At 73.5% G+C, this 110,201-nt stretch carries 112 protein-coding genes, 1 pseudogene and 1 riboswitch (2 of these 114 only partly in view); of the genes and pseudogenes, 55 read left to right on the forward strand and 58 right to left on the reverse strand.

What is annotated here, in order from left to right; translation table 11 throughout:
- The 4 genes from AC27IY_RS14370 to AC27IY_RS14385 form a co-directional block, all read left to right on the forward strand.
- On the forward strand, window positions 1-135 hold the end of the coding sequence (locus AC27IY_RS14370) for a hypothetical protein (RefSeq protein ID WP_487178236.1). The gene continues 765 nt to the left of window position 1, outside the view; the window shows 135 of its 900 coding nt (coding positions 766-900); its start codon lies off the left edge, out of view; its stop codon occupies window positions 133-135.
- A gap of 39 nt (window positions 136-174) precedes the next feature.
- The gene (locus AC27IY_RS14375; protein ID WP_344206069.1) at window positions 175-963 is read left to right on the forward strand and encodes a DUF4184 family protein; all 789 of its coding nucleotides are present in this window, start codon (window positions 175-177) and stop codon (window positions 961-963) included.
- Between the two features lie 117 nt (window positions 964-1,080).
- Complete coding sequence (locus AC27IY_RS14380; RefSeq protein WP_487178237.1) at window positions 1,081-1,626, forward strand: RNA polymerase sigma factor; 546 nt, start codon at window positions 1,081-1,083, stop codon at window positions 1,624-1,626.
- Window positions 1,623-2,513, forward strand: a complete 891-nt coding sequence (locus AC27IY_RS14385) for a hypothetical protein (RefSeq protein ID WP_487178238.1) — start codon at window positions 1,623-1,625, stop codon at window positions 2,511-2,513. Before AC27IY_RS14380 ends, AC27IY_RS14385 begins: the two co-directional genes overlap by 4 nt.
- Here AC27IY_RS14385 and AC27IY_RS14390 read toward each other — a convergent pair.
- A complete protein-coding gene (locus AC27IY_RS14390; protein ID WP_344206073.1) occupies window positions 2,510-2,941 on the reverse strand; it encodes a type II toxin-antitoxin system PemK/MazF family toxin in 432 nt (143 codons plus the stop codon). The two genes, AC27IY_RS14385 and AC27IY_RS14390, sit on opposite strands and share 4 nt — an antisense overlap.
- 90 nt (window positions 2,942-3,031) lie before the next feature.
- Here AC27IY_RS14390 and AC27IY_RS14395 point away from each other — a divergent pair, with 90 nt between their 5' ends.
- Window positions 3,032-3,811, forward strand: coding sequence for a thioesterase family protein (locus tag AC27IY_RS14395; protein WP_487178239.1), 780 nt, complete (start codon window positions 3,032-3,034; stop codon window positions 3,809-3,811).
- Between the two features lie 6 nt (window positions 3,812-3,817).
- Here AC27IY_RS14395 and gndA read toward each other — a convergent pair whose 3' ends face one another.
- Entirely contained in the window at window positions 3,818-5,242 is a 1,425-nt protein-coding gene (gene gndA, locus AC27IY_RS14400) for an NADP-dependent phosphogluconate dehydrogenase (protein ID WP_487178240.1), read from the reverse strand.
- A 94-nt stretch (window positions 5,243-5,336) separates the two neighbouring features.
- Window positions 5,337-6,029, reverse strand: coding sequence for an HAD family hydrolase (locus AC27IY_RS14405; protein ID WP_329578683.1), 693 nt, complete (start codon window positions 6,027-6,029; stop codon window positions 5,337-5,339).
- A gap of 22 nt (window positions 6,030-6,051) precedes the next feature.
- Here AC27IY_RS14405 and AC27IY_RS14410 point away from each other — a divergent pair, with 22 nt between their 5' ends.
- Window positions 6,052-6,696 (forward strand): SDR family oxidoreductase, encoded by a 645-nt coding sequence (locus tag AC27IY_RS14410; protein WP_487178241.1) that lies wholly within the window; start codon window positions 6,052-6,054, stop codon window positions 6,694-6,696.
- An 89-nt stretch (window positions 6,697-6,785) separates the two neighbouring features.
- The gene (locus AC27IY_RS14415) at window positions 6,786-9,287 is read left to right on the forward strand and encodes an ATP-dependent Clp protease ATP-binding subunit (protein ID WP_487178242.1); all 2,502 of its coding nucleotides are present in this window, start codon (window positions 6,786-6,788) and stop codon (window positions 9,285-9,287) included.
- A 33-nt stretch (window positions 9,288-9,320) separates the two neighbouring features.
- Here AC27IY_RS14415 and AC27IY_RS14420 read toward each other — a convergent pair.
- The 9 genes and pseudogenes from AC27IY_RS14420 to AC27IY_RS14460 all read right to left on the reverse strand — a co-directional run.
- Window positions 9,321-9,437: pseudogene (locus tag AC27IY_RS14420) on the reverse strand (pentapeptide repeat-containing protein); the annotation flags it as partial.
- Window positions 9,438-9,490: 53 nt separating this feature from the next.
- Entirely contained in the window at window positions 9,491-11,212 is a 1,722-nt protein-coding gene (gene ptsP, locus AC27IY_RS14425; RefSeq protein WP_487178243.1) for a phosphoenolpyruvate--protein phosphotransferase, read from the reverse strand.
- A gap of 187 nt (window positions 11,213-11,399) precedes the next feature.
- Window positions 11,400-11,687 carry an HPr family phosphocarrier protein gene (locus tag AC27IY_RS14430; RefSeq protein WP_344206081.1) on the reverse strand — a complete coding sequence of 96 codons (288 nt, stop codon included), beginning with the start codon at window positions 11,685-11,687 and terminating at the stop codon, window positions 11,400-11,402.
- A gap of 18 nt (window positions 11,688-11,705) precedes the next feature.
- Complete coding sequence (locus AC27IY_RS14435) at window positions 11,706-12,710, reverse strand: zinc-dependent dehydrogenase (protein WP_344206083.1); 1,005 nt, start codon at window positions 12,708-12,710, stop codon at window positions 11,706-11,708.
- The gene (locus AC27IY_RS14440) at window positions 12,707-13,132 is read right to left on the reverse strand and encodes a PTS mannitol transporter subunit IIA (RefSeq protein WP_364456235.1); all 426 of its coding nucleotides are present in this window, start codon (window positions 13,130-13,132) and stop codon (window positions 12,707-12,709) included. The genes AC27IY_RS14435 and AC27IY_RS14440 overlap by 4 nt, the downstream gene beginning before the upstream one ends.
- Window positions 13,125-13,433, reverse strand: a complete 309-nt coding sequence (locus tag AC27IY_RS14445; protein WP_487178244.1) for a PTS lactose transporter subunit IIB — start codon at window positions 13,431-13,433, stop codon at window positions 13,125-13,127. The genes AC27IY_RS14440 and AC27IY_RS14445 overlap by 8 nt, the downstream gene beginning before the upstream one ends.
- A gap of 3 nt (window positions 13,434-13,436) precedes the next feature.
- Entirely contained in the window at window positions 13,437-14,561 is a 1,125-nt protein-coding gene (mtlA, locus tag AC27IY_RS14450) for a mannitol-specific PTS transporter subunit IIC (protein ID WP_364456232.1), read from the reverse strand.
- A gap of 64 nt (window positions 14,562-14,625) precedes the next feature.
- Window positions 14,626-15,663 (reverse strand): 1-phosphofructokinase, encoded by a 1,038-nt coding sequence (pfkB, locus tag AC27IY_RS14455; RefSeq protein WP_487178245.1) that lies wholly within the window; start codon window positions 15,661-15,663, stop codon window positions 14,626-14,628.
- Window positions 15,660-16,421: a DeoR/GlpR family DNA-binding transcription regulator gene (locus AC27IY_RS14460; protein WP_091084708.1), complete on the reverse strand. Its 762-nt coding sequence runs from the start codon at window positions 16,419-16,421 to the stop codon at window positions 15,660-15,662. Before AC27IY_RS14460 ends, pfkB begins: the two co-directional genes overlap by 4 nt.
- Window positions 16,422-16,523: 102 nt before the next feature.
- Between AC27IY_RS14460 and AC27IY_RS14465 the strand changes: the two genes are divergently transcribed.
- Both AC27IY_RS14465 and AC27IY_RS14470 read left to right on the forward strand, forming a co-directional pair.
- Window positions 16,524-17,393, forward strand: a complete 870-nt coding sequence (locus tag AC27IY_RS14465; RefSeq protein ID WP_487178246.1) for a hypothetical protein — start codon at window positions 16,524-16,526, stop codon at window positions 17,391-17,393.
- A 62-nt stretch (window positions 17,394-17,455) separates the two neighbouring features.
- On the forward strand, window positions 17,456-18,337 hold the full coding sequence (locus tag AC27IY_RS14470) for a hypothetical protein (protein WP_487178247.1): 882 nt from the start codon (window positions 17,456-17,458) through the stop codon (window positions 18,335-18,337).
- A gap of 76 nt (window positions 18,338-18,413) precedes the next feature.
- Here the strand turns inward: AC27IY_RS14470 and AC27IY_RS14475 are convergent, their stop codons facing one another.
- The 5 genes from AC27IY_RS14475 to def form a co-directional block, all read right to left on the reverse strand.
- On the reverse strand, window positions 18,414-18,776 hold the full coding sequence (locus AC27IY_RS14475; RefSeq protein WP_364456224.1) for an MmcQ/YjbR family DNA-binding protein: 363 nt from the start codon (window positions 18,774-18,776) through the stop codon (window positions 18,414-18,416).
- 34 nt (window positions 18,777-18,810) lie between these two features.
- On the reverse strand, window positions 18,811-19,227 hold the full coding sequence (locus AC27IY_RS14480) for a CBS domain-containing protein (protein ID WP_344206097.1): 417 nt from the start codon (window positions 19,225-19,227) through the stop codon (window positions 18,811-18,813).
- A 71-nt stretch (window positions 19,228-19,298) separates the two neighbouring features.
- The gene (locus AC27IY_RS14485; protein WP_487178248.1) at window positions 19,299-20,705 is read right to left on the reverse strand and encodes a pyridoxal phosphate-dependent decarboxylase family protein; all 1,407 of its coding nucleotides are present in this window, start codon (window positions 20,703-20,705) and stop codon (window positions 19,299-19,301) included.
- Entirely contained in the window at window positions 20,698-21,330 is a 633-nt protein-coding gene (locus AC27IY_RS14490; protein WP_423471730.1) for a helix-turn-helix domain-containing protein, read from the reverse strand. The genes AC27IY_RS14485 and AC27IY_RS14490 overlap by 8 nt, the downstream gene beginning before the upstream one ends.
- A 7-nt stretch (window positions 21,331-21,337) precedes the next feature.
- On the reverse strand, window positions 21,338-21,877 hold the full coding sequence (gene def, locus AC27IY_RS14495) for a peptide deformylase (protein WP_487178249.1): 540 nt from the start codon (window positions 21,875-21,877) through the stop codon (window positions 21,338-21,340).
- A gap of 136 nt (window positions 21,878-22,013) precedes the next feature.
- On the opposite strand from def, the gene AC27IY_RS14500 reads away from it, so the two are divergent.
- Window positions 22,014-22,820, forward strand: a complete 807-nt coding sequence (locus AC27IY_RS14500; RefSeq protein ID WP_487178250.1) for a class I SAM-dependent methyltransferase — start codon at window positions 22,014-22,016, stop codon at window positions 22,818-22,820.
- A gap of 163 nt (window positions 22,821-22,983) precedes the next feature.
- Here the strand turns inward: AC27IY_RS14500 and AC27IY_RS14505 are convergent, their stop codons facing one another.
- Window positions 22,984-23,706, reverse strand: coding sequence for an aspartate/glutamate racemase family protein (locus tag AC27IY_RS14505; protein WP_487178252.1), 723 nt, complete (start codon window positions 23,704-23,706; stop codon window positions 22,984-22,986).
- A 98-nt stretch (window positions 23,707-23,804) separates the two neighbouring features.
- On the opposite strand from AC27IY_RS14505, the gene AC27IY_RS14510 reads away from it, so the two are divergent.
- Window positions 23,805-24,710, forward strand: coding sequence for a LysR family transcriptional regulator (locus tag AC27IY_RS14510; protein WP_487178253.1), 906 nt, complete (start codon window positions 23,805-23,807; stop codon window positions 24,708-24,710).
- A 57-nt stretch (window positions 24,711-24,767) separates the two neighbouring features.
- On the opposite strand, the gene AC27IY_RS14515 is transcribed toward AC27IY_RS14510, so the two are convergent.
- Window positions 24,768-25,283: a hypothetical protein gene (locus tag AC27IY_RS14515; RefSeq protein WP_091084726.1), complete on the reverse strand. Its 516-nt coding sequence runs from the start codon at window positions 25,281-25,283 to the stop codon at window positions 24,768-24,770.
- A 65-nt stretch (window positions 25,284-25,348) separates the two neighbouring features.
- Complete coding sequence (locus AC27IY_RS14520) at window positions 25,349-26,278, reverse strand: hypothetical protein (protein WP_423447395.1); 930 nt, start codon at window positions 26,276-26,278, stop codon at window positions 25,349-25,351.
- 130 nt (window positions 26,279-26,408) lie between these two features.
- Here AC27IY_RS14520 and AC27IY_RS14525 point away from each other — a divergent pair, with 130 nt between their 5' ends.
- The 6 genes from AC27IY_RS14525 (at window position 26,409) to AC27IY_RS14550 (ending at window position 35,047) form a co-directional block, all read left to right on the forward strand.
- On the forward strand, window positions 26,409-27,338 hold the full coding sequence (locus AC27IY_RS14525) for a GNAT family N-acetyltransferase (protein ID WP_487178254.1): 930 nt from the start codon (window positions 26,409-26,411) through the stop codon (window positions 27,336-27,338).
- Between the two features lie 72 nt (window positions 27,339-27,410).
- Entirely contained in the window at window positions 27,411-29,279 is a 1,869-nt protein-coding gene (locus tag AC27IY_RS14530) for a propionyl-CoA synthetase (RefSeq protein ID WP_487178255.1), read from the forward strand.
- Window positions 29,280-29,339: 60 nt separating this feature from the next.
- Entirely contained in the window at window positions 29,340-32,177 is a 2,838-nt protein-coding gene (locus AC27IY_RS14535; protein ID WP_487178256.1) for an NACHT domain-containing protein, read from the forward strand.
- 100 nt (window positions 32,178-32,277) lie between these two features.
- Window positions 32,278-33,171, forward strand: coding sequence for a hypothetical protein (locus AC27IY_RS14540; protein ID WP_344206123.1), 894 nt, complete (start codon window positions 32,278-32,280; stop codon window positions 33,169-33,171).
- Between the two features lie 10 nt (window positions 33,172-33,181).
- Window positions 33,182-34,102, forward strand: coding sequence for a hypothetical protein (locus tag AC27IY_RS14545; protein ID WP_344206125.1), 921 nt, complete (start codon window positions 33,182-33,184; stop codon window positions 34,100-34,102).
- A gap of 30 nt (window positions 34,103-34,132) precedes the next feature.
- Window positions 34,133-35,047, forward strand: a complete 915-nt coding sequence (locus AC27IY_RS14550) for a hypothetical protein (protein ID WP_487178257.1) — start codon at window positions 34,133-34,135, stop codon at window positions 35,045-35,047.
- Here AC27IY_RS14550 and AC27IY_RS14555 read toward each other — a convergent pair.
- Both AC27IY_RS14555 and AC27IY_RS14560 read right to left on the reverse strand, forming a co-directional pair.
- On the reverse strand, window positions 34,993-36,189 hold the full coding sequence (locus AC27IY_RS14555) for a UDP-N-acetylglucosamine--N-acetylmuramyl-(pentapeptide) pyrophosphoryl-undecaprenol N-acetylglucosamine transferase (RefSeq protein WP_364456190.1): 1,197 nt from the start codon (window positions 36,187-36,189) through the stop codon (window positions 34,993-34,995). The two genes, AC27IY_RS14550 and AC27IY_RS14555, sit on opposite strands and share 55 nt — an antisense overlap.
- A 4-nt stretch (window positions 36,190-36,193) precedes the next feature.
- Entirely contained in the window at window positions 36,194-37,009 is an 816-nt protein-coding gene (locus tag AC27IY_RS14560; RefSeq protein WP_487178316.1) for a formylglycine-generating enzyme family protein, read from the reverse strand.
- Between the two features lie 221 nt (window positions 37,010-37,230).
- On the opposite strand from AC27IY_RS14560, the gene AC27IY_RS14565 reads away from it, so the two are divergent.
- Window positions 37,231-38,190: a Ppx/GppA family phosphatase gene (locus AC27IY_RS14565; RefSeq protein WP_487178258.1), complete on the forward strand. Its 960-nt coding sequence runs from the start codon at window positions 37,231-37,233 to the stop codon at window positions 38,188-38,190.
- 84 nt (window positions 38,191-38,274) lie between these two features.
- Entirely contained in the window at window positions 38,275-38,568 is a 294-nt protein-coding gene (locus AC27IY_RS14570) for a hypothetical protein (RefSeq protein ID WP_487178259.1), read from the forward strand.
- On the opposite strand, the gene AC27IY_RS14575 is transcribed toward AC27IY_RS14570, so the two are convergent.
- The 6 genes from AC27IY_RS14575 to AC27IY_RS14600 all read right to left on the reverse strand — a co-directional run bounded on the left by AC27IY_RS14575 (window position 38,540) and on the right by AC27IY_RS14600 (window position 42,299).
- Window positions 38,540-39,337, reverse strand: coding sequence for an ABC transporter permease (locus AC27IY_RS14575; protein WP_487178260.1), 798 nt, complete (start codon window positions 39,335-39,337; stop codon window positions 38,540-38,542). The genes AC27IY_RS14570 and AC27IY_RS14575 overlap by 29 nt on opposite strands.
- Window positions 39,334-40,227 carry an ATP-binding cassette domain-containing protein gene (locus tag AC27IY_RS14580; protein ID WP_487178261.1) on the reverse strand — a complete coding sequence of 298 codons (894 nt, stop codon included), beginning with the start codon at window positions 40,225-40,227 and terminating at the stop codon, window positions 39,334-39,336. Before AC27IY_RS14580 ends, AC27IY_RS14575 begins: the two co-directional genes overlap by 4 nt.
- Window positions 40,224-40,586: a hypothetical protein gene (locus tag AC27IY_RS14585; protein ID WP_487178262.1), complete on the reverse strand. Its 363-nt coding sequence runs from the start codon at window positions 40,584-40,586 to the stop codon at window positions 40,224-40,226. The genes AC27IY_RS14580 and AC27IY_RS14585 overlap by 4 nt, the downstream gene beginning before the upstream one ends.
- A gap of 1 nt (window position 40,587) precedes the next feature.
- On the reverse strand, window positions 40,588-41,133 hold the full coding sequence (locus tag AC27IY_RS14590) for a helix-turn-helix domain-containing protein (protein ID WP_344206137.1): 546 nt from the start codon (window positions 41,131-41,133) through the stop codon (window positions 40,588-40,590).
- 72 nt (window positions 41,134-41,205) lie between these two features.
- Window positions 41,206-41,664: an ATP-binding protein gene (locus tag AC27IY_RS14595; protein ID WP_487178263.1), complete on the reverse strand. Its 459-nt coding sequence runs from the start codon at window positions 41,662-41,664 to the stop codon at window positions 41,206-41,208.
- An 89-nt stretch (window positions 41,665-41,753) separates the two neighbouring features.
- A complete protein-coding gene (locus AC27IY_RS14600; protein WP_423471703.1) occupies window positions 41,754-42,299 on the reverse strand; it encodes a TetR/AcrR family transcriptional regulator in 546 nt (181 codons plus the stop codon).
- Window positions 42,300-42,400: 101 nt separating this feature from the next.
- On the opposite strand from AC27IY_RS14600, the gene AC27IY_RS14605 reads away from it, so the two are divergent.
- The gene (locus tag AC27IY_RS14605) at window positions 42,401-43,330 is read left to right on the forward strand and encodes a GNAT family N-acetyltransferase (protein WP_487178264.1); all 930 of its coding nucleotides are present in this window, start codon (window positions 42,401-42,403) and stop codon (window positions 43,328-43,330) included.
- On the opposite strand, the gene AC27IY_RS14610 is transcribed toward AC27IY_RS14605, so the two are convergent.
- The 4 genes from AC27IY_RS14610 to AC27IY_RS14625 are packed head-to-tail and all read right to left on the reverse strand — an operon-like array spanning window position 43,327 to window position 48,004.
- Complete coding sequence (locus tag AC27IY_RS14610) at window positions 43,327-44,646, reverse strand: AAA family ATPase (protein ID WP_487178265.1); 1,320 nt, start codon at window positions 44,644-44,646, stop codon at window positions 43,327-43,329. The genes AC27IY_RS14605 and AC27IY_RS14610 overlap by 4 nt on opposite strands.
- Window positions 44,643-46,070, reverse strand: coding sequence for a hypothetical protein (locus AC27IY_RS14615; protein ID WP_344206146.1), 1,428 nt, complete (start codon window positions 46,068-46,070; stop codon window positions 44,643-44,645). Before AC27IY_RS14615 ends, AC27IY_RS14610 begins: the two co-directional genes overlap by 4 nt.
- Window positions 46,071-46,073: 3 nt before the next feature.
- On the reverse strand, window positions 46,074-47,234 hold the full coding sequence (locus AC27IY_RS14620) for a hypothetical protein (protein ID WP_344206147.1): 1,161 nt from the start codon (window positions 47,232-47,234) through the stop codon (window positions 46,074-46,076).
- On the reverse strand, window positions 47,231-48,004 hold the full coding sequence (locus AC27IY_RS14625) for a hypothetical protein (protein WP_344206148.1): 774 nt from the start codon (window positions 48,002-48,004) through the stop codon (window positions 47,231-47,233). The genes AC27IY_RS14620 and AC27IY_RS14625 overlap by 4 nt, the downstream gene beginning before the upstream one ends.
- Window positions 48,005-48,142: 138 nt before the next feature.
- On the opposite strand from AC27IY_RS14625, the gene AC27IY_RS14630 reads away from it, so the two are divergent.
- Together AC27IY_RS14630 and AC27IY_RS14635 are read left to right on the forward strand one after the other, a co-directional pair.
- Window positions 48,143-48,595: a hypothetical protein gene (locus tag AC27IY_RS14630; RefSeq protein ID WP_423471697.1), complete on the forward strand. Its 453-nt coding sequence runs from the start codon at window positions 48,143-48,145 to the stop codon at window positions 48,593-48,595.
- Window positions 48,592-49,185, forward strand: coding sequence for a TetR/AcrR family transcriptional regulator (locus AC27IY_RS14635; protein WP_344206151.1), 594 nt, complete (start codon window positions 48,592-48,594; stop codon window positions 49,183-49,185). Before AC27IY_RS14630 ends, AC27IY_RS14635 begins: the two co-directional genes overlap by 4 nt.
- On the opposite strand, the gene AC27IY_RS14640 is transcribed toward AC27IY_RS14635, so the two are convergent.
- Genes AC27IY_RS14640 through AC27IY_RS14660 form a run of 5 tightly spaced genes read right to left on the reverse strand, consistent with a single transcriptional unit; the run spans window position 49,168 to window position 53,755 of the window.
- On the reverse strand, window positions 49,168-50,004 hold the full coding sequence (locus tag AC27IY_RS14640) for an ABC transporter permease (RefSeq protein WP_487178266.1): 837 nt from the start codon (window positions 50,002-50,004) through the stop codon (window positions 49,168-49,170). The genes AC27IY_RS14635 and AC27IY_RS14640 overlap by 18 nt on opposite strands.
- Window positions 50,001-50,720 carry an ABC transporter ATP-binding protein gene (locus AC27IY_RS14645; RefSeq protein ID WP_344206154.1) on the reverse strand — a complete coding sequence of 240 codons (720 nt, stop codon included), beginning with the start codon at window positions 50,718-50,720 and terminating at the stop codon, window positions 50,001-50,003. The genes AC27IY_RS14640 and AC27IY_RS14645 overlap by 4 nt, the downstream gene beginning before the upstream one ends.
- 45 nt (window positions 50,721-50,765) lie before the next feature.
- On the reverse strand, window positions 50,766-51,734 hold the full coding sequence (locus AC27IY_RS14650) for a phosphotransferase family protein (RefSeq protein WP_487178267.1): 969 nt from the start codon (window positions 51,732-51,734) through the stop codon (window positions 50,766-50,768).
- Window positions 51,731-52,921, reverse strand: coding sequence for an acyl-CoA dehydrogenase family protein (locus AC27IY_RS14655; RefSeq protein ID WP_487178268.1), 1,191 nt, complete (start codon window positions 52,919-52,921; stop codon window positions 51,731-51,733). The genes AC27IY_RS14650 and AC27IY_RS14655 overlap by 4 nt, the downstream gene beginning before the upstream one ends.
- 51 nt (window positions 52,922-52,972) lie before the next feature.
- Window positions 52,973-53,755 (reverse strand): CPBP family intramembrane glutamic endopeptidase, encoded by a 783-nt coding sequence (locus AC27IY_RS14660; protein ID WP_364456147.1) that lies wholly within the window; start codon window positions 53,753-53,755, stop codon window positions 52,973-52,975.
- A gap of 68 nt (window positions 53,756-53,823) precedes the next feature.
- Between AC27IY_RS14660 and AC27IY_RS14665 the strand changes: the two genes are divergently transcribed.
- Complete coding sequence (locus AC27IY_RS14665) at window positions 53,824-54,183, forward strand: DUF6285 domain-containing protein (RefSeq protein WP_487178269.1); 360 nt, start codon at window positions 53,824-53,826, stop codon at window positions 54,181-54,183.
- Between the two features lie 2 nt (window positions 54,184-54,185).
- Here the strand turns inward: AC27IY_RS14665 and mctP are convergent, their stop codons facing one another.
- The 4 genes from mctP to AC27IY_RS14685 all read right to left on the reverse strand — a co-directional run bounded on the left by mctP (window position 54,186) and on the right by AC27IY_RS14685 (window position 57,446).
- Window positions 54,186-55,796 carry a monocarboxylate uptake permease MctP gene (gene mctP, locus AC27IY_RS14670; RefSeq protein WP_487178270.1) on the reverse strand — a complete coding sequence of 537 codons (1,611 nt, stop codon included), beginning with the start codon at window positions 55,794-55,796 and terminating at the stop codon, window positions 54,186-54,188.
- Window positions 55,793-56,002: a DUF3311 domain-containing protein gene (locus tag AC27IY_RS14675; protein WP_344206163.1), complete on the reverse strand. Its 210-nt coding sequence runs from the start codon at window positions 56,000-56,002 to the stop codon at window positions 55,793-55,795. The genes mctP and AC27IY_RS14675 overlap by 4 nt, the downstream gene beginning before the upstream one ends.
- Window positions 56,003-56,241: 239 nt before the next feature.
- Window positions 56,242-56,883 (reverse strand): carboxymuconolactone decarboxylase family protein, encoded by a 642-nt coding sequence (locus AC27IY_RS14680; RefSeq protein WP_487178271.1) that lies wholly within the window; start codon window positions 56,881-56,883, stop codon window positions 56,242-56,244.
- Entirely contained in the window at window positions 56,883-57,446 is a 564-nt protein-coding gene (locus AC27IY_RS14685) for a VOC family protein (protein ID WP_364456138.1), read from the reverse strand. The genes AC27IY_RS14680 and AC27IY_RS14685 overlap by 1 nt, the downstream gene beginning before the upstream one ends.
- A 78-nt stretch (window positions 57,447-57,524) precedes the next feature.
- Between AC27IY_RS14685 and AC27IY_RS14690 the strand changes: the two genes are divergently transcribed.
- Complete coding sequence (locus AC27IY_RS14690; protein WP_449954167.1) at window positions 57,525-58,415, forward strand: SDR family oxidoreductase; 891 nt, start codon at window positions 57,525-57,527, stop codon at window positions 58,413-58,415.
- Here the strand turns inward: AC27IY_RS14690 and AC27IY_RS14695 are convergent.
- The 4 genes from AC27IY_RS14695 to AC27IY_RS14710 all read right to left on the reverse strand — a co-directional run bounded on the left by AC27IY_RS14695 (window position 58,406) and on the right by AC27IY_RS14710 (window position 66,078).
- Window positions 58,406-59,350 carry a helix-turn-helix transcriptional regulator gene (locus AC27IY_RS14695; RefSeq protein WP_487178272.1) on the reverse strand — a complete coding sequence of 315 codons (945 nt, stop codon included), beginning with the start codon at window positions 59,348-59,350 and terminating at the stop codon, window positions 58,406-58,408. The two genes, AC27IY_RS14690 and AC27IY_RS14695, sit on opposite strands and share 10 nt — an antisense overlap.
- Window positions 59,332-60,909 (reverse strand): CocE/NonD family hydrolase, encoded by a 1,578-nt coding sequence (locus AC27IY_RS14700; protein ID WP_487178273.1) that lies wholly within the window; start codon window positions 60,907-60,909, stop codon window positions 59,332-59,334. The genes AC27IY_RS14695 and AC27IY_RS14700 overlap by 19 nt, the downstream gene beginning before the upstream one ends.
- Window positions 60,910-60,990: 81 nt before the next feature.
- The gene (locus AC27IY_RS14705) at window positions 60,991-64,491 is read right to left on the reverse strand and encodes a S8 family serine peptidase (protein ID WP_487178274.1); all 3,501 of its coding nucleotides are present in this window, start codon (window positions 64,489-64,491) and stop codon (window positions 60,991-60,993) included.
- Window positions 64,492-64,635: 144 nt separating this feature from the next.
- Window positions 64,636-66,078 carry a glycosyltransferase family 39 protein gene (locus AC27IY_RS14710; protein WP_487178275.1) on the reverse strand — a complete coding sequence of 481 codons (1,443 nt, stop codon included), beginning with the start codon at window positions 66,076-66,078 and terminating at the stop codon, window positions 64,636-64,638.
- 235 nt (window positions 66,079-66,313) lie between these two features.
- Here AC27IY_RS14710 and AC27IY_RS14715 point away from each other — a divergent pair, with 235 nt between their 5' ends.
- From AC27IY_RS14715 to thyX, 3 genes are all read left to right on the forward strand, one after another.
- On the forward strand, window positions 66,314-68,440 hold the full coding sequence (locus AC27IY_RS14715; protein WP_487178276.1) for an anthranilate synthase component I: 2,127 nt from the start codon (window positions 66,314-66,316) through the stop codon (window positions 68,438-68,440).
- 84 nt (window positions 68,441-68,524) lie between these two features.
- The gene (locus tag AC27IY_RS14720) at window positions 68,525-69,784 is read left to right on the forward strand and encodes an amidohydrolase family protein (protein WP_487178277.1); all 1,260 of its coding nucleotides are present in this window, start codon (window positions 68,525-68,527) and stop codon (window positions 69,782-69,784) included.
- An 88-nt stretch (window positions 69,785-69,872) separates the two neighbouring features.
- The gene (gene thyX / locus AC27IY_RS14725) at window positions 69,873-70,655 is read left to right on the forward strand and encodes an FAD-dependent thymidylate synthase (protein ID WP_344206182.1); all 783 of its coding nucleotides are present in this window, start codon (window positions 69,873-69,875) and stop codon (window positions 70,653-70,655) included.
- Window positions 70,656-70,686: 31 nt separating this feature from the next.
- On the opposite strand, the gene AC27IY_RS14730 is transcribed toward thyX, so the two are convergent.
- On the reverse strand, window positions 70,687-70,995 hold the full coding sequence (locus AC27IY_RS14730) for a ubiquitin family protein (RefSeq protein WP_329578499.1): 309 nt from the start codon (window positions 70,993-70,995) through the stop codon (window positions 70,687-70,689).
- A 3-nt stretch (window positions 70,996-70,998) separates the two neighbouring features.
- Entirely contained in the window at window positions 70,999-72,078 is a 1,080-nt protein-coding gene (locus AC27IY_RS14735) for a WD40/YVTN/BNR-like repeat-containing protein (RefSeq protein WP_487178278.1), read from the reverse strand.
- A 264-nt stretch (window positions 72,079-72,342) separates the two neighbouring features.
- Between AC27IY_RS14735 and AC27IY_RS14740 the strand changes: the two genes are divergently transcribed.
- Window positions 72,343-73,140, forward strand: coding sequence for a helix-turn-helix domain-containing protein (locus AC27IY_RS14740; protein WP_487178279.1), 798 nt, complete (start codon window positions 72,343-72,345; stop codon window positions 73,138-73,140).
- Window positions 73,141-73,162: 22 nt separating this feature from the next.
- On the opposite strand, the gene AC27IY_RS14745 is transcribed toward AC27IY_RS14740, so the two are convergent.
- Window positions 73,163-74,260: a globin domain-containing protein gene (locus AC27IY_RS14745; protein WP_364456113.1), complete on the reverse strand. Its 1,098-nt coding sequence runs from the start codon at window positions 74,258-74,260 to the stop codon at window positions 73,163-73,165.
- Between the two features lie 290 nt (window positions 74,261-74,550).
- A complete protein-coding gene (locus AC27IY_RS14750) occupies window positions 74,551-75,162 on the reverse strand; it encodes a TetR family transcriptional regulator (protein WP_487178280.1) in 612 nt (203 codons plus the stop codon).
- An 88-nt stretch (window positions 75,163-75,250) separates the two neighbouring features.
- Here AC27IY_RS14750 and AC27IY_RS14755 point away from each other — a divergent pair, with 88 nt between their 5' ends.
- The 4 genes from AC27IY_RS14755 (at window position 75,251) to AC27IY_RS14770 (ending at window position 78,711) form a co-directional block, all read left to right on the forward strand.
- Window positions 75,251-76,111, forward strand: a complete 861-nt coding sequence (locus AC27IY_RS14755) for an SDR family NAD(P)-dependent oxidoreductase (RefSeq protein ID WP_487178281.1) — start codon at window positions 75,251-75,253, stop codon at window positions 76,109-76,111.
- 160 nt (window positions 76,112-76,271) lie between these two features.
- A complete protein-coding gene (locus AC27IY_RS14760; protein ID WP_344206192.1) occupies window positions 76,272-76,955 on the forward strand; it encodes a gamma-glutamyl-gamma-aminobutyrate hydrolase family protein in 684 nt (227 codons plus the stop codon).
- Between the two features lie 9 nt (window positions 76,956-76,964).
- The gene (locus AC27IY_RS14765; RefSeq protein WP_487178282.1) at window positions 76,965-77,900 is read left to right on the forward strand and encodes an alpha/beta hydrolase; all 936 of its coding nucleotides are present in this window, start codon (window positions 76,965-76,967) and stop codon (window positions 77,898-77,900) included.
- 13 nt (window positions 77,901-77,913) lie between these two features.
- Window positions 77,914-78,711, forward strand: a complete 798-nt coding sequence (locus tag AC27IY_RS14770) for an enoyl-CoA hydratase/isomerase family protein (RefSeq protein ID WP_344206195.1) — start codon at window positions 77,914-77,916, stop codon at window positions 78,709-78,711.
- A gap of 438 nt (window positions 78,712-79,149) precedes the next feature.
- Here the strand turns inward: AC27IY_RS14770 and AC27IY_RS14775 are convergent, their stop codons facing one another.
- Entirely contained in the window at window positions 79,150-79,740 is a 591-nt protein-coding gene (locus tag AC27IY_RS14775; RefSeq protein ID WP_423447352.1) for a class I SAM-dependent methyltransferase, read from the reverse strand.
- Window positions 79,741-79,868: 128 nt separating this feature from the next.
- Here AC27IY_RS14775 and AC27IY_RS14780 point away from each other — a divergent pair, with 128 nt between their 5' ends.
- The 13 genes from AC27IY_RS14780 to AC27IY_RS14840 all read left to right on the forward strand — a co-directional run bounded on the left by AC27IY_RS14780 (window position 79,869) and on the right by AC27IY_RS14840 (window position 94,276).
- The gene (locus tag AC27IY_RS14780) at window positions 79,869-81,461 is read left to right on the forward strand and encodes a sensor histidine kinase (RefSeq protein ID WP_344206197.1); all 1,593 of its coding nucleotides are present in this window, start codon (window positions 79,869-79,871) and stop codon (window positions 81,459-81,461) included.
- Window positions 81,458-82,129: a response regulator gene (locus tag AC27IY_RS14785; protein WP_449954138.1), complete on the forward strand. Its 672-nt coding sequence runs from the start codon at window positions 81,458-81,460 to the stop codon at window positions 82,127-82,129. Before AC27IY_RS14780 ends, AC27IY_RS14785 begins: the two co-directional genes overlap by 4 nt.
- Window positions 82,130-82,254: 125 nt before the next feature.
- Entirely contained in the window at window positions 82,255-82,665 is a 411-nt protein-coding gene (locus tag AC27IY_RS14790) for a hypothetical protein (protein WP_487178283.1), read from the forward strand.
- A gap of 10 nt (window positions 82,666-82,675) precedes the next feature.
- The gene (locus AC27IY_RS14795; protein WP_487178284.1) at window positions 82,676-83,269 is read left to right on the forward strand and encodes a phosphoribosylanthranilate isomerase; all 594 of its coding nucleotides are present in this window, start codon (window positions 82,676-82,678) and stop codon (window positions 83,267-83,269) included.
- 78 nt (window positions 83,270-83,347) lie between these two features.
- Window positions 83,348-84,169 (forward strand): GNAT family N-acetyltransferase, encoded by an 822-nt coding sequence (locus tag AC27IY_RS14800; protein WP_487178285.1) that lies wholly within the window; start codon window positions 83,348-83,350, stop codon window positions 84,167-84,169.
- 67 nt (window positions 84,170-84,236) lie between these two features.
- A complete protein-coding gene (clsA, locus tag AC27IY_RS14805) occupies window positions 84,237-84,818 on the forward strand; it encodes a cardiolipin synthase ClsA (RefSeq protein ID WP_344206204.1) in 582 nt (193 codons plus the stop codon).
- Between the two features lie 4 nt (window positions 84,819-84,822).
- Window positions 84,823-87,327 (forward strand): sugar phosphate nucleotidyltransferase, encoded by a 2,505-nt coding sequence (locus AC27IY_RS14810; RefSeq protein ID WP_344206206.1) that lies wholly within the window; start codon window positions 84,823-84,825, stop codon window positions 87,325-87,327.
- A gap of 303 nt (window positions 87,328-87,630) precedes the next feature.
- Window positions 87,631-88,143 carry a double zinc ribbon and FHA domain-containing protein gene (locus AC27IY_RS14815; RefSeq protein ID WP_344206208.1) on the forward strand — a complete coding sequence of 171 codons (513 nt, stop codon included), beginning with the start codon at window positions 87,631-87,633 and terminating at the stop codon, window positions 88,141-88,143.
- Window positions 88,140-88,793 (forward strand): transcriptional regulator FtsR, encoded by a 654-nt coding sequence (ftsR, locus tag AC27IY_RS14820; RefSeq protein ID WP_344206209.1) that lies wholly within the window; start codon window positions 88,140-88,142, stop codon window positions 88,791-88,793. The genes AC27IY_RS14815 and ftsR overlap by 4 nt, the downstream gene beginning before the upstream one ends.
- Window positions 88,794-88,923: 130 nt before the next feature.
- Window positions 88,924-89,394 (forward strand): bifunctional nuclease family protein, encoded by a 471-nt coding sequence (locus AC27IY_RS14825; RefSeq protein ID WP_020539830.1) that lies wholly within the window; start codon window positions 88,924-88,926, stop codon window positions 89,392-89,394.
- A gap of 147 nt (window positions 89,395-89,541) precedes the next feature.
- Entirely contained in the window at window positions 89,542-90,162 is a 621-nt protein-coding gene (locus AC27IY_RS14830) for a MerR family transcriptional regulator (protein ID WP_091084899.1), read from the forward strand.
- 49 nt (window positions 90,163-90,211) lie between these two features.
- Window positions 90,212-90,311: riboswitch (glycine riboswitch) on the forward strand.
- A gap of 169 nt (window positions 90,312-90,480) precedes the next feature.
- A complete protein-coding gene (gene gcvP / locus AC27IY_RS14835) occupies window positions 90,481-93,363 on the forward strand; it encodes an aminomethyl-transferring glycine dehydrogenase (protein WP_487178286.1) in 2,883 nt (960 codons plus the stop codon).
- A 112-nt stretch (window positions 93,364-93,475) separates the two neighbouring features.
- On the forward strand, window positions 93,476-94,276 hold the full coding sequence (locus AC27IY_RS14840) for a tetratricopeptide repeat protein (RefSeq protein WP_364456088.1): 801 nt from the start codon (window positions 93,476-93,478) through the stop codon (window positions 94,274-94,276).
- A 7-nt stretch (window positions 94,277-94,283) separates the two neighbouring features.
- Here AC27IY_RS14840 and AC27IY_RS14845 read toward each other — a convergent pair whose 3' ends face one another.
- A complete protein-coding gene (locus AC27IY_RS14845; protein WP_364456086.1) occupies window positions 94,284-94,649 on the reverse strand; it encodes a hypothetical protein in 366 nt (121 codons plus the stop codon).
- 81 nt (window positions 94,650-94,730) lie between these two features.
- On the opposite strand from AC27IY_RS14845, the gene AC27IY_RS14850 reads away from it, so the two are divergent.
- A complete protein-coding gene (locus AC27IY_RS14850) occupies window positions 94,731-95,339 on the forward strand; it encodes an alpha/beta hydrolase family protein (protein WP_329578436.1) in 609 nt (202 codons plus the stop codon).
- Window positions 95,340-95,348: 9 nt separating this feature from the next.
- On the opposite strand, the gene AC27IY_RS14855 is transcribed toward AC27IY_RS14850, so the two are convergent.
- Window positions 95,349-95,534: a DUF5999 family protein gene (locus AC27IY_RS14855; RefSeq protein ID WP_020539824.1), complete on the reverse strand. Its 186-nt coding sequence runs from the start codon at window positions 95,532-95,534 to the stop codon at window positions 95,349-95,351.
- A gap of 156 nt (window positions 95,535-95,690) precedes the next feature.
- Window positions 95,691-96,251 carry a TetR/AcrR family transcriptional regulator C-terminal domain-containing protein gene (locus AC27IY_RS14860; protein ID WP_344206217.1) on the reverse strand — a complete coding sequence of 187 codons (561 nt, stop codon included), beginning with the start codon at window positions 96,249-96,251 and terminating at the stop codon, window positions 95,691-95,693.
- A gap of 114 nt (window positions 96,252-96,365) precedes the next feature.
- Between AC27IY_RS14860 and AC27IY_RS14865 the strand changes: the two genes are divergently transcribed.
- Window positions 96,366-96,764 (forward strand): hypothetical protein, encoded by a 399-nt coding sequence (locus tag AC27IY_RS14865; protein WP_329578423.1) that lies wholly within the window; start codon window positions 96,366-96,368, stop codon window positions 96,762-96,764.
- 172 nt (window positions 96,765-96,936) lie between these two features.
- On the opposite strand, the gene AC27IY_RS14870 is transcribed toward AC27IY_RS14865, so the two are convergent.
- From AC27IY_RS14870 to AC27IY_RS14880, 3 genes are all read right to left on the reverse strand, one after another.
- Complete coding sequence (locus tag AC27IY_RS14870; protein ID WP_423447337.1) at window positions 96,937-98,316, reverse strand: RNA polymerase sigma factor; 1,380 nt, start codon at window positions 98,314-98,316, stop codon at window positions 96,937-96,939.
- Window positions 98,317-98,482: 166 nt separating this feature from the next.
- The gene (locus AC27IY_RS14875; RefSeq protein ID WP_344206219.1) at window positions 98,483-98,791 is read right to left on the reverse strand and encodes a hypothetical protein; all 309 of its coding nucleotides are present in this window, start codon (window positions 98,789-98,791) and stop codon (window positions 98,483-98,485) included.
- 43 nt (window positions 98,792-98,834) lie between these two features.
- Window positions 98,835-99,983, reverse strand: a complete 1,149-nt coding sequence (locus tag AC27IY_RS14880) for an AMP-binding protein (protein WP_487178287.1) — start codon at window positions 99,981-99,983, stop codon at window positions 98,835-98,837.
- 95 nt (window positions 99,984-100,078) lie between these two features.
- Here AC27IY_RS14880 and AC27IY_RS14885 point away from each other — a divergent pair, with 95 nt between their 5' ends.
- Window positions 100,079-100,972, forward strand: coding sequence for an o-succinylbenzoate synthase (locus AC27IY_RS14885; protein ID WP_487178317.1), 894 nt, complete (start codon window positions 100,079-100,081; stop codon window positions 100,970-100,972).
- On the forward strand, window positions 100,969-102,630 hold the full coding sequence (menD, locus tag AC27IY_RS14890; protein WP_344206224.1) for a 2-succinyl-5-enolpyruvyl-6-hydroxy-3-cyclohexene-1-carboxylic-acid synthase: 1,662 nt from the start codon (window positions 100,969-100,971) through the stop codon (window positions 102,628-102,630). The genes AC27IY_RS14885 and menD overlap by 4 nt, the downstream gene beginning before the upstream one ends.
- A gap of 64 nt (window positions 102,631-102,694) precedes the next feature.
- Here menD and AC27IY_RS14895 read toward each other — a convergent pair whose 3' ends face one another.
- Together AC27IY_RS14895 and AC27IY_RS14900 are read right to left on the reverse strand one after the other, a co-directional pair.
- Window positions 102,695-103,591: a 5'-3' exonuclease gene (locus AC27IY_RS14895; RefSeq protein WP_344206443.1), complete on the reverse strand. Its 897-nt coding sequence runs from the start codon at window positions 103,589-103,591 to the stop codon at window positions 102,695-102,697.
- 5 nt (window positions 103,592-103,596) lie between these two features.
- Complete coding sequence (locus AC27IY_RS14900; protein ID WP_344206226.1) at window positions 103,597-104,793, reverse strand: PP2C family protein-serine/threonine phosphatase; 1,197 nt, start codon at window positions 104,791-104,793, stop codon at window positions 103,597-103,599.
- Between the two features lie 168 nt (window positions 104,794-104,961).
- Between AC27IY_RS14900 and AC27IY_RS14905 the strand changes: the two genes are divergently transcribed.
- The 6 genes from AC27IY_RS14905 to AC27IY_RS14930 all read left to right on the forward strand — a co-directional run.
- A complete protein-coding gene (locus AC27IY_RS14905; RefSeq protein ID WP_364456657.1) occupies window positions 104,962-106,056 on the forward strand; it encodes a M24 family metallopeptidase in 1,095 nt (364 codons plus the stop codon).
- A gap of 248 nt (window positions 106,057-106,304) precedes the next feature.
- Window positions 106,305-107,084: a protein phosphatase 2C domain-containing protein gene (locus AC27IY_RS14910; RefSeq protein WP_487178288.1), complete on the forward strand. Its 780-nt coding sequence runs from the start codon at window positions 106,305-106,307 to the stop codon at window positions 107,082-107,084.
- Between the two features lie 66 nt (window positions 107,085-107,150).
- Window positions 107,151-107,285: a hypothetical protein gene (locus AC27IY_RS14915; protein ID WP_487178289.1), complete on the forward strand. Its 135-nt coding sequence runs from the start codon at window positions 107,151-107,153 to the stop codon at window positions 107,283-107,285.
- A 642-nt stretch (window positions 107,286-107,927) separates the two neighbouring features.
- Window positions 107,928-108,521 (forward strand): GTP-binding protein, encoded by a 594-nt coding sequence (locus AC27IY_RS14920; RefSeq protein ID WP_344206229.1) that lies wholly within the window; start codon window positions 107,928-107,930, stop codon window positions 108,519-108,521.
- A gap of 24 nt (window positions 108,522-108,545) precedes the next feature.
- Entirely contained in the window at window positions 108,546-109,013 is a 468-nt protein-coding gene (locus tag AC27IY_RS14925; RefSeq protein WP_344206230.1) for an Lrp/AsnC family transcriptional regulator, read from the forward strand.
- 67 nt (window positions 109,014-109,080) lie between these two features.
- Window positions 109,081-110,201 carry the 5' portion of an L-talarate/galactarate dehydratase gene (locus tag AC27IY_RS14930; protein WP_487178290.1) on the forward strand. Its footprint extends 7 nt past the window's final position, so the window shows 1,121 of its 1,128 coding nt (coding positions 1-1,121); its start codon is at window positions 109,081-109,083; the stop codon falls past the right edge of the window.

Raw genomic sequence — 110,201 nt, forward strand, 5'->3', positions numbered from 1 at the left:
GACCCGGCCGCCGGCGCCCCGCTCCGCGCGATCCCGCTCGGGCCGGCCGGGCCGGTCGGGCGGCTGGTGACGGCGGGCAGGCACGTGTGGGCGTTTCCCACGCGGGCCGCGCACGCGCTGATCATCACGCTCTGATCCGCCGACGGGAGCGGCGTCGGGCGGCCATAATCGACCGTGCCCTTCACCCTGAGCCATGTCGTGGCCGTTCTGCCGGTGCGGCGGTGGCTGCCGCCGTCGGCGCTGGTCGTCGGGGCCGTGGTGCCCGACGCGCCGTACTATCTGCCGTTGCCGTTCTCGTCGGCGAGCACCCACACGTGGTGGGGGACGCTGCTGCTCGGCCTGCCGGCGGGCGTGGTGCTGCTGGTGGTGTTCCAGCACGTCCTGCGGGCGCCGCTGACCGCGCTCGCCCCCGCCGGGCTGCGGTCCCGGCTGCCGGACGCGCCCCGGACCGTGACGGCGCCGATGGCGGCGGCAGCGGTGGTGGCCGCGCTGCTCGCCGGGATGGCCACGCATCTCGTCTGGGACGCCTTCACGCAGGCCGGCGGGTTCGCGGTGGCGCACTGGCAGGTGTTGCGTGAGCAGGTCGTCGGCGCGCACCGGGTGTTCAACGTGCTGATGTACGTCAGCTCGGCGGGCGGCCTGGCGATCCTGGCCGGCTGGCTCGTGCGCTGGTACCGGCGGGCTCCGGTCCGCCCCGGGCGGTGGCCGGGGCTGACGGGCCGGGCGCGCGGCCTGGTGGCGGCGGCGGTGCTGCTCGCCACGGCCGCCGGGGCCGTGACCGGGGCGACGTCGGAGCGCGCCGCGGTGAGCGACTACGACCTGGTACGCAGCACGATCCTGGGCGGCGTGGACGGGGCGGCGCTGGTCCTCGCCTGCTACGTGCTGGCCTGGCACGGCTGGACGGCGTTCGCGGCCCGGCGAGCCCGGACCCCGGCGGTGGGGACGGGCGGGCCCGAAGGCTGACCCCTCACGCGGGCAAGTTTCTCCGGTTCCGGGCGAAATGATCGGGGCGCCTCCACCCATGAAAAGGACGTTCGTCCCCGTACCGGAAGTGGAGGAAAGTCACGATGGGAACCGTCCGTGCCGGATGACGTCCAGAGGTTCGAAGCGGTCTACCGGGCGACCTACGACCAGATCACCGCCTACGCGGGACGCCGCTGCGACTCGCCACAGGACGCGGCCGACGTGGTCGCCGAGACCTTCGTGATCGTCTGGCGCAAGATCGACGAGCTGCCCCCGGGCGCGCAGGCGAGGCTCTGGGTCTACGGGGTGGCCCGCAACGTGCTGGCCGACCACCGCCGCAGCGCGCTGCGCCGCCGGGCGCGGCACCAGGACCTCGACGCGGAGATGGCCGACCTCTACGGCGACCTCGCCGACCACAGCGTCGAGAGGAACGCGATCGCCCAGGCGTTCGCGACGCTTTCCGAGGCCGACCGCGAGCTGCTCGCGCTGGTCGCCTGGGAGGGCCTGGACCGCAGGGAGATCGCCACGATGCTGGGGCTGTCCCGCAACGCCGTCCGCATCCGGCTGCACCGCGCGCGCGGGCGCTTCTCCCGGGCGCTCGAAGCAGCCGACGTCCGATTCACGCCGACCGGCGCGGTCGTGCCCACGGGGAGGTCACTATGAGGGACATCGACGAGATCAACGAGCTGCTGAGGCCGCTGGCCAGGATCAGCCCGGACGAGCCGGGCGGGCGGGCCGGCGGCCCCCGCGCGCAGGCGCTGTTCGCCGACATCATCGCCCAGGAGCGGGACACGACGAGAGCGGCAGCGTTCCCGCGACGCCCGCGCGCGCGTCGCGCGCTGCTCGGGATCGCCGCCTCCGGCGTCCTCGTCCTCGGCGTCGTCCTCGGGCCGGGCCTGTTCGGCGGCGCCGCGACCTCCTACGCCAACTCCGCGGTGGAGATCCACGAGGAGGCCGGCACCTACGTCGCCCGGATCAAGGACCCCTACGCGGACCGGCGGAAGTTCTCCGAGGCGTTCCGTTCCCTCGGTCTCGACGTCGAGCTCAGGGTGATCCCGGTCTCGCCCAGCGCGGTCGGGGAGATCGTCAGCATGGGCGGCGGCGCCACCCCGGTGAACGTGCCCATCGGCGCCCGCAGGGAGCCGGCGGACTGCGATCTGGCCGGCAGCGGCTGCTTCATGGTGGTGACCGTCCCGGCGGCGATCAAGGGCAGGCCCGACGGGGTGCACTTCGACCTGGGCCGGCCGGCCGGGCCGGGGGAGTCCTACGAGAACGACTGGCAGTCGGCCACCCGCCCGGGAGAGCCGCTGGCCGGCGTCAAGGTGAGCGGCCGGACCGTCGACGAGGTGCTGGACGAGGTCGGCAGGCGCGGCCTGGGCGCGGAGTTCCGCCGCGTCCTGGTCCACGAGGGCGGGTACGCCGTCGAACCGCTGGCCGCGGACCAGGTGGGCGGCGACTGGATCGTCTTCAAGGCCGTGCCCGCGCGTGCGGGCGTGGTCGGCCTGGAGGTCACCGCCGAGCGTCAGACGGGCCTCCAGTACGCGGACTAGCGGCCCGCCTCCCAGCCGTGGAGCTTCATGAGGCGGGCCGCCACGCGGGTGAACCGGTCGGCGTCGAGGACCGCGCCCTCGCGGCGCAGGTCGTCCTCGTCGAGCACGAAGACCCGGTCGAGCCGCAGGTACGAGGCCCGCCCGTCGCTTCCCCACGCGCCGATCGGCAGCCATTCAGGGCCGTCGTCGCCCTTGCTGGAGAGCATCATGCCGAGCAGCCGGCGGCCGGTGCGGCCCACGACCAGCAGGGGGCGGTCCTTGCCGCGGGACGGGTCCTCCTCGTACGGCACCCACGCCCAGACGATCTCCCCCGGATCGGCCAGGCCGTCCAGGTCGGGGGCGTAGGCCAGGGTCGCCCTGCCGTCGAGGACGTGGATCTCGCGCACCGCACCGCGGGCGGGCCGGGGGTCCTCACCTAGATCACGCATTGGGTGAGCTTATGGCCCATGACGGGCGGAAATCCAATCGAGCGCGGCCGCCCTGGGCCGGGTGGCGATCCTGCTCTAGAATCTCATTCTGTGCCGCCGACGACAGCGTTCTTCACCCGCAAGCAGGGCGAGCTGGTGCCCGCGCCCCACGCCCGCAGCCCCTGGTCCCCCGACATGCTCCACGGCCGCCTCCTCGGCGGGCTCGCCGCCCGCGCCCTGGAGGAGCGGTACGCCGAGCCAGGGCTGCACTTCGCCCGGCTGACGGTGGACCTGTTCCGCAACAGCCCGCTGCTGCCCGTCACCGTCGAGACCACCCTGGTCAGGGACGGGCGCAGGATCCGCGTCGCCGACGCCGTCCTGTCCACCGACCAGGGCCCGATCGGCCGGGTCACCGCCGTGCTGCTGCGGCAGGGCGAGCAGCCCGAGGGCGAGCAGAGCATCGTCACCCCCGCATGGGACGAGCGCCCGCCCGAGCACGAGCCGGTCTCCGCCGACGGCTGGCAGCCGCCGTTCGACCTGTGGCGGGTCACCGAATGGGGCGAGCCGGGCCCGGGGCGGGTGTGGCTGCGCGAGACGTACCCGCTGGTGGACGACGAGCCGGTGACGCCGGTCGTGCGCGCCGCGCTGGCCGCCGACTTCGCCAGCCCGCTCGCCAACGTCGGCACCAGCGGTCTCGGCTTCATCAACGCCGACTACACGCTCACCCTGGCCCGCCTGCCCGAGGGCGAGCTGATCGGCGTCGAGGCGACCGGACACCTCAGCGCGAGCGGCGTCGCGACCGGGCAGGTCACCATGCACGACACGGCAGGGCCGTTCGGCTTCTGCCTGGTGACGGCGGTGGCCAACCCGGTCGCCCGCATCGGCAGATAGCGGCGGTCAGGCGGGCCGCTCGGCGCGGTCGCCCGACCAGTCGACGTGGAAGGCGCCCTCCTTGTCGACCCGGCGATAGGTGTGGGCGCCGAAGTAGTCGCGCAGCCCCTGCACCAGCGCGGCCGGCAGCCGCTCGCGGCGCAGCCCGTCGTAGTAGGCGAGCGCCGAGGAGAAGCCGGGCGTCGGCACGCCGATCCGCACGGCCGTGGTCACCACCCGCCGCCACGACTCCTGCGCCGCCGCCAGCGCGGCCGCGAACGTCGGGTCGGCCAGCAGCGTCGGCAGGGCCGGGTCGGCGTCGTAGGCGGCGCGGATGCGGTCGAGGAACTTGGCCCTGATGATGCAGCCGCCCCGCCAGATGGTCGCCATCGCGCCGAGGTCGAGGTCCCAGCCGTACTCGCGGGAGGCGGCGGCCATCTGGTCGAAGCCCTGCGCGTACGCCACGATCTTGGAGGCGTACAGCGCCTGCCGTACGTCCTCGACCAGCTCGCGCCCGTCCACGCCGGACAGGTTCGGCCCGGCGAGCGAGGCGGCGGCGGCCCGCTGCTCAGGATGGCCGGACAGCGCCCGCGCGAACGTCGCCTCGGCGATGCCGGTCACCGGCACGCCGAGGTCGAGGGCGCTCTGCACGGTCCAGCGGCCGGTGCCCTTCTGCTCGGCCTGGTCGACCACGACGTCCACGAACGGCCGGCCGGTCTCGGCGTCCACCTGCTCCAGCACCTCGGCGGTGATCTCGATCAGGTAGGAGCCGAGGTCGCCCTGGTTCCACTCGCGGAACACCCCGGCCAGCTCGGACGGGGTGACGCCGAGCGCCTGCCGCAGCAGGTCGTAGGACTCGGCGATGAGCTGCATGTCGGAGTACTCGATGCCGTTGTGCACCATCTTGACGAAGTGTCCCGCGCCGTCCGGGCCGACGTGCACGCAGCACGGCACGCCGTCCACCTTGGCCGCGATGTCCTGCAGGATCGGCCCGAGCGCCTCCCACGACTCCGCCGAGCCGCCGGGCATGATGCTCGGCCCGAGCAGCGCGCCCTCCTCGCCGCCCGAGATGCCGGTGCCGACGAAGTGCAGCCCCCGCTCGCGCAGCGCGGCCTCGCGCCGCCGGGTGTCGGCGTAGTGGGCGTTGCCGCCGTCGACGATCATGTCGCCGGGCTCCATGAGCGCGGCGAGCTGGTCGATGACCGCGTCGGTGCCCGCGCCGGCCTTGACCATGATGATCGCCCGCCGGGGCCGCTTGAGCGAGGCCACGAAGCCGGCCAGATCCTCCGACGGCACGAACGTGCCCTCGCCGCCGAACTCCTTGACGAGCTGCTGCGTGCGGCTGTGCGAGCGGTTGTGCACCGCGACGGCGTAGCCGTGCCTGGCGAGGTTGCGGGCCAGGTTGCGGCCCATCGTGGCCAGGCCGGTGACGCCGATGTCTGCCAAATCCATATTCAAGCTCCTCTTACGGGGAATACGCATGATCCAGCCGGGGAGTTCGGCTTTTTGTTCCGTGCGCCTTGTTCTGGGCGCCTTGTTCTGGGCGTCAATCGTCGAGCCGCACACCCAGCTCGTCCAGCCGCTCCAGCATGTCCGCCGGGTCGGCGTAGACCCTGAAGGCGCCTGTGCGTTCCAGCTCGTCCCTGCCGTACCCGCCGGACAGCAGGCCGATGCCGAGCGCGCCGGCCCGGCGGGCGGCGAGCAGGTCCCAGACGCTGTCACCCACCACCATGGCATGGGCGGGGTCCACCTCGACCAGCGCCGCTCCGGCGAGGAACAGGTCGGGGTCCGGCTTGGCCCTGCGCACCAGGTCGCGGGTCACCATCGGCGTGTCCTCCGGCAGGCCGAGCAGGCCGAGCGCGAGCCGCGCGGTGCGGGCGTAGCCGCTGGTGGCGATGGCCCACGGCACGCCGCGCGCGGTCAGCTCGGCCAGCAGCTCCGGCGCGCCGGGCAGCGGGCGCACCGAGTCGGCCTGCCGCTCGTACGCCTCCATGTGGGCGACCTGGAGCCGCTCGATCTGCTCGCGCGACAGCTTGAGCCCGGTCTCGCGCAGCAACGCGCTGACGAACAATCCGCCGCTCATCCCGATGCGACGGTGGATCCGCCACACCGACAGGTCGATCCCCATCCCCGACAGCGCCTGCCGCCAGGCGATCACGTGCTGGTAGACGCTGTCGATGAGAGTGCCGTCGAGGTCGAACAGAAACGCCGGGGTGGGCGCGTGCGGGAACTCCGTCATGGGTCCATGACACCATGACCGCATGCGGATCATCATCGCGGGCGGCCATGGCAAGATCGCGCTGCGCCTGGCGGCGCGGCTCAGAGAGGGCGCGGTCGGCCTGGTGCGCAACCCGGCGCACGTCGCCGACGTCGAGGCCACCGGCGCGCAGGCCGTGGTGTGCGACCTGGAGACCGCCTCGGTCGAGCAGGTCGCCGACATCCTGCGCGGCGCGGACGCCGTCGTGTTCGCGGCCGGCGCGGGGCCCAGCAGCGGCGCGGCCCGCAAGGACACCGTCGACCGGGGCGCGTCCGTGCTCATGGCCGACGCCGCCGAGCGGGCCGGGGTGCGGCGCTTCATCCAGATCTCCTCCATGGGCGCGGGCAAGCCGCCGGCCGGCGGTGACGAGGTGTGGGCCGCCTACATCGCGGCCAAGACCGCGGCCGAGGACGACCTGCGCCGCCGCGACGACCTGGCCTGGACCATCGTGCGCCCCGGCCGCCTCACCGACGAGCCGGGCACCGGCCTGGTCCGGCTGGCCCCCGAGGTGCCGCCGGGCGCGGTGCCGCGCGACGACGTGGCCGCCGTCATCATGGCGCTGCTGGACAATCCGGGCACGGCGCGGCGGACGTACGAGCTGGTCTCCGGCGACACCCCGGTCATCGACCTCGTCGCGACGAACGAGTGAGCGCCCCCGCCGCAGCTTTTGCCGAACGCTGGCATTGACGCGCGGCGCGGGCGGCTAGGAGCCCCTTCGGAACGTGAAAGGGGACATCCATGGCGGACATGCCGTTCAGGTCGTTTTTCGGCGGAGACCCGTTCAGAGGGTTCGAGGAGCTGACGGGCCGGGTGTTCGGCGGCATGGAGGGCTGGCCGCCGTCCCGGCCCGGCGTCCAGCGGGTGGACGTCGGCCGGCTGCTCAGCGCCTCGGCAAGGGAGGCGTTGCAACGCGCCGTCGAGGGGGCCGGGCAGCGCGGCGCCCCCGACCTGGACGTGCTCGACCTCCTCGACGCCCTCATCGACACCGACTCCACCCGGTCGCTGCTGCGCGCCGCCGGCGTGGACGTGGAACGGCTGCGCGACCGGGCCGACGAGCTCGCCGGGCCGGGGGAGGCCACCGAGCCGCCCACCACGCTCTCGCCGGCCGCCAAACGGGCCATCCTCGACGCGCAGCGGATCTCGCGGGCGCTGGAGTCGTCGTACATCGGGCCCGAGCACCTGCTGCTCGCGCTGGCCGCCAACCCCGACTCCACCGCCGCCCGCCTGCTGCGCGAGCAGGGCGTCTCGGCCAACGAGCTGCAGCAGGCCCTCGCCACCGCGGCGGCCCGTCCAGGCGAGAGCGCCCGCCGCGGCGGCGACACCCCGTCGCTCGACGAGTACGGCCGCGACCTCACCGAGGAGGCCCGCCAGGGCCGCATCGACCCGGTCGTCGGCCGCGAGGACGAGATCGAGCAGTCCATCGAGGTCCTTTCGCGCCGCACCAAGAACAACCCGTGCCTGATCGGCGAGCCCGGCGTCGGCAAGACCGCGATCGTCGAGGGCATCGCCCAGCGCATCGTGAACGGCAGCGTCCCCGACACCCTGAAGGACCGGCGGGTCATCGCCCTGGACCTGACCGGCATGGTGGCAGGGTCGAAGTACAGGGGCGAGTTCGAGGAGCGCGTCAAGAAGGTCATCGACGAGGTACGCGCGCACGCCGACGAGATCATCGTCTTCATCGACGAGGTGCACACGCTCGTCGGCGCCGGCTCGGCCGAGGGCGGTATGGACGCCGCCAACATCCTCAAGCCCGCCCTGGCCCGCGGCGAGCTGCACGTCATCGCCGCCACCACGATCGACGAGTACCGCAAGAACATCGAGAAGGACGCCGCGCTCGAACGCCGCTTCCAGCCGATCCTGGTCGCCGAGCCGACCGTGGAGCAGACGGTCGAGATCCTGGCCGGGCTGCGCGACGCGTACGAGGCCCACCACCAGGTCCGCATCACCGACGAGGCACTGGACGCGGCCGCCACCCTGTCGGCCCGCTACATCACCGACCGCTTCCTGCCCGACAAGGCCATCGACCTCATGGACCAGGCCGCGGCCCGGGTGCGGCTGCGCGCCCGCACGCCCGGTAGCGACGTACGCGAGCTTGAAGGACGCCTGGACGCGCTGCGCCGCGACAAGGACCAGGCCGTCTCCGCCGACGACTTCGACCGGGCCAAGGAGATCACCGCCCAGATCGACAAGCTCCGCCCCGAGCTGGAGCGCGCCCGCCGCGGCCACGACGACGTGCCGCAGGTCATGGTCGAGGACATCGCCGAGGTCGTCTCGCGTCGCACCGGCATCCCCGTCACCCAGCTCACCGAGCAGGAGCGCGACCGGCTCATGCGGCTGGAGGAGCACCTGCACGAGCGGGTCATCGGCCAGGACGAGGCGGTCACCGCCATCGCCGAGGCCGTCCGCCGCGCCCGCGCCGGGCTGTCGGACCCGAACCGGCCCATCGGCAGCTTCCTGTTCCTCGGCCCGACCGGCGTCGGCAAGACGGAGCTGGCCAGGGCGCTGGCCGCGGCCCTGTTCGGCGGCGAGGACCACATGGTCCGCGTCGACATGAGCGAGTTCCAGGAGCGGCACACGGTCTCGCGGCTCATCGGCGCGCCGCCCGGCTACGTCGGCTACGAGGAGGCCGGGCAGCTCACCGAGGCCGTACGGCGCCGCCCGCACTGCGTGATCCTGCTCGACGAGATCGAGAAGGCCCACCCCGACGTCATGAACATCCTGCTGCAACTGCTCGACGACGGCCGCCTCACCGACGGCCAGGGCCGTACCGTCGACTTCAGCAACACCGTCGTCATCATGACCAGCAACATCGGCGCGCAGCTCATCCTGGAGGCCGCCGGCGACCCCGGCACGCTGGAAGGGCGGCTCATGGAGCTGCTGCGCCGCTCCATCCGGCCCGAGCTGCTCAACCGCATCGACGAGACGATCATCTTCAAGCGCCTCGAACGCGATCAGCTCCGCCAGATCGTGGACCTGCTGCTGGAGCGCACCCGGCAGCGGCTGCGCGGCCAGAACATCACGCTGGAGGTCACCGATGCCGCCAAGGACTGGCTCGCCCAGCGCGGCTACCAGCCCGAGTTCGGCGCCCGGCCGCTGCGTCGTACGGTGCAGCGTGAGCTGGACAACCGGCTGTCCACCATGCTGCTCACCGGCGAGGTCACCGAGGGCGGCAAGGTCACGGTGGACGTCACCGGCGACACCCTCCAACTCCGGGCCCACGAGCCGGCGCCCGCCGGCTAGGTGGGCCCGGGTGAGGTGGGCCCGGGTGAGGTGGGCCCGGGTGAGGTGGGCCCGGGTGAGGTGGGCCCGGGTGAGGTGGGCCCGGGTGAGGTGGGCCCGGGTGAGGTGGGCCCGGGTGAGGTGGGCCCAGGTGAGGTGGGCCCGGGTCAGGTGGGTCTGGTGGCGCGGGTCCGGTCAGGCGAGGCCGGTCGCGCCGGGCCTGGTCAGGCCAGCGCTTCTCGGGCCAACTCCCTGCACTCCTCCAGCGTCAGCCGCGCCAGTGCCTCGCGGACCAGCGGGACGCAGGACGGCGCCATGGACAGGCTCGTCACCCCCAGGCCCACCAGCAGCGGGGCGACGGCGGGATCGCCCGCCGCCTCGCCGCACACGCCGACCGGCTTGCCCGCCTCCCGTCCCGCGGCCGCGCACGCCTCGATCAGCCCCAGCAGGGCGGGCTGGCGCGGGTCGAGCAGGTCGGCCAGGGCCGGATGCTGGCGGTCGGCGGCGAAGGTGTACTGGGCCAGGTCGTTGGTGCCGATGCTGAGGAAGTCCACCTCGCGCAGCACCTCGGCGGCCCGCAGCGCCGCGGCAGGTACCTCCACCATCACACCGACCTGCGCGATGCCCGCCGCGCGGGCCCGGCGGGCGAAGCCGGCCGCCTCCGCGGGCGTCGTCACCATCGGCGCCATCACCCGCACGTCCGCGCCCGTCGCGCGCGCCGCCTCGGCGATCGCGGCGAGTTGCGCGTCGAGCACATCGGGTAGCAGGCGGTCCACACGCAGCCCGCGCACGCCCAGGGCCGGGTTGGGCTCCTCGGGCAGGCCGAGGAAGGGCAGGGGCTTGTCGGTGCCCGCGTCCAGGGTCCGCACGATCACCGGGCCCTCGGCCCGCTCGAACACCTCGGCGTACGCGGCCGTCTGCTCCTCCGGCGAGGGCGGCTGCTTGCGGTCGAGGAACAGGAACTCGGTACGGAACAGGCCCACGCCCTCCGCCCCCGGCCGCAGGTCGGCGGCCGAGCCGATGTTGGCCAGCAGCCTGACCGGATGGCCGTCGGCGGTCCTGCCGGGGCCGGTGGCGGCGGCCAGCCTGGCCCGCTCGGCGCGGTCGCGCTCCATCACCTCGGCCGCCTGCTCCGGGGTGAGACCGAGGGCGATCTCGCCGCTCGCGCCGTCCACGCCGACGATCGTGCCGTCGGGGACGTCCGCGACCGCCGGGCAGGCGACCACGGCGGGCAGGCCGCGCGCGCGGGCCAGGATCGCCGTGTGACTCGTCGGGCCGCCCCGCTCGGTGACCAGCGCCAGCACGTCCGGGCCCAGTCCGGCGGTGTCGGCGGGGGAGAGGTCCCCGGCGACCAGCACGTACGGATGCCCGGGATCGGGCAGGCCCGGCATGGGCAGGCCGAGGGCGGCGGCCACCGCGCGGTGCTTGAGGTCGTCGAGGTCGGCGGCCCGCTCGGCGAGGTAGCCGCCCAGGGCGGCCAGGGCGTCCCGGTGGCCGGTGAAGGCGGCGTCCAGGGCGTGGGCCGCGTCGGCGCCGCCCCTGGCGCGGCTCTCGGCCTCCTCGCGGAGCATGGGGTCGTCGGCGATCATGGCGAGGGCCTCCAGGATCTCCGCCGCCTCCCCGCCCGAGCCTCCGCCCCCGCCCGAGCCTCCGCCCCCGCCAGCGCCCGCGCCTCCGTCAGCGCCTCCGCCTCCGTCAGCGCCTCCGCCTCCGTCTCCGCCTCCGCCTCCGCCAGCGCCTCCGCCAGTGCCCGCGCCGCTGCCCTCACCAGCGCTCGCGCCGGTGCGGGCGGCGGCGGCCCGTCGGTTGAGGTCGGCGGTCACCGCCTCCAGCGCCTTGACGACGGTGGCGGCCTCGGCCTCCGGATCGGCGACCGGCCGCGGCGCGGGCAGGCTCGGCGGGCCGGCCATCCGCACCAGCGGACCGGCCGCCCGCCCCTGGCTCACCCCGAGCCCGCTCAGCCGCCCCCCGGGCCCGGCCCAACCCGTCCCCGGCCCCGTCTCGGGCCCCGTCCCAGGTCCCGTCTCAGACCCCGTCTCGGGCCCCGTCCCAGGTCCCGTCTCAGACCCCGTTTCGGGCCCCGCACCAGGTCCCGTCCCAGACCCCGTGTCAGGTCCCGTCGCAGACCCCGTCTCAGGCATCGAGAGCCTCTTCCGTGTCCGCGTCCAGGTCGCGCGACAGCAGCGCCGCCAGTGCGTCCAGCGCCTCCTCGGCCCCCGGCCCGTCCGCCTCCAGCGTCACCTCCGTCCCCTGGACGGCCCCCAGGGACAGCACGCCCAGCATGCTCCGGGCGGGCACCGCCTTCTCGCCGAGCCGTACCGTCACCGGCACGCCGAGGCGCGCCGCCTCCTGCACGAACAGCTTGGCGGGACGGGCGTGCAGCCCGCTCGCCGAGGCCACGGCCACCGTTCGCTGTGACATGACGAAAGCCTCCAGGTGTCAGGGTTCGATGGTGACCTTGATGGCCGCGCCCCGGCTGACGAGATCGATCCCGTCCAGCACGCGCGGCAGCGGCAGCCGGTGGGTGATCAGGTCGGCCACCGGCACCGCGCCCTCCGACACCAGCCGCAGCGCGGCGGCGTTATGGGCGGGGCTGGAGCCGTTCGCGCCGACGATGGTGAGCTCGCGGTAGTGCACCAGGTTGGCGTCCAGCGCGATGACCGGGTCGTCCTTCGGCAGCCCGCCGAAGAAGCTGATCCGTCCCTGGCGGGCGGCCATCCGCACCGCCTGCTCCTGGGCCGCGCCGGACGCCGCCGCCGTGATCACGACGTCCGCGCCCCGGCCGCCGGTCAGCTTGAGCACCTGGTCGACCGGGTCGGAGTCGATCGCGGCGTCCGGGCGCACCAGCTCCTCGGCCATCGCCAGCCGCTGCGCGTTGACGTCCACGAGGAACACCCGGGCCGCGCCGCGCGCCCGCGCCAGCCGTACGTGCAGGCAGCCGATCGGGCCGGCGCCCATCACCACCACGTCGTCGCCAGGACCGACGCGGGCCAGCTCCTGGCCGTTCAGCACGCAGGCCAGCGGCTCGGCGACCGACGCCTCGGCGAAGCCGACGTTCTCGGGGATGGCGTTGACGCCGTCGACGGCGAGCACCTTCGCCGGGACGATCATGTACTCGGCGAAGCCGCCGTCGTAGTGGTAGCCCATCGACTCCTGGTTGGGGCAGACCGTACGGCGGCCCCGCAGGCACTCGGGGCACGAGCCGCACGGGATCGCCGCGATCACCTGCACGCGGGCGCCGCTGTCCACGACCTCCCCGGCGATCTCGTGGCCCATGACCCGGGGCGGCACGATGTGGTGGTGCCCGAACTTGTAGATCTTGGCGTCGGTGCCGCAGGTCGAGCAGTTGCGGACCCGGATCTTCAGCTCGCCCGGCCCGGCGACGGGCTCGGGCGCGTCCTCGATCCTGATGTCGCCCGGGGCGTGGAACCTGGCGACCTTCATAGCGTGAGCTCCTTCATCACCTGCGCGACCTCGGTGGCCTCGCGCAGCGTCCTGGCGCGGTCCGGATCCATGAGGATCTCGGCCAGCGCCGCCAGCAGGGGTACGTGCCCGCCCTCGCGGGCGGCTATGCCGACGCAGACCGTGACCTGTTCGCCGTCCCAGTCGACTCCGTCCGGGAAGCGTACGAAACACAGTGCGTCGCGCAGGATGGCGTCCTTGGAGGCGTTCGTCCCGTGCGGGATGGCCACCCCCTCGCCGACGTAGGTCGAGATGGACCGCTCGCGTTCGAGCATCGCCGCGACGTACGGCTCGGCGACCGCCCCCACCTCGACCAGCGCCCGCCCGCACCGGCGGATCGCCGCCTCGCGGTCGGGCGCGCGCTCGTGCAGCAGCACCGCGCGGGGGTCGAGCAGGTCAGGCATCGACGACGCCGCCGTTCTTGATGGTGTTGACCAGCTTGGTCACGGCCGGGTCGCCGAGGAAGACCTGGAACGACACCAGCACCTTCCCGGGAGCGGCGGCGCGGGCGCGGGCGGCCAGGCCGGTGTGGCAGACCACCACGTCGGCGTCGTGCGGGATGGAGTTGACGGGCGTGTGCTCCACGGTGACGCCGCTGTCCTTGAGCTGCTTGCGGAGCTGGGAGGCGAGCATCACGCTGCTGCCCATCCCGGCGTCGCAGGCGACGATGACCTTGTGGATGTCCTTGCTGTCGATGCCGGCCATGGGTCAGGCCTCCTTGCTGGTGAGAGGTTCGGCGCCGGTCTCGGCGCCTGTGGTGGCGGGGTCGTCCTCGCCGTCCTTCTTCTCGCCCCTGCCGAAGCCCAGCAGGACGGCGGCGACGGCGAACGACACGGCGGCGGCCACGAGGATGCCGAGGCTGGAGGCCAGCCAGCCGCCCTTGGGCGTGACCGCGATGTAGGCGAAGATGCTGCCCGGCGACGGGGTGGCGACCAGGCCCGCCCCGGTGATCATGAAGGTGAACACGCCGGCCGCGCCGCCCAGGATGACGGCCGCGATGAGGCGCGGCTTCATGAGCACGTACGGGAAGTAGATCTCGTGGATGCCGCCGAAGAAGTGGATGATCATCGCGGCCGGCGTGCTGGGGCGCAGCGCGCGCGGCCCGAACAGCAGGTAGGCCAGCAGCAGCCCGAGGCCGGGGCCGGGGTTCGACTCCAGCATGAACAGGATCGACTTGCCGGTCTCGGCCGCTTCGGCCACGCCGAGCGGGCTGAGCACGCCGTGGTTGATGGCGTTGTTGAGGAACAGCACCTTGGCCGGCTCGATGAGCAGCGACGCGACCGGCAGCAGGTTGTTGGTGATCAGCCACTCGACGGCCTGTCCTGCGGCGGTGGTGATGGTCTGGACGACGGGGCCGATGGCGAGGAAGCCGACCACCGCCATCGCGGCGCCCACGATGCCGGCGGAGAAGTTGTCCACCAGCATCTCGAAGCCCGCTCGGGTACGCGCCTCGGTGAACTTGTCCACATATTTCAGGATCAAGGCCGTCAGCGGGCCGATGATCATGGCGCCCAGGAACATCGGCGCGTCGGTGCCCACCACGACGCCCATCACCGCCACCGCGCCGACGACCGCTCCGCGCTGACCGTGCACCATCCGGCCGCCGGTGTAGGCGATGAGGACCGGCAGCAGGGTCGAGATGATCGGGCCGACCATCTTGCCGAGGGTCTCGTTGGGCAGCCAGCCGGTCGGGATGAACAACGCGGTGATCAGGCCCCAGGCGATGAACGCCCCGATGTTCGGCATGATCATCCCGGCCAGGTGGCCGCCGATGCGCTGGATGGTGGCCTTGACGCCGGTGCCGGCGACCGGGGGTGTGTAAGTGTCGGCCATGGACTTGCTCCTTCGGGGGGTTGAGCAGATGTTCGGCAGCCGGTGCCCGGCCGGGGCGGCCGGGCTACGGCAGAGGAGCGGGTGCGTTCGTGGTGGAGGGGCCAGGGGAGAGGACTGCGGACGGATCGGCGGGCGGTTCGGCGGGCGGGACGAAGGGGACGGCGAGCGGGCACGCCGGGTCGGGCGGGCCTGCCGCCGTGACCGCCGGGTCGATGTCGGCGGGCCCCGGCATGCGGCTGCCGGGCAGCCCGGCCGCCGCCGCGCCCCAGGCCAGCGCGCGGGCCAGCGCCTCCGGCCCGTGCCCGCCCGCGGCGAGGAACCCGGCCAGCATGGCGTCACCCGCGCCGACGGAGCTGCGCGGCTCGATGGCCGGCGCCCGGCCGTACCAGACGCCGCCGTCCTCGACGAGCACGGCCCCGTCGGCGCCCAGGCTGGCGAGGACCGCCCGCGCGCCCGCCGCCCGCAGCGCCCGCGCGGCCTCCACCACGTCGCCGAGGCACGCGAGGGGCCGGCCGGTGGCCTGGCCGAGCTCCTCCAGGTTCGGCTTGACCAGGGCGGGCCCGGCGGCGAGCGCGTACGACAGCGCCGGCCCGCTGGTGTCCACCGCGACCTCGATGCCCGCCTCGGCGAACCGGCGGCACAGCCGCGCGTAGACGTCGGCGGGCACCTCGGGCGGCAGGCTGCCGGAGGCGACCACCCAGTCCGCGCCCTGCCCGCCGGTGTGGGCGGCGGCGAGCACCGCCTCGGCGATGGTGTCGAGCTCGGCGGGGGACAGGGCGGTGCCCGGCTCATTGATCTTGGTGACGGTGCCGTCGGGCTCGGCCAGCGTGACGTTGGAACGGGTGCGCCCGGTCACCGGGACGGTCACCATGTCCAGGCCCTCGGCGGCGAGCAGCCCGACGAGCTGGCGGCCCTCGTCCCCGCCGAACGGCACCACCGCCCGCGCCGCCACGCCGTTGGCCAGCAGCGCGCGCGAGACGTTCACGCCCTTGCCGCCGGGGTCGAGGCGGGCCGCGGCGGCGCGGATCACCTCGCCCCGCCGCAGCGCGGCGACCTCGATCGTACGGTCCAGGCTCGGGTTGAGCGTCAGCGTCAGGATCACGCCCGGATCACCTCCGGCCCGGCGGCGGCCAGGTCGGCGGCGAGCGCGGCGTCGAGCCCGGTGTCGCTGACCACCACGTCGATCTCGGCCAGCTCGGCGAACGTCGCCAGGTAGGTGTTGGAGAACTTCGTGTGGTCGGCGAGCAGGACGCTGCGCTGCGCCGCCCGGACCATCGCCCGCTTGATCGCCGCCTCGGCCGGGTCGGGCGTCGTGAGGCCCCGGTCCAGCGAGCAGCCGTTGGTGCCCATGAAGGCGACGTCCACGTTGAGGTGCTCCAGCGGGCGCAGCGCCCAGTCGTCCACGGTGGCGAGCGTGTTGCCGCGCAGCCGCCCGCCCAGCACGATCACGTGCAGGTTGGGCCGGGCCGCGAGGGCCGTCGCCAGCGGCGGCGAGTTGACCACGACGGTCAGCTCGCGGTCGGCGGGCAGCACCTGCACCAGGCGGCCCGTGGTGGTGCCGGCGTCGATGATGACCGAGCCGTCCTCGGGCAGCTCGGCGATCGCCGCCTTGGCGATGCGCTCCTTCTCGGTCGTCATCACCTCGTCGCGGGTGGACAGCGCCGGCTCGAAGCCGAGCCGCTCGACGGGGATCGCGCCCCCGTGGACCCGGCGCAGCACCCCCGCCCGCTCCAGCGCGGTGAGGTCGCGGCGGATCGTCTCGGTGGTCACGTCGAGCTCGGCGGCCAGCGTCACCACGTCGACGCGGCCGGCGGCGCGCGCTCTCCGCAGGATCTCCTGCTGCCGCTCCTCGGCGTACATGATGTTGATTCACCGCCGTTTCGAGTTGGTTTCTTCTGTGTTTATACCCGCTTCGGTGGGAAGGTCAAGGGTGCCGGTGCCGGATCTGGTAGTTATAGGCGAATGCGCATCACCTCCCTGGCCGCCGCGGTGGCGGCCGTCCCCCTCCTCGCCGCCCTCGCCCCGCCCGCCGCAGCGGTGACCGCAGGGCCGCCGCGCGTGCCCGTGGGGACGACGGCGGCCTGGGTGGTCTTCGACCGGCAGGCGGGCAGGTTCGTCGCGGCGCGCAACGCCCACCGCAAGTACCGCTCGGCGTCGGTGGTGAAGATCCTCATCGCCATCGACTACCTGGAGCGGCGCAAGAGCGTGCCCAGGGCCGACGCCGACCTGCTCAAGGTCATGCTGCGAGCCAGCGACGACGACGCCGCCTCCACCCTCTGGGACCGGGGCGGCAAGGGGCAGATCATCGTGCGCACCGCGCGCCGGCTCGGCCTCGCCGACACCACGCCGCCGCCCGCGTCCAAGCCCGGCTTCTGGGGTTACACCTCGCTCAGCGCGTACGACGTCGTCCGCACCTACCGCTACCTGCTCGACAGGGCCGACGCCCGGGTCCGCGACACCATCCTCGGCCACCTGCGCAGGGCCGCCCCCTGCGGCACCGACGGCTTCGACCAGACCTTCGGCATCCCCGACGCGGTGCCCCGCCCCCACGCCGTCAAGCAGGGCTGGTCCGGGTTCGGCACCACGCCGCCCACCCGCTGCCGCGACGCCAGGGCCCTCGGCGCGCCCGTCTCGTGGATCGCCCAGCGCGCCGCCGGCTCCGGCGTGCCCGACTACGGCCGCCCCGTGCTGCACACGACCGGCCTGGTCGGCCCGGGGGAGCGGTACGTCATGGCGGTGCTGACCGCGCACCCGGCGGGCGGCACGTGGAGCGCCTCCGTCAAACGCATCACCGACCTCACCAGGGGCCTCTACCGCGACGCCACGTCCTGACCCGGCCTGCGCGCGCGGAAAAGCGTTCGCGGGCGCCGGCCAAGATCAGGTAGGCATGGAGGATGGCTGAGCGAACGACCGCTGCACTCGACCGCGTCCTGCGGCAGGCGGGCGGACCCGAGATCCTCGACGTCCTGGCCGAACGGCTGTCCGGGGCGGACCTCACCACGTTGCTGCTGGAGGTCATGCGGCGCAGGGCCGGCGCGCTCTCGCCCGCCGACGTGCTGCGCCGCTACGGCAACGACCGCTTCGCCGCGCCCGGCGCGGTCGCGCTCCGTGACCTGCGGCGGGCCGAGGACGCCGCGCTGTCGGCGCTCCCGCCCGGCTTCGAGCCCGTCGTGTTGTCCCCGGTCGCGCCGCTCGGCGCGTGCTCGGCCCTCGCCACCGTCGACCAGAACAAGGTGATCGCGACCGTCAGGAACGGCGAGGTCGCCGCCGACCCCACCAACGCCCTCGCCCTGGAGGCGGCGGTCCGCCGCCGCGCCGCGGGCGGGACCGAGCCGGTGCGGCTGGCCGCCGTGCAGCGGGTCGTGCGGGCCCAGCACGTCGAAGGGGCCGCCCGTTTCGCGCACTTCACGTTGTTCGCGCTGGTGACCGCCGGCCGCGACACCGGTGACCACGCCTTCGAACGACAGCACGCCGCCGAGCACCTGGCCATCATGGGCGAGGCGGTGCGCGCGTGCGGCGCGGGCGAGCCCGAGGCCCGGGTCACGGTGCTCGACGAACGCTTCGAGCGCGTCGCCGCGGCCCTCGGCGGCACCCCCGACCCGGGGCGGGAGAGCGGCAGGGGCTACTACAGCGGGCTGTGCTTCAAGGTGTACGCGGACGGGATGGAGGTGGGCGACGGCGGCTTCACCGACTGGACGGCCCGCCTGCTCGGCAACCGCAAGGAACGCCTCCTCATCAGCGCCCTCGGCCTCGACCGCCTCGCCCTGGCCCCCTGACCCGCCTCCCGTCCCAGGCAGGCGGGGCGGTCAGAGGGCCCGGGACGGGGCGGTCAGAGAGGGCCGGGCGGGGCGGTCAGGGGGCCGGGCGGGTGGCGGCGAGGAGTTCCTGCTCGGCGCGGACCTTCTTGGGCACGCACATGCGCCACGCGTCCAGCACCAGCTCACGCATCTCCGTCACGTCGAGCGCGGCGGTGCGCGCCACCACCCAGTGGAAGCGCAGGTCGGACTCGCGCGGCAGCAGGAACTTGGCCGGCTCCGCCGCCACCAGGGCCTCGCGCTCCTCCTTGGGGAACCCGAAGCCCATGAGCGTCTCGTCCCGCGAGAAGGCCACGTAGACGATCTTGCCTACCCGGAACTTCACGCGGTCCCGGATCAGGTGCTCCGACGAGCGCGGCAGGGTGCTCGCGAACCGTCGTACATCCTCGACTGTGAACACGCGGCCACGCTAACCGCCGCGACCGACAGTTCTCTCAGCGGTTGCCCTCGGCGGCGGAGATGTCGGCGAGCGCCGAGTTCTGGTCGCGCTCCATCGCCAGGTCGCCGAGGCTCACGATGCCGATCGCGCGGCCGTCCTCGACGACCGGCAGGCGGCGCACCGCGTGCGTACGCATGAGCTGGACCGCCTGGTCGATCTCGGTGTCGGGCCCGACGGCCTCGACGGAGGCGCTGCACGCCTCGCGGACCGGCGTCTCCGGCCCCTTGTCGTCGGCCACCACCCGCACCGCGATGTCGCGGTCGGTGACGATGCCCTGCATGCGCCCGTTCTCGTTGACGATCACCGCCCCGGCGTCGTTCTCGCGCATCAGCGCCGCCGCGACGGACACCGGCTGCTCGGCCTCGACCGCCGCCGGGTCCCTTGTCATCACGTCTGCCACGGTCCTCGCCATGGGGACCTCCTTCTGCCGAACGGATGTCAGACGCCCCCTACCCGCAGCGGGCCGCACCTCACCCCACCTGCTCAAAGGCCCTTGGCCGCCACGCGGATCTCGTCCAGGAGGATCTCCAGATCACGCTCGGTGGTGTCCGGGTGCAGGAAGCAGGCCCGCAGCGCGTCCCGGCCGCCGAGGCGGGTGCCGGTCAGGAACGCGTTCCCGCGCGCCTGCACCGCGACCGGGATCGCCCGGTTGAGCGCGTCCGGGTCGCCGCTCCACGCCGGCGTGTGCCGGAAGGCGGTGATCGACGTGACCACCGGCGCCAGCAGCTCGAAGTCGGGCGCCCGCTCCACCATCGCCGCCAGCGTACGGGCCAAACCCGTGGTGTGCTCGACCAGGCGGACCACGCCGGAACGGCCGAGGGACGACAGCGTCGCCCACGTCTTCAGCGCGCGGAAGGGTCGCGTCTGCTCCGGCCCGTACTCGGCGAGCCAGCCCAGGTCGCCCGCGTTGTCGTCCACCAGGTACGACGGCACCAGGCTGAAGGCGGCCCGCGCCGCCCCCGGGTCGCGCAGCAGCGCGCACCCGCAGCCGACCGGCACGCCGAGCCACTTGTGCGGGTCCAGGGCGAGCGAGTCGGCCCGGTCCAGGCCCGCGTAGTGCGGCGCCGCGCCCTCGGCCAGCACGCCGAGCGCCCCGTAGGCGCCGTCCACGTGGAACCACAGCCCGTGCTCGGCCGCCACGTCCGCGATCGCGTCGAGCGGGTCCACCGCGCCGGAGTTGACGGTGCCCGCGCTGCCCGCCACGCAGAACGGCCGCCGCCCCGCCGCCAGGTCCTCGGCCACCATCGCGCGCAGCGCGGCCACGTCCATCCGGTAGGCCGCGTCCACCGGCACGGTCCGTACGTTCCGCGCGCCGAGCCCGAGCAACTGGGCCGCCTTGTGCAGGCAGCTGTGCCCCTCCTCGGTGACGTAGAGGACGAACGGCGGCCGTCCGGCCAGGCCCTCCTCGCGCGCGTCCCATCCGTCGGCGAGGGCGGCCCGCTGCCGGGCGGCGGCCAGGCACACGATCGTGGCCATGGACGCCCCGCTGGTCAGCAGCCCGCCGCCGGGTGGATGCGGGAACCCGGTCAGCTCGGCCAGCCAGCGCACCACGGCCCGCTCCAGGTGCGGCCCGGCGTGGTCGCCGCCCGCGCAGCTCGGGTTGAGCGCGGCGGCCAGCGGCTCGACGAGCACGCCCGCCGGGTTGGGCGGGGAGTTGACCCAGCCGAAGAAGCGCGGGTGTCCGTTGCCCATCGGGTGCGGCAGCACGTGCGCGCGGACGTCGGCGAGCAGGTCGTCGAGCGGCCGGCCGTCGGCGGGCAGCTCCTGGCCGCTCAGCCAGGCGCGCTCGCCGTCGGGGACCGGCTGCCACACCGGGCCGTCCGGCACGCCCGCGAGGTGCGCGGCCACGAGGGCGGCCGCCCGCTCACCGGCGGCGCGCAGGTCAGTCATCGAGCTGTCCCTTCCAAGTTGGTTCGTGATGGTTCAGGTGGCCGGGGGTGCCCAGCTCCATGGCGAGGTAGTAGACGCACGTGCCGGCGCCGTCGTTGGCGAAGGCGTGGCGGAGGTCGCCCGGGTAGTACGCCGAGTCGCCGGTCTCCAGCGTGTGCGCCCGCCCGTCGATCGTCAGCCGCAGGCTGCCGCGCTCGACCGCGAGGTACTCCCGCGACCCTGGCGCGTGCGGCGCGAACTCGCCGGCGTCCACGCCCGGCCCGATGGTGGTGCGCATGAACTCGAACTCCACGTCGCCGAGCACCGGCGACAGCACTCGCCGCTCCCAGCCGGAGGGGTCGCGCAGCACCCGCTGGTCGGCGTGGCGCAGCACCCGCATCGCGCCGTGCGCGGGCTCGTCCAGCAGCCGGGCGATGGACGTGCCGAGCGCCGTGGCCAGCCGGTCGAGCACGAGCACGGTCGGCGTCTTGGCGCCGCGCTCGATGTCGGAGACCATGCTGCGGCTGACGCCCGCCAGGTCGGCGAGGCGCTCGATCGACAGCCCGCGCGCCCGCCGCTCGGCGCGGACCCGCTGCCCCAGCTCGGCCATGGACAGCCCGCTGGACAGCACACTTTCGCCCGTCATTCCTCCACTATAGCGATGAATTGTCCGCTATCGCGGATAGTGTCGCCCGGTAGGCGGCCAGCACCTGCTTGCGGCGCTTGGCGGGCAGGCGGTCGATGTAGAGCCGTCCGTCGAGGTGGTCGCTCTCGTGCTGCAGGCAGCGCGCCAGCAGGCCGGTGCCCGTCACCGTGACCGGCTCGCCCGCCGCGTCGAAGCCGTGGACGGTGGCCCGGTCGGGGCGGGGGAGCGGGGCGTACTGGCCGGGGACCGACAGGCAGCCCTCGTCGCCGGTGTCGAGCCGGCGCTCGCCGAGGCCGGGCGGCTCCAGCGCCGGGTTGACGACGACGCCCTTGTGGCGCACGCCGTCGGCGTCGGGGCAGTCGTAGACGAAGACCCGCAGCGGCACGCCGATCTGGTTGGCGGCCAGGCCCACGCCCTCCGCCGCGTACATGCTCGCGAACATGTCGTCGACCAGCGCCGCCAGCTCCTCGCCGAACCGGGTGACCGGCTCGCACGGACGATGCAGCACGGGGTCGCCGACGTGCACGATCGGCCGGACCTCTCCCACGGTTCCTCCTGTGAAGCTCCTTGTGTCCCAGTGTAGGGCCGCGAGAGTTGTGTCTCGGATAGTAAGACGTTCTCTCTTGAATAGTGAGATACGCGCTAGGGTGACGGCATCCGAGGCGAAACGAAGGAGTTTGGCGATGGACCGTCCGGCGACCGCCGTCTACACGCACGGCCACCACGAGTCGGTGCTGCGCTCACACCGCTGGCGCACCGTGGAGAACTCGGCGGCGTACCTGCTGCCCCACCTCAAGCCGCACATGAAGGTGCTGGACATCGGCAGCGGCCCCGGCACGATCACCGCCGACCTGGCCCGCCTGACGGGCCACGTCACGGCCTCGGAGGTCAGCGCGGACGCGCTGGAGCTGTCCAGGGCCGAGATCGCCGCCCGCGGCCTGACCAACGTGGACTTCGCCGTCGCCGACGTGCACGACCTGCCGTTCGAGGACGACACGTTCTGCGTGGTCCACGCCCACCAGGTGCTGCAGCACGTCGGCGACCCCGTACGGGCGCTGCGCGAGATGCGCAGGGTGACCAAGCCCGGCGGGTACGTCGCCGTCCGCGACAGCGACTACGCGGCCTTCGCCTGGTGGCCCCTGCTGCCCGAGCTGGACGAGTGGCTGGCCCTCTACCAGCGGGTCGCGCGGGGCAACGGCGGCGAGCCCGACGCCGGCCGGCGGCTGCTGTCGTGGGCCCGCGCCGCGGGCTTCTCCGACGTCACCGCCACCTCCTCCACCTGGTGCTTCGCCACCCCGGACGACCGCGCCTGGTGGGGCGGCATGTGGGCGGAGCGCATTCTCGGCTCGGCCATGGCCGACCAGGCCCTCGCCACAGGCGCCGCCACCGAGGCGGACCTGCGGCGCATCTCCGCGGGCTGGCGCGCCTGGGCGGCCGCCGAGGACGGCTGGCTGTCCGTCCCGCACGGCGAGCTCATCTGCCGCGCCTGACCGCGTACGGCCCCTCCTCGAGAGAGTGCCCCCACTCGGTCCTGCCGGCGTGGCGGGCCCGCCTCTCGCGGCGCTCAGGCAGGGCACCACCTGGCGGGAGCGCCGCAACCCGTCCTCGATCTCGTCGGCGTCCTCGCCCGCTCCGTTCCGGGGTGTCCCGGGCTCATCGAGGGCCGCCGCGCCAGTCCGGCATCGCGCGCTCGCCGACGGCGACGTCGTAGGCCGCGCGGGCCAGCAGGCGGGTCGAGTCCAACGTCGGCAGGCAGGAGACATCGGGCGTGATCAGCAACGGGATCTCGGTGCAGACGAGCGCGACCGCGTCGCAGCCCCGGCCGGCCAGTCGTTCGATGACGCGCAGATACTCCTGGCGCGACGCCTCGCTGATCACGCCGTTCACCAGCTCCGTGAAGATGATCTCGTTGACGAGGTGGCGGTCGTCGGCGTCCGGCAGCTCCGCGGCGATCCCGCGGGCGGCCAGCGCCCGCGGGTACAGCGGCCCGTCCATCGTGTACCTGGTGCCCAGCACGCCGACACGGGTGCGCCCCTCGGCCGCTGCCTGGTCCGCGACGACCTCGGCGATGTGGAGGCCCGGCAGCGGGAGGTCCGGCCCCGGTGCCTCCAGCGCCAGGTGGGCGGTGTTGTCCGGGCAGACGAAGAAGTCGGCGCCGGCCCGGGCGAGCCGCTGCGCGCTGGTCGCCAGGGTGGCCCGGACGGCCGCGTGATCTCCGCTGTCCCAGGCGGGCATGCTGTAGCCGAAGGCGATGTAGTCCATGGTGACGTCGGGATGCTCGTTGCGACCGGTCCGGCGGAATCCCTCCTCACAGAAGTCGAGGAAGCACAGGGCGGCTCCTCCCGTGCTGTGGGCGAGAACTCCAAGGTGTTTCACGACGGCTCCGGCGTTCCAGGACTTCGGTACGGCTCCATCCTTCACCGGAGGACCATGTTTGCCCACTTCGAGGCATCGATCGATATAGCGTCCATGCTGTGGAGGCATGGATGGATCTGCGGCTGCTGGGATACATGGTCGCGATCGCCGAAGAAGGATCGGTCAGCGCGGCCGCTCGCCGCCTCCGGCTGACCCAGCCGACCCTGAGCCGGCAGCTACGTGACCTCGAACGACGCCTGGGAGCCGAACTGTTCACCCGCGCCGGCCGCGGCCTCGTTCCCACCACTGCCGGCGAGGCGCTGCTCCGGCGGGCCGTGCGCATGCTGGCCGACGCGGAAGCCGCTCTGCACGACGTACGGCTGGCCGCCGAGGGCAAGACCGGCCGGCTGACGGTCGGGTTCGCCGGATCGGGCATCAACGGCGCACTCGGGGACGCACTCGGCCGGCTGCGCGCAGAGCTCCCCGACGTCGAGCTGTCCCTGGTGGAGCTGTTCGACGACGCCGAGATGTCGGCCGGCATCCTGGACGGCGGCCTCGACGTGGCAGTGCAGCGGCTGCCGGTCCGCGACGCCCGTCTCGCCACCCGAGTCTGGACGCGCGAGCCGCTGACCCTCTTCCTGCCGTCCGGGCACCCGCTCGCCAAGACCCGTGAGCCGGCGCCGGTCTCCGTGCTCGGTGAGATCCCCCTGGTGCTGTGGCCACGGGAGGCCGCCCCCCACGCGCACGACGAGATCACCTCGTTGTGCCACCACGCCGGGATCGTGCCGCGCGTCGGCGCGCGGGGCCGGACCGTTCAGACGATCCTCGCGCTGGTCGCCGCCGGTTTCGGCGCGGCGGTGATGGCCGACTCCTATCGAGTGCTGCACCGGGAGGGCGTGACACCACGACGGCTCGCGGGCACCGCCACCACCTTGCACCTGGTCTGGCAGGCCGGGCACATGGGGCCGCTTCTCACCCGTTTCATGACCGCGCTGAACGCCGTGGAGGCCCGACCTCGGCGATGAAGGACCCGAGACTCCCGTTCACCGCGAAGGCCCGAGGCTGACGGACGGGAGAAGGCGTCAAAGGCCGAGGGTGCGGGCGCGCTGCCATTGCGGGTCGCGGTAGAGGACCATGTCGGTGCCCAGCATCTCGTCAGGGGCCGACAGCATGGCGATCTCGCCCGCGGCCTGCAGTTGCAGCAGCAGGTCGCGCACCCGCGGGCCCACGGGCAGCCGCCCGGCGGGCAGGCCGAGGCCGGTGCGCACCGTGTCGGCGATCTCCGACAGGCGGAACGGCCCGTCGAAGCGGGCCACGATCCCGCGTACGACGCTCATGGTGATGAGGTTCTCCGCCTCGGCGTGGGCGAGCTGCCAGGTGATCTGCTCCTTGCGCCGCCCGCTGCCCGCGCACGACGTGCAGCCGCGCGACAGTCCCGGGGCGACCTCCTCCTCGGCCGAGCCGAGGCAGGCCGAGCAGAGGTTGTTCTCGGCCGCGTGGAGCTCGGCCGTCATCCGGCCGCCGAGGATGACGCCGCACGCGCAGGCGAACGCCTCACCGAGGATGCTGTTCTGCGGGGAGATCGTATGCTTCGTCACCGAGCCGACTCTACCGTCACCGGCGGGCCGCCGATCACGACCGGATCACGGGCTCACGCGCGGTCTCATCCCCGGAGGTCCGACAGGCCGCGCAGCCGCCGCAGCGCCTTCCTGGCGGCGGCCGCGATCCGCTCGTCCGGATGGTGGTCGATGAAGACCTGGAGCACCCGCCCGGTCCACGGATGGTCGCCGAACGCCAGGATCGCGATCGTCGCGGCCTGCTCCTCGGAGTTCATCCCCATGGCGATCGACTTGATCACCTCGTCCGGCGCGTCGCCGAACTCCAGCAGCGCCGCCGCCATGTCCACCAGCACCCACGCGATCTCCTCCGGCACCGGCTGCCGCTGCGGGTTCGCCGTCCTGGCCGCGACCACCGCGCCCAGCTTCGGCTCCTCCAGCAGCCGCAGCAGCGCGTGCCTGCCCTCGTCCCCGAGGTCGTGGGAGAGCACCTCGACGCCGACCGCCCGGCTGAGCGGGCTCACCGTGGCGAGCGCGGCGGCCAGGGAGGCGACGGCGTCGTCCCGGTCGCGGCCCTTCAGCCAGCCGGCCAGCTCCTCGTCACGCTCGGCCTCGGGGTAGGAGCGCAGCGCGTGCAGCAGCGTGGCCGCGTCGGCGCCGGCGAGCGAGCCCATGACGGGGATCTCCTGCCCGGTGGTGTCGGCGATGATCAGCCGGGCCGCCCAGAGGCCGAGCCAGCTCAGCGTGTACGGCTCCGCCGTCCGCACCAGCCCGAGCCCCGCCAGCGTCTCGGGCGCCTCGCCCTTGACCGGCTCACGGGACAGGAACAGCCGGATGAGCTCCACCAGCAGCCCCTCGTCGGCGGCCAGCCGCTCCCTGCAGTGGTCCGCCCAGGCGGCCAGCACCTCGGCGTCGCCGCCCTCCGCCCCCAGTTCCTCGGCCAGGGGCGCGGCGCGGACGGCCGCGGCCAGCGTGGCCTCGTCGGGCAGCCGGATGGGCGGCTGCAGGGGCAGCGTCTCGTCGTCGTAGGACCTCACGAGCCCATCCTTTCGCGTTCTTTGCGATACAGTGCCCGCTGACGCCGAAAAGTCGGAAGAAAGGAGGCGCTGAGATGTTCGGCACTGCCCCGGGCGCTCCGCGCGCCCTCTTCCCCTTCTCGGAGGAATCGTGCTTTTCCGTACCGCGGTCGGCGACGACCTAGACCGCCTGCTCGGCTGCGTCGTCGACGAGTCCGTCAGCTGGGCCCACCCTGACCGCCTCCTGTCGTTCCTGGAGAGCGGGAACTACCGCTACGACCACATCTGGCTGGCCCTCGACGAGGACACCGGCGACATCCTGGCCCGCGCCGTCTGGTGGGGCTTCCCCGGCGGGCGGCCGCTCGCCCTCGACTGCGTCCATGTCCACCCGTCCGTCCGCGACCGGGTCGCGCTGGCCGCCGAGCTGCTGGAGCGCGGCCACGCCGCGTTCGGCGACCGCCCGGCGTACCACGTGTTCCTGTCCGAGGGCTGGCGCGAGGACCCGAAGGCCACCGCCGGGCTCGGCTGGCGCAAGGAGGCCGCCGGCCGCGCCGGGCTCACCGACGAGCTGGAGCGCCTGCGGTTCGCCTGGACGGCCGACGAGGCCGTGCCCGAGCCGTCGGGCCGGCTGGTCTTCCGTGGCGAGGACGACGACGAGGCGTTCGTGGCGGCGTTCCGCCGGGTGGCGGAGGGAACGCTCGACCACACCACCCGGACGGCCCTGCGCACCATGACGCCGGAGGAGCAGGCGCGCCAGGACGTCGCCGACTACCGGGAGATGCCGGGGGACCGGTCGTGGTGGCGGCTGGCGTACTCGGCCGCCGACGGCTCCCTGGTGGGCGTCGCGCTGCCGTCGGCCAACAACGCCGGGCCCGTCGTCGGCTACCTCGGCGTCGTGCCCGAGCACCGCGGCCACGGTTACGTGGACGACCTGCTCGGCGAGATCACCCGCTCTCACGCCGAGCGGGGCGTGGAGCGCATCGCGGCCGACACCGACCTCGGCAACGTGCCGATGGTGAAGGCGTTCGAGCGGGCCGGGTACCGCACCTTCGCCGTCCGGCTGGTGCTGTCGGCCGGCTGACCGTCCAGACGATCAGGCCGCCGCCGGGCCGGACACTTGCGCCGGGGCCCCGGCGGCTGGTCTGATCGATAAGTGGCTGGTTATGACGAGACGTACCTGCGGAGCATCCGGCATCCCGAGGAGTTCTGGGCCGAGGCGGCCCGCGGCATCGACTGGGACGTGGCTCCGGCCACGGTCCTCGGCCCCGACGGCCGCTGGTTCCCCGACGGGCGGCTCAACACCTGCCACAACGCGCTCGACCGGCACGTGGCCGCGGGCCGCGGCGGGCAGCCGGCGCTCATCTACGACAGCCCGGTCACCGGCGCCGTGCGCGTGCTCAGCTACGCCGAGCTGCTCGACGAGGTGGCGCGGACCGCGGGCATGCTGCGCGACCTCGGCGTGGGCGCCGGCGACACCGTCGTGATCTACATGCCGATGGTGCCCGAGGCCGTGGTCGCGATGCTGGCCTGCGCGCGCCTCGGGGCGGTGCACTCGGTGGTGTTCGGCGGGTTCGCCGCCCGCGAGCTGGCGGTGCGCGTGGACCACGCCCGGCCCAAGGTCGTGCTGTCGGCCTCGTGCGGCATTGAGCCCAGCCGGGTGGTGGCGTACAAACCGCTGCTGGACGCGGCGCTGGAGGAGGCCGCCCACCGGCCGGAGCGGTGCGTGATCCTGCAACGCCCGCAGTGCCCGGCCGAGCTGACCGAGGGCCGTGACCTCGACTGGGCCGCGGCCGTGCGCGACGCCGCGCCCGCCCCCTGCGTGAGCGTGGCCGCCACCGACCCGCTCTACGTGCTCTACACCTCCGGCACCACCGGCTCGCCGAAGGGCGTGCTGCGCGATAACGGCGGCCACGCCGTCGCGCTGCACTGGAGCATGGCCAACGTGTACGGCGCCGCCCCCGGCGAGGTCTTCTGGGCGGCCTCCGACGTCGGCTGGGTCGTCGGCCACTCCTACATCGTCTACGCCCCGCTGCTGGCCGGCTGCACGACCGTCCTGTACGAGGGCAAGCCCGTCGGCACCCCCGACCCCGGCGCGTACTGGCGGGTGGTGGCCACGCACGGCGTGCGGACGCTGTTCACCGCGCCGACCGCGATCCGCGCCATCAAGAAGGAGGACCCCTCCGGAGAATTCGCGAAAAAGTGGGACCTGTCCGGGCTGCGGCACCTCTTCCTCGCCGGCGAACGCCTCGACCCCGACACCTACCACTGGGCCGCCGGCCTGCTCGGCGTCCCCGTCGTCGACCACTGGTGGCAGACCGAGACCGGCTGGCCCATCGCCGCCAACTGCGTCGGCATCGAGACCCTGCCGGCCAGACCCGGCTCCCCGACCAAGCCCGTGCCCGGCTGGGACGTGCACGTCCTGGACGCCGACGGCAACGACTGCCTGCCCGGCGTCGAGGGCTCGGTCACGGTCAAGCTGCCGCTGCCGCCCGGCGCCCTGCCCACCCTCTACCGCGACGAGGCCCGCTTCCGCTCCTCCTACCTCGACCGCCATCCCGGCCACTACCTGACCGGCGACGGCGGCCACTTCGACGCCGACGGCTACCTCTACGTCATGGGCCGCATCGACGACGTCATCAACGTGGCCGGGCACCGGCTGTCCACCGGCTCCATGGAGGAGGTCCTCGCCGGCCACCCCGACGTCGCGGAATGCGCCGTCATCGGCGTGGCCGACGAGCTCAAGGGACAGGTCCCGGTCGGCTTCGCGGTCCTCAAGTCCGGCTGCGAGCGCGACCCCGAGGAGCTGGAGCGCGAGCTGGTCGCCCTGGTACGCGAGCGCATCGGCCCGGTCGCCGCCTTCCGCCGCGCCGTCGTGGTCGCCCGGCTGCCGAAGACCCGCTCCGGCAAGATCCTGCGCGGCACCATGCGTGACATCGCCGACGACCGCCCGTACACCACCCCGTCCACGATCGAGGACCCCGCCGCCCTGCCGGAGATCGCCGAGGCGATGAAACGGGCATGAAAGGAATGTGACCGCCGCACCCAGCGCTGACGGGACAACCCCAGCCCCCGGGAGAAGGCCATGATCGAGACCCCGAGCTACGCCGACGCCCTGCGCATCCTCGGCTGCAAGGACGGCAGGCTGGCCAAGGTGATCGGGTTCGCCGCGGCGGCCGAGCGCAGCGGGTGGCCGCTGGCCGGCGCCGGGCAGCTCGTCATGGGCGTGGCCGACATGCGCGCCTCCGTCGTCCGCTACGGCGAGGACGTCCTCGGCCGCCTGCCGGAGCTGCGCGGCGGCGTCGACCGGCACACCCGCACCCAGCGCCTGGCCGCCGCGCACGCCGTCATCGTCGTCTCCGCCTACTTCGAGGCGCTCGGCGAGGCCAAGCTGCCGTTCACGCTGGAGCAGCTCGACCGCACCGAGAAGATCGCGCGCGGCGTGCCGACCCCCGAGCGCTTCGCCCGCCTGATGGCCGCCCTCATGCTGGAGCGCCTGCCCACCCCCGAGCCGCACGTCCCGTTCGGCGAGACCCGCCAGGCGGTGGAACGTGCCTACGCGCGCATGTCGGAGGCCCTGGCCGGCTACGCCGCCGGCCTGCCCGTCTGGGACGAGCTGAGCCACGACGACCAGATCCTGCTGCCCCGGATGCTGGCCGAGGGCCCGCCCGCCCACGCCCTGCGCGTCTACGACGAGAACTACCGCTCGCTGGCCCTCGACAGCCACGAGTTCGGCGTGCGCAGCCTGGTCACCGAGCGCCCCCAGCCCTCCACCGCGCTGTCCAGGGTGGCGTGGCTGCTGGCCGAGCTGGCGCCGCCCCGCGTCGGCGACCGCCCCATGGTCCACCTGGCCAGGATGGCCGCCAACCTGCTCGACCAGCCGCTCCTGCTGGCCGGCAAGCTGCCCGAGGACGTCTACCTGCCGCTGCTCGGCGAGGGCTACCTCACCCCGCGCTGCCGGGTGGCCGAGCTGACCCGCGACGCCTCGCCCACGCTCGACGGCTGGTGGGAGGACCAGCGGCTGCTGCCCGACACCGAGGCGTTCCTCGTCGGGCACCTCACCTCGCTGCGCGCCACCCGGGCGCCGCTGCTCGTGCTCGGCGACCCCGGCTCGGGCAAGACCAAGCTGACCGAGGTGCTGGCCGCCCGCCTGGCCCGTTCGGAGTTCCTGCCGATCCGGGTGGACCTGCAGGGGGTCGCGCCGCGCGCGGACGTCACCGAGCAGATCGAACAGGCCATCGCCGCCGTGCTCGGCGAGGAGGTCTCCTACGGCGACCTCGTGGAGGCCGCCGGCGGCGCGCAGCCGGTGATCCTCCTCGACGGGCTGGACGAGCTGCTGCTCGGCGGCGCCGGCCGCTACGACTACCTCGCCCGCGTGGAGGAGTTCCAGCGCCGCGAGGCCGGGCTCGGCCGCCCCGCCGCCGTCATCGTGACCAGCCGCACGGTCGTGGCCGAGCGCATCCGCTTCCCCGACGGGCTGCTGGCGCTGCGGCTCCTGCCGTTCGAGGACGACCAGGTACGCCAGTGGCTGGAGATCTGGGACCAGGCCAACCGCGCCCTGCTGGCCCGCCGCGACCTCACGCCGCTGCCCGCCGAGGCCGCGCTCGCCCACGGCGAGATGGCCCGCCAGCCGCTGCTGCTGCTCCTGCTCGCCCTCTACGACGCCGGCGGCAACGCCGCGCAGCAGGACGACCCCCGGCGGCGCCCGCTCAAGCGCTCCCGCCTGTACGAGGTGCTGCTGCGCGACTTCACCGAACGCGAGACCGGCGGCGCCGGCCGGGTGGTCATCGACCAGGAGCTGGTGCTGCTCGGCGCGGCGGCGCTGTCCATGCTGGCCCGCGGCCGCCAGGTCATCACCGACGAGGCGCTCGAACGCGACCTGCCCGCCCTGTGCCACGGCGGCGAGGACGACCCGGCGGACGCCGACCCCGACCGGCCGGCCCGCGCGGGCTGGGCGCGCAGGGCCACCGAGCGGTTCTTCTTCGTCCGCAGGGGCGGCCACGCCTTCCTGCACTCCACCTTCGGCGACTTCCTGGTCGCCTGGCTGGCCGTCTACGCGCTGCGCGACCTCGACCGCAGGCGCAGCCAGGCCGGCGACGAGCCCCTGGCGCTCGTGCAGAGCGTGGACGACGACCTGCTCTACGCCGTCATCTCCCACTCCTGCCTGGCCGAGCGCGGGCCGATCGTCGGGTTCGTCATCGACCTGCTCGACGACGTGCCGCCCGAGATCCGGGCCCGCTGTGTCGAGCAGCTGTCCGGGCTGCTGCGCCGCTCCCTGCACGAGACCGGGCGCCGCCACTTCACCGGCTTCCGCCCGGTGCGGCACAGCCTGGCGCGGCGGCTGGCCGCGTACTCGGCGAACCTCGCGCTGCTCGTGGTGGCCGCCGCCGACGGGCCGGTCCGCGTCTCGGCGCTGCTGCCGGGACCCGACGCGGCCGAGCGCTGGTCGTCCTTCACCCACCTGTGGAAGGGCCAGCTCGGGGAGGAGGGATGGAACGGCCTGGTCACCGCCCTGTCGGCGCGGCGGGTCATGGAGAACGGCGTGGAGGACGTCGTGCTCGGCGCCGACGATCCCACGGGGATGGGGGACGCGGTCGTCGCCGTCGCCACCGGGCACGGTCCCCGCCACCGCCGCCTGCTCGACCTGCTGCTGCGCGCGCTGGGGGAGGGGCGGCCCCTGCCGTACCGGGACCGTTTGGCCATCCTGGAGGAGCTGCTGCGCACGGCCGCGGTCCGCTCGCCGGCCGTGCACCAGGCGCTCGGCGCGCTGTGGGCGGAGGGCGGCGCCGACCACGCGCGGCTGCGGCCCCTCCTGCGCGCCGTGCTCGCCGATCCGCGCGAGCGGCGGGCCGCCTGGGAGCTGCTGGTCAAGGCGGGCATCCCCGAGACCGCGCTGTGGGAGATCCAGCAGGACGATGGTTGAAACCCGTACGCCCGGCGACATTCGAGGCTGACACGCGAGCGGATTGTTACGTAATATCCACATACCGAGCTTGGGGGGCGCCAGGGTGCCAGGACAGAGCGTGGGTGTGGTCGTCGATCCGTCGGTTCCGGCGGAAGTCGCCGGGCTGTTACGCGTCAACGCCTCGCTGCTGTCCAGGATGCGCGCCGGATGGACGCCCCGCGACTCCTCCTGCGACTCCCGCCGGCCACGCCGCGGCTCCTCCAGCACCCTGCTGCTGGCCGCCACCCCGGTGGTGATCGCCCTCATGGCCGTCCTGCTCGACTCGCCGTTCGCGCCGGCCGGGTTCGTGCTGCTCGGCACGTTCGTCTTCGTCGTCCTCGTGAAGATCGCCTCCATGAGCGAGCCGCCCGAGGACGAGCGCCCCCACGAACGCCAGGTCTACGAGCAGGCCCGCTGGTACGACGGCCGCTACCTCCTCGGCGAGGACTTCGACCAGGAGGCGCGGCTCGTGCTGGGCCGCGCGCAGCGCGCGGTGGGCGCGGTGCTGCGCTCCCACGTCAATGCCGAGGGCCTGCTCGACGACGCGGGCAACGCCGTCATGCTGCCCGCGCAGGAATGGGAGATCGCCCGCCTGCTGGCCAAGCTCTCCGCCCTCCGCCGCGAGCACCGCGAGCTGCACGAACGCGGCCTCGCGCCCGAGGTCGCCCCGGTGCTCCAGCCGCTCGAACGCGCCCTGTCCGCCAGCGAGGCGGCGGTGGTCGCCCGCGTCGAGGCTCTGGAACGTTACGCCGACCGCGTACGCGAGGCCGAGCGCGCCTACCACGCGCACGCCCAGATCGAGGAGCTGCGGACGCGGCTGCCGCGCTACGAGGAGCTGCTGGCCGAGTCGGGCGCCGACGGGCTCGCGCTCGCGGAGCTGGAGAAGCTGGCGGACGACGCCGACACGCTGGAGCGCACGCTCCGGCACAGCGTGGAGTCCGCGCACGTGGCCTTCCGCCACCTGGAAAGCTGACGGCCGCGCCATGACCGACATCCTGCCCGGCCGCCCCGCGAAGGTCGTCGTCGATCCGGCGCTCTCCCGCGAGGTCGCCGACCTGCTGCGCGCCAACCACGCCCTGCTGGCCCGCGTCCACCAGGGCTGGCGGCCCCCGCCCAAGGGCCCCGACCCCACACTCGGCCTGGCCGTGAGCGTCGGCACCGGCGTGGTGGCGGCGGTGCTCGCCCTGTACGGCCTGGCGCTGTTCGCCGCCGAGCGCTACACGTCCTTCGCGATGACCATGACGGGCGCGGCCGTGCTGACCGTCGCCGTGCTGCTGCGGCCGCGTACCGACGCGGGGATCGAGCGCCGCCGCGCCCTCGAACGCGAGGTCCACCAGCACGCCCGCGGCCACGAGGGCCGCTACGTCCTGGACGAGCACCTCGACGAGCCCGCCCGCGCCCTGCTGGCCCGCGCGGGGGCGGCCGTCGAGCAGATCACGGCCTCCCGGATCAACGCCGAGGGCCTGCTGGACGACGTGCGCAACGCGGTGATGCTGCCCGCGCAGGAGTGGGAGATCGCCCGCCTGCTGGCCAAGCTGTCGGCGCTGCGCGCCGAGCACCAGGAGGTGATCGCCGAGGGGGTGACGCCCGAGGTGGCCGCCGTGGCGGGGCCGCTCGCCGAGGCCCTGGACAGCAGCGAGGCCGCGGTGCTGGCCCGCGTCGAGGCGCTGGAACGCTACGCGGGGCACGTCGCCGACGCCGAGCGCGCCTACCGCGCCCGGCGGCAGATCGAGCGGCTCAGCGCCCGCCTGCCCCGCTACGAGGAGCTGCTCGTGGAGTCGGGCGCCGACGGCGCGGCCGTCCCGGAGCTCGACGGATTGTCCGAGGAGGCCGGCCGCCTTGAGCAGGCGTTACGCGACAGCGTCAGCTCGGCTCACGAGGCTTTTCGCCACCTTGGGGGGTGATTTGGCTTAGGATCCGATTTTGTGGCGGATATGGTGGTCGATCCCCAGATACCACCGGACGACGCGCAGGTGCTGAGGCAGTCCCGGCGCGTGCTGGTCAAGATGCGCCAGGGCTGGGCACCCCAGCCGCGCAGGGCCTCGCCGGGCGCGCACCGGGGCATGGTGGGCGTCTTCGCCGGGGTGGTCTTCTTCGGGCTGCTGCTCGGGCTCGGCGCCGCGATCAGGGGGCTCGGCCTGCTCGTCCTCGTGCTGTTCGGCATCCCCATGGTGATCGTGCTGTTCGCCCGCCAGGACCTGTCCGGGGACGACGAGGACGACACCGAGCGCGAGACGTACGAGCTGCTGCGCTGGCACGAGGGCCACTACGTGCTCCTCGATGACCTCGACGAGTCCGCCAGGCGGCTGCTGGCCCGCGCGCAGCGGGCCGTCGCCACCGTCACCGGCTCCCGCGTCAACACCGAGGGCCTGCTGGACGACGCCCGCAACGCGGTGATGCTGCCCGCCGAGGAGTGGGAGATCGCCCGCCTGCTGGCCAAGCTGTCGGCGCTGCGCGCCAAGCACCGCGAGACCGTCTCGCGCGGCCTCACGCCCGAGGTCGAGGCCGTCGCCGAGCCGCTGGCCCGCGCGCTCGACGGCAGCGAGGACGCCGTGCTCGCCCGCGTCGAGGCGCTGGAGCGCTACGCCGCCAACGTCACCGAGGCCGAGCGCGCCTACCTCGCCCACGAGCAGATCGAGGAGCTGCGCGGGCGGCTGCACCAGTACGAGGAACTCGTCGCCGAGACCGGCGCGGACGGCTTCGCGGTGCCCGAGCTGGACCGGCTGGCGGCCGACGCCGACCGGCTGGAGCAGGCGCTCAGGCGGAGCGTGAGCTCCGCCCGCGAGGCCTTCCGCTACCTGGACCCGGGAGCGCCGAAAGAGGTGCCGGGAGCACCGGGCGAGCCCTGACCCACGCCGGCGCCGCCTGTGTGGGCCGCCTCCAGCAGCAGGTCGCACAGGGCGTCCGCGGCGTCCACGCGGCCCAGCTTGGCCGCGGCCTGCCCCATCGCGGCGCGCAGCCCGGGGTCGGCCAGCAGCGGCATCAGCTCAGCGAGGAGCATGTCGGGCGTCGGGTGCGGCTCCAGCAGCGCCCGCGCCGCCCCCGCCGAGGCCAGGTAGCCGGCGTTCTTGCGCTGCTCGTCGCCGCCGGTCGGGATGAGCGGGATCAGCACGGCCGGCTTGCCGATCGCGGTCAGCTCCGAGACCGTCCCCGCGCCGCTGCGCGCGATCACCACGTCGGCCGCGGCGAACAGGTCGGCCAGCTCGGCCCCCACGTACGGCACCGGGTGGTAGCGGTCGGCCAGCTCGGCGGGCACCGGCACCGCGCGCATCTGCTCGATCCAGTTGGGCCCGCACTGGTGCACGACCTGCGCGTGCGGCAGCAGCCGCGGCAGGATCTCGGCGATGAGCGTGTTGATCTGCTTGCTGCCCTGCGCGCCGCCGGTCACGTAGATGAGCGGCACCTCGAACGTCAGCCCGAACAGGTCGTAGGCCGCCGCCCGGTCGCCGGCCAGCAGCTCCGGCCGCACCGGGTTGCCGGTCACCACGGCCTTGGCGCGGGCGGAGGCGGGCAGGTGCTCCAGCGACGACTCGTGCGACAGCGCGATCCGGGTGGCGAGGCGCGACAGGATCCGGTTGGCCAGCCCGACGACGGTCGTCTGCTCGTGCATGACGAGCGGGCGGCGGATCAGCTTGGCCGCCACGCCGATGGGCACGGCCACGTAGCCGCCGGTCGACAGCACCACGTCGGGCAGGTAGCGGGCCGCGTGCCCGATCGCCTGGAACACCCCGACGGGGATGCGGAACACGTCCGCGATGTTGGTGCCCAGCTCCCGGAGGTTGGGGCGGCGGCGCAGCTTGCCGGTCGTGATCGCCTTGAACGGGATGCCGTGCTCGGCCGTGATCCTGGCCTCCAGGCCGTTCGCGGTGCCGACCCAGAGCACGTCGTGCGGCACCTGGCGGCGCTGGAAGGCGGACAGCGTCGTCAGGGCCGGGTAGGTGTGACCGCCGGTGCCGCCGCCGGTGATCAACAGTCGCAGGGTTCGTGACATGCGATCAGAGTATGGCCGCGCAGCGGAAACCGGTGTGCCCGGTCGCCGAGTCCGGGGTGTTGGAGGTGCGCGCGGCCACCCGGTAGCGGTTGCAGTAGGAGTCGTGGCACATGTACGACCCGCCGCGGATCACCTTCGCCGTGCCCTCGGCCGGCCCTGCCGGGTTCTCCGCGTACGGCTCCCACGCCGTGCCCCACCAGTCGGCGGTCCACTCCCAGACGTTGCCCGCGACGTTGTAGAGCCCGTAGCCGTTCGGCTGGAACGACTTGACCGGCATCGTCCCCTTGCTCGGCGCGGTGGGGAAGTGGCCCTGCCAGATGTTGCACCGCTGCCGCCCGTTCGGCGCCAGCTCGTCGCCCCAGGGGAAACGCTTGCGCTCCAGCCCGCCGCGGGCGGCCATCTCCCATTCGGCCTCGGTGGGCAGCCGCTTGCCCGCCCACTCGGCGTAGGCGTTCGCGTCGTTCCACGAGACGTGCACGACGGGGTGGTTCTGCCGGGGGCCGATCGACGAGCCCGGCCCCTCCGGGGTGCGCCAGGCGGCCCCCTCGACGCCCGCCCACCAGGGCGCGCCGGGCACGGTCGCGTCGATGACGCCCGCGCGGGCGAACTGGCGGAACACGAACGACCAGCCGATCCGCTCGGCCTCGGTGACGTAGCCCGTCTCCTTGACGAAGGTGGCGAACTGGGCGTTCGTCACACACGTGGGATCGATCATGAACGGGTCCAGCCGCACCTCGCGGACCGGTCCCTCGCCGTCCTCCGGGCGGGCGTCCCAGTCGTCGCCGCCCATGAGGAACATGCCGCCCGGGATGCGTACCATGCCGCGCGGCGGCGCCGACCGCCGCGCGGTCAGGACGGCCGGCCGCGGCTGCGGCGTGGCGGCGCCCTCCCTGCTCGGGCCACAGCAAGCGCTCAAAGTCCCCCCAAACGTGTCATACCAGTAAGGAAGGGTAGCCCTTGAACCATGCCCCCGATCACGCGGCCGCCGCTGGTCACCCCTCGCGTTATGCCATGAATCCGGCAGAACGGTAGCGTCTTCCCATGCGACTCGGCGTGCTGGACATCGGCTCGAACACGGTGCATCTCCTCGTCGTGGACGCCCACCGCGGCGCCCGGCCCATCCCCGCGTACTCGCACAAGGAGGAGCTGCGCCTCACGGAATACCTCGGCGAGGACAACCGGCTCGCCGAGCGGGGCGTCGAGCGGCTGTGCGCGTTCGTCAAGGAAGCCGTCGAGCTGGCCGAGGACAAGGGCGTGGAGGACCTGCTCGCCTTCGCCACCTCCGCCGTGCGCGAGGCGGCCAACGGCGAGGAGGTGCTGGCCCGCGTCGAGGACGGCTGCGGCGTGCACATCGAGGTGCTGTCCGGGCGCGACGAGGCCCGGCTGACCTTCCTCGCCGTGCGCCGGTGGTTCGGCTGGTCGTCGGGGCGGCTGCTGGCCTTCGACATCGGCGGCGGCTCGCTGGAGATCGCGGCCGGCGTGGACGAGGAGCCCGACGTGGCCGTCTCGCTGCCGCTGGGGGCCGGGCGGCTGACCCGCGACTGGTTCACCGCCGACCCGCCGTCCGCCGAGGAGGTGCGCAGGCTGCGGCGGCACGTACGCACCGAGGTCGCCCGCACGGTCGGTTCCGTCGCCCGCTACGGGCGGCCCGACCGCGCCGTCGCCACCTCCAAGACCTTCAAGCAGCTCGCCAGGATCGCCGGGGCCGCGCCCACCAACGAGGGCCTGTACGTGCCCCGCCGGCTCACCCGGCAGGACACCGCCGAATGGGTGACCAAGCTCGCCGCCATGAGCACGGCCGAGCGGGCGCGGCTGTCCGGCGTGTCCGAGGGGCGGGCGGCGCAGCTCGCGGCGGGCGCGCTGGTCGCGGACGCGGCCATGGACCTGTTCGAGGTGGACAGCCTGGAGGTGTGCCCGTGGGCGCTGCGCGAGGGCGTGATCCTGCGCCGGCTCGACCTGCTGCCGGGCCGGCTCGACCAGTCGGGGCTGGTCGGGGACTGAGCGCGCCCATCTCCTGCGACGAGTAAGTGCGTTATATCCGCATGAGTTGGCATAACCGGCTGATGATCGGGAACTCTTCGCCAGATGTTGGACGTGCTCGGCGCCATCGGGTCCCTGCTGGTCGTGCTGCTGCTCATCGCCCTTGCGATCGCCGTCATCTCCGTGATCGCCCTGGTGGCGTTCATGGTCATGGCCGGCTCCATGCTCCCCCTGCCGCGGCTGTGGCGGCGGCTGACGGGGCGGGAGCGGCGGCTGACGGTGAAGCTGAGCGGCGAGAGCGTCCCCGAGCGGCGGCGCGGCGAGCTGAGCGGCCGCACCCCGCGCCTGCGCCGCCACTTCTCCCTGGAGGTCAGGCGACGTCGCGGCGCAGGGGTCTGAGCAGCGCGGCCGTGCTCGCCAGCGCCGTGTATCCGAGCAGCACCAGCGCTCCGGCCGGCGGGGACAGCAGGCGGACGGGCTCGCTGGACAGCTGCTGGGCCAGGGCGTCGGCCACGGCGGTGAAGTCGGTGAGCGCCGCCGTCGCGCCGCCGGGCAGCAGGGGATAGAGGTGGCGGACGCCCGGGATCGTGACGAGGATCAGCTCCGCCCCGTACAGGTAGCCGACCACCACGCAGAGCGCCGCGACCTGGTGGCGGATCAGCGCGCCCATGCCGACGCCGAGCACCGTGTAGGCGGCCATCGCGACCGCCAGGCGGGCCAGGAGCTCGGCGACGGTCCCCGCGTCCAGGCCCAGGGTGACGCCGCGCGCCGCGGCGGCGCCGAACAGCGCCACGGCGGCGGTGCCCGACAGGACGAGCCCGTAGACCACGCCGGCCAGCCCGTACGTCACGAGCTTTGCGGCCAGCACCCGCCAGCGGTCCGGGGCGTACAGGAACGTGACGGTGATCGTGCGGTGCCGGTACTCGGAGGTCAGGGCCAGGGTGCCGACGGCGGCAGGGACGAAGGCGGTGAAGCCGAGGAAGCCGAGCACGGCCCGTACCCCCGCCTCGGTGTGCAGCCCCGGCATCGGCGGGTCGAAGTTCTCCGGCCCGACGAGGGCCAGCAGCCCGACCATGCCGCCGCCGAGCAGGGCGGCCACGAGCAGGGTGCCCAGCCACAGCCGGGTCGCGAGCAGCCTGCGGAGCTCCGCGTGGATCAGGGGTCTCATGCGTCCGTCCGTTCGCCGGTCAGGTCCAGGAAGAGCTCTTCCAGGCTGGGCGGGCAGGCGGCCAGGCCGTGGACGGGCAGCTCGTGCGCCGCGGCCAGGCCGGCGATCTCGGCGGGCTCCAGCCCGTGCACCCGCAGGTCGCAGGGCCCGTCGCGGTCGATCCCTCGGGCGGCGGGCGCGAGGACGCGGGCGAGCCGGTCCGCGTCCGGGCTGCTCACCCGTACGACGTGCCCCGCGCCGGCGAGCTCGCTCAGCGCCCCGGCGGCCAGCAGCCGGCCCCGCCGGATGACCACCACGTCGTCGGCGACCTGCTGGACCTCGCCCAGCGCGTGGCTGGAGACCAGGACGGCGCGGCCCTCCCCGGCCAATTCGCGCAGGAACGCGCGCAGCCAGGCCGTGCCCTCGGGGTCCAGGCCGTTGCCCGGCTCGTCCAGCAGCAGGACGCCGGGGTCGCCCAGCAGGGCGGTGGCCAGGCTGAGCCGCTGCCGCATGCCGGTCGAGTAGGCGCCCGTCGCGCGGTCGCCCGCCGCCGCCAGGCCGAGCAGGCCGAGCAGGTCATCCACCCGGCGGGACGGGTGCCCGCCCATCGCCGCGTAGATCCTGAGATGGTCCCTGGCCGAGTGGCGCGGATGGAAGGCGGCGGCGTCGAAGGCCGCCCCCACGACGCTCGTCGGGCGCGGCAGGTCGCGGTAGCGCCGCCCGCCGATCGTCACGCCGCCGGAGGTGGGTGCGACGTGGCCGACCATCATGCGCATGGTCGTGGTCTTGCCGGCGCCGTTGGGGCCGAGGAAGGCGGTGACCGCTCCCGGCCTGACGGTGAAGCTGAGGTCGTCGACGGCGGTGAGCGCGCCGTACCTCTTGGTCAGGCTCCGGACCTCGACGCCGCTCATGCGGCCGTCGCCCGGATGGTCTCGGCGAGCCGGTCGGCGCCGGGGACCGAGACCACGACCTCGTCGAACTCGCCGCCCGAACCCGCGCGGTCCAGCAGCAGCCGCAGCCCGGGCAGGTGGCGGTTGACCGCCACCAGCTGACGGGGGCCGCCGTACAGGCCCCAGACGCCGATCTTGGTGTGGCCCGACACCGCCAGCCCGCTGCGCGCGCCACGCGGGACGCGCAGCGGCTGCCCGGTGGCGACCGCCTCCCGCACGGACGCCAGGGGGATGACGTGCCGGGCGCGGCCGGCGAAGAACCGCTCCCAGGGGCCGAACTCCACGATGATCGAGCCGCCGTCGATGATGACCGTCGCCATGTCAACCTTCTTCCGTCAGGGGGAGCAACATCGTGGCCAGCAGCCGGGGTGTGCGTCCCGGCGCCGGCTGGTTGGCGAGCAGGGGCTGGACGAGGCCGGCGAAACCCTGCGCGAAACGTACGAACTCCTCGTCGTCCAGGTGCAGCACCAGCTGCTGGTAGCCGACGCCGTCGGCCACGAGGTCGATGTGCTCCCTGGCGAGGTAGCGCGAGAACTCCGACAGCAGGCTGGCCACGAACGCGGTGAAGTACCGCGCGTGCTCCTCGGGGGAGGCCGAGGCCAGCGCCTCGGGGGAGGGGGTGACGCCGCCTTCCGGCACCGCGTACACCCGCTCCGTCGCGCCGCCGACCTTGCGCTCCTCCACCACCTGCAGCAGGCCGGCCTGCGCCAGCGTGGCGATGTGCCGGTACAGCGTCGCCTGCGGCACGTCGGGCAGCAGGCCCGCCAGGTCGGACGACGTGCGGCGGGCGCCGGCCGCGGCGCGCAGGATGCGGATGCGCACGGGGTGCAGCGCCAGCTGCGCCCAGCGCTCTGGGGATGTCCTCACACCCCACACGTTATCACTATCGATAATGAGAATGAACGAGCACGCCGAAGGCGCTGAAGCCAGGGGAGGGCGTCAGCGCGAGGCGGGGGAGGAGCGGTGGTCCGCTGACATCAGGTGGGGCCCGGCGGCCCCGGGTTGGTACCGGAGGCGCTTCTCCAGGCACACCATCGCGCCGTTCTCCCGCTTGTTGGTGAAGCGGATGTCGTCGGCGAGCGCCCGCATGATCATCAGCCCGCGTCCGTGCTCGGCCCCCGGCTTCGGCTCCTGCAGCGTGTCGGGGTCGAAGCCGTGCCCGGTGTCGACGACCCGGATGAAGCACCGGTCGTCGTGGACGGTGGCGCTGACGGTGTACTCGTCGCTCGGCTCGGCGTGCCGGATCACGTTGGAGCAGGCCTCGGTGAGCATGAGCTCGATGTCGTCGCGGATCCCGCTCTCCACGCCGAGCGAGCGCAGAGTGCCGTCCAGCATCTGCCTGATCAGCGGGACGCTCGCGGCATCCCTGGGCAGCCGGAGCGCTATCGAGGCCTCCACGACTTCTCCTTCCTTGCGGAACGCGTGGCGACCTTCTGCCCGAGATCGCGGAGCCCAATCGTCGGCGGCGGAACCGGGCCTCCCCGGGATCACATGTCCGCGAGCCGCCGCGCCACCTCCATGGACGCCTCGGCGATCTCGTCCTCGGTCAGGCCGTCCTGCGCCGTCATCCACTTGCCGGCGTGCAGCGCGAACAGCGCCAGCGACCGGCTGATCCGCTCCACCGGCGTCGCGCCCGGCTCGCTCAGCTCGGCCGTGAGCGCCAGCATCGCCTCGCGCATCTTGATGAGCTTCGGATGCTCGCGCAGCGCCGTCTGGTTGCGCTCCAGGAACCGGGTGACCTCCAGGTGGCTGGGCCGGGTCAGGTTCGCGGCGTAGCGCTCCAGCAGCTCGCGGCGCGTCGCGGACGTCTTCGGGCGCTCCCGCGCCCACTCCACCAGCTCCTCGATCTCGGCCACGCGCAGGTCGACCAGGCTCGCCACGATGTCGTCCTTGGTCTTGAAGTGGTAGTAGAGCGCGGCCTTGGTGACGCCCAGCTCCTCGGCGATCTCCCGCAGCGAGGTCGCCTCGTACCCCTGCTCGGTGAAGAGCCGCAGCGCGACCTCCTGAATACGGGTCCGTGTGTCTGCCCGCACTGTGCACCATTTTCTGACTTGACGGCCGGTAAGGAGATGTCCAGTTTATTCGGCGAAAAAAGGAGAGGTGCCAGCTGGGGGTTTTGACGACAATTGTCCCCATGCACACTTTCCGACGACCGCGCCCGGACGACGCGGCCGCCCTGTACGACCTCGTCGCGGCGTACGAGACCGCCGTGCTCGGCGGCCCCGACATGACCCTCCAGGACGTCGAGGACGAGCTCGCCGAGCCCGAATTCGACCTCGACCGCGACGGCTGGGTCGCCGAGGAGCCCGGCGGCCGGCTGCTCGCCTACGCCTGGGCCTGCGCCAACGGCGACAGCGACCTGGTCGACCTGGACGTCATCGTCCGTCCCGGAGCCGAGGAGCTGACCGAGCCGCTCTGGGAGAAGGTCCTCGGCCGCGCCCGCGAGCTGACCGCCGAGCGCGGCCACGACGGCGCCACCCTCCACCTCGGCATCTACCGCGCCGACCAGGGCAAGCAGGTCATCGCCAAGGAGCACGGCTTCGAGCCGGGCACCGGCTTCCACCGCATGCGGATCGACTTCGACGGCCCCGTCGAGCCGCCCGCCCCGCCCGCCGGGCTGACGCTGCACTCCGGGGAGAGCGAGGAGGTGCGGCGCGAGGCGCACCGCGTCCACCAGGAGGGTTTCGCCGATCACTTCGGGTTCGTCCCCGTCACCTACGAGCAGTGGTACGAACGCCGCCAGGCCCACAGCTCCACCGACTGGAGCCAGCTCGCCCTGGCCAGGATCGACGGCCGCCCGGCCGCGGTGGTGATCGGCACCGACCAGTTCCTGCCCGACCAGGGCTGCGGCTACGTCGCCACACTCGCCGTGCTGCCCGAGTTCCGCGGTCAGGGTCTCGGCCGCTTCATGCTCCGGCACGCCTTCGCCGCCGACGCCGCCCGCGGAAGGAAGGGCACGATCCTGCACGTGGACAGCAACAACACCACCCCGGCGCTCGGCCTGTACGAGTCGGCCGGCATGCGCCCGGTGATGGGCATCGACGTCTGGCGCCGCAGGCTCTAGCCGTACATCTGGCCCTGGCCCGCCCGGACCCGGTGCCGCGACAGGTGCTCCAGCACCGCCTGGTTGGCCTCCCACCCGTCGGGGAACTTCACCGGCACGCCGAGCTGCACCGGCTCGGCCGACGGGTGGGCGTCCAGCAGCTCGGCGATCCCGGCCCTGGCGACCACCACGCAGGCGTGCCGGTGCCGGGAGGCGAGCACGCACAGCCGCCCCGACTCCAGGTGGAAGGCCGTCGCGTCGCGCCGCCCCGACAGCGGGTGCAGCACGATCGTCACGTCGTACTCGCGGCCCTGGAGCCGGTTGGCGGTGTCCACGGTGATCTCCGGCGGCAGGCCGGCCGCGCGGATCGCCGCCACCTGGTCGCGGTGCGCGGCCCCGACCGCGATCCGGTCGGCGGTGACCGGCCGCTCGCCCTGCTCCGAGCCCGCCACCGCGCCGCGCTGCAGCAGCCGCGCCGCCAGCAGCGCCACCGCCCGCACCGCCTCGCCGTCGGTGCGCACGGTGTGCCGTTCCGGCAGCTCCAGCAGCGCCCATCCGGAGCGGGCCGCCTCCTCCAGCGCCCGGTCGTGCGGGGTGCCGAGGCCGCCGGTGACCAGCTCCATGCGCCGCTCGCCCGGCCCGGTGCCGGAGCGGAACCCGGTGAACGGGTAGAACGCCCGCGACACCACCGGCGCGGCCGTCGCCGGCAGCCGCCACGACACCGGCAGCCGGTGCACCGGCAGGTCCGGGTTGTGCCGCAGCAGCACCGACACCGCGCTCTGCAGCGGGTCCCACGACAGCCCCGACCAGCGGTCACCGTCGACGATCGAGAACGGGTCGAGCTGCCCGGGATCGCCCACGAACAATGCCCGCTCGAACAGCCCCGCGATGCGCAGCAGCTTGTCCGAGCGCATCTGGTAGGCCTCGTCCACGATCGCCCACGGCCACTTCCTGTCGCCGATCCACGCCCACTTGTCGGCCGTGGCGATGACGATGTCCGGATCGCCGAGATCCTGCACCCGCGTGCCGACCCGGACCCCGGCCAGCTCCAGCAGGCGCGGCGGTGGCGCGTACGCGCCGGCCGACAGCCGCCCGACCGTCAGGTGCGGGTGCTTGTCGCAGATGCGCACCACCAGGTCGTCGACCTGCTCGTTGGTCTGGGCGACGATCATCAGCGGCTCGCCGGTGGCCGCGAGGTGCGCCGCCGCGCGCACCACCAGCGTGGACTTGCCCGCGCCCGGCGGCGAGTCCACGACCACGCCCCGATGCCGGGGCAGGTCGGCCAGCACGTCCGCGATGACCTGCTCCGGGCTGCGCTCCGGCGGGCTGGCGGTCACGACCACTCCTCCTGGGCGTCCTCGTCGTCGGGCACGTACTGCTGGGGCGGCCCGCCGTGCGTCCACGGCGTGGCCTCGGCGTCGGGCAGGCCGGGCGAGCCCTGGAAGTCGCCGGTGAGCGAGGTGTAGCAGACCCGCTCGCCGACGTCGGGCACCGAACCCGGAGCGGCCGTCTTCCCCCGCCCCATGCCCTTGGTGATCTTGATGGTGACCAGGCCCTCGTGCGCCTCGACCAGCTCCGCGCCCTGGGCGCGGCGCTCCGGGGTGCCGAGCGCCGTGCCGACCGGCAGCAGCACCGGGTCGTCGGTCTTGACCACGACCAGCGGGCGCAGCTTGCGCGAGCGGCCCTCGCCCTCGGCGTTGTCGGGGACGGTCTCCACCACCTCGCCGGCGAACGCCTCGCCGGTCAGCCGGTACTCGGCCATCACCAGCGGGTCGTCGTAGGCGCGCTGCACCTCGTAGGCGGCCTGGGCGCGCTCCATGCGCGCGAGCCGGGCCGCGGCGGCCACCGCGCCGTCCCTGCGCGGCTGCGGCGGGCCGCCCTCCGCGACGCTCTCGGCCATGGCGCTGAACGAGGCCCGGTCCTGCTCCCACCGCTGCGCCACGCTCGCCCCAGGCTCCAGCCCGGCCAGCAGGTCGAGCGCCCGCCACATCAGCCGCCAGGTCGGCGCGAGCTGGGTGCGCAGCGCCTCCGTGACCCGCTCGGCCGACCCGCTCTCGATGGCGGGGGCCAGCACCTCCGCGTCGAACCCCGGGTCCGTCGCCGGACCGGCGGGCGGCCACACCAGCGGGTCCTCGGCCTCCTCGCGCGGCCCCTCGGTGATCCACGCGACCAGGGAGGCGAGGTTGCCGTCCTCCAGCCCGCTCTGCCCGCTCGCCCAGTGCCGGCCCAGCTCCTCCGTCGCGGCCAGCATGAGCGACGACCCCGGGTACGCGGCCCGTTCGGCGAAGTACGTCAGCCACCGCCCGAGCAGCGGCACCGACTCCGGCACCGGGTAGGGGCCGTCGGCGCGGCGGAAACGGGTGGAGCGGCCGAGCAGCCGGGTGAAGGCCACGCCGCCGGTGTTGGGCACGACGAGCTGCGGCGCGTCCAGCGCCCGCTCGTACGGGTCGCCGCCCCGCCGCTCGACCGTCTCGGTGTCAGCTGTGAAGCTCTCCACGTACGGCAGCAGCACCCCGGCCAGCTCGGCCGCCCACGCGAAGCGCAGGTCGCGGTTGCGCGGCTGGGGCACCACGAGCAGGCGCGGCCGGTCGCGGTCGTCGCCGAGCATCGCGGCGAGCGGCGCGGCGGCCTCGCCGGACAGCCGCAGCGGCACGAACACCATCGGCCGCGCCGACAGGTGGCAGTGCCGCACGGTCGCGACCGGCTGGGCGATGCCCTCGTCCAGGGCCCGCAGCCGGGCCAGCGAGGTCAGCAGGCTCACTTGTCACACACTCCCGAGGCACTCCCTGCGCAGGCGTTCGGCGTTGCGCAGCAGCCGGGCGATCTCCTCCTGGCCCTCGGCCGGGTCGCGGGTGCCGTCGGCCAGGCCCAGGGCCTCGGCCACGGACGCCACCCCGCCGAGCTCGTCGCGCACCTGACGGCCGAGCAGGTCGGAGGCGCCCTCCTGGCGGGCCTCGTCCCGGCAGAAGAAGCACAGGTCGCAGGTGGACAGGCACTCCGGCGCGTAGCGGGCGGTGGTCCTGCGCACCGCGTCGGCCAGCTCGGCGACCGGCCGGGTGGGGCGGCCGTCCTCGCCGGGACGCAGGTCGAAGGTGAGGTCCTCGGGCAGGCCGGCCATCAGCCGGTCGAGGGTCGTCATGCGGGCGAGCTGGCGGCGCAGCACGGCGAGCTGGCGGCGTACGTCCACCAGGGTGGCGACCGGGCGGTTGGCGAAGTTCTCGGGGCAGACCAGCACCACGTCGTGGGAGACCCGCAGCGGGTCGTGGCCCAGCTCCTCCAGCAGGGTGCGCAGCGCCAGGACGTACACCGCGGCCTGCCGGGCCGCTGCGGCCGCCGCCGACGGCTCGGCCTGCCCGTCGATCACCGCGAACGACTTGATCTCCACGATGTGGAAGCGGCCGCCGAGCTGGAAGGCCACCACGTCGGGCTCCAGGTAGGCGGTGTGCCCGGCGATGGTGAGGGCGAGCAGCGGGTGGTCGTAGAGCGTGCCGGCGTCGTCCTCGCCGCGCGCCGCCCGGTCGATCAGCGAGCGGGTGTGGGCGTGACGCAGGTGGGCGCCGGTCCTGGCGTCGGCTTTCTCGCCGACGTTCTCGACGTCGTGGTAGGCGACCTCGGCGACCGGCAGGCGCAGCAGCTCGCGCAGCATCCGCAGCAGCTCCGCGCAGCCGTCGGCCTTGACCAGCGCCTCGAAGGCGTTGCCGCGGGTGATCGCGAACGGCGACTGCCCGAACGGCGCGGGGAAGCCGAGATGGCGGGCGGCGGCGTCCTTGTCGAGGCCGGCGCCGTCCATGAGGGCGCGGCGGGCGCAGCCGGGGTTGGCGGCGAGCGCCGCGATGGCGCGGGCGTCATGGGGGCGCGGCGGCGTGGTGCCGCGCAGCGCGTCGAGCCGGTGCGCGGGGTCGCCCTCGCGCTTCAAGCCGCTCACGTGGCGTACTCCTTCTTGATCGTGCTCAGCGTAGCGGCGCCGAACAGTCGGGCGACGTCATCAAGCTGCCGCGCGGCGCGTCGCGCCAGCTCCGCGCGGTCGCGCGTGTCGCGCGGGGCGTGCACGGCCAGCTCGGCGCGGGCCGCCGCGATCACCCGGTCCGGGTCGGGCGGGCCGAGCGAGCCGTCGGTGGCGCCGGGGATGTTCCTGGCCATGCGCAGGAGTAACCGGGCCGCCCGCGGATCGGCCTGCTCACGCCCCGCCACGGCGATCGCGCAGGTCAGGAAGTCGACGCGGGGGCTGAGTGGCCCGACCACGCGCCGCTCCAGCGGCCAGGTGCTCAGCGTGAGCAGGCCGCGGGCGGGGGAGAGGCGGTCGGTCAGCGCGGCGCACAGATAGTACGGCCGCCCGAACGGCGCCGACCGGAACGACCGCTCCTCGTCCCTGCGCAGGCTGGTGAGCTGGGCGCTGCGGATCGTGCCGCCGAGGAACGCCTCGCTGACCGCCACCACCAGGCGCGGCTGCGCGGTCGCGCCCAGCAGCCGCAGCCCCTGGTGGACCTGCTCGCGCACGGTGACCAGCGGGACCGCCCGCGCCGCGGGCTCCTCGGGCTGCTCGCCGCCCACCAGGGCGTCCCAGGCCCGCTCGGCGGCGCGCAGCTCGGCCCGCAGGCCGCGGGCGGCGCCGCCGTCCCGTGCGCGCATGGCCCTGCGCACGCCGGCCCGCAGCTCGTCGATCCGCCGTTCGAGCTCGTCCAGCCGGTCACTCATGAGCGCGAGCGTACCAACAGTCCCAGCATTTTCCAGTAAATTGGCGGCGTTTCCGAAATCTACTTCGTAAAGGGGACCGGCTCCCGTCTTTCGATCAACGCCGAGTAAAGGACGGGTCAGCAGGGGACACTGGTCCCTGTGAGTCGTGGGTTGCGTCATCTGCTGGGCGCCGTCGCCGGGCTGGCGGCCCTCGCCCCCGTCTACTACCTCACCGAGGCGGGCGCGCGGGAGCTGCGCGCGGGCACGGTGGCGGCCGGGCCGTCGCCCGCCGGCCTCGGCTGCCTCCTCGCGGTGGCGGCGATCGTCGCGATGCTCGCCGCCTGGCCGCCGGCGGCCCTCGCCTGCGGACTGCCGCTGGCGGCGGCCGGCACGCTGTTCGCGCTCGACGCCACCGGCGCCATCGCCGCCGCGGCCACCCTCCCGTACGCCGGCGGCCTGCCCTGGGCCCGCCCCGGCGCCGCCCCCTGGACGGAGGCGGCCGAGCCGCCCGGCACCCTCGCCGGCATCACCGGCCTCTACGCGCTCATCGGCGTCGTCCTCGTCCTCTCGGCGCTGCTCCCGCGCGGCCGGCGATCTATCCTGGGCCCGTGAGCGGACGCGACCCCGACCGGCGCAGGGCGCTGCTCGACGCCGCCGACCGCGCCATCGCGGCCGAGGGCCCCGACGTGTCGATGGCCGCCATCGCCGCCGCCGCGGGCGTCACCAAGCCCATCCTCTACCGCCACTTCGGCGACCGCAGCGGCCTGTACGAGGCGCTCGCCGACCGGCACGTGCGCACCGTGATCGCGCAGCTCCGGCCGCGTTTCGCCGAGGCCGGCGCCGATCTGCGGGCCCGCGCCAGGGCCACCATCACGGCCTACCTCGACCTCGTCTCCGCCAACCTCAACCTCTACCGCTTCCTGTTCCAGCGCGCCGGGGCCGAGGACGTCCGCACCCGCTCCCGCGTCACCTCCCTCGTCCGCAGCCTCGGCGAGGAGCTGGGCGGCGTGCTCGCCGCCGAGGGGGTGGTGCCCGACCCGGTGCGGGCGCAGGTGCTCGGCCACGCCTTCGTCGGCATGGTGCAGACCACCGGCGACTGGTGGCTGGACCAGCCCGGCCTCGACCGCGACCAGGTGGTGGAGAGCCTGGTGGACGTCATCACGGCCGCCGTCACCGACCCGCGCTCATTCGCCGAAGCGTGACAGCTTCCCGTGCCGCCGGGCGTACGTGAGCGCCCACGCGAACAACCCCACCGTGGCCGCCAGGTAGACCACGTCGAGCCCGGCCGCCCAGGCCAGCCGGTCCCAGGGCACCGGGCCGCCGGCCATGACCGTGCGCATGCCCTCGAACACGTGCGAGGCGGGCAGGAACTCCGACACCGCCTGGAGCGGCGCGGGCAGCACGGACACCGGGTAGAAGATCCCGGCCAGCGGCTGCACCATGAACACGATGGACCAGGCGATGACCTGCGCGTTCTCGCCGAAGCGGAGCACCGCCGCGATGCCGACCAGCCCGAGCGACCAGCCGAGCACGAGCAGCACCCCCATGAACGGCACCAGCCCCACGCCGATGGCGGTCACGCCGAAGCCGTACAGGCCGAGGGCGAGCGCCGCCATCACGGCCAGCGCGAAGATCACCTTGCCCAGCGAGAACAGCACGAGCCCGGTCAGATACTCGGCGCTGGACAGCGGGCTGACCTGCACGTTCAGCAGGTTGCGTGACCAGATGTCCTCCAGGAAGGCGATCGAGATCTCGTTGCTCGCCTTCTGCAGCACCTGCCACAGCAGCACCGCCCCCAGCAGGAACGACACCGCGAACGGCACCCGCTGCGCCTGCAGGAACAGCGTCATGAACCCCCACAGCACCAGCTCCACGCTGGGCCAGAAGAAGATCTCGAAGACCCGGACCGGGCTGCGCCGCAGCGCCGCGAAGTCGCGCCGGACCACGCCCATGACCCGGGTGCGCCGGGCGGCGAGGCCGAGCGGCGGCAGCGTCAGCGCGGAAGCCTGTGACATGCTCATCCTCTCGCCACCTTCAGGAACACCTCTTCCAGGTCCTCGGCCCCGTAGTGGCCGGCCAGCTCGGCCGCGCTTCCCGCGGCCACGATCACCCCGCCGGACAGGAAGTGCACCCGGTCGCACATGCGCTCCACCTCGCGCATGTTGTGCGAGGTGATGAGCATGGCGCTGCCGTTCTCGGCGGCCACCCGGGTCAGCAGGCCGCGTACGCGGTCACCGGCGTCGGGGTCGAGGTTGGCCGTCGGCTCGTCCAGCACCAGCAGCCGGGGCGCGTTCAGCAGCGCCTTGGCGAGCTGCACGCGGGTGCGCTGCCCGGACGACAGCGCCATGACCTTCCGCTTGACGAACGGGCCCAGCTCGAACATCTCGACCAGCTCGGCGACCCGCTCGCGCGGGCGGCGCAGGGCGTAGAGGCGGGCGAAGGCGTCCAGCACCTCGCCCACCCGCAGCGCCCCGGGCAGGTCCACGTAGCTGGCGGCGAAGTTGAGCCGGCTGAGCGCCTCGGTGCGGTGGCGGGCCAGCTCCATGCCGAACAGCTCCACGCTGCCCGCGTCGGGGGTGATGAGGCCCAGCAGCATGTGGAGGGTCGTCGACTTGCCGGCGCCGTTGGGGCCGAGCAGCCCCACGATCTCGCCTTCGCCGACGGTGAGGCTCACGTCGCGGACGGCCGTGACCGGCCCGAACCGCTTGACCAGATGGGACGCCCGCAGGATGGCCACCGCTCAAGGGTGCGGCCCCCGACCACACGGCGGCAACGGATTTTCTCAGCCGGGCTCGCGCAGCATCCGCAGCAGGTCCCACTCGGTCTCGCACACCCGCCGCCCGATCGCCGCCAGCTCCACCGACCTGGCGCCGCCGCGCAGGTGCCGCATGGTCTGCATGACGCAGATGACACCCCACTTGAGCACGCCGAACGTCTCCCACCAGCGCAGCGCGTCGCGGTCCACCTTCGCGCCGCCCGCCTCCTCGTAGGCGGCGATCAGCTCGTCGTAGCCGCCGAACCCGCCGACCGGCAGCGGCGAGCCGAACCGCCACGCCTTCACGCACAGCCACCCCAGGTCCTCCAGGGGGTCACCGGCGTGGGCCAGCTCCCAGTCCAGCACGGCCCGCACGCCCTCCGGCCCGACGATGAGGTTGCCGTTGCGGAAGTCGCCGTGCACCACCGCGGGCGGCCCGGCGGGCGGACGGGACGCGGCCAGCCGCCGCAACGCCAGCTCGAACACCGGGTGCGGCTCACCCAGCAGGTCCAGCACGTCCCGCCAGCGCGCCAGCGGGTCCTCCCCGGCGGCCGGGTCGGGCGGCAGGCTGGACAGCGGCATCCGGTGCACCGCGGCCAGCGCCCGTCCGCATTGGGCGGCCAGCAGCGGCCGGGCGGCGGCGTAGGCGTCGTCGCGCAGGATCCGGCGCGGGATCGTCTCCCCGTCCACCCGTTCCATCAGCACGTACGGCGCCCCGCCCGCCGACCCTGCAGCGACGATCCGCGGCACCGGCACGCCGGAGGCGGCCGCCGCCCGCATGAGCCGCGCCTCCGCCTCCAGCGTGGTCCCGGCCTCCCCGGCCCCGCCGGGCGAGTCGAGCCGCAGCACCAGCTCGTGCCGCTCACCGCCGGGCGCGGCGACGTCCAGGGCCCACGTCTCCCGTGACGCGCCGCCGGGGAGCCGTACCCGGTGGGGGAGGGCGGCCTGCGGGCCGAACACCTCCGCCACCACGGCGGCGACGGTGTCGGCGCTCATCGGAGACCGAACTCCCAGTTGCCGCCGGCCGCGTACGAGCCGAGGATGCGCCGCCCGACCGAGTCGATGTGCACCTCGTCGGGCCCGTCGTAGATGCGCCCGGCCCGCGCGTGCCGGTACATCCGGTCGAGCGGTGTGTCGCCCGTCAGCCCCGCCGCCCCGTGCACCTGGATGGCCCGGTCGATGACGTTGTGCAGCATCCGCGCGCCGACGACCTTGATCGCGCCGATCTCCACGCGGGCGTCGGAGCCGGCGTCGATCGCCTCGGCGGCGTTGAGCGTGAGCAGCCGGGCCGACTGGATCTCGGCGTAGGAGTCGAACACGTGCTGGCGCATGAGCTGCTTCTTCGCCAGCGGCTCGCCGAACGCGGTGCGCTCGTGCAGCCGCCGGCACATCAGGTCGAAGGCCCGCTGCGCCTGCCCGAGCCAGCGCATGCAGTGGAAGATGCGCCCGGGACCGAGGCGCTTCTGCGCGATGACGAACCCGCGGCCCCGCTCGCCCAGCAGGTTGGAGGCGGGCACCCGGACGTTGTCGTAGCGCACCTCGCAGTGCGCGCCGTCCAGCCCGAGCACGGGCGTGTCGCGCACGATCGTGTACCCGGGCGTGTCGGTCGGCACCAGGATCATGGAGAAGGCCAGGTGCGCCGGCGCGTCGGGCTCGGTGCGGCACATCACGGTCGTGTACGCCGCCCGCGAGGCCCCGGTGGTGAACCACTTGTGCCCGTTGATCACCCACTCGTCCCCGTCGAGCACGGCGCTCGTGCGGATCTGGGTGGGGTCGGAGCTGGAGACGCCCGGCTCGGTCATGGCGAAGCTGGGCGAGATGTCGCCGCGCACCAGCGGCTCCAGGTAGCGCTCGCGCTGCTCGGGCGAGGCGTGCTCGTCCAGCATGAGCGAGTCCTGGAGGGTGTACGTGCCGAGCGCGAGCTGCCCGAACTCGCTGCGCCCCTGGACCTCGTTGACGTAGACGTAGTCGAGGAACGGCAGCCCGCCGCCGCCCAGCTCACGCGGGTGGCCGAGCGCCCACAGGCCCTCCTTCTTGGCCGCGGCCCGCAGGTCGGCCAGGGCCTCCTCGGCGGCGGGCCCGCCCTCGTGCAGCACCGGCTCTGCGGGCTCGACCCGCTCGGTCATGAACGCATGGACGGCGTCGCGGACGGGCCGGACGCTCGCGGGCACGGCGAAGCTCATGCCTGGATCTCAGCCGAATATCGTTGCCCAGTCAACGGTAGGGGCAACGGTCTAGGGCAGCCAGCTCACCTTGCCGCGCAGGAAGGCGTACCCGACGAAGGCCACCGCGTCGATGAGCGTGTGCGCCACGATCAGCGGCATCGTCCGCCCCCACCGCTGGTAGGCCCGGCCGAACACGATGCCCATCACCACGTTCCCGACGAACCCGCCGAACCCCTGATACAGGTGGTACGACCCCCGCAGCAGCGACGACACCACGACCGCCCGCCACGGCGACCAGCCGGCCTGCCCCAGCCGGTGCAGCAGGTAGCCGGCGACCAGCACCTCCTCCAGCACGCCGTTCTGCGCGGCGGCGAGCAGCAGCACCGGCACCTGCCACCACACCTCGGGCAGCGCGCCGGGCACGACGGTGAGGTTGACCCCGATGGCCTGCACCACCAGGTAGAACGCCAGCCCGCTGCCGCCGATCAGGGCCGCGAGCAGCGCGCCGCGCAGCAGGTCGCGGCGCGGCTCGCGCAGGTCCGCGCCGATCGTGCGCAATGACTCGCCGGAACGCACCAGCAGGTACGCCACCAGCCCGACCGGCGCCACCGCGATGGCGATCTGGGCGAGCTGCAGCGACAGGTCCAGCCACGGCCGCCCGGGGGCCATCGAGCCGACGAGCACGGCCTGCTGGCTCTTCAGCTCCTTCGGCGCGGTGAGCGCCCCGATCAGCCGGATGAGCGCGATCAGCCCGCTCGCGCCGAGCGAGACCGACATCACGACGAAGATCTCGGCCCCGATGAGCCGGGGCGCGAGTGCCGGGAGGGCCGCGGGCGGCGACTGAGTGCTCATGAGCGCAGATTAGCCGTATCCCTCATCGGACCCGGATAAAGGGACCAGCCGTGTGCTAGAAGGAAGCCATGACGCGAACCGGCTCGTCCGCGGGTCCCCACGACGTCCCCACGGCGGCGCAGCTCGTGGCCGCGGTGCGCGACTTCCTCGAGAGCGACGTGCTGCCGGCGGTGGAGGGGCGCACGCGCTTCCACACCCGGGTCGCGATCAACGTGCTCGGCATGGTGGAGCGGGAGATCGAGCTGGGCCCGGCCCAGGCGGAGGAGCACGCCGCCCGCCTGGCCGCGCTCGGCGTGGCCGACGACGCCGAGCTGGCCGCCGCCGTCCGCGACGACCGCCTGCCCGACGACCACGCGCTGGTGACCGCGCTGGAGCAGGCGGTGCGGGCGAAGCTGGAGGTCGCCAACCCCGCCCACCTCCGTAGCTGACGTCAGTGCGAGCCGCTGAGGTCGAGGTCCTTGACCCGCGGGTCGCCCTCGTCCACGAAGTAGTGCTCGCGCCGGGTGGCGTCCGGCCCGTCGGCCACCTTGAACGCCCGGAAGGCCAGCGTGCCGAGCACCGCCACCACCAGGTTCACGATCAGCGCCAGGAACCCGGCGTACACCGTCATCGTGGTGTCGAAGCCCAGGTTGGCCAGCCCGAACGCCGACCCGCCGAAGTGCGCCTTGCCGTTGGCCGGGTTGGGGATGAGGTAGAGCATCCACATGCCGGCCGCCAGGCCGAGCGCCCAGCCCGCGAGCAGGCCGCCCCGGTGGAACCAGCGGGTGTAGAGGCCGAGCGCCACCGACGGCAGCGTCTGCAGGATGATCACGCCGCCGATGAGCTGCAGGTCGATCGAGAACTGCGGGTCGAGCAGCAGGATGCACAGCACCGCGCCCACCTTGACCACCAGCGAGACGATCTTGGAGACCTTGGCCTCCTGGGCGTCGGTGGCGTCCTTGTTGAGGTACTCCCGGTAGATGTTGCGGGTGAACAGGTTGGCCGCCGCGATCGACATGATGGCGGCGGGCACGAGCGCGCCGATGCCGATGGCCGCGTACGCCACGCCGGCGAACCAGTCGGGGAAGACCTGGTCGAACAGCCGCGGCACGATCGTGTTGGCGTCCGGCCGGCCGTTGGCGCCCACGACCGGCTTGGTGCCGGCCGCGATGGCCATGTAGCCGAGCAGCGCGATCAGGCCGAGCACGAGGCTGTAGGCGGGCAGGGCGGACATGTTCCGCTTGATGACGTTGCGGTTCTTCGACGCCAGCACGCCGGTCAGGCTGTGCGGGTAGAGGAACAGCGCCAGCGCCGAGCCGAAGGCCAGCGTCACGTACTGGAGCTGGTTGGTGGCGTTCAGCGTGATGCCGTCGCCGGGCGCGGGGGTGGCGGCGAACTTCTGCGCGGCCGCGTCGAAGATCGAGCCCCAGCCGCCCAGCTGCGTCGGGATGTAGAGGACCGCGACCAGGATCACGATGTAGATGAGCGCGTCCTTGACGAACGCGATCAGCGCGGGCGCGCGCAGCCCCGACTGGTAGGTGTAGGCCGCGAGGATCGCGAAGGCGATGACGATCGGCAGGTGGCCGGTGATGCCCATCGACTTCAGCACGGCCTCGATGCCGACGAGCTGCAGCGCGATGTACGGCATCGTCGCGACCAGCCCGGTGATCGCGACCGCGAGGGCCAGCGTCGGCGAGCCGAACCTGGCCCGGACGAAGTCGGCCGGCGTGACGAAGCCGTGCACGTGCGAGACCGACCACATCCGGGTCAGCACCAGGAACACCAGCGGGTAGACCACCACGGTGTACGGCAGCGCGTAGAAGCCCAGCGCGCCCGCCCCGAACACCAGCGCGGGCACCGCCACGAAGGTGTAGGCCGTGTAGAGGTCGCCGCCGACCAGGAACCAGGTGATCCAGGAGCCGAAGCTGCGCCCGCCGAGGCCCCACTCGTGCAGGCTGTCGATGCTCTCCGGCCGCCGCCAGCGGGCCGCGACGAAGCCCATGACGGTCACGAGCAGGAACAGGACGACGAAGACGACCAGCTCGGTCGTGTGCCCGCTCACTTGGTCATCCTGTAGACGATCGTCGTGCAGGTGACGCCGACGGCGATGAAGGCGATCTGCAGCCAGTAGAACAGCGGGAAGCCGAGCAGGCGGGGCTCGTCGGCGTTGAACAGGAACGTGAGCAGCGGCAGCACGATCGGCAGGACCAGCAGCCAGTTCCAGGGGCTGCGGTCGGTGCGTTGCTGTCCGGGTTCACCGGTAGTCATCGACCCTCCGATGGCGAAGGCCAGGGACCGGGGGGTGACCGGTCCTGACACGTGGCGTCAACGGAGGGACACTAACTTTGCGGTGGTATTAAACCCAGTGCCGTTAATATTACGGTTCGGCCTAAATGGCGAGCCATCGTCTCACCATGCGGGACGCCCGCGCACGTCGTCGCAGTTCCCGGCTTCGCATCTTGGTTACTCGCGGGTAGTTCGCCGCCTGATGGTCGGTGAGCGGTCGGTTACTCGCGCCGAACGGTCAAGTCGCCGGTCAGGTTGTCGGCGATGTCCCGCGAGCCGTAGCCTTCGGGCGCCGGCACCTCCGTCACCGGGTCCGGCCGGTCGTCGAACTCCAGCCGCAGCGCCCGCGCCATCGTGGCGTGCATCTCGTACAGGCAGGTGATGTACGTCAGCTCCAGGATCTGCTCGTCCGGCAGGTGCCGCTGGAGCACGGCGAACACCTCGTCCGGCACCCGGCCGCCGTCCAGCACCAGCGCGTCGGCGTAGGCCAGCACGGCCCGCTCCAGCTCCCCGAAGCAGTCGCTCACCTGCCAGGCGGGGATCGCGCGCACCTTCTCCTCGGGCACGCCGAGCGCCCGGAGCTGCTTGCAGTGCTGGGAGTAGACGAACTGGCTCTGCCGCGCCCAGCCGGCCCGGGTCTGGCCCAGCTCGCGCAGCACCGGGTCCAGCGTGGACTCGCGGTAGACCTGGAAGCCCTTCACGCAGTGCCGGAAGATCTTCGGGTCCAGCGCGAAGACCTCCCACCAGTCGCCCGGCGAGCCCGTCGCCGTGCCCTCCCTGTCAGAGGAGAACAGCCGGTCGTGGAAGTGCGTCACGAGCGGGTCGGTCATCTCCGCGCGCGGCACGCGGCGCAGGCGCGGCATCAGCCGGCCCCGCCGGGGACGGTCCGGTCGGCGGCCGTCCTCGGCTCGTGACGCACGTCGCCCGGCTGCCCGACCTGCCGGGTCCAGGCGGCGAACTCGACGAGGACGCCGTCGGGGTCCTTGAAGTAGATCGAGCGTACGAACACGCCGTCGTGCATCTCCGGGGCCACGCCGAACTCGCTGTCGTCGTGGTTCAGCAGCACGCCCACGTCGATGCCCTTGGCGACGAGCCGGTCGCGGTACTCCTCGATCTTCTCCGGCGGCACGTCGAAGGCGATGTGGTTCATGGAGCCGACGGCCGAGACCAGCTCGCCCCGGTCGGGCAGGTTGCGCGGCGCCGAGACCCCCGGCACGCCGTCGGGAGCGTCGGGGAACCAGAAGAAGGCGAGGGCGTTGCCGCCGCCGCAGTCGAAGAAGAAGTGCTGGCCCCAGCCCATCGGCAGCTCGATGGTCTTGATCAGCGGCATGCCCAGCACGCCGGAGTAGAAGTCGACGGTCTGCTTCATGTCCGAGCAGACCAGCGCGATGTGGTTGACCCCGCGAAGCTCGAATTCGGTGTTCATAGTAATTCCGTGCTTATCACAGGGCCCTGTCGTAAAACATGACATGAGATGTCCTCTTTCGGCGGCACGATCGGCGTCATGATCGCTGTGGTAGCGGGAGCCACCCGCGGAACGGGACGAGGAATCGCGGTCGCGCTCGGGGAGATCGGCGCGACCGTCTACTGCACGGGTCGCAGCACCCGCGCGGCACGCTCGGAGATGGACCGGCCGGAGACCGTCGAGGAGACCGCCGAGCTGGTCACGGCGGCCGGCGGAACCGGCATCGCGGTGCCCGCCGACCACCTGGACCCGGGGCGGGTGGCCGCGCTGGCCGAGCGCGTCGGGCGCGAGCAGGGGCGGCTCGACGTGCTGGTCAACGACATCTGGGGCGGCGACCACCTGTGGAAGTGGGACACCCCCGTGTGGGAGCACGACCTGGACGACGGGCTGCGGCTGCTGCGGCTGGCCGTCGAGACCCATCTCGTCACCGCCAGGTACCTGCTGCCGCTGCTCGTCAGGCACGAGGGCGGGCTGGCCGTCGAGGTCACCGACGGCACCTGGGAGTTCAACCAGACCCGCTACCGGGGCAACGTCTACTACGACCTGGCCAAGGTGGCGGTGAACCGGCTGGCGTACGCCTGGTCGCACGAGCTGCGCCCGCACGGCGGCACCGGGGTGGCCATCACGCCGGGCTTCCTGCGCTCGGAGGCCATGCTCGACAACTTCGGCGTCACGGAGGAGAACTGGCGGGAGGCCAAGGCCGACCCGGCCTGGATGGTGTCGGAGACGCCCGCCTACGCGGGCCGCGCCGTCGCCGCGCTCGCCGCCGACCCGGACCGGGGCCGCTGGTCGGGCCGCTCGGTGACCAGCGGCGAGCTGGCCGACGCGTACGGCTTCACCGACGTGGACGGCAGCCGCCCCCAGGTGTGGCGCTACATCACCGAGGTCCTGGAGCAGGGGAAGGAGGCGGACCCGGCGGGCTACCGCTGATAGAGCGCGGCGGTGCGGGCGGCGGCGTCGGCGACCATCGCCCGCAGCTCCGGCGGCTCCAGCACCTCCGCCTCCGGCCCGAACCGCAGCACCTGCGAGAAGGCCACCTCGATCGACTCCACCGCCAGCCGCACGGTGCCGTCGGGAGCGAGCGAGGCGAGCGCGCCGGCCAGCGCGGCCGGATCGGCGACGTGCCGGAGCATCCGCCGGCCCCGCTCGCTGAGCCGCAGCGTGATCTCCTCGCGCAGCAGCGAGCGGCTGAACTCGGCGGACTGCTCCGCCCAGAACGCGGCCAGGTCGAAGCCGGGCTCGCGGTCGAAGGTCTCGGGCAGCACCGTCACCTCGCCGAACCGGTGCACGCGGAAGATGAGGAAGCGGCTGCCGAGCCGCGCCGCGAGATACCAGGTCCCGGCCTTCAGCACGAGCCCGTACGGCTCCAGCACGCGGACGCGGTCCTTGTAGCTGGCCCGCACCCGCCGGTCGTTCCACACCGCCCGCGCCAGCGTGGCGAGGGCGGCCGGCGGCGGCTCGTCCCCGGCGAACCAGCCGGGCGCGTCCAGGTGGAAGCGCTGCGCGGCGGTCGCGGGGGCGTCGCGCAGCCCGGGGGAGAGCGCCGCGGCGGCCTTCAGCCGGGCGGTGGCCGCGACGTCCTGCAGCCCCATCTCGCGCAGCGCGGCCGGCACCCCCGACAGGAACAGCGCCTCGGCCTCGGCCCGGTCGAGCCCGGTCAGCCGGGTGCGGTAGCCGTCCAGCAGCCGGTAGCCGCCGCCCCGTCCGCGGTCGGCGTAGACCGGCACGCCCGCCCCGGCGAGCGCGAGCACGTCGCGGTGCACGGTCCGCTCCGAGACCTCCAGCTCCTTCGCCAGCTCCGCCGCCGTCATCCCGCCCCGGCCCTGCAGCAGCAGGACCAGCGACATCAGCCGCGCGGCGCGCACAGCGGCAGCACCACGGCGGAGGGCAGCTCGGGGGAGTGGAAGACCTCGACGTCGGCGGGCACCATCGGCCCGCCCGCGGCCAGCGGGTCGCCGGTGCCCGGGTTGCGGGCGATCGTCGGGTAGGCCCCGGCCGCCACGTGCACCCTTACCCGGTGGCCGCGCCGGAACCGGTGCGCGATCGGCCACAGATCGACCTCGGCCCGCCGGACGCCTTCCGGCCCCGGCCCGAGGCGGCGCACACCCTCGCACACGTTCAGCGAGCGCCCGTCCGGCGCCACGTCGCACACCCGTACCACGACGTCAACGTACGGGGTGCTGGAGCGGACGAACAACTCGGCGCGTACCGGGCCGATCGTCTCCATGTCCGCGCGCAGCGCGGGCGAGCTGTAGACCAGCACGTCGCGGCGCTGCTCCAGCCTGCGCTGGTCGCGCGGACGGGAGTCGCCGAGCAGCACGGGACCGCCGATGACCGGCGTCGGATGGGCCGGGTCGTAGCGGAAACGGTCGGGCCCGGACTCCTGCGGGCCGTCCTCGCCGAGTCCGAAGCCGTGCTGCAGGTGCCAGCGCCGCTCGCGCACGCCCGGCACCGGCCAGTCGGGGTAGTCGCGCCACTCCTCCGCGCCCGTCACGTAGAGGCGCACCGGCTGGGGCCGCAGCAGCGAGGGATCGCCCAGCAGGTGCGCGCGGAACCACGCCGACGCCTCGGTCAGGGTGGGGCGGGCGTGCCGGGCGTCGATGTGCCACCAGGGACCGATCGTCAGGTACGGGCGGCGGCCCGCCCGGCGCAGCGCCGCGTAGTCCTGGAGCTGCCAGGGCAGGAAGACGTCGTACCAGCCGCCCAGCATGGTGACGGCGGCGTCCACCTCGCCCACCTTGGGGGAGAAGTCGCGCTTGTCCCAGTAGGGGACGGCCGGATCGGCGTGATGGGTCAGCAGGTCCTGGAAGAACGGCAGCGGATGGCCCGCCGACAGCAGGTCCAGCTCGGCCACCGGCCGCCCCGACAGCACCGCGCGGCGGGTCGAGCGCGGCGCGGTCAGCACGGCGGCCCCGCCGAGGCGGCGCGACATGCCGTCGGTGAGCGTGGTCCAGCTCAGCGCCGACTCCAGCGCGAACGCCCCGCCCACGTAGGCGGCGTCGCGGAACTGGGAGGCGGTGATCTGCGTCGCCAGCGCCTTCAGCTCCGGCCCGGCGTAGGGGGCGACGGCCCACTGCGTGTAGCCGAGGTAGGAGGGGCCGAACATCGCGAACGAGCCGCCGTACCAGGGCTGCTCGCGCAGCCAGGCGATGGTGGCCAGGCCGTCCTCGTGCTCGTCGCCGAGGGGGTCCAGGGTGCCGCCCGAGCCGAAGCCGCCCCGGCAGCTCTGGATGACGACATGGAAGCCCTGGCGGGCGAACCCACGGCCGTACATGAACCCGAACAGGCCGCGCCGCCCGTACGGCGAGCGCACGAGGACGACGGGCGCCCGCCCGGCCCCGGCCGGGGCGTAGTGGTCGGCCAGCAGCCGCACGCCGTCGGGCATCGGGACCGGGAGGTCGCGCTGGAGCCGGACGCGTCTCATGTACTACTCAGTAACATACGCCGGTCCTGGCGCGGTAGCCCCGGGCCGGCCCCCCGGAGAGGGACCGGCCCGGGAGCGCCGTCAGGGGGCCGTGCGGTCGGGCCGCTCGGAGATCCGGATCGCGTTCACCACCGGCGACCCCACGCGCGTGGCGAAGCGCACGTTGAGCTGCCCGTCGGTCACGCGGACCGTGTACTGCCTGGCCACGGCCGTGTAGGTGCCCGCCTCCAGCGCCAGGTCCAGCGCCGGGATCGCGAGCTGCCCCTCGACCAGCACGTCGAACACGCGCTTGCCGATCTGCGTGCTCTTGATCTCGGCGAAGTCCAGCTCCACCGTGTACGTCCCGGCCGGCACCCCGTCGAAGCGGTACTCCAGCATGCCCTCGCGGGCGGACCGGAACAGCGCCTGGTCCGTCGTCCCCGCGACGGTCCTGGTCGTGCTCAGCGTCCTGCTGGAGGTGGCGACGTAGCCGTGGGAGCCCTGGGCGTACTTGCGGTCCGGCGTCCAGGCGTCCCCGGCGGCGTCGGTCGCCGCCTTCGACCCGCCGACGTCGACCGCCACCTGGAGCTTCGGCACCACGACCTTGACCGCGATCTCGATCGTGGGCTGCCGCCCGCTCGCCGACTTCACCAGGATCTTGCCGGCGCGCACCGCGCCCGCCGCGACCCCGTCGCTGGAGACCGTCACCTTGAGCGTCACCTGCTGCCCGGTGGCCAGCTCACCGGCCGCGGGCGTCACCGCCGCCCACGTCTCGCCCGTCACCGTGTACGGCGTCGCCGAGCCGAGGTTGGTGAGCGTCAGCGTCCGCGTACGGGTGGACCCGGCCGGCATGACCACGGTCAGCTCCGCCGCCGACGCGCTCACCCGCCCGGTCACCAGCTTCGTGTCGATCCTGGTCACCGAGCCCGGCGCGATCGAGACCTGCTTGGTGAAGGTGCCGTAGTGCTCCCTGGACACCGTCACGTCGTAGTCGCCGGCCAGCACCTGGCCGTAGAACGAGCCGTCCGCGCCGGTCGTGAACGTCGCCACGTCGCCCACCTTGACCGTCGCCCCGGCGATCGGCTCGCCGTCGTTGGCGTCGGTGACCGCGCCGGTCACCAGGCCGTGCCGGCTCGCGGTGAACGTCACGCCCTGCCCGGAGGACAGCGCCGCCTCCTCGTAGGAGTAGCGCATCGCGTCCGTGCCGGTCGCGTTCTCGATGCCGACCGTGGCGCTGGTGCCACGGGCGCGCTCGCTGGCGAGGTCCTTGTAGCGGAAGGAGATCGAGCCGTCCTCGCCCAGCAGCGCCGCGAACGAGATCCGCTGCCCGCTGACGTTGTAGAAGGCCACGTCGCGCCACTCCACCACGAACGCCCGGTGCGGGGCCGTGCCGGTCACCGCCGTGTACACCCCGGCCTGCGCGTCCACGATCAGGTCGTCCCAGTACGGGTAGACCGCGTTGTTCGGCGTCGAGGTGGTGGGCAGGTTGCCGTTGCTCGCGGTGGTCACCCGGCTGTCGGCGAAGGTGAGGAACCCGTTCGTGGCGATCCACGCCCGGCTCTGGCCCGCCCCGTAGAACGGCACCGGGAACGGCAGCGTCACCTGGGTGGCCTCGTCGTCGCCGGTCAGCGCCAGCTTCTCGGTCCCCGCCACGTACGGCTGCGCCCCGCCGCGGCAGGTGTAGCCGAACCCGTCGCCGCGCAGCGGCAGCTCGATGTCCTTGGTGACGTTCCCGGCCACCGTGACCTCGGCGCTCGCCGCGGTCGAGCAGCGGGAGGCCGGGGTGACGTCCAGCTCGTAGGAGCCCTCGGGCAGCGTCAGGCTGTAGCGGCCGGCCGCGTCGGTGACGGCGCTCACCGGAGTGCCCCTGGCGGCCACGCTCGCGCCCGCCTCGGGCGTGCCCGCCGTGCTGACCGTGCCGGACACCGTGCCGCCCGGCTTCTGCGTCATCGGCACGTCCGCGGTGGCGCTCTGGCCGGCGGCGATCGTCACCCGGGCGGTCGCCGTGTCGTAGCCGAACTTGGCCGCGGTCAGCTCGTAGTCGCCCTCCAGCAGGCGCGGGATCGTGTACCGGCCGTCCGCGCCGGTGGTGACCGTACGGGTCACCGCCCCGGCCACGGTGACCGCCGCCCCGGCGAGCGGCGCGCCGCCGGAGGTGACCGTGCCGCTCAGGTCGCCGGTCTCGCCTCTCGGCGCGGCGTTGACGGCCGCGTACGCGTCGAGCCGGCCCTCGCCCCAGACGTTGTTGTCGGCCGCGGTGCCGCCGCAGCTCGTGTCGTTGACGTCCACGGCGGTCGAGTCCAGCAGCGGCCGGGTGTTGGCCACGTCGCCCTGCAGCGCGGGCGAGGCCGACCAGATCAGCGCCACCGTGGCCGCCACGTGCGGCGAGGCCATCGAGGTGCCGGTGTAGCTGTCGTAGGTGCCGCCGGGGGTGGAGGAGCGCACGTTCACGGCAGGGGCGGAGATGTTCGGCTTGATCTCGCCGCCCTCGCCCTCGCCCTTGCTGGAGCGGGCGTACACGGCGTTGTTGACGTCGAAGCCGCCCGCGCTGTAGCTGATGACGTACTGGCCGGGGGAGCCTGAGGTGTCACAGGCCGGGCCCTCGTTGCCGTTGGCGAAGGCCGGGAAGATGCCGGCCGCCACCCACGCCTCGACCGTCTCCTTGTACCAGGGGTCGTAGCCGTCGCCGCCCCAGGAGTTGTTGACGATGTCCGGCGCGAGGTCCGGGCGCGGGTTCCGGCCCGAGGCGTCCGTGGGCGCGAGGATCCACTGCCCGGCGGCCAGCAGGGAGGCGTCGGTGCAGGTGTTGAGCTCGCAGCCCTTGGCGGCGATCCAGCGGGCGCCGGGGGCGACGCCGATGCCGTTCGCGCCGACCATGGTGCCCATGACGTGCGTGCCGTGGCCGTTGTTGTCGCACGGCGCGGACGTCGGGCAGACCCGGGCCGGGTCGAACCAGTTGTAGTCGTGCGTCACCGTGCCGTCGGGGTTCTTGCCCCGGTAGCTCGCGGCCAGCTCGGGGTGGTCGAACTGGGCGCCGGAGTCGATCGTGGCGACCACGATGCCCTCGCCCCGGTTGCCCGTCTCGCTCCACACGCGCGGGGCGCCGATCCTGTCGATGTTCCACTCGACCGCGTTCACCCGCGCCTCGGCCGTGGCCTTGTCCGGCTTGGGCAGGCTGAGCGTGCGGACCGGGGCGATGGTCTCGACCTCGGGCAGCTTGGCGATCTCCGCGGCCAGCTTCTCGTCGGCGGTGACCCGCACGGCGTTGACGATCCAGAACGAGGTGTAGTCGGCCGAGCGGGCGTCCAGCAGCTTGCGCAGGCTCCGCTGGGCCGACTCGGCACGCTCGGTCTTGGACTCGACCACCAGCTCGGTCTTCGCCTGCTTGGTGGCGGCCCGGCGGGCGCCGCTCAGGTCGGCGGCCCCCTTCATCCGGACCCAGAAGGTGGCCTTGCCGTCCTGCTCCAGCTCCGCCTGGACGACGGCGTCGATCTTGCCGGGCTCGGCCGCGGCCGCGGCCTGCGGGAACAACGCCTGCGGGGATAACAGGGCGGCGGCGACGAGCCCGGCCAGGGCCGCCCGCCTTCGGGGGGTGATGAGCACACGCTCTCCTTCGAGTGATCTTTCCGCCTCTGTCGGAAAGAGTGAAGCGCGCATGTCGGGAAAGCAAGACTTGTCGTAAACCGTGACATGACAGAGAGATAGGAGATTCGGTCATGCCCAAAAGCGGGCCCGCGCCGGCGCGGGTCAGCTGAAATGCCGCCAGCGCGGCCAGGTGACCGACCAGGGGGTGCGCAGGTCCCGGCAGAGCCACACCGCGAGGCCCTGCTCCTCGTTGTCCAGACCGGCCCCGTTGTCGACCGTGGCCCGCCGCTCGCACGTCCCGAACTGCTCGCGGATCCGCGGCCCCACGTTCACCAGCACCGCCGTGGTGGCGGTGTCCGGCGGCGGGCCGAACAGCCAGAGGTGGTTGTGCCCCGAGTACACGCGCGGCACCCCGGCCCGCGCCAGCGCCCCGTGCTCGCCGTAGCTGCCGGTGAACACCATCGCCGTCGCCCGCTCGGCCGGCGGGATCGCGGCGCGCACGCCCTGCACGGCCGCCACGAACTCGGGCCAGCCGACCGACTCGCGCGCCACCTCGTTGATCGCCGGCACCGGCGTCCCCGCCAGCTCCGCCACCGGCACCAGCGGCAGCGCCAGGACCGCCGAGCCCAGCCCGCTGAGCGCGAGGCCCGCGCCCGCCGCCAGCCGGACCCGGCGGGCCGCCGCGGCCGCCGACACGCAGCCGGCCGCGAACAGCAGCAGGATCAGCCCGGCGGTGTAGTCGAAGCGCCCGCCGGCGATCAGCGTCAGCGCCGCGGCCACCGGGTAGGCCACCGCCAGCGCCCGCACCCGCCGGTCCCGCCACAGCCGGACGAACCCGAACGCCGCGATCACCGACACCGCCGGCCCGAACAGCGTGAGCTGCATCGGCACGTACATCATCCGCAGCTCCGCGCCCTTGTCCGCGCTGAGCGCCGCCGCCATCTTGAGCTGCGGCCAGTCGTTGGCCACCTGGTAGAGCAGGTTCGGCACGGCCAGCGCCAGCGCCAGCAGGCCGCCCGCCCACAGCCAGGGGCTCGCGAGCACCCGGCGCGGCCCCGCGGCGAGCAGCCCGGCCGCCAGGCCCAGCACCAGCAGCGCGATGAGGTGCTTGTTGTAGGTGGCGAGCCCGATCACCGCCCCCGCGGCGAGCCACCAGCGCGGCTCCCGCTCCCGCAGCAGCGCCTTGAGCAGGAACAGGATGGCCGCCGCCCACAGCGGCAGATCGAAGCTGAGCGTCAGCAGCGAGTGCCCCGCGATGAGGGTGTACGCCCCCGTCGCCGTGCCCGCCGCCGCCAGCGTCTGGGCGGCCCGTGAGCCGTCCAGCTCCCGCGCGATGAGCGCCACCAGCCACACCAGGACCGCCATGGCCAGCGCGGGGAACACCCGGATGCCGGTGATCGTGTCGCCGAAGAGCCGGATGCCCGCCCCGGCCAGCAGCGGCGTCAGCGGCGGCTGGTCGACGTACCCCCAGCCGGGGTGCTCGGACAGCACCCGGAAGTACAGCTCGTCGCGGTGGTAGCCGTAGGAGGGGCTCAGCGCCAGCAGCGCCCCGAACAGCAGGACCGCGACCACCGAGACCGACCGCCACGCCAAGGGCCGCTCCATGAACGCCCAAGCTAGATCCTTCGCGCGCCTTTTGTCACGGCCGCGGCGTGGCCGCGTTGCGCGATCTTGGTCGGCGGGTTAACCTGTCGGCATGCGAAACAGCGCTCAGCTCCAGTGGTGGCGCCGCTCCTAGGCGGCGCGAGTTTCGCATTCCTCATGGACGGCCGCCCCGGAAGGCGGCCTTTCTCGTGTCCGCCCCCGGGGCTCGATCATTTCACGTGGTAAGGGGCAGCAAGTGGAGACGAGCGGATATACCACCGCCGGGGGGATCGGCGTCGAGCGCGAGGCTCGCGAGGTCGACGAGGCGGCGCTCGAAGAGATCGTGACCGCCCTCGGGGAGCGCCGCGGCGGCGCCTTCTCCTCGGGCATGGACTACCCGGGCCGCTACAGCCGATGGGCCTTCGGCTACGTCGACCCGTGCCTCGAACTGGTCGCCCGCGGCCGCACCATCGCGGCCACCGCGCTCAACGAGCGCGGCCGCGTCGTCCTGCCCGCCGTCGCCTCCTGCCTGCTGGCCGCGGGCAAGCCGGTCAGCGAGCCGACCGCCGACCGGGTCGAGGTGCACGTCCCCGAGTCGGAGGACCTGCTCCCCGAGGAGCAGCGCAGCCGCCGGCCCACCGTCTTCACCGCCATCCGCGAGGTCATCGCCGCCTTCCGCGGCGACGACCCGCACCTCGGCCTGTACGGCGCCTTCGGCTACGACCTGGCCTTCCAGTTCGAGCCCATCCGGCAGGAGCTCGTCCGCCCCGACGACCAGCGCGACCTGGTGCTCCACCTGCCGGACCGGCTCGTCGTCGTCGACCGCCAGCGCGAGACCTGCGTCGAATACCGCTACGAGTTCACCGTCGACGGCGCCACCACCCGCGGGCTGGAGCGCGCCGGCTCCGCCACGCCGCTCCGCGAGCCCGGCGAGCTGCCCCCCAACCCGGTCAGGGGCGACTACGCCAAGGTCGTCGCCGCCGCCAAGGAGAAGTTCAAGCGCGGCGACCTGTTCGAGGTGGTGCCCGGCCAGGTCTTCCACGCCGCCTGCACCGACCCGGCCGCCTTCTACCGCGGCCTGCGCCGCAGCAACCCCGCCCCGTACGAGTTCCTCATCAGCCTCGGCGAGGGCGAGCACCTGGTCGGCGCCTCGCCCGAGATGTACGTCCGGGTCAGCGGCGACCGCGTCGAGACCTGCCCCATCTCCGGCACGATCGCCCGCGGCAGCAACCCGGTCGAGGACGCCGAGGCCATCCGCACCCTCCTGTCCAGCGTCAAGGAGGAGTCGGAGCTGACCATGTGCACCGACGTGGACCGCAACGACAAGTCGCGCATCTGCGTCCCCGGCACCGTCAAGGTCATCGGCCGCCGCCAGATCGAGCTCTACTCGCGCCTCATCCACACGGTCGACCACATCGAGGGCCGCCTGCGCCCCGAGTTCGACGCCCTCGACGCCTTCCTCACCCACATGTGGGCCGTCACCGTCACCGGCGCGCCCAAGACCTGGGCCATGCAGTTCATCGAGGACCACGAGGCCACCACCCGCCGCTGGTACGGCGGCGCCATCGGCTTCATCGGCTTCGACGGCTCCATGAACACCGGCCTCACCCTGCGCACCGCCCAGATCAAGAACGGCGTGGCCACCGTCCGCGCCGGGGCCACGCTGCTGTTCGACTCCGACCCCGAGGCCGAGGAGCGCGAGACCGAGCTCAAGGCCAGCGCCCTGCTCGGCGCCCTCGCCGCGGTCAACGAGCCCGGCGCCGTCCCGGTCGCCGAGACCCGCCCGCAGCCAGGACTCGGCATGAAGGTGCTGCTCGTGGACCACGAGGACTCCTTCGTCAACACCCTGGCCGACTACTTCCGCCAGGAGGGCGCCGACGTCGTGACCCTGCGCCACGGCTTCCCGCCCCACATGATCGACGACATCGCGCCGGACCTCGTCGTGCTCTCGCCCGGCCCCGGCTGGCCGTCCGACTTCGGGATGTCCGCCCTGCTCGACCAGGTCTACGCCCGCGACCTGCCGGTCTTCGGCGTCTGTCTCGGCCTGCAGGCCATGGTCGAGCACGCCGGCGGCACGCTGGAGCTGCTCGGCTACCCCGAGCACGGCAAGCGCGGCGAGGTCGGCCGGCTCGGCGACAGCGCCCTGCTCGACGGCCTGCCCGAGCGGTTCACCGCCGCCCGCTACCACTCGCTGCACGCCAAGCAGCCCGGAGTGGTCGGGTTCGAGGCCACGGCGCTCACGCCCGACGGCAACGTCATGGCCATCGAGGACCCCGAGCGGCGCCGTTTCGCCGTGCAGTTCCACCCCGAGTCGATCCTGACCCAGGAGGGCGGCGCGGGCGCCAAGGTCATCGCGAACGTGCTGCGCCTGTCCCGCCGGTGACGCCGGCTGTGTGAAAACGGCCGTGTGAAAACGGCTCCGTGAAAACGGCCGCGGGGGCGTGCGGGGCTCCCTTAGAGTCTCCGCATGCTCCCCGTAGAACTGCCCGTCACGGTGCGTGACGCGCTGCTGGCCCCGCTGGTGGACCACCACTGCCACGGGGTGCACCGCGACGACCTGAACCGGGCCCGGTTCGAGCTGCTGATCAGCGAGGGCGGGGCCCCGGCGCCGCCCGGCACCACGCACTTCGACACGCCGTACGGGATGGCGGTGCGGCGCTGGTGCGCGCCCGTGCTCGACCTGGAGCCGCACGCCCCGCCCGCCGTCTACCTCTCCCGCCGGGCCGACCTCGGGGCCGTCGAGGTCAACCGGCGGCTGCTGGCCGCGGCCGGGGTGGTCGCGTTCCTGGTCGACACCGGGACCGAGGATCTCGACCTGCTGTCGGCCGCCGAGATGGGCCGCCACGGCGGCGCCGCCGCCGACGAGCTGGTCCGCGTCGAGCAGATCGAGCAGGACGTCGCCGAGAGCGCCGCGCTCGCCGTCGACTACCTCGACACCCTGGGCGAGGAGCTGTCCGCCCGCGCCGCCCGTGCCGTCGGGCTGAAGACCGTCGTCGCCACCCGGTGCGGGCTCGACTTCGACCCGGCCCGGCCGAGCCGCGGCTCGGTGATCGCCGCCGCCAACCGGCGGCTCGCCGCGCCCAGGGAGCCGCTGACCGACCCGGTGCTGCTGCGGCACCTGCTGTGGAGCGCCGTGGACGTGGCCAGGGAACGCGGCCTGCCCCTCCAGCTCCACACCGGCTTCCCCACCTCCGCCGCCCCCGTCCCGCCCCAGCCCGACCCCGCCGACCCCGGCCGCACGGGTAATGGCGGGCGCGGGCTGAGCGCGTCCGAGCTGCTGCTCAGCGGCCTCGTCGCGGCCCCTGAGCCGCCCGGCCCGCACCGCGCCGACCCGGTCCGGCTGAGCGCCTTCATCGCCGCCCTGCAGCCCCTGAGCGTCCCGGTGATCCTGCTGGGCTGCTACCCGTTCCACCGCCAGGCCGCCTACCTCGCCGGCCTCCACCCGCACGTCTACGTGGACGTCGGCCTCGCCCTGCCGCACACCGCGGGCGCCGCGGCCCGGGTCATGGAGGACCTGCTGGAGCTGGCCCCGTTCCACAAGCTGCTGTTCAGTTCCGGCTCGCGCGGCCTGGCCGAGAGCTGCCTGCTCGGCGCGCTCTACTACCGCCGCGCCCTCGGCACGGCCCTGGCCGGGCGCGTCCGCGACGGCGAGTGGAGCGCCGCCGACGCCGCCCGCATCGCCCACATGATCGGCTCGGGCAACGCCCGCCGCGTCTACCGCCTCTGACCGGCCCGTTTCCCAAACGGCCTCTCACCTGGTTGGATGCATGACTGCGGTCACCGAATACCCGAACGAGCGGGGGGCTCAAGAAAACATGCGCAGTGTCGAACCCGAGGTCTTCGTCGTCGCCCGTCCGGCGCTCGACTACGACGAGCTGGCCCGCTACCTCTCCGAGGTCGGCGGCGAGAGCTGGCTGGAGCGGCTCGACCGCGGCGACCTCGACGCGCAGAACCTCGCCGAGTTCGCCGGCCGGCTCTGCTACCGCTCCTTCGAGCCGGGTCTCAACCCCAACGTCGTACGCATCCGGGAAAACCAGGACGAATACCTGCGCAACATCCTGGCCAGCGCGCACGGCTCGGTCCTGGAGCACGTCAGCTTCAGCTTCGTGCTGCACAACGTGAGCCGGGTGCTCACCCACGAGCTGGTCCGGCACCGTCCCGGGGTGGCCATCTCGCAGGAGTCGCTGCGTTTCGTCCGCCTCGACGAGCTGCCGTTCTGGTTCCCCGAGTGGGCGCAGGCCGACGCCGAGCTGATGAAGCGGGCCACGGCGGTGCTGGAGCAGCTTGAGCAGTTCCAGCTCTGGATGGCCGGCCACTTCGGGCTCGACGAGGAGGGCGTGCCGTTCTCGGAGAAGAAGCACCGCACCTCGTTCATGCGCAGGTTCGCCCCCGAGGGCCTGGCCACCGGGCTGGTGTGGACGGCCAACGTGCGCACGCTGCGGCACACCATCGAGGCCCGCACCGCCGTGGGGGCGGAGGAGGAGATCCGCCTGCTGTTCCAGCGCATCGGCGAGCTGATGCGCGAGGAGGCCCCCGCGCTCTTCGGCGACTACGTCGTCGAGGACGGCGCCTGGATCCCCGGCTGGCGCAAGGTCTGACCCCGCCCCCGCCCCGGCGGGGCCGGTCAGGTCAGGTCAGGGCGGGCAGCACGTAGACCTCCGCGCCCGGCGGGAGGGCGCAGTCGAGCCCGCCGAGCCCCCGGGCGTTCTCGCCGCAGACGAACATGCTGATGTGGCGGCGGATGCGCCCGTACTCGTCGCGCAGCCGCTCCTCCAGCAGCGGATGGGCGCGGCGCAGCGACTCCAGCGCCGAGCCCAGGGTGGGCGGGGAGTCGCGGTCGGCGCCCACGGCGAAGACCTTGACCTCGGCCCGGCCGCTCACCCACCGCCGCAACGTGCTGGGCAGCACGAAGACCACCATCGTCACCGATCCGGCCATGGGTCAGAGCACCGCCGCACGCACGGTGAGCACGTCGGGCAGGTGCCGGGCCACCAGGGTCCAGCTCTCGCCGTCGTCGCGCGAGCAGTGGACCTCGCCGTCGCGGGTGCCGAAGAACAGGCCCGCCTCCGACATGGTCATCGCGTCGCGCAGCACGGCGGCGTGCACCGGCCCCTCCGGCAGGCCGCGCTCCAGCGCCCGCCAGGTGCCGCCGGCGTCGTCGCTGCGGTGGACGCGGTAGCGGTGGCCGACCGGCGTGCGGTCCATGTCGGCGTGCAGCGGCAGCACGTAGAGGGTGTCCGGCCGGGTGGGATGGGCGACGACGGGGAAGCCGAAGTCGGACGGCAGCGAGGAGCCGATGTCGTGCCAGGCGCCGCCGAAGTCGTCGCTGCGGTAGACGCCGAAGTGGTGCTGGAGGTAGAGCCGTTCGGGGTCGACCGGGTCGGGCGCGACCTTGTGCACGCAGTGCCCGAACTCGGGGTATTGCTGCCCCTCCGGCAGGAACGGCGCTCTGATGCCCTGGTTGGCCGCCTCCCAGGACAGCCCGCCGTCGGAGGTGCGGTAGAAGCCGCCCGTGGAGATCGCCACCCCCATCACCCGTGGATCGGCGGGATGGCAGACGATCGTGTGCAGGCACAGCCCGCCGCCGCCCGGCACCCAGCGCGGGCGGTGCGGGTGCTCCCACAGCCCCTCGACCAGCTGGTAGGTCACGCCGCGGTCCTCGGAGCGGAACAGCGCGCCCGGCTCGACCCCGGCCCACACGACCTCGGGCTCGCTGGGGGAGGGCACGAGCTGCCACACCCGGGTCAGGGTGGTCTCGGTCTTCTCGGGGAAGGCGATCGGCGGCCGCTCGGCCTCGTCCCAGGTGCGGCCCAGGTCGTCGCTGTACATGACGGACGGGCCGAAGTGGCCGTACTCGATGCCGGCCAGCAGCCGGGGGGCGGGGGCGCGGGTGTCGACGGCCACCGAGGGGACCGCCACCGTGGAGAACTGGATCGGCTCGACCTCGAACGGGCCGCCGTCGCGGGAACGGGCGAGGAACAGGCCCTTGCGGGTGCCGATCGCGAGCAGTGCGTCAGTCATCGGATCTCCTTCAGCGTGGAAGCTGGTCTCGGAGCGGGAGCGGAGGATGCGGGCGCGGAGGTGAAACAGCGTCACTCTGGTGAGCGTGTCTCTGGTGAGCGTGTCTCGGTCGGGTGGGGCTTGGCGCCCATCGTGCCACGCGCCGCCGACAACTTCCGGGCACTGGTGGATTCGCCCCGTGACGTCCCCGGCCTCGGCTCGCCGGGCCGCCCATTACCTGGCGGGTAATCGTGGCGCTTCCCTCGGAACGGTAGGTTTTCCGGCATGGGAGCGGTAGCCGTACGAAATGAGACTTTTGGTGAGTTGTTGCGGTCGTGGCGGCAGCGGCGGCGGGTGAGCCAGCTCGACCTGGCCATCGAGGCCGAGGTGTCGGCCCGCCACATCAGCTTTCTGGAGACCGGAAGGGCCCGGCCGAGCCGTGAGATGGTGCGGCGGCTGGCCGAGGAGCTGGAGGTGCCGCTGCGGCAGCGCAACGCGCTGCTGACCGCGGCCGGGTTCGCGCCGATGTATCCCGAGCGGGAGGTGCGCGCGCCGGAGCTGGGGGTCGTGCGCCAGGCGCTGGACCGGATCCTCGCCGGGCACGAGCCGTACCCGGCGGTCGTGGTGGACGCCGCGTGGAACCTGGTGGCGGCCAACGCGGCGGCCGGGATGTTCATGGACGGCGTGCCGGCCGAGCTGCTGAAGGAGCCCGTCAACGTGATGCGGCTGTCGCTGCACCCGCAGGGCATGGGCGGGCGGCTGCTCAACCTGGCGGAGGTGCGCGCCCACCTGCTGCCCCCGATCCGGCGGCAGGCCGAGACCTCGGGCGACCCGCGGCTGGCGGAGCTGTACGAGGAACTGGCCTCCTACACCTACCCCGGCGTGGACCTCAACGTGGCCCACGTGCCCGGCCCGGCCGACATCCTGGTGCCGCTGCGCATCGCGGCCGGCGACCGGGTGCTGTCGATGTTCACGACGATCGCGACGTTCGGCACCCCGCTGGACGTGACGGTGTCGGAGCTGGCGATCGAGACGTTCTGGCCGAGCGACGAGGAGACCGCCGCCGCCTTCCGCCGCAGCTGAACCGCGTGCCCGCGCCCGGCGGTCAGCTCTGGGCGTGGGCGACGTCCCGGTGGATGCGGGACAGGGGCACGCCGTCGGACTGCAGGCGGCGCACGGTCTCGCTGACCATGCCGGGCGGGCCGCACACGTACACCTCGTGCTCGGTCCAGGAGTGGAAGCGCTGCGTCACCTCGGGCAGGCCGCCGCTCATCCCCACCCAGGACGGGTCGCCGGAGACCACCGGCACCACCCGCAGCCACGGGAACGCGGCGGCCATCCTCAGCAGGTCGGGCAGGTCGTAGAGCTCGGCGGCGGTACGGGCGCCGTACAGCAGGTGGATGTTGGGCCGCCGGCCGGAGGCGATGACGTGCTCGACGATCGACTTCAGCGGCGCCAGGCCGGTGCCGCCCGCCACGCACAGGATGTCGCGCCCGCTCTCGTCGTCGGGCGTCATCGTGCCCATGGCCGGGCCCAGCAGGACCGTGTCGCCCACGGCGGTGTGCCGGGTCAGCGCCGTCGACACCCAGCCGCCGGGGACCGAGCGCACGTGCAGCCGGATGGTGTTGTCCGGGCGCGGCGCGTTGGCGATGGAGAACGTCCGCCACACGCGCGGCCAGCGGGAGGTCTGCACGTTGACGTACTGGCCGGGCAGGTACGGCAGCCGCTGCGCCGGCCGCAGCGTGATGACCGCGATGTCGCGGTGGCGCAGCTCGTGGCCGACGACGTCGGCCAGCCACCAGGGCGGGGAGACGCCGGCGTCGGCGTCGGCCGCGCGGATCATGGAGTTGGCCGCGGCGGTGTACGCCGACACCCACGCCGCCTCGATCTCGTGGTCCCAGATGTCGGCGGCGAAGCGGCGGATCGTGGCCAGCAGCGCGTTGCCGATGGCGGTGTAGTGCTCGGCGAGGACACCGTACTTGCGGTGGTCCCTGCCGAGCTGGCCGAGGTAGGAGTCGAGGCCGTCGGGGCTGTCGAGGCTCCAGACGATCCGGGTCAGCGCGCCGAACAGGCGGTCGCGCTGAACGTCCATGGCGGGCGGGAACATGGCGCGCAGCTGCGGGTTCTCGGCGAACAAGCGGCCGTAGAAATAGGCGGTGGCCCGTTCTGCGTGCGGCTCGACGACGGAGAAACTCTCTTTCACCAGGCGCGGATTCAACGACATTTGTACGCAACCCCACTTTGCTGACCGGAGAAACGCTCCGGTCCTCGTCGTTCCACCTCCCTGACGGCTCCGGGTGACGAGCGGCGCGGTCCGGCCCCGGCTACCACGCGCTCGCAAAGGAGTCTTACACCCCGCCTGACGCGTCACAACCGTTTCGCCGCAATAGGGGGCGAATTTCTCCGCGATCGCTTTTTTCGTTATTCCGGGGGCAATTAATCCGAACAAAAGTCGTGTTCGCCTTTTGTGGCGCGAGGGTCCGGAGGGGCGGGTCAGCTCAGGAACGCGGGCCGGAGCATGGCGAAGACGCGGTCCGTCAGCTCCACCCGGTCGGCGTTCCCGTCCGCGCCCTCGCCCGTGCCCTCGCCCGCGCCCTCGTCGGCGCCCTCGTGGGTGCGCAGCCACTCGCGGGCCACCGTGTCGAGCGCGGCCCCGGCGGCGGCCGCCGCGAGATCGGCCTCCAGCGCCGCCACCCCCCGCCCGATCAGCGCCTCGACGATCCGGACGCGGGCCTCGTCGCGCTTCTGCAGGAGCCTCGCCCGCAGCGCCGGGGTGCGCTCGACCAGCCGCATCACCTCGGCCTGCGTGTTGATCCGCGCCTCCCAGCCGCGCAGCACCGCGTGCAGGCACTCCCAGGGCCCCTCCTGCGGCGGCCGGGCGGCGATCTCCTCGGCGACCTGCTCGCCCATCGCCTCCAGCTGCCCGAAGAGGACGTCCTCCTTGCTCGGGAAGTAGCGGAAGAAGCTGCGCCTGGACATCCCGGCGGCGCGCGCGATGTCGTCGACGGTCGTCTCGTCGAACCCGTGCGCCGTGAACAGCTCCAGAGCCCGCCCGGCCAGCTCGGCGCGGACGGCGCGCCGGGTGCGATCCCGCAGACCCTCCATGACCCCAGAGCCTACACCAGTTGCCAGGTGTGGCACTGAGTGTCATATTGAGGGCATTGCTCTACGAACTGTGGGACCGGAGGTTCTCATGCGAGGAAAGACCGTGCTGGTGACCGGCAGCACCGGCGGGATCGGCAAGGAGACCGCACGCGGGCTGGCCGCCCTGGGCGCCCGGGTGATCATGGTCGGGCGCGACCCCGTACGCGCCCGGCAGGCGGCCGAGGAGCTCGGCGCCGGCGGCGCGCAGGTGGAGGCCGTCGCCGCGGACCTGACGCGGCAGCGCGAGGTCGCCAGGCTCGCCGCCGAGGTGGCCGGGCGCTGCGACCGGCTGGACGTGCTGGTCAACAACGTCGGCGTCAACCCGCCGCGGCGCACCCTCACCGAGGACGGCGTGGAGCTCAACTTCGCCGCCCACGTGCTGACGCCGTACACGCTCACCCGCCTGCTGCTGCCCGTGCTCGCCGGCCGGGTCGTCAACATCACCGGCGGCATCCCCGGCGGGCCGATCGACCTGGGCAACCTGCAGGCGGAGCGCCGCTTCATGGGATGGACGTTCAGCCAGTACAACCACACGAAGACGATGCTGATGGCGATGAGCCTGCGCTTCGCCGAGGAGGTGGCCGGCAGCGGCGTCACGGTCAACGTCGCCTATCCGGGCCACGGGCACACGCCGATGAACCGGTCGATGACCATGGGATCGTTCCCCTACGCCTACCGCCCGGTCGTCCCGCTGCTGCGGCTGGCCGCGCCGCACGTGTTCGGCGACCTCACCAAGCCCGCCCGCTCCAGCATCCACCTGGCGTCGAGCCCCGAGGTCGAGGGGGTCAGCGGGGCCTACTTCAGCATGAAGAGCCGCCGGGTGGACTGGCCCGCGAGCGCCCTCGACCGGCGCAACCAGGACGCGGTCTGGGCGCTGTGCGAGAGCCTGGCACGGGAGGCGGTCGCCTGACAGGCGGCAGTGAAGCGGACGAACAGCCTGAAGTCCGATGTGGGGGGATCTTTGGGAGAAGTGACATACCGGAAAGCGCGTACGCCATGATGGGCCTCAAGCCGTCGGCGCTGACGGGCCGGCGGCGGCACCAACTCCATCCTGCCCCCCGGGAGAGCGCATGTCCCGACCGCTGATCGGCATCACCGCCTACTTCGAGGCCGCCCGCTGGGGCGACTGGGTCAGGGAGGCGGTCCTGTCGCCTCCCTCCTACGCCAAGGCGGTGCTGCGGGCGGGCGGAGCGCCGGTGGTCCTGCCGCCGGTCAGCTCGTACGCGGTGGAGGACTACGTACGCGGCCTGAGCGGCCTCGTCCTCGCCGGCGGCGTCGAGGTGGGCGCGGACGCCTACAACGGCGAGCAGGACGCCCGCGTCCCCGAGCCGCAGCCCAACCGCGACCGCTTCGAGCTGGCGCTGGCCCGCGCCGCCGTACGCGCCGACGTGCCCATCCTGGCCATCGCCCGCGGCATGCACGTGCTCAACGTCGCCCAGGGCGGCAGCCTGATCCCGTGGCTGCCCGACTCCCTCGACAGCGACCGGCACGCCGGGCCGGGCGCCCACACGATCCAGGTGAGCGTGACCAGCACGCTCGGCAAGGCCGTCGGCGACCGCGTCGAGGTGGTCGCGCCGCACCACCAGTCCGTACGCCGCCTCGGCACCGGCCTGCTGGCCGTCGCCTGGGCCGAGGACCAGATCGTCGAGGGCGTGGAGCTGCAGGGACACCGCTTCGGCGTGGGCGTGCAGTGGCATCCCGAGCGGGACGGGGACACCCGGATCTTCGATGCGTTCATGGAGGCGGCCCGCTAGGCTGCGATCATGCCGCTGCACCCCCAGGCGCGGAGCTTCCTCGCCACCGCCGGGTCTGACGAGGGCACCGACCACGACGCGCGCACGCCGGAGGACATCCGGCGGGCCCGTGCGGCCCCCGACCCGTACGTGCTGCACCGCGGCCCGCTGACCACGCTGCCCTTCGTCCGCGACGAGCTGGCCGAGAACGTGCCGATCCGCGTCTACCGCGCCGACCCCGGCGACCACCCGCTGCCGGTCGTCGTCTACTTCCACGGCGGCGGCTTCGTTCACGGCAGTGGCTTCGTCATCGGCGACGTCAGGCGCTCCGACGCGATGGGCCGCTTCCTCGCCGTCCGCACCGGCGCGGTGGTGGTGTCGGCCGACTACCGGCAGGCCCCCGAGCACCCGTTCCCCGCCGCGCCCGACGACGCCTGGACGGTCGTGCGCGACATCTTCGCCCGGCCCGCCTTCTACCAGAGCAACGGCGTCGTGGCCGTCGCCGGCGAGGGCGCGGGCGGCAACCTCGCGGCCGTGGCCGCCTGGCAGGCCCGCGACGCCGGCCTGCGGCTGGCCCACCAGGCGCTGGCCTGCCCCCTCCTCGACGCCGCCATGGAGCTGCCGAGCCACCGCGACCACGCCAAGGGCTACCTCCTGTCCGCCGCCGAGCTGGCCTGGTCCCTGCGCTGCTACGCCGGCGACACCGACCCCGCCGACCCGAGGCTGTCGCCGCTGCGGCTGCCCGACGTCGCCGGCCTGCCGCCCGCGACCGTGGTGACCGCCGAGTACGACGTGCTGCGCGACGAGGGTGAGGCGTACGCCCGCCGCCTGGCCGAGGCCGGCGTGCCGGCCGAGTGCCGCCGCTGGGACGGCGCCCTGCACGGCTTCACCGCCCTGCCCGGCCTGTTCGACCAGGGCGCCGAGGCCCGCGACTACCTGGCCGCCCGGCTCAGGCAGGCCCTTTGACCCAGGAGGACCGGTGAAGGACGACGCCTACGCCCGCTACGAGAAGCTGCGCCTCGACACCCCGGCCGACGGCGTGCTGCGCATCACGATCAGCGAGCCCGCCCGGCTCAACGCCGTCGACGCCGCCGCCCACCGCGAGCTGGCCGAGATCTGGCGCGACGCCGACCGCGACGACAGCGTACGGGCCGTCCTCATCAGGGGAGAGGGCCGGGCGTTCTCCTCCGGCGGCGACCTGTCGATGATCGAGGAGATGATGGCCGACCACGCGACCAGGCTGCGCGTGTTCGGCGAGGCCCGCGACATCGTCTACAACGTGCTCAACTGCGGCAAGCCCGTCGTCTCCGCCATCCAGGGCCCGGCCGTCGGCGCGGGGCTGGCGGTGGCGCTGCTCGCCGACATCTCCGTCGCCGGGCGCACCGCCCGCATCATCGACGGCCACACCCGCCTCGGCGTCGCCGCCGGCGACCACGCCGCCATCGTCTGGCCGCTGCTGTGCGGCCTGGCCAAGGCGAAATACCACCTGCTGCTGTGCGAGCCGGTCACCGGCGAGGAGGCCGAGCGCATGGGGCTGGTGAGCGTCTGCGTCGACGACGACCAGGTGCACGAGCGGGCCATGGAGCTCGCCGTCAGGCTCGCCTCCGGCGCGCAGGAGGCGATCAGGCTGACCAAGTACGCGCTCAACAACTGGCTGCGCCTGGCCGGGCCGTCCTTCGACGCCTCACTGGCCATGGAGTTCCTCGGTTTCACCGGCCCCGACGTCGCCGAGGGCGTCCGCGCGCTGCGCGAGAAGCGCCCGCCGGCGTTCGGCTGACACGGGGAGGCTGACGGAGGGGCGTGTGCTTCCGCCCGCTCCGGGTAGGCGCAGATCAATGACGGACCGTCCGGCGAGGTCGAGAACGCCGCCCCGGCGGACGGGCCGGGAAGGCGGCGGGCCGCCGGCCGCGTGCGGGACGACGAAGAAGGGGGTTGCGCGCACACGGAGACCGGGGCGACCCGGGGCCGGCACCGCCGAGGCGATGGCGCCCCGCGCACCCGCCCGCAGGGGACGGGACGGCGCCGAGGATCCTGCCGGCGGGCCGCCCGCGGCGATCACGTCAGGGCCCGTGCGTGATCGGCGAGGCGAGGGCAGGCGGGGTTGATCGGCACCCGGGCGCACCGCGCGGGTGAGCACCTGTGGCGTGAGGTGGTTGAGCCAGAGCTTCCTCCGCCTCGGGTGCGCCCGCCCCCACCCGGTGCGCCCCGGGCAGGGTCACGCCCGGGGCCGCCGGGCGTGGAAGACGAACGCCGGCGGGGCGTTGCGCCACACCGTCCGGCCCGGCACGACCTCCTCGAACCGCTCCGCCAGCAGCGCGCGGAACCGCCGCGCCGAGCTGAGCGGGATCGCGTGGATGTAGGAGAAGGTGGTGAACGCGGCGCCCTGCCCCATCGCCGCCGTCACCGCCCCCAGCAGGTCCCGCTGGGCCTGCTCGGGAAAGGCCGCCCACGGCAGCCCGCTGACCACCACGTCCGCCTGCCTCAGCCCCCGCTCCCGCAGCAGCTCGCCCAGCCGGGCCGCGTCCGCGTGCGCCACGTCCACCAGGGGGAACCGCGCGGCGAGCAGCTTCGCCATCGGCGCGTTCAGCTCCACCGCCAGATGGTGGCCGCGCCCGCCCAGCCGCTGCTGGATCTCCTCCGTGAAGGGCCCCGTGCCCGGCCCGAGCTCGACGACCGTGGGCTCGCCGCGCTCGGGCACCGGCGCGCAGACGGCCGTGGCCAGCCGCCGCGAGCTGGGGGCGACCGCGCCGATCACGGCGGGGGAGCGCAGGAACTGGCCGAGAAAAAGTGCGGTGTCGTTGGACATGCGACGAAAGTACGGCCAAGATCCCTCTACACCGCTCCACCCACCGGGCGTACCTGCGGCCAGTAGGAGGAGGCGGCATCCTTCGACCGGAGGATCAGCGGTTCACGGTGTGCGGATAGCGTGAGTGCATGCGTTGGCGCGGTGTGCCGCTGGATGTCCTCCTGGCGGTTTCGGGAGTGGCACTGGACCTGTTCACCACCGCTCACGCGGGCGACACGACCTACCTGCCGGCCGAGGCGAACCTGCCGATGGGGCTGCTGGCCGGCCTGCCCATGGGGTTCGTCCGCAGCCGGCCGGTGCCGGTCACCCTCTACCTCGCCGCGCTGCTCGTCATCACCGACCAGCTCGGCTCGTACACCTCCAACACCGCGCAGATCCTCCTCTGCGTCGCGGTCGGCGTGGCCGGGTTCCGCTCCGGGCGGCGCGGCACGGTGGTCGCGGCGGCCGCCGCCGTCGCCGCGACCGCGGTCAACATCGCCGACCCCGGCATCGCGCTCACGGTCAACAGCTGGATGTACTCGGTCCTCCTGCCGGTCGTGCCCGCCGTGCTGGGCGCGTACCTGCGCGGCTCGGCCGGGCCGCTGGAGGAGCGCGACGTCACCCCGGACGCGCTGCTGGCCGCCGGGGGCGTGGCCATCACCGTGCTGAGCACCTGGACCACCTGGCATTCCGGCAGCCAGCCCGTCTGGGTGGTCGGCCTGCTGGCCGTGGTGGGCGGCCTGTCGCTGGGGGTGGCCAGGCGGCTGCCCGGCCTGGTCCTGCTCGGCCAGGGCGTGCTGCTGGTGTGCGCCGACACCTATCTCAACGAGGCCGTCAACACCTGCGTGATCCTCACGCTCATCTCCGTCGGCGTGTTCGCCATGCGGGTGGCGTCGGCGGCGTGGCTGGTGGCGGCCTACGCGGCCGGCTGCATGCTGACCGCTATCGCCGTCGTCGGCGAGGGCACCGAGGTCACGCCGTTCCGCGTCGGCGTGCTCATGATGCTGGTCGCCACGCCCATCGCCATCGGCCGCTACCTCGGCATGCGGCAGGCCGCCGCGGCCGCCGAGCGGCTGCGCGCCGAGGAGGCGGCCCGCGCGGCCGTCGCCCAGGTGCGGGCCGACCAGCTCGCCGAGCGCGAACGCATCGCCCGCGACGTCCACGACATCGTCGCCCACCACGTCGGCGCCATGGTGCTGCGGGCCAGCGCCGCCCGCTACACCGCCCCCGACGGCCCGGTCGCCGACGCGCTCAGCGACATCCGCGAGACCGGACACCAGGTGCTGCAGGACCTGCGCGACCTGCTCGACCTGCTGCGCGAGCCCGAGCGTCAGCCGCACCTGCTGGCCGACCCCACCGACGTCGTACGCGAGTCGGCCGAGCGCATGGCCGCCGCCGGCCTCGTCGTGGACCTCCACCTCGACCCCGCCACCGACCAGGCCCCGCTCACCGCCCGCGCCTCGGCGGCGCGCATCGTCCAGGAAGGACTCACGAACGTGCTCAAACACGCCGGCCCCGGCACCCGGGTCAGCGTCAGCGTCGCCCCTGAAGGGGAGGGGCTGTCGGTGGAGATCCGCAACGGCCCCCCGCCCACCGTCATCGAACGCCTGCCGTCCTCCGGCCGCGGCCTGGCCGGCATGCGCGAGCGGGTGCGCGCGCTCGGCGGCACCCTCAGCGCCGGCCCCGACGGCGAGGGCGGCTGGCTGCTGGCCGCGAGCCTGCCCGCGAGGAGCGCCACGTGATCCGCGTCCTGGTGGCCGACGACCAGGCGCTGGTCCGCGCGGGCGTGCGCATGCTGCTGCAGGCCGCGGGCGACATGGAGGTCGTCGGGGAGGCCGAGGACGGCGCCGAGGCGGTCCGCCTGGCCGAACGGCACCTGCCCGACGTCATCCTCATGGACCTGCGCATGCCCCGGGTGGACGGGCTGGAGGCGATCAAGCGGGTGCTGGCCGCGCGGCCGGGCATCAGGATCGTCGTGCTGACCACGTTCGCCGAGGACGCCAACGTGCACGCCGCCCTCCGCGCCGGAGCGGTCGGGTTCCTGGTCAAGGACGACGAGCCGGAGCGGATGGTGGACGCCGTGCGCCGGGCCGCCACGGGGGAGCAGCTGCTCGCGCCGTCCGTGCTTCGCCGCGTCGTCGAACGCTTCCTCGCCGCCGAGGAGCAGGCCGCCGCCCCGGTGCCCGCCGGGCTGACCGAGCGCGAGCTGGAGGTGCTCGCCCTGGTCGGCACCGGCCTGTCCAACGCCGAGATCGCCGAGGAGCTGCACGTCGGCGTGACCACGGTCAAGACCCACATCGCGGCCGCGATGGACAAGCTGGGGCTGCGCAACCGCATCCAGGCCGCCGTGGTCGCCCACCGCGCGGGCCTGGTGGACGCCTCCTTCCGCCCCGTCCGCCGGGGTTCCTGACCTGCGCTCCCGCCCGCTCCGCCGCGGGGCGGACCGGCTCTCATCCCGCAGGCTGACGACGCCCCGAGCCGCGCGTCGCCACCATGAGGTCCCGCACCGAACCTTGCTTCGAAAGGACCTCCGACATGGAGAGCACCACGGTCATGAACCGGCCGGTCACCGGCCAGGTCTCCGCCGGCCTGCTGTACGCGCTCCGCGTGGCGATCATCGCCCAGGCCGCCGCGCTGCTGGTCGCGGCCTCGTTCGCCGGGCAGGCGGTCGAGACCGAGTCCCTGGCCGAGACGCACGTGATGGCCGGGATGGTGGTCCACCTCATCGCCCTGGTGCAGATCGTGCTGGCCGTGCTGGTCTGGCGGCCGGGCCGCGGCGCGGGCTGGCCCGCCCTGGCCAGCCTCGCGCTGTTCGTCCTCGGCATGGCCCAGCACTTCACCTGGGCGGTCCTGGGGGCGCACCTGCCCAACGGGGTGATGCTGTTCGGGCTGATCCTCGCGCTGCTGTTCTGGTCGTGGTCGCCGGCAGCCGCCCGGCGCCGCTAATGTCGTGGGTGTGTACGTCAAGATCTGCGGCCTGAGCGAGCCCGCCCACGTGGCCGCCGCCGTCGAGGCGGGGGCCGACGCCATCGGGTTCGTCATGACCCGCAGCCCGCGCCGGGTCTCGCCCGAGCGCGCCGCCGAGCTGGCCTCGGCGGTGCCCGGGCACGTCCTGACCGTCGGCGTCTTCCGCGGCGAGGACCCGGAGACGGTCCGGGCGGCGGCGCTGACCTCCGGCGTGCGGGCGATCCAGCTCCACGGTCGTCACCCGCACGCCGACTTCCTCGCGCTGCGCGACCTCGGCCCCACCCTGGTCCGCGCCGTCGACTCGGAGGCCGACCTGCGCTGCGGCGCCTACGACGAGGACCTTCTCCTGGTCGACGCCCCGCACGCCGGCTCCGGGCAGCCGTGGGACTGGGCGGCCGTGCGAGGCCGGCCGTCGGGGCGCTGGCTGCTGGCCGGTGGCCTGTCCCCGGACAACGTGGCCGAGGCGATCGCCGCCGCCGACCCGTGGGGGGTCGACGTGTCGAGCGGCGTCGAGACCGCGCCCGGGGTGAAGGACCCGGCCCTCATCGAGGCGTTCCTCAAGGCCGTGCGCAGTGCCGGCTGACCGGTCACGCCCGACGTGGCGGGCACGGCCCGCGGTCCCGGCAGGGCGGGCATGGCCCGCCTTCCTGACATGGCGGGCATGGCCCGCGTTCCTGGCGTGGCGGGTGTGATGGACGACGTCGCCCACCTGGCCGCCTTACGGCGCGAGAGCGACGCGGCCGACCTGGCCCGCGCGCTCGTGTTCCTGCGCGGCTTCGCCCGCCGCCGGGCGCCGCGCGAGGTGCCCGTGCCCGGCGGGGTGGCCGTGCTCGACGAGCGTTACCCCGGCTCCTACGACGACAACCGCCTCCTCGTGTGGGAGCCCGCCGAGCCGGACGAGGTGCTGCGGGCCGCCGACGAGGTTCTGACCGGCCACGCCCACCGGCTGGTGACGGTCGCCGACGACCGCCTCGGCGAGACGTTCGCGCCCGCCTTCGCCCGCGCCGGCTACGCACACGAGGTCCACCTCGTCATGGCCTTCCGCGGCGCCGTCCCCGAGGACCCGCCCCCGGCCGAGCCCCTGGAGACGGCCGAGCTGATGGAGGTGCTGCGCCGCGACTGGCGCCGCAGCCTGCCCGAGGCGGGCGAGGAGGTGGTCGAGGCGCTGGCCAGGCGCGTGGAGAACCGCGTGGCGGGCGCCGACCGGGTGCTCTTCCGCGGCGTGCGCGCCCCCGGAGGCGAGCTCGCCGCCCGCGCCGACCTCTACCTGCACGGCGGCGTCGCCCAGATCGAGGACGTCTGGACGGCCGAGGAGCACCGCGGCAGAGGTCACGCCCGCGCGCTGCTGAGCGCGCTGCTCGCCGAGGCGGCCGGCGCCGAGCTGATCTTCCTGGTCGCCGACGCCGCCGACTGGCCGAAGGACTTCTACGCCCGGCTCGGCTTCGCCGAGGTCGGCCGTACGCACTCCTTCCTGCGCGCCTGACGGCGGACCACGGGGCCGGACCAGACCGGCCGCGCAGGAGTTCGGCGCAATCAGTAGGGTCTGCTGCGTGAGCGAAACTTCCGCCGAGGACCGGATCTGGACGGTTCCCAACCTGCTGAGCTTCCTGCGCCTCCTCGGCGTGCCCGTGTTCCTGTGGCTGGTCCTCGTGCCGCAGGCGGACGGGTGGGCCATCGGGATCCTCGCCGTCGCGGGCTTCACCGACTGGCTCGACGGAAAGATCGCCCGGGCGTTCAACCAGACCAGCAAGCTCGGCCGGCTCATCGACCCGGCCGCCGACAAGCTCTACGTCTTCGCCACGATCCTGGCGCTGCTGCTGCGCGAGGTGATCCCGTGGTGGCTGGTGCTGGTCATCCTGGCGCGCGAAGTCTTCGTCGCGTGTTCCTTCCCCGTCCTCCGCAGGCACGGCTACCGGGCACTTCAGGTGCATTTCCTGGGCAAGGCCGCGATGTTCAACCTCATGTACGCCTTCCCCCTCCTCTTCCTTGCCTCCCACTCCGGGTGGTATGCCGATATAGCCCGGATCGTCGGCTGGGCCTTCGCCCTCTGGGGAACGGGCCTGTACTGGTGGGCCGGACTGCTGTACGTGGTGCAGGTGCGCCGGCTCGTGACCTCGGCCAAGAAGGAGTGAGCGGGTGAAGGCGGTCGTCATGGCGGGCGGGGAGGGCACGCGGCTGCGGCCGATGACCGCCAACCAGCCCAAACCCCTCCTGCCGGTGGTCAACCGTCCGATCATGGAGCACGTCCTGCGGCTGCTCAAGCGGCACGGCATCACCGAGACCGTGGTGACCGTGCAGTTCCTGGCGGCGCTGGTGCGCAACTACTTCGGCGACGGCGACGAGCTGGGCATGCACCTGGAGTACGCCACCGAGGACGTCCCTCTCGGCACCGCCGGCAGCGTCAAGAACGCCGCCGACCGCCTGCGCGACGACCGGTTCCTGGTGATCAGCGGAGACGCCCTCACGGATATCGATTTATCCGAAATGATCCGTTTTCATCGGGAAAATTCGGCACTTGTCACCATCGGGCTCAAGCGCGTCCCCAACCCCCTCGAATTCGGGATCATCATCGTCGACGAGGGCGGGCGCGTGCAGCGCTTCCTGGAGAAGCCCACCTGGGGCCAGGTCTTCTCCGACACCGTCAACACCGGCATCTACGTCATGGAGCCCGAGATCCTCGACGCCGTCGCCACCGGCGAGCCCGTCGACTGGTCGAGCGACGTCTTCCCCGCCCTGCTGGAGCAGGGCGCCGCCATCTACGGCTACGTCGCCGACGGCTACTGGGAGGACGTCGGCACCCACGACAGCTATCTCAAGGCCCACGCCGACGCCCTGTCCGGCCGGGTCGAGCTGGACCTCGGCGGCTTCGAGCTCTCGCCCGGCGTCTGGGTCGCCGAGTCGGCCTCGGTCGACCCCGACGCGGTGCTCAAGGGCCCGCTGCTCATCGGCGACTACGCCAAGGTCGAGGCGGGCGCCGAGCTGCGCGAGTACACCGTGCTCGGCAGCAACGTCGTGGTCCGCGAGGGCGCCTTCCTGCACCGCGCGATCGTCCACGACAACGTCTACCTGGGCCCCGGCGCCCACTTACGCGGCTGCGTGGTCGGCAAGAGCACCGACGTCATGACCGGCGCCCGCATCGAGGAGAACGCGGTCATCGGCGACGAGTGCGTCATCGAGTCCGAGGCGTACGTCTCCAGCGGCGTCAGGGTCTACCCGTTCAAGACCATCGAGGCCGGCGCGGTCGTCAACACCAGCGTCATCTGGGAGTCGCGCGGCCAGCGCAGCCTGTTCGGCCCCCGGGGCGTGAGCGGCCTGGTCAACGTCGAGATCACCGCCGAGCTGTGCGTCCGCCTGGCCAGCGCCTACGCCACCACCCTGAAGAAGGGCGAGTACGTCGTCACCGCCCGCGACTGCTCGCTCGCCGCCCGCGCGCTCAAGCGGGCGGTCAACGGCGCCCTCACCGCAGGGGCGATCAACGTCCTCGACCTGGAGGCGGCCCCGCTGCCGGTCGCCCGCTTCCACACCGGCAGGGAGGGCGCCGCCGGCGGCATCGCGCTGCGCACCACGCCCGGCGACCCGCAGAGCGTGGACATCGTCCTCATGGACGCCCGCGGCGCCGACCTGGCCCCCGGCGCGCAGCGCAAGCTGGAGCGGGTCTTCTCCCGCCAGGAGTTCCGCCGCGCCTTCCCCGGCGAGATCGCCGAGCTGACGCATCCTTCCCGGGCGATCGAGGACTACACCCACGAGCTGCTGCGCCACGTCGGCGTCGGCGACGTACGCGACATGAAGGTCGTCGTGGACTGCGCGGGCGGCACCTCCTCGCTGGTGCTGCCCACCCTGCTCGGCCGGGTCGGCGTGGACGTGCTCACCGTCAACGCCCGCCTCGACGACGTCTCGCCCACCGAGACGCTGGCCGAGCGCCGCCGCGACCTGCAACGGCTGTCGGAGCTGGTCAGCTCCTCGCGGGCGGCCTTCGGCGTGCGCTTCGACCCGGTCGGCGAGCGCATCGCCCTGGTGGACGAGATGGGCCAGCTCATCGACGAGGAACGCGCCCTGCTCGTCGTGCTCGACCTGGTCGCCGCCGAGCGCAGGGGCGGCCGGGTGGCGCTGCCGGTCACCACCACCCGGGTCGCCGAGCAGGTGTGCCGCTTCCACGGCGTGCAGGTGCAGTGGACCTCCACCTCGCTGGACGCCCTCACCGCGGCCGTCGCGGGCCCCGACATGATCTTCGCGGCGGACGGGCGGGGCGGGTTCGTGGTGCCGGAGTTCAGCCCGGCCATCGACGGGCTGGCCGCGTTCATGCGCCTGCTCGGGCTGGTCGCCCGCACCCGGCTCTCGCTCAGCCAGATCGACGCGAGGATTCCCGAGGTCAGGCTGCTGCGCAGGACGGTGCCGACGCCGTGGGCGGCCAAGGGCGCGGTCATGCGCTCGGTCATCGAGGCCGCCGAGGCCGAGCCCGCGGGCTACCGCGTGGACACCACCGACGGGGTGCGGGTGGCCCGCGACGACGGGAGCTGGGTGCTGGTGCTGCCCGCCGCCACCGAGCCCGTCACCGACCTGTGGGCCGAGGCGGCCGACATGGACGGCGCCCAGGCGCTCCTGGAGCGGTGGGCGCGGGTGGTGGAACAGGCCGCCGGCTGACCCGGCGGCCATGAATGTCACGGAGAGTGAGCGGTGCGTGAACGGTACGAAAGTGGCGGAAACCACGGTTGCCGGGTGCGCGCCGGCCGCCGCAAGATCGTAATGTAGAAACGCGCGGCGGCATGGACCACGGGGCGGAAGCGGCGGTAACTTTGTCTGCGTCCAAACCACCGTCCAGCGCCCCGAGTTGACCTTTGCCGCTGATCAGCGTATGTTGCGGCATTCGCAAACTTGAAGAAAGCGAAGCGAGGCGCGTCCTGAGCACCGTCGCCGCGTCTTCGCGGTAGGAGGCCGAGCCGATCGATGCCGAGCGTCTACTGCACGCAGTGCGGGCACGCCAACCCCGAGGATGCCCGTTTCTGTTCCCGCTGCGGGTCACCGCTGACCAGACACGAGGTCGCAGGGGACACCACTTCGACGATCTCCGTGGCGGGAATCGAGGCGTACGAGGCTGAGACAGGCGACATGCTCCTGCAGGAGCGGGCGCTGGTGGAGCAGCTCCCGCCCGGCACGGCGTTGCTCACGGTGACCAGGGGCCCCAACCAGGGCAGCCGCTTCCGGCTGGACAAGGAGCTCACCACGACCGGGCGCCACCCGGAGAGCGACATCTTCCTCGACGACATCACCGTCTCGCGCCGCCACGTGGAGTTCTACCGCCACCGCGGCGGCCAGTTCTCCGTCCGCGACGTGGGCAGCCTCAACGGCACCTACGTCAACCGCGAGCGGATCGAGGAGGTTCCACTGCACTCCGGCGACGAGGTGCAGATCGGCAAATTCCGGCTGGTCTTCCTCATGCGGGGCAACCACAGCGCATGACTTCCCAGGCGGCCCGCTCGCACATGAGCATCGGGGAGGTGCTCGCCCTGCTGCAGGGCGAGTTCCCCGATGTGACGATCTCCAAGATCAGGTTCTTGGAGGGCGAAGGGCTCATCGAGCCCGAGCGCAGCCCCTCCGGCTTTCGCAAGTTCACGCACCTGCACGTCGAGCAGCTCCGCTTCATCCTCACCGAGCAGCGCGACCACTACCTGCCGCTGCGGGTCATCAAGGACCGCATGGCCGAGAGCTTCGGCCGCCCCCGGGCGCTGCCCGACAAGCAGGAGGTCAGGCTCGGCCGCGCCGAGCTGCTGGAGGCCGCCGGCATCGACGAGGAGACCCTCGCCGAGTGCGAGGACTACGGCCTGCTGACCCCGGTCGCCCGCCGCTACGACGAGGAGGCGCTCAAGATCGCCCGCACCGTCGGCGCGCTGGCCCGCTTCGGTCTCGGCGCCCGGCACCTGCGCGCGGTCAAGGCCGCCGCCGAGCGCGAGTGCGGCCTGGTCGAGCAGAGCGTCGCGCCGGTGCTGAAACGCCGCGCCCCGGGCGCCATCGGCGAGGCCGAGGAGACCGCGCGGGAGCTGTCCAACCTCCTGCTCGACCTGCACGCGTCGTTGGTCCGCACAGGGGTACGTTCGGTCCTGGGGCGGTGAGGGGACCCCGGATGGTGGCCGGGGAGCAATCGGGGCCTTCCGGGTGTTACGTTGAAATGAAGTAGCCAGTCAGCAGAAGCGACGAACCAAGAGCTGTGCCGGGTCACCGGTCAGGAATACGGAGCAGCCCGTGTTGCAGATGGAGGTCGTGGGCGTAAGAGTCGAAATGCCCACAAATCAACCGATCGTCTTGCTCAAGGAGGCACACGGGGAGCGGTTCCTTCCTATCTGGATCGGCATGACCGAGGCGACGGCCATCGCCCTCGCCCAGGCGGAGGAGCCTCCGCCGCGGCCGCTCACCCACGACCTGTTCCGCGACGTGCTGAGCGCGCTGGGCGTCGGCCTGCGCGCGGTCAACATCGTCGCGCTGCGCGACGGCATCTTCTTCGCCGACCTGGTGTTCTCCAACGGCGTCGAGGTGAGCGCGCGCCCGTCCGACTCCATCGCGCTCGCCCTGCGCACCGGAGCGCGCATCTTCGCCAGTGAGGAGGTGGTCCAGGAGGCCGGCGTGGTCATCCCGGACGACCAGGAGGACGAGGTGGAGAAGTTCAGGGAGTTCCTTGACACGATCACTCCCGAGGACTTCGGCAGGGCGGGGTAGGTATTTCGGTGCATTTACGCTTCACGACGCGCCGAGCCGGATCGTTGACTGAGCATGGTGACGGTCCTACGGTGCAAGTGAAACCCGCGGTCGCCCTATATGAACCCCCAGATCGGGCCGCGGGATGAGAGAAAGCCGGAGGTCCGCGTGGCGGTCAGCAGCGGCGAGGGAAAGACGGCCGGCCAGGAAGATCCGGTGCGGCGCGAGGACGCGCGGCAGCGTGCCGGGGAGCAGGGGCTGCTCTTCGACGAGCGTCCGGCGGCACTGCCGGACGACATCGGTTACCGCGGGCCCACCGCCTGCGCGGCGGCCGGCATCACCTACAGGCAGCTCGACTACTGGGCGCGTACGGGCCTGGTGGAGCCGACCATCCGCGCCGCGCACGGCTCGGGCTCCCAGCGGCTCTACAGCTTCCGCGACATCCTGGTGCTCAAGGTCGTCAAGCGGCTCCTCGACACCGGGGTGTCGCTGCAGCAGATCCGCACGGCCGTGCAGCACCTGCGCAACCGCGGGGTCGCCGACCTCGCGCAGATCACGCTCATGAGCGACGGCGTCAGCGTCTACGAGTGCACCTCGGCCGACGAGGTGATAGACCTCCTCCAGGGCGGCCAGGGCGTGTTCGGCATCGCGCTCGGCCGGGTCTGGCGTGAGGTCGAGGGAAGCCTCGCGGAGCTGCCGGGGGAACGCGCGGCGGTCGAGGACAACGTCCCGGCCGACCACCCCGCTGACGAGCTCGCCCAGCGTCGCCGTGCCCGACGGCTAGGGTAGTAATTCGCCCGTAACGTCCGGAGTAGTACCCTAGGACGGGTAAGGCTGACGACCCCGTGCGGGAGAGTCCCCGGCACCGCTTGGTCCCGGGGCGCCGAAGGAGCAACCCTCCCCGGAATCTCTCAGGCAACCAGTACCGCTCGGGTGAGGCAACTCTGGAAAGCAGGCACGCCCGCCAGGCGCGCCTCACCGACGGTGCAAGCCTCCTCGTGAGGCGAAGCTCTCAGGTCGCGGTGACGCCCGCGCTGACAGAGGGGGAGATCCGGCATCCGCCCGCGCCCCGGCGCCGGTCTCCATAAGCCTCGGGAGGCACCGTCCATGACCGCCCTGTCAGAGTCCCTGCCGGCGTCCCCGCCGCCGTCCGCGCCGACGTCCCTGTCCGAGCCGCCGTTCTCCGGCCGCCACATCGGCCCGTCCGAGGCCGACCAGCAGCGCATGCTGGAGGCCGTCGGCTTCGAGTCCGTCGCCGACCTGGTGGCCGTGGCGGTTCCCGAGGCCATCCGGGCCAAGGACCGGCTCACGCTGCCCGCCGCCGTCAGCGAGAGCGAGGCGATCGCCGAGCTGCGCGCCCTGGCCGGCCGCAACCGGGTGCTCACCTCCATGATCGGCCTCGGTTACCACGACACGATCACGCCCGCGGTCATCCGCCGCAACCTGCTGGAGAACCCGGGCTGGTACACCGCGTACACGCCGTACCAGCCGGAGATCTCGCAGGGGCGGCTGGAGGCGCTGCTCAACTTCCAGACGGTCGTCTCCGACCTGACCGGCCTGCCCGTCGCCGGCGCGTCCCTGCTCGACGAGGCCACCGCGGCCGCCGAGGCCATGACCCTCGCCCGGCGCGCCGGCCGCTCCAAGAGCCACGTGTTCGTGGTCGACGCCGACGCCCTGCCGCAGACCAAGCGGGTGCTCGCCACCCGGGCCGAGCCGCTCGGCATCGAGCTCGTCGAGCACCCGCTCGACGGCGGTGAGCTGCCCGAGTGCTTCGGCGTGCTCGTCCAGTACCCGGGCGCCTCCGGGCGGCTGCGCGACTTCCGCGCCGTGGCCGCCGCCGCGCACGAGGCCGGGGCGCTCGTCGTGGCCGCCGCCGACCTGCTCGCGCTCACCCTCGTGGCCGCGCCTGGCGAGCTCGGCGCCGACATCGCGATCGGCTCCTCCCAGCGTTTCGGCGTGCCGTTCGGCTTCGGCGGGCCGCACGCCGCCTACATGTCCGTCCGCGAGGGCCTGCAGCGCCAGCTCCCCGGCCGCCTGGTCGGCGTGTCCGTGGACGCCGACGGCGACCCCGCCTACCGGCTCGCCCTGCAGACCCGCGAGCAGCACATCCGCCGCGAGAAGGCCACCAGCAACATCTGCACCGCGCAGGTGCTGCTGGCCGTCATCGCCGGCATGTACGCCGTCTACCACGGCCCCGAGGGCCTGCGCCGCATCGCGCTGCGCGCCCACCGGCACGCCGCCGCGCTCGCCGAGAGCCTGCGCGCGGGCGGGCTGGAGGTCGTGCACGAGGCGTTCTTCGACACCGTGCTCGTCCGGGTGCCCGGCCGGGCCTCCGAAGTGGTCGCCGCGGCCGCCGAGCGCGGCGTCAACCTGTGGCGGGCCGACGACGACCACGTCTCGGTCGCCTGCGACGAGAAGACCGGCACGGCCGAGCTGCGCGCCGTGCAGGCCGCGTTCGGCGTGCCCGAGCGGGACGCCGACGTCGAGGCCACCGCCGACGCGCTGCCCGCCGAGCTGCTGCGCGAGTCCGGCTACCTCACCCACCCGGTCTTCCACAGCCACCGCTCCGAGACCGCGATGCTGCGCTACCTGCGCCGGCTCCAGGACAAGGACATCGCGCTCGACCGGTCGATGATCCCGCTCGGCTCCTGCACGATGAAGCTCAACGCCAGCACCGAGATGGAGCCCATCACCTGGCCGGAGTTCGCGGGCGTGCACCCGTACGCGCCGGTCGAGCAGGCCGAGGGCTACCTGGAGCTGATCGGCACGCTGGAGCGCTGGCTCGCCGAGGTCACCGGCTACGACGCGGTCTCCCTGCAGCCCAACGCCGGCTCGCAGGGCGAGTTCGCCGGGCTGCTGGCCATCCGCGCCTACCACCGGGACAAGGGCCAGGAAGGCCGCGACGTCTGCCTCATCCCGTCCTCGGCGCACGGCACCAACGCCGCCAGCGCCGTCATGGCCGGCATGCGGGTCGTGGTCGTCGCCTGCGACGCCGACGGCAACGTGGACCTCGCCGACCTCGACGCCAAGATCGCCAAGCACCGCGACGCGCTCGCCGCGATCATGGTCACCTACCCGTCCACCCACGGCGTGTACGAGGAGAGCATCACCGAGGTCTGCGCCAAGGTGCACGAGGCCGGCGGCCAGGTCTACGTGGACGGCGCCAACCTCAACGCCCTGGTCGGGCTGGCCAAGCCGGGCGAGTTCGGGGCCGACGTGTCCCACCTCAACCTGCACAAGACCTTCTGCATCCCGCACGGCGGCGGCGGCCCCGGCGTCGGCCCCGTCGCGGTCCGCGGCCACCTGGCCACCTACCTGCCCGGCCACCCGCTGAAGGACGGCTCCCTGGTCGGGCCGGTCTCGGCCGCCCCGCACGGCTCGGCGGGCATCCTGCCGATCTCGTGGGCCTACATCAGGATGATGGGCGCCGACGGCCTCACCGCCGCCACCGAGCAGGCCATCCTGTCGGCCAACTACCTGGCCAGGCGGCTGGCGCCGCACTACCCGGTGCTGTACACCGGGCGCGGCGGGCTGGTCGCGCACGAGTGCATCGTCGACCTGCGGCAGATCACCAAGGAGACCGGCGTCACCGTGGACGACGTGGCCAAGCGCCTCATCGACTACGGCTTCCACGCGCCGACCATGTCGTTCCCGGTGGCCGGGACGCTCATGATCGAGCCCACCGAGAGCGAGGACCTCGGCGAGCTCGACCGGTTCGCCGACGCCATGATCGCCATCCGCGAGGAGATCGCCAAGGTGGCGTCGGGGGCGTACGACCCGGCCGACAACCCGCTGCGCAACGCCCCGCACACGGCCGAGTCGGTCACCGCCGACGAGTGGCCGCACCCCTACAGCCGCAGCGAGGCCGCCTACCCGGTGGCGTCGCTGCGCGAGAACAAGTACTGGGTGCCGGTGCGCCGCATCGACCAGGCCTACGGCGACCGCAACCTGGTCTGCTCGTGCCCTCCGCTGGAGGCGTACGAGGACTGAGCCGAGCGCGGGGCGGGGAACCAGTCCGGCATCGTCAAGTGAGCAGACATGATCGCCGGAAGTGGTTAGGCTTCGGTGCGACCCAGGCCAAGCGGCGCCGTAAGGAGCTCTCTTGACGTCATCGGAGCTGGAGACCCCGCCCCTCGACACCGCCCGCAGGCTCGCCGAGGGCGGCGACCTCGACGGCGCGGCGGCGATCCTGCGCCGGCTCGTCGCCGACCCCGACGAGCCCGACCGCGCGCAGGCCGCCGTCGGGCTCGCCGTGGTGCTGGAGGAGCGCGGCGACGTCGAGGCGGCCCGCGCGGCCGCCCGCACCGCGCTGGCCACCAACCACCCCGAGTACGCCGCCCAGGCCGCCTGCCACCTGGCGCAGGGCTTCGAACGCGAGGGGCGCACCGAGCAGGCCAGAGCCGCCTGGCAGGCCGTGCTGGGCGTCGGCACCCCCGCCTACCTGCCGCACGCCCACCTGGCGCTGGCCCGCCTGGCCGAGACCCTGGGCGAGGCCGAGAAGGAGCTGCGCGAGGCCACGTCCTCGGGCGCGGCGGCCGGCGACGAGCAGGTGGCGGCGCTGGCCGCGCGGGAGCTCGCCGACCTGCTGCTGGAGCACGGCGAGCCGGGGGCGGCCGCCGACGTGCTCATCGAGGCCCTGGGCATCGCCCCCGAGTCCGAGGTGCCGGGGCTGCGGGTGCGGCTCGGCATCGCGCACCTGGAGCTGGCCTGCGCCGAGTTCGCCGAGGCCGTGGAGAGCGGGGCCGACGTCCCGACCAGCGCCCTGGCCATCGAGCTGCTGGCCCGTACGCTGCCGCTGCGCGGGCGGACCGAGGACGCCGACCAGGTGTGGTCGTACGGGCTGGGGCACGCCGACGAGGCGCTGGCCACCGAGGTGCGCCTGCGCTACGAGCGCGGGTCCTGACCGGGGGTCAGCTGCGGCGCATGATGGCCGAGGCGGCGGCCACGTTGATGACGACGATGGCGATCCAGGCGATGGCGAGCCCCAGCAGGCCCGCCTGGCCGGCCGCGATCGCGGTCAGCGGGACGCCGATGCCGAGCGAGCCCAGCACGATCGGGGTCATCGCCGAGCCCGGGCTCTTGGCCTTGGGGCGGGGCCCGTACGCGGCCGGGTCGGCTCCCTGCGCGGCCAGCTCGGCCCGCACCCGGCCGGCGATCGTCGCGTCGAGGCGGTCCGCGAAGGACTCCACGAGCGCCTTCTCGTAGTCGGGGCCGAGGTCGCGGCGGGCGTCGAGCGTGGCCTGGAGGTCCTCACGGAGGGAACGTTCGTGGTACATGAGGACATCATGGTCCACGGGCGGCACGCCGTCATCAGCCCTGAGAGCCATCGCCGGCTCGTCCGAAGGTACGGTTCTGCCATGGAGATCACGACCCCGCGCGGGCCCGCGCGGGTGGACCTGGAGGAGCCGGCCGACCCGCGGCTGCTGCTCGTCCTCACCCACGGCTCGGCCGGGGGAGTGGACGCCCCCGACCTGCTGGCCGTGCGCGACGCCGCGCTCGCGGCGGGGTTCGGGGTGGCCAGGGTCACGCAGGCGTTCCGGCTGGCGGGGGCGCGGGCGCCCGGCTCGCCGGCCCGTCAGGACGAGGCGTGGGAGGCCGTGCTGACGGAGCTGAGGGCGCACCGGCCCGGCCTGCCCCTCGTGCAGGGCGGGCGGAGCAACGGGGCGCGGGTGGCCTGCCGTACGGCGGCGGCGGTGGGCGCGGCGGCGGTCGTGGCGCTGGCCTTCCCCCTGCACCCGCCGGGCCGGCCCGGCACGTCCAGGGCCGGGGAGCTGCGCGGGGCGGGGGTGGACGTGCTGGTCGTCAACGGCGACCGCGATCCGTTCGGCGTCCCCGACGCCGCGGACGCGGCGCGGCTGGTGGTGCTGCCCGGCGAGGGGCACGACCTCAAACGGGATCCCGCCCGGGTCGGCGGGATCGTGGCGGAGTGGCTGGGCCACTACGCGCTGACGCGGGAGCCCTCGTAGCCGGAGGGCTCAGACCCCCACCGGGCGGTGCGGCTCGATCGTGGCGCCGCTCGGCAGGAGCTCCCCGGTGTCCTCGAACAGGACCACGCCGTTGCAGAGCAGGCTCCACCCCTGCTCGGGATGGCAGGCGAGGGTGCGTGCCGCCTCGCGGTCGGGCGCCTCTGCATCCGGACAGGCCGGGACGTGCGGGCACATCGGCGTGCCTCCGATATCTCGTGGAATGCTCCCGTTGTGAGGGGCGGGAGCGGCTCGGGTTGTTCTCTTGGCAAGGGTGCGATGCCGTCACCGTGACGTGTGACCTTCGACACAGGGTGCCTTATGCAGGATAACGGGCCAAGCACGACACGCGCATCACGTTTGCAAACCCTTGAGAAGAGCGTCGAGTCCGCGCTCGAAGTCCGCATCGGCCCGTTCGTCCCGCCGTATCCATTCGTCGACCTCCGGGTCGGCCCAGCCGGACCGCTGGACCTCGACGGCCACGCTGCCGTACACGAACGCGCGCAGCGCCCGCACCGCGTCGGGGGCGTCGCCGAGGCCGCCGTCGGCCAGTTGCTCGGTCTGCTCGCGCAGGGCGATGAGCGTGGTGCCCTTGGGCGGCTTGGTGAGCGCCAGCGCCAGCACGCCGGGGTGCTCGCGCAGCAGCTCCCGCTCGGCCCGGCACCACGCCTTGGCCGTCTCCTGCCAGGTGGCGCGCTGCTCGACGTGGACGGTGGTCACGTGCTCGGCCAGGGCGTCCATCAGCGCCTCCTTGCCCCGGGGCAGGTGGTGGTAGATGGCCATGGCCTCGACCTGGAGGGCGTCGCCGAGGCGGCGCATGGTGAGCCGGCGCAGGCCCTGGCTGTCGGCGATGTGCAGCGCGGCCTCGATGATCCGCTCGCGGGAGAGGGGGATCGGTGGTCTCTTGGCGGGCATGAAGATCATCTTACTATGTAAAGGGCCCGGCGGCGGGGTGATTTCCGCACGTGTCGCGGGGAGGCGTACTCTTGGGCCTGGCATGACTTACCGGCTGGTGAAGGGGCAGGGTCCATGGCGTTTTTCCGTCCGCGGGTGAGCCGGGAGGCCGAGGTTCGCTACCACGCGGACCGCGAGATCTCCAGGAGCTATCCCGAGCTGCTGGAGCGGGCCAGGCAGGCCGAGAGCACGCTGCGGGAGCTGCGGGCCGCGGCGGCCGACGAGGTCGAGCTGCTGGCCGCGGGCCGGGCGTTCGACCAGGCGCTGACCGAGGCGCTGCGGGCCGCCGAGGCGGGCCAGCGGGCCACCTTCGGGGTCAAGTCCTACGACGACCGCATCGCGCGCCGCAAGGCCAAGGCGACGCCGCGCGGGCGCGAGTGGACGGCCGAGGTCGACCGGCTGCGCACCCTGCGCGAGGAGAACCGCCTGTGGGGCATCCCGCGCGTCCCGCGCCCGGTCCCCGCGACCGCGTAGCGGCTCCGCGCCGCGCGCCTAGCGGATCCGCGCCGCGCGCCTAGCGGCTCCGCGCCGCGCGCCTAGCGGTTCCGCGCCGCGCGCCTAGCGGTTCCGCGCCGTGACAGGCGAAAAGCCCCGGCGCGCCTCCTGGTGAGGCGCGCCGGGGCTTTTCGGGGTGTCCGGTCGGGGATCAGCTCGCCCAGTCGAGCAGCGGGCGGGTGTTGCTCGGGTGCCGCAGCTTGGACAGCGACTCCTTCTCCAGCTGGCGGATCCGCTCCCGGGTCAGGCCCAGGTGCTTGCCGATCTCGTCCAGGGTGTGCGGCTTGCCGTCCACCAGGCCGAAGCGCAGCGCCATGATCTTCGACTCGCGCGGCGAGAGGTTGTCGAGCACGCCGCGCAGCTGGTCGCCCAGCAGCTGGCGGTCGACGATCTCCGACGCCTCCGGCGAGTCGACGTCCTCGATGAGGTCGCCGATCGTGGTCTCGCCGTCCTCGCCGATCGTCGCGTTGAGCGAGATCGGCTGGCGGCTGGTGCGCAGCAGCTCCTCGATCTGGTCGGGGGTCTTGTCCAGCTCGACGGCCAGCTCCTCCGGCGTGGGCTCGCGGCCGAGGCGCTGGTGCATGTCCCGCTCCACCCGCGACAGCTTGGAGAGCATCTCCAGCACGTGGACGGGCAGCCGGATCGTACGGGCCGAGTCGGCGAAGCCGCGCTGGATGGCCTGCCGGATCCACCACATCGCGTACGTCGAGAACTTGAAGCCCTTGGTGTAGTCGAACTTCTCCACGGCCCGGATGAGGCCGAGGTTGCCCTCCTGCACCACGTCCAGCAGCGACATGCCGCGGTCGGTGTACTTCTTGGCCACCGACACGACCAGCCGGAGGTTGGCCTCCAGCATGTGGTCCTTGGCGCGACGGCCGTCCTCGACCACCAGGTGCAGGTCGTCACGGACGTCCGGCGGCAGGTCGGGGTGGGTCTCCAGCTTGTACTCGGCGTACAGGCCGGCCTCGATCCGCCTGGCCAGCTCGACCTCCTGGGCGGCGGTCAGCAGCGTGCGGCGGCCGATGGACTTCAGATAGGTGTGCACCGAGTCGCCCATGACCGACTGGGCGTCGTCCAGGTCGGCCTGCTCGTGCTCCAGCTCGGCCTCGTCCAGCACGAGGTCGTCGGGGACGTCCTCCTCGTGCTCAGGCTTGCCGTCGACGGGGGTCACGTTCTTGCCGGCGCCGTTCTGCGCGGTGGTTTTTGCCTTGGCCGCCTTGCGGCCGGTAGCCTTTGTGCGCGAGGCCGAGGACTTCTTCGGAGCGTCTTCCTCGGCGGATGCGGACTCGACGGTCGTGGTCTTGCGGGTCTTTCTGGGGGCGGTCTTGCTGAGCGACGGCTCGTTCTCGGCGGCCAGGCTGACGCCGGCCTCGGAGAGCTCGCGCAGGATCGTGCGGCCCTCGGAAGGGCTGACGCCGGCTTCGGCGAACGCGTCACGCAGCTCCGCCAGAGAAAGGTGACCCTGGTAACGTCCTCGTTCGATCAGTTGGTCGAGAGTCGCGTGCGGGGTCGCCACGGCGGTTCTGGGCATGAGGACACCTCCTCCGTACGGAGTAAGAAGCGATCAGGCAGGTTGTGGCGGGGCGGCTTCGCTGTCCGCACGGCGCACCAGTATCAATAACGCCAATTTCCGCCATTTGTTCCCGAGGGGACGAACTACCGAAAAAGCGGCAGATTACACCGGGAACCCCGTGCCGTCACTCCGTGATGTGGAAGACGCCACCCTCGGTCACCACCGGCATGGGCATGGGCTCGGCGCCCTCCATGCGGTCGTCGCTCCAGTACTCGAAGACCTCGTCGGGGTCGGGGTTGACCTCCTCGGAGACGACCACGCCGTCGTCGGCGCCGCCGGAGGACTCGGGGGCCGGCCCCTCCACCACCGCTCTCGTCTCCTCTGCCGCCTGGTCGAGCCTGCCCGCCGAGGCGGCCGCCGCGATGGAGATCCCCCCGGCGACGATGACGCCGACGACGGCCGCGGATGCCCACATCTTGCGGGTCTGGTCCATGAAGGCTCCCTCCTTCTCCCCACTATGACGCAGCGGCACTTCGTCAGGTTCCTGCCTTCAGGCTGACCAGGTCGGTCTTGCCGTTCGGCAGCAGGGGCAGGGCGGCGACGAGGCGCAGCTCGCGGGGGGCGGCGTAGGAGGGCAGCCTATCGTGGGAGTACGCCCGCAATTGCTCAAGCGTGAGGGGTGTGTCGGGATCGGCGGGCACGACGACGGCGGTGACCCGTTCGCCCCATTCGGGATCGGGGACGCCGATCACGGCCACGTCGGCGATCCCCGGATGCCCGCCCAGGACGGCCGCCACCGCGCCGGCCACCACCTTCTCGCCGCCGGTGTTGATCACGTCGTCGGCCCGGCCCAGCACCCGCAGCCGCCCGCCGGACAGCTCGCCGAGGTCGGAGGTGACGAACCAGTCGCCGTCGAAGGGCTCGGGGCCGCCGAAGCGGTAGCCGGAGAACAGCACGGGGCCGGCGATCCTGATCAGCCCGTCCGCGCCGATCTTGAGATCTACGTTGTAAAGGGGCAGGCCGTCGTACACGCAGCCGCCGCTGGTCTCGCTGCTGCCGTACGAGGTCACGATCCGGGCGCCGAGATCCCGGGCCTGCTCCAGCAGGCCGGGGCGGGGCGCGGCGCCGCCCAGCAGGATCGTACGGAACACCGACAGGTCGGCCCCCAGCTCGACCAGCCGGTGCAGCTGCGTCGGCACCAGGGAAACGTGCTCGGCCCCCGACTCCAGCACCGCGCGCGGGTCGAAGCGCGGCTGGATGATCGGCTCGGTGCCCGACAGCAGCGCACGGACCAGCACCTGCAGCCCGGAGACGTGCGAGACCGGCAGGCAGCACAGCCAGCGCTCGCCCTTGGACGCCTCCAGGCGGCGCAGCGAGGCGGCCGCCGAGGCGCGCAGCGCGGTGGCCGACAGCATGACGCCCTTGGGCGCGCCGGTGCTGCCGCTGGTGGCGATCACGACGGCGACGTCCTCGGGGACGCCCTCGCCGCCGTCGAGCCGGACGCCGTCCGCGTGCGTGGGGCGCAGCGAGGCGATCGCGGCGGCGGAGGAGTCATCGGGCGGCAGCGGCAGGACGGCGGGGCCGCCGCCGTCGAGCGCCGCGCGGATCGCCGCGAAGAGGGCAGGCCCGGGAGGCTGCACAATGGCATGCAGCGGGCGGTCCGGATGCGACGGGTTCCTCCACATGCTCGTAAGGTTAATGGCGACAGGTCGGACAAAGGCGCAAGCGGGGGAGGGTCGTGGCGCGTTCTCCCGAGGCCCCGGTGGTCTTCAGGATCCCGATGCGGACGCGGTTCCGGGGACAGATCGTCAGGGAAGGCGTGCTGCTGCGCGGCCCGGCCGGGTGGGGCGAGTTCTCCCCGTTCCCCGAGTACGGCCCGCGCGAGTGCGCCCGCTGGCTCGCCTGCGCCCGCGAGGCCGCCTTCGAGGGCTGGCCGGCGCCGGTGCGCGAGCGCGTCCCCGTCAACGCCACGGTCCCGGCCGTCGATCCCGAGGAGGCGCACGCGATCGTGCGGCGCTCCGGGTGCGGCACGGCCAAGGTCAAGGTGGCCGAGCGCGGCCAGAGCTTCGACGACGACGTGGCCAGGGTGGAGGCCGTGCGCGACGCGCTCGGGCCGTCGGGCCGGCTGCGGGTGGACGTCAACGGCGCGTGGAGCGTCGACGAGGCCGTCTCCCGGCTGAGGCGCCTGGACAAGTACGACCTGGAGTACGCCGAGCAGCCGTGCGCCACCCTGGAGGAGCTGGCCGCCGTCCGGCGGGCCTGCGACGTGCCGATCGCCGCCGACGAGTCGATCCGCCGCGCCGAGGACCCGCTGCGGGTGCGCGCGGCCGAGGCGGCCGACGTGGCGGTGGTCAAGGTGCAGCCGCTCGGCGGCGTGCGCGAGGCGCTGCGCGTGGTGGAGGCGTGCGGGCTGCCCGCCGTGGTCTCCAGCGCGGTGGAGACGTCCGTGGGGCTCGCGGCGGGGCTGGCGCTGGCGGCCGCGTTGCCGTCGCTGCCGTACGCGTGCGGGCTCGGCACGATGGCGCTGCTCGACGGCGACGTGGTGGACGACTCGCTGGTGCCTGTGGACGGCGAGCTGACCGTCCGCCGCCCCGAGGTGAATTTTCAGCTTTTGTCGGCTTTTGAGATTGATTCTCCCCAGTGGCTTCGCCGGATGCAGGAGGCGTCACGTTGAACCCCGCTACCGCACTGGCCACGGTGCTCGTCGACGAGCTGGTGCGCTGCGGCCTGACCGACGTGGTGCTCGCCCCCGGCTCGCGCTCGGCCCCGCTGGCGCTGGCGCTGCACGCCGAGTCGCGGGTGCGGCTGCACGTGCGCATCGACGAGCGCTCGGCGTCGTACCTGGCGCTGGGGCTGGCCAAGCGGAGCGAGCGGCCGGTGGCGCTGATCTGCTCCTCCGGCACCGCCACCGCCAACTTCCACCCGGCCGTGATCGAGGCGGCCGAGTCCGGCGTGCCGCTGCTCGTGCTCACCGCCGACCGGCCGCCCGAGCTGCGCGGCACCGGCGCCAACCAGACCATCGACCAGCTCAAGATGTACGGCTCCGCGACGCGCTGGTTCGCCGAGGTCGGCGTCCCCGAGGACCGCCCCGGCCAGGTCGCCTACTGGCGCTCGCTCGCCTGCCGCGCCTACCAGCGCGCCACCGGCCCGTCCGACCCCGGCCCCGTCCACCTCAACCTGGCCTTCCGCGAGCCGCTGATCCCCGACGGCGACACCACCTGGTGCGAACCGCTGGACGGCGGCGCGAACGGCCCCTGGGTACGCGCCCGCGTCGCGCCCCCGCCGATCGCCCTGCACATCCCGCCCACCCGGCGCGGCGTGCTCGTCGTCGGCGACGGCGCCGCCAACGTGCGCCGCTACGTCGCCGCCGCCGGCATGGCGGGCTGGCCGGTGCTGTCGGAGCCCAACGGCGGCGCCCGCTACGGCGACCACGCCGTCTCCACCTACCACCACCTGCTGAGCACGCCCGAGTTCGCCGACAACCACCGGCCCGACGTGGTCGTCACGCTCGGCCGCCCCGGGCTGTCCCGGCCGCTGCTGTCGTGGCTGCGGCGGGCCGGCGAGCACATCGTGGTCGCCCCCGACCTCGGCCGCTGGCCCGACCCGACCCGCTCGGCCACCCAGGTCGCCCAGGCCGTGGAGATCCCGGTCGCGGCCGGCGACGACAGCTGGCTGCACGCCTGGCGGCACGCCGACCGGGCCGCCAGGACGGCCGTCGACGACGTGCTCGACGCCTCCGGCCTCAGCGAGCCGCGCCTGGCCAGGGACCTCGTGGACGCGCTGCCCAACGGGGCGCTGCTGTTCTGCGGCTCCTCGATGCCGATCCGCGACCTCGACCAGGCGATGCGGCCGCGGCGCGGCATCCGGCTCATGGCCAACCGGGGCGCGTCCGGCATCGACGGGCTGGTCTCCACGGCGATGGGGGCGGCGCTGGCGCACAACGGGCCGTCGTACGCGCTGCTCGGCGACCTGACGTTCCTGCACGACCAGAACGGGCTGATCCTCGGGCCCCGCGAGCCGCGGCCCGACGTGTGCTTCGTGGTGGTCAACAACGACGGGGGCGGGATCTTCTCGCTGCTGCCGCAGGCCGCGGTGCGCGACCCGTTCGAACGGGTCTTCGGCACGCCGCACGGCGTGGACCTCGGCTATGTGGCGGCGGCCACCGGGACGCCGTACACGCTGGTGCCTGACCTGTCCGACCTGCCCAAGGCCATGCGCGGCGAGGGGCCGCGGATCGTCGAGGTGCGCACCGACCGCGAGGAGAACGTGCGCGTGCACGCCCGCCTGCGCGAGGCCACGCAGGCGGCGATCCGCGCCGCCCTGGCGGCCTGACCCGCCGTAGGCGAGGCCGCCGCACGGGAGGGCGGCCCGGCGGGCGGCCCGGCGGGCGGGCCGGTCAGCGGTCCAGCACGGTGAGCAGCCGGTTGAGCGGGCTGTCCAGGCCCCAGCGGTCGGCCAGCGCCACCAGCGCCTCCGGGTCGCGCGGCTTGGCCGGCACGGCGAGGTCGGCGTCGGGGAGCGGCGCGTCGTGCGCGACCTTGACGACCGCGGGCGCGGCCCGCAGGTAGTCGCGGGCGGCGGCCAGCTTGGCGCGGCTGCCCGCCGGGAACCCCTCGGAGCCGCCCGCGTCGAGGGCCTCCAGCAGCGCGGGCAGCGAGCCGAAACGGGTGATGAGGGCGGCAGCCGTCTTGTCGCCGACGCCCGGCACGCCGGGCAGGCCGTCGCTGGGGTCGCCGCGCAGGGTGGCGAAGTCGGCGTAGGAACGGCCGGGCACGCCGTACTTCCCGGTCACGAACGCCTCGTCCACGATCTGCAGGTTGCGGATGCCGCGCGCGGTGTAGAGCACCCGCACCGGACGGGCGTCGTCCACGAGCTGGAACAGGTCGCGGTCGCCGGTCACGATGTCCACCGCGCCCCGCCCAGCCCGGTGGGTGAGCGTGCCGATGACGTCGTCGGCCTCGTAGCCGGGCGACTCCAGGCGGGCGATGCCGACCGCGTCCAGCACCTCGTTGATGACGGCGATCTGCGGCACCAGCGTCTCCGGCACCTCCTCGGCGTCGCCCTCGGCGACCCGGTGCGCCTTGTACGTCGGGATCGCCGCCACCCGGAACGCCGGCCGCCAGTCCGCGTCCATCGTCGCCACGAGCTCGGCGGGGGAGTGGTCGCGTACGAGCGTGGCGATCATGTCGATCAGGCCGCGGACCGCGTTGACCGGCGTGCCGTCGGGAGCCTTGATCGTCTCCGGCACGCCGAAGAAGGCGCGGAAGTAGAGGGACGGGGTGTCCAGGAGCATCAGCACTACCCCAGTATGCCCACCCCCAGCAGGCACGCGTCGTCCTCGGGATTGGGGCCGCCGATGTCGGCGAGCAGCTTGTCGAGCCCGGTCTCCAGGTCGTGCTCCAGGCGGCCCGGCACCTCGCGGGCGGCGGCCATGACGAGGTCGAGGCCGACGTCGAGGTCGCGGGTGCGCCGCTCCACCAGCCCGTCCGTGAACATCAGCAGCACGTCGCCCGGCTTCAGCCGGGTCGTGGCCAGCTCGTACGGCCGTCCCTCCGCCGCCCCCAGCAGCACCCCCCGCGGCGGGTCCAGCGGCGTCGCGGTCCCGTCGCGCACCAGGACGGGCGCCAGGTGCCCGGCCTGACTCCAGGCGAACACCCGCGTCTCCGGGTCGAGATGCCCGATGACCGCCGTGGCGGTGGTGTCCCTGATCTGGTGCAGCACCAGCTCGTTCAGCCAGTCGAGCAGCCGGTGCGCGGGCCGGCCGGTCATGGCCAGGCCGACCAGGGCGTGCCGGAGCTGGGCCATGTGCGCGATGGCGGGCAGGCCGTGCCCGGAGACGTCGCCGACGGCCAGCAGCAGCCGCCCGTCGGGGGCCGGGGACGCCTCGAACCAGTCGCCGCCGAGGCTCGCGGTCTTCTCGGCGGGGACGTACCGGACCGCCACCCGTATGTCCGGCAGGCCCGGCGAACAGGCCAGATCCGGCAGGATCGCCTCGCGCAGCGCCAGCATCACGTGGCGCTCCTCCGCGGCCCGCTCGCGCGCCTCCAGGAGCTGGCGGCGCGACTCCGACATCATGCGCTCGGCCCGCCGGCGGCCGGTGATGTCCTGGATGACGCCGTGCAGGCCGACCGCCCCGCCGTCGCCCATCAGGGGCTCCAGCACCACGCGGATGTCGCGCAGGTCGCTCCAGTTGCCGCCCCGGCGGATGCGCAGCTCGGCCTGGACCGGCTCCACGCAGCGCAGCGCGGCCCACAGCAGCCGGTCGAGCGCGGCCACGTCGGACGGCACGACGTGCTCGGCCAGCCGGGGCAGCGCGATCGGGCCCTTGTCCGGGTCGCGGCCGAAGATCGTGTACACCTGGTCGGACCAGGTCGTCTCGCCGGTGTGGAAGTGCCACTCGGCCCAGCCCAGGTTGCCGAGCCGCTGCGCGTGAGCCAGCCTGGCGGCCAGCATCTCCGCGTCGGTGTCCGGCCCTAGCAGCCCGGCCGCGCTCATGACGTCGACCATAATCTCGCTTCCAAAGCGCAGTGGATCTGGACAATTGTTCCCACACTACGTGATCGATTAGGAACGGTCTGTAGCGATCCGAAGCGCCGGGGAGAGCTTTCCGCGGATTTTAGGAGGGGCGGCCGAGAGTAGATTGGCCTGGTGACGTCCTCAGACTTGTATCCCGTGTCCCGTCTGGCCGCCGTGCAGGAGGCCACCGCCAAGGGCGGGCTCGACGCCCTGCTGCTCACGCCCGGCCCCGACCTGCGCTACGTCAGCGGCTACGACGCCAAGCCGCTCGAGCGGCTGACGTGCCTGGTGGTGCCGGCGGCCGGCGAGCCCTTCATGATGGTGCCCCGCCTGGAGCTGCCCGCCGCCGAGGCCTCGCCCGCCTCGCGGCTCGGGCTGGAGTTCGTGGCCTGGGACGAGACCGACGACCCCTACGCGCTCGCCGCGGCCCGCCTCGGCGACGTGGCGAAGGTGGGGCTGGCCGACCGCATGTGGGCCATGTCGTCGTTGCGCTTCCGCGACGTGCTGCCCGGCGCCGAGCAGGTGCTGGCCGGCAGCGTGCTGCGGGAGCTGCGGATGCGCAAGTCCCCGGCCGAGGTGGCGGCGTTGCGCGAGGCGGGGGAGGCGATCGACGCCGTCCACCGCCAGGTGCCCGAGCTGCTGCGCGCCGGGCGCACCGAGCGCGAGGTGGCCCGCGACATCGCCGAGGCCATCCTGGCCTCCGGGCACGCCACCGTCGACTTCGTGATCGTCGCCTCCGGGCCCAACGGCGCGAGCCCCCACCACGACGTGTCCGACCGGGTCATCCGGCCGGGCGAGCCGGTCGTGGTCGACATCGGCGGCCAGCTCCACAACGGCTACTGCTCCGACTCCACCCGCACCTACAGCGTCGGCGAGCCGCCGGCCGACTTCGCCGCCTACTACGAGGTGCTGCGCCAGGCGCAGGAGGCCGCGTGCGCCGCCGTGCGGCCCGGCGTGTCGTGCGAGTCGGTCGACGCGGCCGCGCGCGACCTCATCGCCGCCGCCGGCTACGGCGAGCACTTCGTCCACCGCACCGGGCACGGCATCGGCATCGAGACGCACGAGGAGCCGTACATCGTGGCGGGCAACGGCGAACCGCTGGAGCCCGGGCACGCCTTCTCCGTCGAGCCCGGCATCTACCTGGCGGGGCGGCACGGCGCGCGCATCGAGGACATCGTGGTGTGCACGGAGAGCGGTGGGGAGCGGCTCAACAACACGTCGCGCGAGCTGGTGATCGTCTGAGCGGCGGCGGTGCCGTCGCCGGCGTCCGTCGTCGCCGGACCGCCGCCTCCGACCGCGGTCATCCGGGTGACCGGGGTCTCGGCTCGGCCAACCCCTTGAGCCCGACATGGCCCGTGGTCCTCGGCCGGGGCCCGGTCGCGCCGGCCTTCGGCGGCATGCCGGCCCGCCCGGCCCGTCGGGCCCGTCCGCCCGCCCGGCTCGACGGCCCCGGCGGACCCGACCGGCTCAAGACAGCACTCCCGGCGTAGATGTTCACCGAGACAGCCTGCGCCAGCGCTCCCGGTGACGCCGGGCGGCCGAACGAGGACCTGGCCGTCGCCGGGCCGTCGTGGGTCGTCGTCATCGACGGGGCGACGGCGCCGGCCGGGGTCGACAGCGGGTGCGCGCACGACGTCGCGTGGCTGGTGGCGCGGCTCGGCGGGGCGCTCGCGGCCCGGCTGTCCGCCGACGCGCCCGCCCCGGTGCCGACGCCGCTGCCCGAACTGCTGGCGGCCGCCATCGCCGACACCGCCGGGGCACACGGGAGCGGCTGCGACCTGGGCAACCCCGACTCGCCGTCGGCGACCGTCGCCCTGGTCCGGGCCGCGGCCGGCCGCCTGGACTACCTCGTGCTGGGGGACTCCCCGGTGCTGCTCGGCCTGGCGGGCGGCGGGGTGCGGGTGGTGGCCGACGACCGGCTGGAACGGCTGCCGGGCGGGCGGCCGTACTCGCTGGAGCTGGTACGGCGGCTGCGCAACGCGCCCGGCGGGTTCTGGGTGGCCGCCGCCCGGCCCGAGGCCGCCGCCGAGGCCGTACACGGCAGCGTCGACCTGCGCGCGGTGCGTGCGGCCGGATTGTGCACCGACGGCGTCACCCGGCTCGTCGACTGGTACGGCTGGAGCTGGGACGACCTGGCCGCGGAGCCGGAGACCCGGGGCCCGCGGGCGGCCGTCGAGGCGGTGCGGGCCCTGGAGACCGCCCGCGGGCCGATGCGCGGCAAGCTCCACGACGACGCCACCGCCGTGTGGGCCCGGCTCCCGGGGGTGTGACCGCATCTCTGCGAGGCCGGTACGGGCGATCGCCGGGAGCGGACGGCCGCAGGGGAGGGGTTCGGGGTGCGGGGGCGGGCGGGGCGGGTCAGGCTCGGTGGGTTCGAGTACCACCTCGGCAAGTTCTGCACCGAGCTCGGCATCGGGTCCCGCGTGGCCCTCGCCGCCAAGGGTGAGGGCGGACTCACGGATGCGCGGTAGGCGGCAGGGGTCCATGACCGTCTGCGGGCGCTGGTCCTGCCGGGATACGTCCACCTTGCGACGGGTTGATGCTCATCGGGCCGGATTTCGCCCTCCTGGTCGCGGCGGCCGACCCTGACCGAATCCGCGGCGTGCGGCATTCCGGAGCAGGATGCTGTTGCGAGCAATCGGGACGCGGGGGACGGCAACCCACGTCCTCATAGCGGCGAAGGACGGCCGGAGGCCGGTCGGGCGCGTACCGCACGGTGGTCTCGTCCCCGGCGGCACCGGACGCCCCGCGCCGGCGGCCGCGCGAGAGCGGCCGCACCCACGTCCACCTGCGGTGGCGGCCCTCCTCCGCAGGTCCGGGCTCGGTGGCTTTTCGGACTGTGAGGGCCGGCGTAAAGGGTCTGTCGGATCACCTGACAGTGTTCCTTGACTGGGCGAGTGGTAAGGCGGCGTATAAGAGGGCTCAGCGCTACAAACCGTGACATTTGGTTTCTTGTAAAAACTTGCGGCTTGAGTGGAAAATGTGGCGTTGCTAGGGTGTCTCGATGCCAGGCATGTGGATCGGCCTTCTCAACACACCTTGACAGGTACCACTGACCACGGCACCTCAAGGTCGGGGCCGCGCATGCGCGGGAGATGTACGGGCGGTGCTGGATGGAATTCGGTCGCTCTGACCATTGGCGACTGCCGACGGCGATCAAGATCTTGATCGCCGGAGGATTCGGCGCGGGCAAGACCACCATGGTGGGCGCCGTGTCCGAGACCCGGCCACTGCGGACGGAGGAGACGCTCACACAGGTCGGCACGCACGTCGACGACCTGTCCGGCGTCGAGCGCAAGCTCACCACCACCGTCGCCATGGACTTCGGCCGCATCACGATCGCCAACGACTACATGCTCTACCTGTTCGGCACCCCCGGGCAGGAGCGCTTCTTCTTCGTCTGGGACGAGCTCGCCATGGGCGCGCTCGGCGCCGTCGTGCTCGCCGACACCCGGCGGCTCGACGACTGCTTCCCGTCCGTCGACTACTTCGAGAAGCGCGACCAGCCGTTCATCGTCGCGCTCAACTGCTTCGAGGGCACGCAGCACTTCACCGTCGGCGAGGTGCGCGACGCCATCGGCCTGGAGCCCGACGTGCCCATCGTGCGCTTCGACGCCCGCCGCCGCGACTCCAGCAGGGAGGTCCTCATCACGCTCGTCGAGCACGCGATGCGCCGGGGAGCGTCCCCTGTCGGGACCATGTCGTGACCATGACCGGCTACCTTTGATCCGATGGAGGAGATCGACCGCCGGATCGTCACGCTGCTGGCCCGCGACGGCCGCATGAGCTTCACCGACCTGGCCAGGGAGACCGGGCTCTCGGTCTCGGCGGTGCACCAGCGGGTGCGCCGCCTGGAGAAGCGCGGCGTGGTGCGCGGCTACGCCGCGATCGTCGACCACGACGCGATCGGGCTGCCGCTGACCGCGTTCGTGTCGATCAAGCCGATCGACCCCGCCGCTCCCGACGACGCCCCCGAACGCCTCGCGCACCTGACGGCCATCGAGGCCTGCCACAGCGTCGCGGGCGACGAGAGCTACATCCTCAAGGTGCGGGTGGCCTCCCCGGTGGCGCTGGAGGACCTGCTGCAGCAGATCCGGGCCGCCGCCCACGTCTCGACGCGTACGACGGTGGTGCTGAGCACCCCGTACGAGCACCGCACCCCCGAGGTCGCCCCCGAAGCGTCGCCCGACACCCCCTGACCGCCGGCGCCAGGCGTGAGGGGACCCTGGCGTCTCCGAAGTCATCATGACGACTTAGCATGTCGTCATGATGACTTCAGCGGACCGCGTCGCCCGCGTCCGGCTCTCGTCCGTCTACCTGCCCCTCGACACCCCCGTCAGCGACGCCAAGGTCCTCACCGGCCGGCAGCGCCCGATGACCGAGATCGCGTTCCTGTTCGCCGAGATCGCCAGCGAGCAGGGGCACGAGGGCATCGGCTTCGCCTACTCCAAGCGCGCCGGCGGCCCCGGCCAGTACGCCCACGCCAAGGAGATCGCGAACGACCTCGTCGGCGAGGACCCCAACGACATCGCCCGCCTCTGGGACAAGCTGTGCTGGGCGGGCGCGTCCGTGGGCCGCAGCGGCCTGGCGGTGCAGGCCATCGCCGCCCTCGACATCGCCCTGTGGGACATGAAGGCCAGGCGTGCCGCCCTGCCGCTGGCCAAGCTGCTCGGCGCGCACCGCGACTCCGTGCGCTGCTACAACACCTCGGGCGGGTTCCTCCACACCCCCGTCGAGCAGGTGCTGGAGAACGCCACCGCGGCCCTGGAGCGCGGCATCGGCGGCGTCAAGATCAAGGTCGGGCAGCCCGACACCCGCGCCGACCTCGCCCGCGTACGGGCGGTCCGCGAGCACCTCGGCGACCACGTCCCGCTCATGGTGGACGCCAACCAGCAGTGGGACCGCCCTGCCGCCGCCCGCATGGGCCGGGCGCTGGAGGAGTACGGCCTGGTCTGGATCGAGGAGCCCCTGGACGCCTACGACCACGACGGGCACGCCGCCCTGGCCGCCGCGCTCGACACCCCGATCGCCACCGGCGAGATGCTCACCAGCGTCGCCGAGCACGCCGAGCTGATCCGGGCCCGCGGCGCGGACATCCTGCAGCCGGACGCGCCCCGCATCGGCGGCATCACCCCGTTCCTGCGCCTGGCCGCCCTGGCCGGGCACGAACGCCTCCAGCTCGCCCCCCACTTCGCCATGGAGATCCACCTCCACCTGGCGGCCGCGTACCCGCTGGAGCCGTGGGTGGAGCACTTCGAGTGGCTGGAGCCGCTGTTCGAGGAGCGGCTGGAGATCCGCGACGGGCGCATGCTCGTCCCCGAGCGGCCCGGCATCGGCGTCACGCTGAGCGAGCGGGCCGCCGCGTGGACCGCCGAGCGCTTCGAGAC

Source organism: Nonomuraea sp. B208, from assembly GCF_057536035.1.

What these genes read in the sequence shown, in the direction of transcription:
- AC27IY_RS14550 (WP_487178257.1), top strand. Translation starts at nt 34,133, where the DNA reads ATGGTGGTCGATCCCCAGATACCACCGGACGACGCGCAGGTGCTGAGG.
- AC27IY_RS14845 (WP_364456086.1), bottom strand. Translation starts at nt 94,649, where the DNA reads ATGTACCACGAACGTTCCCTCCGTGAGGACCTCCAGGCCACGCTCGAC.
- AC27IY_RS14790 (WP_487178283.1), top strand. Translation starts at nt 82,255, where the DNA reads ATGGAGAGCACCACGGTCATGAACCGGCCGGTCACCGGCCAGGTCTCC.
- AC27IY_RS14470 (WP_487178247.1), top strand. Translation starts at nt 17,456, where the DNA reads ATGGCTGAGCGAACGACCGCTGCACTCGACCGCGTCCTGCGGCAGGCG.
- AC27IY_RS14765 (WP_487178282.1), top strand. Translation starts at nt 76,965, where the DNA reads ATGCCGCTGCACCCCCAGGCGCGGAGCTTCCTCGCCACCGCCGGGTCT.
- AC27IY_RS14585 (WP_487178262.1), bottom strand. Translation starts at nt 40,586, where the DNA reads ATGGCGACGGTCATCATCGACGGCGGCTCGATCATCGTGGAGTTCGGC.
- AC27IY_RS14850 (WP_329578436.1), top strand. Translation starts at nt 94,731, where the DNA reads ATGGAGATCACGACCCCGCGCGGGCCCGCGCGGGTGGACCTGGAGGAG.
- AC27IY_RS14920 (WP_344206229.1), top strand. Translation starts at nt 107,928, where the DNA reads ATGGAATTCGGTCGCTCTGACCATTGGCGACTGCCGACGGCGATCAAG.
- AC27IY_RS14870 (WP_423447337.1), bottom strand. Translation starts at nt 98,316, where the DNA reads ATGCCCAGAACCGCCGTGGCGACCCCGCACGCGACTCTCGACCAACTG.
- AC27IY_RS14545 (WP_344206125.1), top strand. Translation starts at nt 33,182, where the DNA reads ATGACCGACATCCTGCCCGGCCGCCCCGCGAAGGTCGTCGTCGATCCG.
- AC27IY_RS14685 (WP_364456138.1), bottom strand. Translation starts at nt 57,446, where the DNA reads ATGAACACCGAATTCGAGCTTCGCGGGGTCAACCACATCGCGCTGGTC.
- AC27IY_RS14775 (WP_423447352.1), bottom strand. Translation starts at nt 79,740, where the DNA reads ATGTCCAACGACACCGCACTTTTTCTCGGCCAGTTCCTGCGCTCCCCC.
- ftsR (WP_344206209.1), top strand. Translation starts at nt 88,140, where the DNA reads ATGACTTCCCAGGCGGCCCGCTCGCACATGAGCATCGGGGAGGTGCTC.
- AC27IY_RS14815 (WP_344206208.1), top strand. Translation starts at nt 87,631, where the DNA reads ATGCCGAGCGTCTACTGCACGCAGTGCGGGCACGCCAACCCCGAGGAT.
- AC27IY_RS14565 (WP_487178258.1), top strand. Translation starts at nt 37,231, where the DNA reads ATGCGACTCGGCGTGCTGGACATCGGCTCGAACACGGTGCATCTCCTC.
- AC27IY_RS14605 (WP_487178264.1), top strand. Translation starts at nt 42,401, where the DNA reads ATGCACACTTTCCGACGACCGCGCCCGGACGACGCGGCCGCCCTGTAC.
- AC27IY_RS14750 (WP_487178280.1), bottom strand. Translation starts at nt 75,162, where the DNA reads ATGGAGGGTCTGCGGGATCGCACCCGGCGCGCCGTCCGCGCCGAGCTG.
- gndA (WP_487178240.1), bottom strand. Translation starts at nt 5,242, where the DNA reads ATGGATTTGGCAGACATCGGCGTCACCGGCCTGGCCACGATGGGCCGC.
- AC27IY_RS14720 (WP_487178277.1), top strand. Translation starts at nt 68,525, where the DNA reads ATGCTCCCCGTAGAACTGCCCGTCACGGTGCGTGACGCGCTGCTGGCC.
- AC27IY_RS14660 (WP_364456147.1), bottom strand. Translation starts at nt 53,755, where the DNA reads ATGAGCACTCAGTCGCCGCCCGCGGCCCTCCCGGCACTCGCGCCCCGG.
- AC27IY_RS14480 (WP_344206097.1), bottom strand. Translation starts at nt 19,227, where the DNA reads ATGGCGAGGACCGTGGCAGACGTGATGACAAGGGACCCGGCGGCGGTC.
- AC27IY_RS14575 (WP_487178260.1), bottom strand. Translation starts at nt 39,337, where the DNA reads ATGAGACCCCTGATCCACGCGGAGCTCCGCAGGCTGCTCGCGACCCGG.
- AC27IY_RS14780 (WP_344206197.1), top strand. Translation starts at nt 79,869, where the DNA reads ATGCGTTGGCGCGGTGTGCCGCTGGATGTCCTCCTGGCGGTTTCGGGA.
- AC27IY_RS14875 (WP_344206219.1), bottom strand. Translation starts at nt 98,791, where the DNA reads ATGGACCAGACCCGCAAGATGTGGGCATCCGCGGCCGTCGTCGGCGTC.
- AC27IY_RS14415 (WP_487178242.1), top strand. Translation starts at nt 6,786, where the DNA reads ATGGCGGACATGCCGTTCAGGTCGTTTTTCGGCGGAGACCCGTTCAGA.
- AC27IY_RS14440 (WP_364456235.1), bottom strand. Translation starts at nt 13,132, where the DNA reads ATGCCTGACCTGCTCGACCCCCGCGCGGTGCTGCTGCACGAGCGCGCG.
- AC27IY_RS14410 (WP_487178241.1), top strand. Translation starts at nt 6,052, where the DNA reads ATGCGGATCATCATCGCGGGCGGCCATGGCAAGATCGCGCTGCGCCTG.
- AC27IY_RS14895 (WP_344206443.1), bottom strand. Translation starts at nt 103,591, where the DNA reads ATGCTCCTGGACACCCCGTCCCTCTACTTCCGCGCCTTCTTCGGCGTG.
- mtlA (WP_364456232.1), bottom strand. Translation starts at nt 14,561, where the DNA reads ATGGCCGACACTTACACACCCCCGGTCGCCGGCACCGGCGTCAAGGCC.
- AC27IY_RS14465 (WP_487178246.1), top strand. Translation starts at nt 16,524, where the DNA reads ATGCGCATCACCTCCCTGGCCGCCGCGGTGGCGGCCGTCCCCCTCCTC.
- AC27IY_RS14900 (WP_344206226.1), bottom strand. Translation starts at nt 104,793, where the DNA reads ATGAGCGCGGCCGGGCTGCTAGGGCCGGACACCGACGCGGAGATGCTG.
- thyX (WP_344206182.1), top strand. Translation starts at nt 69,873, where the DNA reads ATGCGCAGTGTCGAACCCGAGGTCTTCGTCGTCGCCCGTCCGGCGCTC.
- AC27IY_RS14435 (WP_344206083.1), bottom strand. Translation starts at nt 12,710, where the DNA reads ATGAAGGTCGCCAGGTTCCACGCCCCGGGCGACATCAGGATCGAGGAC.
- AC27IY_RS14760 (WP_344206192.1), top strand. Translation starts at nt 76,272, where the DNA reads ATGTCCCGACCGCTGATCGGCATCACCGCCTACTTCGAGGCCGCCCGC.
- AC27IY_RS14855 (WP_020539824.1), bottom strand. Translation starts at nt 95,534, where the DNA reads ATGTGCCCGCACGTCCCGGCCTGTCCGGATGCAGAGGCGCCCGACCGC.
- AC27IY_RS14700 (WP_487178273.1), bottom strand. Translation starts at nt 60,909, where the DNA reads ATGAGACGCGTCCGGCTCCAGCGCGACCTCCCGGTCCCGATGCCCGAC.
- AC27IY_RS14555 (WP_364456190.1), bottom strand. Translation starts at nt 36,189, where the DNA reads ATGTCACGAACCCTGCGACTGTTGATCACCGGCGGCGGCACCGGCGGT.
- AC27IY_RS14755 (WP_487178281.1), top strand. Translation starts at nt 75,251, where the DNA reads ATGCGAGGAAAGACCGTGCTGGTGACCGGCAGCACCGGCGGGATCGGC.
- AC27IY_RS14910 (WP_487178288.1), top strand. Translation starts at nt 106,305, where the DNA reads ATGTTCACCGAGACAGCCTGCGCCAGCGCTCCCGGTGACGCCGGGCGG.
- AC27IY_RS14730 (WP_329578499.1), bottom strand. Translation starts at nt 70,995, where the DNA reads ATGGCCGGATCGGTGACGATGGTGGTCTTCGTGCTGCCCAGCACGTTG.
- AC27IY_RS14580 (WP_487178261.1), bottom strand. Translation starts at nt 40,227, where the DNA reads ATGAGCGGCGTCGAGGTCCGGAGCCTGACCAAGAGGTACGGCGCGCTC.
- AC27IY_RS14490 (WP_423471730.1), bottom strand. Translation starts at nt 21,330, where the DNA reads ATGACGGGCGAAAGTGTGCTGTCCAGCGGGCTGTCCATGGCCGAGCTG.
- AC27IY_RS14690 (WP_449954167.1), top strand. Translation starts at nt 57,525, where the DNA reads ATGATCGCTGTGGTAGCGGGAGCCACCCGCGGAACGGGACGAGGAATC.
- AC27IY_RS14885 (WP_487178317.1), top strand. Translation starts at nt 100,079, where the DNA reads ATGCGGACGCGGTTCCGGGGACAGATCGTCAGGGAAGGCGTGCTGCTG.
- AC27IY_RS14625 (WP_344206148.1), bottom strand. Translation starts at nt 48,004, where the DNA reads ATGAGTGACCGGCTGGACGAGCTCGAACGGCGGATCGACGAGCTGCGG.
- AC27IY_RS14650 (WP_487178267.1), bottom strand. Translation starts at nt 51,734, where the DNA reads ATGAGCGCCGACACCGTCGCCGCCGTGGTGGCGGAGGTGTTCGGCCCG.
- AC27IY_RS14865 (WP_329578423.1), top strand. Translation starts at nt 96,366, where the DNA reads ATGGCGTTTTTCCGTCCGCGGGTGAGCCGGGAGGCCGAGGTTCGCTAC.
- AC27IY_RS14570 (WP_487178259.1), top strand. Translation starts at nt 38,275, where the DNA reads ATGTTGGACGTGCTCGGCGCCATCGGGTCCCTGCTGGTCGTGCTGCTG.
- AC27IY_RS14680 (WP_487178271.1), bottom strand. Translation starts at nt 56,883, where the DNA reads ATGCCGCGCCTGCGCCGCGTGCCGCGCGCGGAGATGACCGACCCGCTC.
- AC27IY_RS14710 (WP_487178275.1), bottom strand. Translation starts at nt 66,078, where the DNA reads ATGGAGCGGCCCTTGGCGTGGCGGTCGGTCTCGGTGGTCGCGGTCCTG.
- AC27IY_RS14500 (WP_487178250.1), top strand. Translation starts at nt 22,014, where the DNA reads ATGGACCGTCCGGCGACCGCCGTCTACACGCACGGCCACCACGAGTCG.
- gcvP (WP_487178286.1), top strand. Translation starts at nt 90,481, where the DNA reads ATGACCGCCCTGTCAGAGTCCCTGCCGGCGTCCCCGCCGCCGTCCGCG.
- AC27IY_RS14640 (WP_487178266.1), bottom strand. Translation starts at nt 50,004, where the DNA reads ATGAGCATGTCACAGGCTTCCGCGCTGACGCTGCCGCCGCTCGGCCTC.
- AC27IY_RS14560 (WP_487178316.1), bottom strand. Translation starts at nt 37,009, where the DNA reads ATGGTACGCATCCCGGGCGGCATGTTCCTCATGGGCGGCGACGACTGG.
- AC27IY_RS14390 (WP_344206073.1), bottom strand. Translation starts at nt 2,941, where the DNA reads ATGCGTGATCTAGGTGAGGACCCCCGGCCCGCCCGCGGTGCGGTGCGC.
- AC27IY_RS14675 (WP_344206163.1), bottom strand. Translation starts at nt 56,002, where the DNA reads ATGACTACCGGTGAACCCGGACAGCAACGCACCGACCGCAGCCCCTGG.
- AC27IY_RS14740 (WP_487178279.1), top strand. Translation starts at nt 72,343, where the DNA reads ATGGGAGCGGTAGCCGTACGAAATGAGACTTTTGGTGAGTTGTTGCGG.
- AC27IY_RS14385 (WP_487178238.1), top strand. Translation starts at nt 1,623, where the DNA reads ATGAGGGACATCGACGAGATCAACGAGCTGCTGAGGCCGCTGGCCAGG.
- AC27IY_RS14925 (WP_344206230.1), top strand. Translation starts at nt 108,546, where the DNA reads ATGGAGGAGATCGACCGCCGGATCGTCACGCTGCTGGCCCGCGACGGC.
- AC27IY_RS14460 (WP_091084708.1), bottom strand. Translation starts at nt 16,421, where the DNA reads ATGTACGCCGAGGAGCGGCAGCAGGAGATCCTGCGGAGAGCGCGCGCC.
- AC27IY_RS14535 (WP_487178256.1), top strand. Translation starts at nt 29,340, where the DNA reads ATGATCGAGACCCCGAGCTACGCCGACGCCCTGCGCATCCTCGGCTGC.
- AC27IY_RS14430 (WP_344206081.1), bottom strand. Translation starts at nt 11,687, where the DNA reads ATGTCACAGCGAACGGTGGCCGTGGCCTCGGCGAGCGGGCTGCACGCC.
- AC27IY_RS14665 (WP_487178269.1), top strand. Translation starts at nt 53,824, where the DNA reads ATGACGCGAACCGGCTCGTCCGCGGGTCCCCACGACGTCCCCACGGCG.
- AC27IY_RS14445 (WP_487178244.1), bottom strand. Translation starts at nt 13,433, where the DNA reads ATGGCCGGCATCGACAGCAAGGACATCCACAAGGTCATCGTCGCCTGC.
- AC27IY_RS14655 (WP_487178268.1), bottom strand. Translation starts at nt 52,921, where the DNA reads ATGAGCTTCGCCGTGCCCGCGAGCGTCCGGCCCGTCCGCGACGCCGTC.
- AC27IY_RS14735 (WP_487178278.1), bottom strand. Translation starts at nt 72,078, where the DNA reads ATGACTGACGCACTGCTCGCGATCGGCACCCGCAAGGGCCTGTTCCTC.
- AC27IY_RS14860 (WP_344206217.1), bottom strand. Translation starts at nt 96,251, where the DNA reads ATGCCCGCCAAGAGACCACCGATCCCCCTCTCCCGCGAGCGGATCATC.
- AC27IY_RS14800 (WP_487178285.1), top strand. Translation starts at nt 83,348, where the DNA reads ATGGCCCGCGTTCCTGGCGTGGCGGGTGTGATGGACGACGTCGCCCAC.
- AC27IY_RS14880 (WP_487178287.1), bottom strand. Translation starts at nt 99,983, where the DNA reads ATGTGGAGGAACCCGTCGCATCCGGACCGCCCGCTGCATGCCATTGTG.
- AC27IY_RS14405 (WP_329578683.1), bottom strand. Translation starts at nt 6,029, where the DNA reads ATGACGGAGTTCCCGCACGCGCCCACCCCGGCGTTTCTGTTCGACCTC.
- AC27IY_RS14485 (WP_487178248.1), bottom strand. Translation starts at nt 20,705, where the DNA reads ATGACTGACCTGCGCGCCGCCGGTGAGCGGGCGGCCGCCCTCGTGGCC.